Source organism: Rhodococcus sp. NPDC004095 (genome assembly GCF_053604015.1).
The window spans coordinates 172,280-287,622 of record NZ_JBSGGS010000002.1 but is presented as its reverse complement, the minus strand read 5'-3'; the positions used below and the strand labels follow the sequence as shown (position 1 = coordinate 287,622).

75 protein-coding genes, 1 tRNA gene and 1 pseudogene (2 of these 77 running past the window's edge) are annotated in these 115,343 nt (G+C 70.9%); 37 read left to right on the top strand and 40 right to left on the bottom strand.

Going from position 1 to position 115,343, the window contains the following annotated elements; all coding sequences use genetic code 11:
- The 5 genes from ACWEPG_RS04410 to ACWEPG_RS04390 all read left to right on the top strand — a co-directional run.
- Positions 1 to 1,097, top strand: the 3' portion of a protein-coding gene (locus ACWEPG_RS04410) for a TIGR02680 family protein (RefSeq protein ID WP_450113712.1). Its footprint begins 3,058 nt before the window's first position; the window shows 1,097 of its 4,155 coding nt (coding positions 3,059-4,155); its start codon lies off the left edge, out of view; it ends in the stop codon at positions 1,095 to 1,097.
- A 407-nt stretch (positions 1,098 to 1,504) separates the two neighbouring features.
- Entirely contained in the window at positions 1,505 to 3,130 is a 1,626-nt protein-coding gene (locus tag ACWEPG_RS04405) for an ABC-F family ATP-binding cassette domain-containing protein (RefSeq protein ID WP_450113713.1), read from the top strand.
- A 76-nt stretch (positions 3,131 to 3,206) separates the two neighbouring features.
- Entirely contained in the window at positions 3,207 to 6,173 is a 2,967-nt protein-coding gene (locus ACWEPG_RS04400; RefSeq protein ID WP_452593965.1) for an ATP-binding protein, read from the top strand.
- A gap of 90 nt (positions 6,174 to 6,263) precedes the next feature.
- The gene (locus ACWEPG_RS04395) at positions 6,264 to 7,655 is read left to right on the top strand and encodes an FAD-binding oxidoreductase (protein WP_450113715.1); all 1,392 of its coding nucleotides are present in this window, start codon (positions 6,264 to 6,266) and stop codon (positions 7,653 to 7,655) included.
- A 190-nt stretch (positions 7,656 to 7,845) separates the two neighbouring features.
- Positions 7,846 to 9,219 (top strand): flavin-containing monooxygenase, encoded by a 1,374-nt coding sequence (locus tag ACWEPG_RS04390; RefSeq protein WP_452593964.1) that lies wholly within the window; start codon positions 7,846 to 7,848, stop codon positions 9,217 to 9,219.
- A 22-nt stretch (positions 9,220 to 9,241) separates the two neighbouring features.
- Here ACWEPG_RS04390 and ACWEPG_RS04385 read toward each other — a convergent pair whose 3' ends face one another.
- Complete coding sequence (locus ACWEPG_RS04385; protein ID WP_452593963.1) at positions 9,242 to 36,451, bottom strand: non-ribosomal peptide synthase/polyketide synthase; 27,210 nt, start codon at positions 36,449 to 36,451, stop codon at positions 9,242 to 9,244.
- A gap of 270 nt (positions 36,452 to 36,721) precedes the next feature.
- On the opposite strand from ACWEPG_RS04385, the gene ACWEPG_RS04380 reads away from it, so the two are divergent.
- Positions 36,722 to 37,165 (top strand): DUF4383 domain-containing protein, encoded by a 444-nt coding sequence (locus ACWEPG_RS04380; RefSeq protein WP_450113718.1) that lies wholly within the window; start codon positions 36,722 to 36,724, stop codon positions 37,163 to 37,165.
- A gap of 146 nt (positions 37,166 to 37,311) precedes the next feature.
- Positions 37,312 to 37,746, top strand: coding sequence for a hypothetical protein (locus ACWEPG_RS04375; protein WP_450113719.1), 435 nt, complete (start codon positions 37,312 to 37,314; stop codon positions 37,744 to 37,746).
- Positions 37,747 to 37,778: 32 nt separating this feature from the next.
- Here ACWEPG_RS04375 and ACWEPG_RS04370 read toward each other — a convergent pair whose 3' ends face one another.
- From ACWEPG_RS04370 to ACWEPG_RS04335, 8 genes are all read right to left on the bottom strand, one after another.
- Positions 37,779 to 38,018 carry a hypothetical protein gene (locus tag ACWEPG_RS04370; RefSeq protein WP_450113720.1) on the bottom strand — a complete coding sequence of 80 codons (240 nt, stop codon included), beginning with the start codon at positions 38,016 to 38,018 and terminating at the stop codon, positions 37,779 to 37,781.
- Between the two features lie 71 nt (positions 38,019 to 38,089).
- Positions 38,090 to 38,659 (bottom strand): type 1 glutamine amidotransferase domain-containing protein, encoded by a 570-nt coding sequence (locus ACWEPG_RS04365; protein ID WP_450113721.1) that lies wholly within the window; start codon positions 38,657 to 38,659, stop codon positions 38,090 to 38,092.
- A gap of 160 nt (positions 38,660 to 38,819) precedes the next feature.
- Positions 38,820 to 39,098 carry a hypothetical protein gene (locus ACWEPG_RS04360; RefSeq protein WP_450113722.1) on the bottom strand — a complete coding sequence of 93 codons (279 nt, stop codon included), beginning with the start codon at positions 39,096 to 39,098 and terminating at the stop codon, positions 38,820 to 38,822.
- A 142-nt stretch (positions 39,099 to 39,240) separates the two neighbouring features.
- The gene (gene mshC / locus ACWEPG_RS04355; RefSeq protein WP_452593962.1) at positions 39,241 to 40,482 is read right to left on the bottom strand and encodes a cysteine--1-D-myo-inosityl 2-amino-2-deoxy-alpha-D-glucopyranoside ligase; all 1,242 of its coding nucleotides are present in this window, start codon (positions 40,480 to 40,482) and stop codon (positions 39,241 to 39,243) included.
- A 62-nt stretch (positions 40,483 to 40,544) separates the two neighbouring features.
- Positions 40,545 to 41,378, bottom strand: coding sequence for an SCO1664 family protein (locus ACWEPG_RS04350; protein WP_450113724.1), 834 nt, complete (start codon positions 41,376 to 41,378; stop codon positions 40,545 to 40,547).
- 3 nt (positions 41,379 to 41,381) lie between these two features.
- Positions 41,382 to 41,969 (bottom strand): DUF3090 domain-containing protein, encoded by a 588-nt coding sequence (locus ACWEPG_RS04345; protein ID WP_450113725.1) that lies wholly within the window; start codon positions 41,967 to 41,969, stop codon positions 41,382 to 41,384.
- 65 nt (positions 41,970 to 42,034) lie between these two features.
- Entirely contained in the window at positions 42,035 to 42,745 is a 711-nt protein-coding gene (locus tag ACWEPG_RS04340; protein WP_450113726.1) for a histidine phosphatase family protein, read from the bottom strand.
- A gap of 24 nt (positions 42,746 to 42,769) precedes the next feature.
- The gene (locus tag ACWEPG_RS04335; RefSeq protein WP_450113798.1) at positions 42,770 to 43,612 is read right to left on the bottom strand and encodes an undecaprenyl-diphosphate phosphatase; all 843 of its coding nucleotides are present in this window, start codon (positions 43,610 to 43,612) and stop codon (positions 42,770 to 42,772) included.
- 201 nt (positions 43,613 to 43,813) lie between these two features.
- Here ACWEPG_RS04335 and ACWEPG_RS04330 point away from each other — a divergent pair, with 201 nt between their 5' ends.
- The 8 genes from ACWEPG_RS04330 to ACWEPG_RS04295 all read left to right on the top strand — a co-directional run bounded on the left by ACWEPG_RS04330 (position 43,814) and on the right by ACWEPG_RS04295 (position 51,170).
- Entirely contained in the window at positions 43,814 to 44,731 is a 918-nt protein-coding gene (locus ACWEPG_RS04330) for an aldo/keto reductase (protein ID WP_450113727.1), read from the top strand.
- Between the two features lie 33 nt (positions 44,732 to 44,764).
- Positions 44,765 to 45,202: a TIGR03668 family PPOX class F420-dependent oxidoreductase gene (locus tag ACWEPG_RS04325; protein ID WP_450135321.1), complete on the top strand. Its 438-nt coding sequence runs from the start codon at positions 44,765 to 44,767 to the stop codon at positions 45,200 to 45,202.
- Between the two features lie 51 nt (positions 45,203 to 45,253).
- Positions 45,254 to 45,937, top strand: a complete 684-nt coding sequence (locus tag ACWEPG_RS04320; RefSeq protein ID WP_452593961.1) for a biliverdin-producing heme oxygenase — start codon at positions 45,254 to 45,256, stop codon at positions 45,935 to 45,937.
- Between the two features lie 20 nt (positions 45,938 to 45,957).
- The gene (locus ACWEPG_RS04315; protein ID WP_452593960.1) at positions 45,958 to 46,965 is read left to right on the top strand and encodes a heme/hemin ABC transporter substrate-binding protein; all 1,008 of its coding nucleotides are present in this window, start codon (positions 45,958 to 45,960) and stop codon (positions 46,963 to 46,965) included.
- A gap of 59 nt (positions 46,966 to 47,024) precedes the next feature.
- The gene (locus tag ACWEPG_RS04310) at positions 47,025 to 48,035 is read left to right on the top strand and encodes a FecCD family ABC transporter permease (RefSeq protein WP_450113799.1); all 1,011 of its coding nucleotides are present in this window, start codon (positions 47,025 to 47,027) and stop codon (positions 48,033 to 48,035) included.
- Positions 48,032 to 48,880: a heme ABC transporter ATP-binding protein gene (locus ACWEPG_RS04305; RefSeq protein WP_450113731.1), complete on the top strand. Its 849-nt coding sequence runs from the start codon at positions 48,032 to 48,034 to the stop codon at positions 48,878 to 48,880. The genes ACWEPG_RS04310 and ACWEPG_RS04305 overlap by 4 nt, the downstream gene beginning before the upstream one ends.
- Before the next feature lie 131 nt (positions 48,881 to 49,011).
- Positions 49,012 to 50,046 (top strand): YncE family protein, encoded by a 1,035-nt coding sequence (locus tag ACWEPG_RS04300; RefSeq protein WP_450113732.1) that lies wholly within the window; start codon positions 49,012 to 49,014, stop codon positions 50,044 to 50,046.
- A gap of 53 nt (positions 50,047 to 50,099) precedes the next feature.
- Positions 50,100 to 51,170, top strand: a complete 1,071-nt coding sequence (locus tag ACWEPG_RS04295; RefSeq protein WP_450113733.1) for a quinone-dependent dihydroorotate dehydrogenase — start codon at positions 50,100 to 50,102, stop codon at positions 51,168 to 51,170.
- 149 nt (positions 51,171 to 51,319) lie between these two features.
- Here ACWEPG_RS04295 and ACWEPG_RS04290 read toward each other — a convergent pair whose 3' ends face one another.
- Both ACWEPG_RS04290 and ACWEPG_RS04285 read right to left on the bottom strand, forming a co-directional pair.
- Positions 51,320 to 51,859 (bottom strand): YbhB/YbcL family Raf kinase inhibitor-like protein, encoded by a 540-nt coding sequence (locus ACWEPG_RS04290; protein ID WP_450113734.1) that lies wholly within the window; start codon positions 51,857 to 51,859, stop codon positions 51,320 to 51,322.
- A gap of 21 nt (positions 51,860 to 51,880) precedes the next feature.
- Positions 51,881 to 53,251, bottom strand: coding sequence for a M20/M25/M40 family metallo-hydrolase (locus tag ACWEPG_RS04285; protein ID WP_450113800.1), 1,371 nt, complete (start codon positions 53,249 to 53,251; stop codon positions 51,881 to 51,883).
- A gap of 180 nt (positions 53,252 to 53,431) precedes the next feature.
- Between ACWEPG_RS04285 and ACWEPG_RS04280 the strand changes: the two genes are divergently transcribed.
- Positions 53,432 to 53,517, top strand: a tRNA-Leu gene (locus tag ACWEPG_RS04280).
- Positions 53,518 to 53,613: 96 nt separating this feature from the next.
- Here ACWEPG_RS04280 and ACWEPG_RS04275 read toward each other — a convergent pair.
- Positions 53,614 to 54,756, bottom strand: coding sequence for a S8 family peptidase (locus ACWEPG_RS04275; protein ID WP_450113735.1), 1,143 nt, complete (start codon positions 54,754 to 54,756; stop codon positions 53,614 to 53,616).
- Between the two features lie 224 nt (positions 54,757 to 54,980).
- Between ACWEPG_RS04275 and ACWEPG_RS04270 the strand changes: the two genes are divergently transcribed.
- The 3 genes from ACWEPG_RS04270 to ACWEPG_RS04260 all read left to right on the top strand — a co-directional run bounded on the left by ACWEPG_RS04270 (position 54,981) and on the right by ACWEPG_RS04260 (position 59,287).
- Positions 54,981 to 56,423 carry an SDR family NAD(P)-dependent oxidoreductase gene (locus ACWEPG_RS04270; RefSeq protein ID WP_450113736.1) on the top strand — a complete coding sequence of 481 codons (1,443 nt, stop codon included), beginning with the start codon at positions 54,981 to 54,983 and terminating at the stop codon, positions 56,421 to 56,423.
- 99 nt (positions 56,424 to 56,522) lie between these two features.
- Positions 56,523 to 58,016 carry a glutamate-cysteine ligase family protein gene (locus tag ACWEPG_RS04265; RefSeq protein ID WP_450113737.1) on the top strand — a complete coding sequence of 498 codons (1,494 nt, stop codon included), beginning with the start codon at positions 56,523 to 56,525 and terminating at the stop codon, positions 58,014 to 58,016.
- A gap of 35 nt (positions 58,017 to 58,051) precedes the next feature.
- Positions 58,052 to 59,287 (top strand): saccharopine dehydrogenase family protein, encoded by a 1,236-nt coding sequence (locus ACWEPG_RS04260; RefSeq protein ID WP_452593959.1) that lies wholly within the window; start codon positions 58,052 to 58,054, stop codon positions 59,285 to 59,287.
- Here the strand turns inward: ACWEPG_RS04260 and ACWEPG_RS04255 are convergent.
- Complete coding sequence (locus tag ACWEPG_RS04255; RefSeq protein ID WP_452593958.1) at positions 59,268 to 60,029, bottom strand: lysoplasmalogenase; 762 nt, start codon at positions 60,027 to 60,029, stop codon at positions 59,268 to 59,270. The two genes, ACWEPG_RS04260 and ACWEPG_RS04255, sit on opposite strands and share 20 nt — an antisense overlap.
- 34 nt (positions 60,030 to 60,063) lie before the next feature.
- On the opposite strand from ACWEPG_RS04255, the gene ACWEPG_RS04250 reads away from it, so the two are divergent.
- From ACWEPG_RS04250 to ACWEPG_RS04215, 8 genes are all read left to right on the top strand, one after another.
- Positions 60,064 to 61,398 carry a CoA transferase gene (locus tag ACWEPG_RS04250; RefSeq protein ID WP_450113740.1) on the top strand — a complete coding sequence of 445 codons (1,335 nt, stop codon included), beginning with the start codon at positions 60,064 to 60,066 and terminating at the stop codon, positions 61,396 to 61,398.
- A gap of 23 nt (positions 61,399 to 61,421) precedes the next feature.
- The gene (locus tag ACWEPG_RS04245) at positions 61,422 to 61,907 is read left to right on the top strand and encodes an OsmC family protein (protein ID WP_450113741.1); all 486 of its coding nucleotides are present in this window, start codon (positions 61,422 to 61,424) and stop codon (positions 61,905 to 61,907) included.
- A 1-nt stretch (position 61,908) separates the two neighbouring features.
- A complete protein-coding gene (locus tag ACWEPG_RS04240) occupies positions 61,909 to 62,946 on the top strand; it encodes a nucleoside hydrolase (protein WP_452593957.1) in 1,038 nt (345 codons plus the stop codon).
- Positions 62,947 to 63,020: 74 nt separating this feature from the next.
- A complete protein-coding gene (locus tag ACWEPG_RS04235; protein ID WP_450113743.1) occupies positions 63,021 to 64,202 on the top strand; it encodes a BPL-N domain-containing protein in 1,182 nt (393 codons plus the stop codon).
- 529 nt (positions 64,203 to 64,731) lie between these two features.
- Positions 64,732 to 68,727 carry a Pls/PosA family non-ribosomal peptide synthetase gene (locus tag ACWEPG_RS04230; protein ID WP_452593956.1) on the top strand — a complete coding sequence of 1,332 codons (3,996 nt, stop codon included), beginning with the start codon at positions 64,732 to 64,734 and terminating at the stop codon, positions 68,725 to 68,727.
- Positions 68,724 to 69,410 carry a BPL-N domain-containing protein gene (locus ACWEPG_RS04225; protein ID WP_450113745.1) on the top strand — a complete coding sequence of 229 codons (687 nt, stop codon included), beginning with the start codon at positions 68,724 to 68,726 and terminating at the stop codon, positions 69,408 to 69,410. Before ACWEPG_RS04230 ends, ACWEPG_RS04225 begins: the two co-directional genes overlap by 4 nt.
- Positions 69,407 to 70,627: a heparan-alpha-glucosaminide N-acetyltransferase domain-containing protein gene (locus tag ACWEPG_RS04220; protein ID WP_452593955.1), complete on the top strand. Its 1,221-nt coding sequence runs from the start codon at positions 69,407 to 69,409 to the stop codon at positions 70,625 to 70,627. Before ACWEPG_RS04225 ends, ACWEPG_RS04220 begins: the two co-directional genes overlap by 4 nt.
- Positions 70,624 to 71,400, top strand: coding sequence for a BPL-N domain-containing protein (locus tag ACWEPG_RS04215; RefSeq protein WP_452593954.1), 777 nt, complete (start codon positions 70,624 to 70,626; stop codon positions 71,398 to 71,400). Before ACWEPG_RS04220 ends, ACWEPG_RS04215 begins: the two co-directional genes overlap by 4 nt.
- Before the next feature lie 51 nt (positions 71,401 to 71,451).
- Here the strand turns inward: ACWEPG_RS04215 and meaB are convergent, their stop codons facing one another.
- From meaB to ACWEPG_RS04200, 3 genes are read right to left on the bottom strand one after another with little or no spacing between them, the layout of a single operon-like run.
- Positions 71,452 to 72,447 (bottom strand): methylmalonyl Co-A mutase-associated GTPase MeaB, encoded by a 996-nt coding sequence (gene meaB / locus ACWEPG_RS04210; protein WP_450135306.1) that lies wholly within the window; start codon positions 72,445 to 72,447, stop codon positions 71,452 to 71,454.
- 5 nt (positions 72,448 to 72,452) lie between these two features.
- Positions 72,453 to 74,687: a methylmalonyl-CoA mutase gene (scpA, locus tag ACWEPG_RS04205; protein WP_450113750.1), complete on the bottom strand. Its 2,235-nt coding sequence runs from the start codon at positions 74,685 to 74,687 to the stop codon at positions 72,453 to 72,455.
- Positions 74,684 to 76,564 (bottom strand): methylmalonyl-CoA mutase family protein, encoded by a 1,881-nt coding sequence (locus ACWEPG_RS04200; protein ID WP_452593953.1) that lies wholly within the window; start codon positions 76,562 to 76,564, stop codon positions 74,684 to 74,686. Before ACWEPG_RS04200 ends, scpA begins: the two co-directional genes overlap by 4 nt.
- 124 nt (positions 76,565 to 76,688) lie before the next feature.
- On the opposite strand from ACWEPG_RS04200, the gene ACWEPG_RS04195 reads away from it, so the two are divergent.
- On the top strand, positions 76,689 to 77,522 hold the full coding sequence (locus ACWEPG_RS04195; RefSeq protein WP_452593952.1) for a PaaI family thioesterase: 834 nt from the start codon (positions 76,689 to 76,691) through the stop codon (positions 77,520 to 77,522).
- Positions 77,516 to 78,241 carry a TVP38/TMEM64 family protein gene (locus ACWEPG_RS04190; protein ID WP_452593951.1) on the top strand — a complete coding sequence of 242 codons (726 nt, stop codon included), beginning with the start codon at positions 77,516 to 77,518 and terminating at the stop codon, positions 78,239 to 78,241. Before ACWEPG_RS04195 ends, ACWEPG_RS04190 begins: the two co-directional genes overlap by 7 nt.
- Positions 78,242 to 78,275: 34 nt before the next feature.
- On the opposite strand, the gene ACWEPG_RS04185 is transcribed toward ACWEPG_RS04190, so the two are convergent.
- From ACWEPG_RS04185 to ACWEPG_RS04175, 3 genes are read right to left on the bottom strand one after another with little or no spacing between them, the layout of a single operon-like run.
- On the bottom strand, positions 78,276 to 79,457 hold the full coding sequence (locus tag ACWEPG_RS04185) for an SPFH domain-containing protein (RefSeq protein WP_450113754.1): 1,182 nt from the start codon (positions 79,455 to 79,457) through the stop codon (positions 78,276 to 78,278).
- 52 nt (positions 79,458 to 79,509) lie between these two features.
- A complete protein-coding gene (locus ACWEPG_RS04180; RefSeq protein ID WP_450113755.1) occupies positions 79,510 to 79,941 on the bottom strand; it encodes an NfeD family protein in 432 nt (143 codons plus the stop codon).
- 51 nt (positions 79,942 to 79,992) lie between these two features.
- Positions 79,993 to 80,817: a DUF3097 domain-containing protein gene (locus tag ACWEPG_RS04175; protein ID WP_452593950.1), complete on the bottom strand. Its 825-nt coding sequence runs from the start codon at positions 80,815 to 80,817 to the stop codon at positions 79,993 to 79,995.
- Between the two features lie 52 nt (positions 80,818 to 80,869).
- Here ACWEPG_RS04175 and ACWEPG_RS04170 point away from each other — a divergent pair, with 52 nt between their 5' ends.
- Positions 80,870 to 81,682 (top strand): hypothetical protein, encoded by an 813-nt coding sequence (locus ACWEPG_RS04170; protein WP_450113757.1) that lies wholly within the window; start codon positions 80,870 to 80,872, stop codon positions 81,680 to 81,682.
- A 25-nt stretch (positions 81,683 to 81,707) separates the two neighbouring features.
- On the opposite strand, the gene ACWEPG_RS04165 is transcribed toward ACWEPG_RS04170, so the two are convergent.
- The 5 genes from ACWEPG_RS04165 to ACWEPG_RS04145 all read right to left on the bottom strand — a co-directional run bounded on the left by ACWEPG_RS04165 (position 81,708) and on the right by ACWEPG_RS04145 (position 88,234).
- Positions 81,708 to 82,349: a dihydrofolate reductase family protein gene (locus tag ACWEPG_RS04165; protein ID WP_452593949.1), complete on the bottom strand. Its 642-nt coding sequence runs from the start codon at positions 82,347 to 82,349 to the stop codon at positions 81,708 to 81,710.
- Between the two features lie 85 nt (positions 82,350 to 82,434).
- Complete coding sequence (locus ACWEPG_RS04160) at positions 82,435 to 83,325, bottom strand: class I SAM-dependent methyltransferase (protein WP_452593948.1); 891 nt, start codon at positions 83,323 to 83,325, stop codon at positions 82,435 to 82,437.
- Positions 83,326 to 83,492: 167 nt separating this feature from the next.
- Positions 83,493 to 84,731 (bottom strand): DUF2235 domain-containing protein, encoded by a 1,239-nt coding sequence (locus ACWEPG_RS04155; protein WP_452593947.1) that lies wholly within the window; start codon positions 84,729 to 84,731, stop codon positions 83,493 to 83,495.
- A gap of 133 nt (positions 84,732 to 84,864) precedes the next feature.
- A complete protein-coding gene (locus ACWEPG_RS04150) occupies positions 84,865 to 87,330 on the bottom strand; it encodes an ATP-dependent Clp protease ATP-binding subunit (RefSeq protein ID WP_450113761.1) in 2,466 nt (821 codons plus the stop codon).
- Positions 87,331 to 87,448: 118 nt separating this feature from the next.
- Complete coding sequence (locus tag ACWEPG_RS04145) at positions 87,449 to 88,234, bottom strand: thioesterase family protein (RefSeq protein ID WP_452593946.1); 786 nt, start codon at positions 88,232 to 88,234, stop codon at positions 87,449 to 87,451.
- A gap of 139 nt (positions 88,235 to 88,373) precedes the next feature.
- On the opposite strand from ACWEPG_RS04145, the gene ACWEPG_RS04140 reads away from it, so the two are divergent.
- Complete coding sequence (locus ACWEPG_RS04140) at positions 88,374 to 89,672, top strand: glutamine synthetase family protein (protein WP_452593945.1); 1,299 nt, start codon at positions 88,374 to 88,376, stop codon at positions 89,670 to 89,672.
- A 1-nt stretch (position 89,673) separates the two neighbouring features.
- On the opposite strand, the gene ACWEPG_RS04135 is transcribed toward ACWEPG_RS04140, so the two are convergent.
- The 11 genes from ACWEPG_RS04135 to ACWEPG_RS04085 all read right to left on the bottom strand — a co-directional run bounded on the left by ACWEPG_RS04135 (position 89,674) and on the right by ACWEPG_RS04085 (position 101,395).
- On the bottom strand, positions 89,674 to 89,973 hold the full coding sequence (locus tag ACWEPG_RS04135; RefSeq protein WP_450113764.1) for a hypothetical protein: 300 nt from the start codon (positions 89,971 to 89,973) through the stop codon (positions 89,674 to 89,676).
- A 112-nt stretch (positions 89,974 to 90,085) separates the two neighbouring features.
- Complete coding sequence (locus ACWEPG_RS04130) at positions 90,086 to 91,363, bottom strand: cytochrome P450 (protein ID WP_452594069.1); 1,278 nt, start codon at positions 91,361 to 91,363, stop codon at positions 90,086 to 90,088.
- Positions 91,364 to 91,461: 98 nt separating this feature from the next.
- Complete coding sequence (locus tag ACWEPG_RS04125; RefSeq protein WP_450113766.1) at positions 91,462 to 92,739, bottom strand: PucR family transcriptional regulator; 1,278 nt, start codon at positions 92,737 to 92,739, stop codon at positions 91,462 to 91,464.
- A 137-nt stretch (positions 92,740 to 92,876) separates the two neighbouring features.
- Positions 92,877 to 93,947 carry a ferrochelatase gene (locus ACWEPG_RS04120; RefSeq protein WP_452593944.1) on the bottom strand — a complete coding sequence of 357 codons (1,071 nt, stop codon included), beginning with the start codon at positions 93,945 to 93,947 and terminating at the stop codon, positions 92,877 to 92,879.
- A gap of 16 nt (positions 93,948 to 93,963) precedes the next feature.
- Positions 93,964 to 94,788, bottom strand: a complete 825-nt coding sequence (gene inhA / locus ACWEPG_RS04115; RefSeq protein WP_450113768.1) for an NADH-dependent enoyl-ACP reductase InhA — start codon at positions 94,786 to 94,788, stop codon at positions 93,964 to 93,966.
- 55 nt (positions 94,789 to 94,843) lie between these two features.
- Complete coding sequence (fabG1, locus tag ACWEPG_RS04110) at positions 94,844 to 95,566, bottom strand: 3-oxoacyl-ACP reductase FabG1 (protein WP_450113769.1); 723 nt, start codon at positions 95,564 to 95,566, stop codon at positions 94,844 to 94,846.
- Positions 95,567 to 95,663: 97 nt separating this feature from the next.
- Positions 95,664 to 96,644: a VWA domain-containing protein gene (locus ACWEPG_RS04105; protein ID WP_450113770.1), complete on the bottom strand. Its 981-nt coding sequence runs from the start codon at positions 96,642 to 96,644 to the stop codon at positions 95,664 to 95,666.
- A complete protein-coding gene (locus tag ACWEPG_RS04100; RefSeq protein ID WP_450135288.1) occupies positions 96,641 to 97,621 on the bottom strand; it encodes a DUF58 domain-containing protein in 981 nt (326 codons plus the stop codon). The genes ACWEPG_RS04105 and ACWEPG_RS04100 overlap by 4 nt, the downstream gene beginning before the upstream one ends.
- Positions 97,618 to 98,793, bottom strand: a complete 1,176-nt coding sequence (locus ACWEPG_RS04095) for an AAA family ATPase (RefSeq protein WP_452593943.1) — start codon at positions 98,791 to 98,793, stop codon at positions 97,618 to 97,620. Before ACWEPG_RS04095 ends, ACWEPG_RS04100 begins: the two co-directional genes overlap by 4 nt.
- Positions 98,794 to 98,842: 49 nt before the next feature.
- Positions 98,843 to 100,510, bottom strand: coding sequence for an NlpC/P60 family protein (locus ACWEPG_RS04090; RefSeq protein ID WP_452593942.1), 1,668 nt, complete (start codon positions 100,508 to 100,510; stop codon positions 98,843 to 98,845).
- A 369-nt stretch (positions 100,511 to 100,879) separates the two neighbouring features.
- Positions 100,880 to 101,395 carry an Rv1476 family membrane protein gene (locus ACWEPG_RS04085; RefSeq protein WP_452593941.1) on the bottom strand — a complete coding sequence of 172 codons (516 nt, stop codon included), beginning with the start codon at positions 101,393 to 101,395 and terminating at the stop codon, positions 100,880 to 100,882.
- 355 nt (positions 101,396 to 101,750) lie between these two features.
- Here ACWEPG_RS04085 and acnA point away from each other — a divergent pair, with 355 nt between their 5' ends.
- The 3 genes and pseudogenes from acnA to ACWEPG_RS04070 all read left to right on the top strand — a co-directional run bounded on the left by acnA (position 101,751) and on the right by ACWEPG_RS04070 (position 106,978).
- Positions 101,751 to 104,549 (top strand): aconitate hydratase AcnA, encoded by a 2,799-nt coding sequence (acnA, locus tag ACWEPG_RS04080; protein WP_450113775.1) that lies wholly within the window; start codon positions 101,751 to 101,753, stop codon positions 104,547 to 104,549.
- A 99-nt stretch (positions 104,550 to 104,648) separates the two neighbouring features.
- Positions 104,649 to 105,215, top strand: coding sequence for a TetR/AcrR family transcriptional regulator (locus ACWEPG_RS04075; protein ID WP_450113776.1), 567 nt, complete (start codon positions 104,649 to 104,651; stop codon positions 105,213 to 105,215).
- A 94-nt stretch (positions 105,216 to 105,309) separates the two neighbouring features.
- Positions 105,310 to 106,978 (top strand): annotated as a pseudogene (locus ACWEPG_RS04070) (NAD(P)-binding protein).
- 76 nt (positions 106,979 to 107,054) lie between these two features.
- Here ACWEPG_RS04070 and ACWEPG_RS04065 read toward each other — a convergent pair.
- The 3 genes from ACWEPG_RS04065 to ACWEPG_RS04055 form a co-directional block, all read right to left on the bottom strand.
- On the bottom strand, positions 107,055 to 107,282 hold the full coding sequence (locus ACWEPG_RS04065) for a helix-turn-helix domain-containing protein (RefSeq protein WP_452593940.1): 228 nt from the start codon (positions 107,280 to 107,282) through the stop codon (positions 107,055 to 107,057).
- A gap of 97 nt (positions 107,283 to 107,379) precedes the next feature.
- Entirely contained in the window at positions 107,380 to 109,011 is a 1,632-nt protein-coding gene (locus ACWEPG_RS04060) for an ABC-F family ATP-binding cassette domain-containing protein (RefSeq protein ID WP_452593939.1), read from the bottom strand.
- A 66-nt stretch (positions 109,012 to 109,077) separates the two neighbouring features.
- The gene (locus tag ACWEPG_RS04055; protein ID WP_450113780.1) at positions 109,078 to 109,428 is read right to left on the bottom strand and encodes a DUF1622 domain-containing protein; all 351 of its coding nucleotides are present in this window, start codon (positions 109,426 to 109,428) and stop codon (positions 109,078 to 109,080) included.
- 85 nt (positions 109,429 to 109,513) lie between these two features.
- Here ACWEPG_RS04055 and ACWEPG_RS04050 point away from each other — a divergent pair, with 85 nt between their 5' ends.
- A complete protein-coding gene (locus ACWEPG_RS04050) occupies positions 109,514 to 110,653 on the top strand; it encodes a lycopene cyclase family protein (protein WP_452593938.1) in 1,140 nt (379 codons plus the stop codon).
- Positions 110,650 to 111,702, top strand: a complete 1,053-nt coding sequence (locus ACWEPG_RS04045; protein ID WP_452593937.1) for a TIGR03617 family F420-dependent LLM class oxidoreductase — start codon at positions 110,650 to 110,652, stop codon at positions 111,700 to 111,702. The genes ACWEPG_RS04050 and ACWEPG_RS04045 overlap by 4 nt, the downstream gene beginning before the upstream one ends.
- Here the strand turns inward: ACWEPG_RS04045 and ACWEPG_RS04040 are convergent.
- Both ACWEPG_RS04040 and ligD read right to left on the bottom strand, forming a co-directional pair.
- Complete coding sequence (locus ACWEPG_RS04040; protein WP_450113783.1) at positions 111,665 to 112,474, bottom strand: metal-dependent hydrolase; 810 nt, start codon at positions 112,472 to 112,474, stop codon at positions 111,665 to 111,667. The two genes, ACWEPG_RS04045 and ACWEPG_RS04040, sit on opposite strands and share 38 nt — an antisense overlap.
- 127 nt (positions 112,475 to 112,601) lie before the next feature.
- Positions 112,602 to 114,488: a non-homologous end-joining DNA ligase gene (gene ligD / locus ACWEPG_RS04035; RefSeq protein WP_452593936.1), complete on the bottom strand. Its 1,887-nt coding sequence runs from the start codon at positions 114,486 to 114,488 to the stop codon at positions 112,602 to 112,604.
- 59 nt (positions 114,489 to 114,547) lie between these two features.
- Between ligD and ku the strand changes: the two genes are divergently transcribed.
- A protein-coding gene (gene ku, locus ACWEPG_RS04030) for a non-homologous end joining protein Ku (RefSeq protein ID WP_450113785.1) crosses the window boundary here: on the top strand, positions 114,548 to 115,343 show its 5' portion. 47 nt of this gene lie beyond the right edge of the window; only the first 796 of its 843 coding nucleotides appear in the window; its start codon is at positions 114,548 to 114,550; the stop codon falls past the right edge of the window.

Sequence of the window (115,343 nt, the reverse complement as noted above, 5' to 3'; positions counted from 1 at the left end):
CCGCCCTGCACGAGGCTCTCGAGGCCGCCACCGCAGGCGTCAAGGTGTCCGAGGCCGCGGGCAAGTCGACCCGCTCCGCCCTCACCGGAGCGCTCCAGGACTTCGACGCTCGCCTCGCCGCGGCCGGCCAGGACTACCGACTGCGCTGGGACGCAGACGGTTTGACCACCGTCACCGTCCAGCACGACGAGGGGCACTCCTCGATCGGCGCCTTCGCGGCCATGATCGCCGCGCGCCGCGACGACCAGCAGCAACTGCTCACCGAGTCCGAACGCCGGATCCTCGAGGACGCTCTGCTGACCGGGCTGGCGCAGCAGATCCACGAACGGACCGTCGACGCGCGCGACCTGATCGCTCAGATGTCCGCGGAGATGCGCGGCCGGCGCATGTCGTCGGGCAACACGATCGGTGTGCACTGGGTCCTCGCCGACAACCTCGACGACAGCGCCCGCGCGGTGTCCAAGCTCCTCGACCGCGACGCGTCCGCGCTCGGACCCGACGAACTGGCCACCATCCGTGGACATTTCGCCGCCCGGATCCGGGCGCTGCGCGCCGCGCATCCGGAGCGGGCCTACCCGGAGATCCTCACCGAGGCGCTGGACTACCGGCGCTGGCGAGTGTTCTCGTTCAGCCTGATCGCCGGCGACGGCACCGAGGAGAAGCTCACCGTCGCCCGGCACGGTGCGCTGTCGGGCGGCGAGCAGTCGGTGTCGCTGCACCTGCCGCTGTTCGCGGCCGCGCACGTGATGCTCTCGTCGGCGGATCCGCATGCCCCGCGCCTGCTCGGTCTGGACGAGGCGTTCGCCGGCGTCGACGACAACGGCCGCAGCGAACTGCTGGGGCTGAGCGTCCAGTTCGACCTGGACCTGTTCATGACCGGCTACGACCTGTGGGTCACCTACGCCGGCGTGCCGGGGTGCGCGCACTACGACCTGTCCCACTCGACGCCCGAGCACTCGGTCAGCGCAACGCTGATGGTGTGGGACGGCGGCACCCTGCTTTCCGAGCACGACGGCACCGACCTCGCCCGCGCACTCGGATCCCCGCTCCGGCGGCGAGCGCTCGAGCCGGGCGGGCTGGACCTGGCGGGGGTGTGAGCCGGAACCGGCTGTTATATTGGCGCCCATGGACATCGAGGTCGACAGAATCTAGCCATCGAACTGCCGGTGGCTTTCACGCGAAGAGGGCGCCGAGTGCGCCCGCAGTGAATGACCTCACCCATTCGTCAGGGGTTCCCGAACCGCACCGTGCGGTCCTTGCCGTTCCCTTCTGACCGGGCCACTCCGGCACGTTCGCGTCGCACCGATCATCGGTCACGTCCTGCCACCGAACGATGTCGGCTGTCCCGGTCCGTCCGGCTGTGTCGCGCCACGACGGTTCCGTTCGGCTTGCGTTGCCGGCGTGCGCGTCCGGGCATGTGCCCGGTTCCTCCACGACGTCCCGTGATCGGTCGCTTCCATCAGCACTGCTGATCAGCCACAGCCGCCGAAGGAGATCCCCGATCATGTCCATGAAGTCCGCCGTCACCCTGAAGAACGTCACATTCCAATGGCCGGACGGCACAACCGCTCTCGACAACGTGAGCGGCACCTTCACGCCCGGACGCACCGGCCTCGTCGGCCGCAACGGTGCCGGAAAGTCCACCCTGCTTCGCCTCGTCGCCGGCCGCCTCGCTCCCACGTCGGGGCGGATCGACACGGCCGGCGACGTCGGCTACCTGCCGCAGACGCTGACGCTGGGGAAGGACACGACCGTCGCGGAACTCCTCGGAATCGACGGCATCCGCGCCGCCCTCCGCGCGATCGAGTCCGGCGACGTCGACGAGCGGCACTTCCGCGCGATCGGCGACGACTGGGACATCGAGTCGCGTGCGGACGAGGGCCTGCACGAGATCGGCTTCACCGCTGCGGATCTCGACCGTCGCGTGGACGAGATCTCCGGCGGGGAGGCAATGCTCATCGCCGTCACCGGCCTGCGGATCCGCCGCACCCCGATCACCCTGCTCGACGAGCCCACGAACAACCTCGACCGTCCCACCCGCGCGAAGCTCGCCGAGTTCGTCGACTCGTGGCCCGGCACTCTCGTCGTGGTCAGCCACGACCGGGAACTGCTCGAACGCATGGAGAACACGACCGAACTGCACAGCGCCGATCTCGAGACTTTCGGCGGCCCGTACAGCGCGTGGAAGGAGCATGTCGAGCAGCAGCAGGCCGCCGCCGTGCAGGAGGCCCGCTCGGCCCAACAGGCACTCAAGGTCGAGCGACGTCAGAGAACCGAGGCCGAGACCAAGCTGGCCCGACGTGAACGCACTGCGAAGAAGACCCAGAAGGACGGCGGTATCCCCCGGATCCTCGCCGGAAACCGCGCGAGCAGGGCACAGGCCTCCGCCGGGACGATGCGTTCGACACTCGACGACAAGGTCGCCGCCGCACAGGCGGCCGCCGATGCGGCCGGCGCTCGCGTGCGGCGAGACGAACACATCCACCTCACTCTCCCCGACCCGGACGTGCCGCGGGGCCGACGCCTCGCCGAGTTCCACGACGGAGACCGGACGATCGTGATCCAGGGACCCGAGCGCGTCGCGCTCGTCGGCCCCAATGGCGCCGGGAAGTCGACACTGCTCGAACAACTCGTCCGCGGGACCGCCGCACTCTCGGGGCGCGCGCACGGTGCGCTGCTCACCGACCGGGTCGGGTACCTGCCTCAGCGACTCGACAACCTCGACGAAGCCGCGAGCGCACTGGAGAACGTTCGGGAGGTCGCGCCCGGAACACCCGTCGCCACGATCCGCAATCAGCTCGCCCGCCTGCTGCTCCGCGGTAGCAGCGTCGACCGGCCCGTCGCCACGCTCTCCGGTGGTGAACGCTTTCGCGTGTCACTCGCCACGCTGCTGCTGGCCGAGCCACCCGCGCAACTGCTGATTCTCGACGAGCCGACGAACAACCTCGACATCTCCAGCGTCGAGCAGCTCACCGAGGCACTCGACGGCTACCGCGGTGCGATTCTGGTCGTCAGCCACGACGACGAGTTTCTGGACGGGCTCGGTGTCGATGTCACCCTGGAGCTCGACCGGAACGGACGCATCGGTCGTCGTGACGCGCCGCGTCCCGGTTCGGACGCCGTGAGGTGATCGCCGAATCCCGTGCGTCGGGGCCGGGGTGTGCGGGCGGCGGCGCGGCTACCCTGAACTCCCAGGAGGCTGCGCCATGCTGCACGTCGCCCTCCTGGGCGAACAGGCGATCATCGACACGGAGTCCGGGGACGCCGTGTCCAGGTCGCCGCGCGCGGTGGAGCTGCTCGCGTATCTGGTCGCACACGCCGGGATTCCGCAGCCGCGACAGCGCATCGCGGCGACGTTCTGGCCCGACTCCCCGGACGGTCAGGCACTGACGAACCTGCGCCGCGAACTGCACCACCTGCGCCGCACGCTGCACGACGCGCCGTCCCTGGTCGTGTCCGCCACCGACCTGTGCTGGCGCGACACCGACGGCGTGCGCGTCGACGCCCGCGTGTTCGCCCGCGAATCCGGCGCGGCCCGGGCCGCGGCCGAGCACGGTGACGACGACGCGACCGACGCGCACGCCGCCACTGCGGTGGACCTGTACCGGGGGCCGTTCCTGCCCGCCGGCGAGGGCGACTGGGCCGCCGACACGCGGAACGACCTGGAACAGCGGTGCGTCGAGCTGTGTGACCTGCTGGTCGACGTCCGCGCCCGCACCGGGAACCTTCCCGGGGCGATCCAGATCGCGCGCCGGCGGGTCGCGCTGCGGCCCCTGGAGGAATCCGGGTACCGGACACTGATGTCGCTGCAGGCCGAACTCGGTGACCGCGCCGGCGCGGTCCGCACGTACCACCGCTGCGCGGCCGTCCTCGAGCGGGAGCTGGGCGTCGATCCCGACCCCGCCACCCGGTCGGCGTTCGAGCGGCTGCTGGGTCCACGGGCCGAGCGCGGCGAACCGGATCGCGCACCGCCGCCCACCGGAAGCCGTGCGGCACCGCTCGTCGGTCGCGACACCGAACTCGCCGACCTCGACGCGGTGTGGCAGCGGGCCGGCGCCGGGCACGCCGAACTCGTCGTGGTCCGGGGTGACGCCGGGGTCGGAAAGACCCGCCTCGTGGCCGAGCTGACGCGTCGGGTGCGCCGGCAGGGCACGCTGGTCGCCCGCAGCCGGTGCTTCGCGGCCGCAGGCAGGTTGCCGCTCGCTCCGGTCGCGGACTGGCTGCGGGAACCGGCGATCGCGGGCCGGGTGGCCGGCCTCGACCCCGGGGTGCGCGGCGAGGTCGATCGGCTGACCGGTACCGGTGACCGTGCGGCCACGAACACCCCGATCGGGATGGCGGACGCGTGGCGACGGCACCGGTTCGTCGACGCCCTGGCCCTGGCGTTGCTCGCCGGTGGGCGACGGACCCTGCTCGTCGTCGACGACCTGCAGTGGTGCGACCCGGAGACCCTCGACTTTCTCGGGTATCTCGTCACGGCGAATCCGCGCGCACCGCTGCTCGTCGCCGCGACGACACGCGGCGAACCGCCCGAACTCGCGCATCGGCTCGCCCGGCTGCGGGACGGCATCCCGGTCACCGAACTCGCCCTCGCCCCGCTCGGCCCCGACGCGAGCGCCCGGCTCGCCGACGCCCTCGCAGGCCGCGATCTGTCCGATGCGGACCATGCCGTGCTCCACGCCGGCACCGGGGGGTTCCCGCTCTACCTCGTGGAGGCGATGCGCGCGGGTGGACCGACGTCCGGCGGGACCTCCACCGTGCCCGCGGAACGTTTGGGTGAGGTCCTCGACGCCCGGCTGACCCGGGCCGGTCCGGACGCCGAGGCGATCGCGGGGCTCACCGCGGCCGCAGGCCGGGACGTCACCCTCGACTTGCTGGTCGAGGCCGGTGACCTCGACCCGCCCGCCGTGGTCCGCGCGGTCGACGCCCTGTGGCGGCATCGGATCCTGCGCGAGACCGGACGTGGCTACGACTTCACCCACGACCTCCTGCGGGACGCCGCCTACGCGCGGATCGACCCACCGCACCGGTGGCTGCTGCACCGGCGCCTCGCGCAGGGGCTCGAACTGCTGCACGCCGACGACCCCGACCCGTTCAGTGCCCAGCTCGCGCGCCAGTACGACCTCGGCGGCCGACCCGACCGCGCGGTCCCCCACTATCTGCGGGCGGCCGAGATCGCGTCGGCGACCTTCTCGTACGAGGAGGCCATCCGGCTGCACCGGTCCGCGGCGGCGGCCGTCCGGGCCGCGCCGGACAGCGCGGCGACACGGCGCCGGGAGCTGATGGTCCTGGAGGCGTCGGCGGCGCCGCTGACCGCCTCCCGCGGCTACGCGTCGCCGGAACTGCAGGAGGTCCTCGAACGGGCGGTGGCCCTCGCTGAGCGTCTCGGTCACCGGGCGTCGCTCGTCGCAGGGCTGGTCGGGCTGTGGTCGTCGCGTTTCGTGCAGGGGCGAAATCCCGAGGCCGCTGCGGTCGCGGCACGGGCGCTCACGATCGCCGAGGACCTCGCGGATCCCGACGCCTCCGGCGCCGCACACTTCGCGTGTGGCGGGGCCGCGGTGACACTCGCGCACCCGGACGAGGCCCTGCGGCACTTCGCGGCGGCGGACGAATTGAGCGGCGGGGCGCGCACCCTGTGGGTGGGGGCCCGATTCGACGTGCACGCCCGGGCCTGGTCCGCGCACGCCCAGGCACTACAGGGGCGCTGCGTCGAGGCACGGGAGGCGGCGGCCTCGGCGATCGCACTGGCCCGCGACGTCGACCAGCCGTACAGCCTGGCGGTGGCGCTGGCGTACGGCGCGGTCACCGCCCAGTTGTGCCGCGAACCGACCGGGCTACGCGAGACGGTCACCGAACTGCGGTCGTTGTGCGAGCGGTACGGATTCGCCTACTACCGGGAGTGGGCACTGGTCCTCGACGGGTGGTCGCGGTCGCGGCTGGACCTCGCGACGGACGGCATCGACCGTCTGCGTGCGACCGGGGCGTTCGCGCGGATGCCGTACTGGCTCTCCCTCCTCGCCGACCTGCACGTCCGGGCGGGGCGGCTGGACTCGGCGCACGCGGTGATCGACGCCGCGCTGACTGCGGCCCGCGCCCGGAGCGAACTGTGGTGGGTGCCGGAGGTGCTGCGCCGGCGGGACGAACTCGAACGCACCGTTCGGGACCGCCCGTGACGGGCCGAACGCTCCGCGAACGCCGGCTTCCTAGCGTCGGTCACATGGCGTCCGACCCACGGACACCCCACCCCGAAGGACCGATTCGTCATGACCACCACACTCGACCACTCCGAACTCGCGGCCGCGCTCCGTGGTCGGCTCGTCACCCCGAGCGATCCCGACTACGACCGGTCCCGTGCCGTCTACAACGCGATGATCGACCGCAGGCCCGCCGCCGTCGCGTACTGCCGTGACGCAGCGGACGTCGTGGCCTGCGTGCGGTACGGGCGGAAGAACGGACTCGAACTCGCCGTGCGCGGCGGCGGCCACAATGCCGGCGGTCTCGGCGTGTGGGACGACGCGCTGGTCATCGACCTGTCGCAGATGCACAGCGTCACCGTCGATCCCGAGCACCACACCGTCCGTGTCGACGGCGGTTGTGTGTGGGGCGACGTCGACCACGCGACCGTCGCGTTCGGGATGGCCACCCCGTCCGGCTTTCTCGCCTCGACCGGTGTCGGCGGACTGACCCTCGGCGGCGGGATCGGCTACCTGTCCCGGCGGTTCGGCCTCACCGTGGACAACCTGCTCGGCGCCGACGTCGTCCTGGCCGACGGCACCTTCGTCCACGCCGACGCCGACAACCACCCGGACCTGTTCTGGGCACTGCGCGGCGGCGGCGGCAACTTCGGGGTCGTCACCTCGTTCACGTTCCGCTGCCACGACATCGGCGAACACGGCATCGTCATCGGCGGGCCCGTCCTCTACGACATCGCCGACACGGACGCCGTGATGCGCTGGTATCGGGAACTGATGCCCGCGCTGCCCGAGGAGCTCAGCGGCTGGATCTCGGTGCTCACCGTCCCACCTGCGCCGCCGTTCCCGGAGGAACTGTGGGGTCGCAAGGCGTGCGGCATCGTGTGGTGCTACACCGGTCCGCACGATCGCGCCGACCAGGTTCTCGAACCGGTCCGCAGCTTCGGTGACCCGATGCTGGTCGGCGTGCACGAGCTGCCGTTCACCGCACTGCAGAGCGCCTTCGATGCGTTGTATCCCGCTGGGCTGCAGTGGTATTGGCGGGCAGACTTCTTCCAGGAGATCAGCGACACGGCGATCGGGGTGCACGAGAGGTTCGGTGCACAGCTCCCGACCGGGCATTCGACGATGCACATGTACCCGATCGACGGCGCCGCCGCCCGCGTCTCCGACGACGACACCTCGTTCGCCTACCGGGACGGCGGCTGGGCCGGCGTGATCGTCGGCGTCGATCCCGACCCCGCGAACGCCGACACCATCACCAGGTGGGCCAAGGACTACTGGACGGACCTGCACCCGACGTCCGCGGGCGGCGCCTACGTCAACTTCCTGATGGACGAGGGCCGGGACCGTGTCCGGGCCGCCTACCGCGGCAACTACGACCGGCTGGCCCAGGTCAAGCGCCGTTACGACCCGGAAAACGTCTTCCACGTCAACCAGAACATCACGCCGGCGGCGAACTGAACGGCCGATGGGCATCGCGCGGGGCGCGTGGTCTGCTCCACAGGACCGCGCCCCACCGCGAGACCTACGGATCCTGCCGGGTGATCGCGGCAGGGCGCACGCTTCATCGACGCACCACCGTCACGACGAAGGACCCCGGAACGGCCCGAAGCCGTGTCCGGGCCGCGCCTCACGTGTCACCATGGTCCTCGTGGCCTACCTGGTGAAACCCGGACATCGCGCCCCGCCGGTGACCGCTCCCGTCCCGGCCGACGAGTCCCTCCCCCGCGTCTGCGTCATCGGTGCCGGATCGTCGGGCATCGCCGCGGCGAAGGCCCTCTATCTCGCCGGGATCCCGTTCGACTGCTTCGAGAAGGGCAGCGTGATCGGCGGCAACTGGGTCTACGACAACCCGAACGACCAGTCCGCCTGCTACGAATCGTTGGAGATCAACACCTCCTGCCCACGCATGGCCTACTCGGACTTCCCGATGCCGGCCCACTACCCGCCGTACGCGCGACACGACCAGGTCCGCGCCTACTTCGACTCGTACGTCCACCATTTCGGGTTCGGGCACACCATCACCTTCGACACCACCGTCCGGCACGTCACGCGCAACCCGGACGGTACCTGGTCGGTGCACACGACCGGTCCGGCCGGCGAGCACGTCGGCACCTACGACGCCGTCCTCGTCGCGAACGGCCACCACTGGGACGCGCGGTGGCCCGAGCCCGCCTACCCGGGCACCTTCACGGGAACGCAGATCCACTCCCACGACTACCGCAGCGCCGACCAGCTCGCCGGCCGGGACGTCGTGGTCGTCGGCATGGGCAACTCGGGCCTGGACATCGCGGTCGACGCGTCGAGGGTCGGCAGCAGCACCACGCTGTCGGTGCGCCGCAGCCACTGGGTGCTGCGCAAGATGCTGTTCGGCCGGGCGGCCGACCAGGTCGCGCTGCCCGGCTGGATGCCGTGGTGGGTGACGGCGGCCAGGCTGCGGATCGGCGCGGTCGCGTCCGGGAGCCTCACCCGGTACGGCCTGCCGCGGCCGGCGCACCGGCCGGGTCAGGCGCATCCGGTGCAGTCCGAGCAACTGCGTGCGCGCCTGAAGGCAGGCGCGATCACCCCACGCCCCGGAATCGCGCGATTCGACGGTGACACAGTGGTTTTCACCGACGGAAGCAGATCGCGAGCGGACCTGATCGTGTGGGCCACCGGCTACCGGGTGAGCTTCCCGTTCCTCGACCCGGATCTGATCCGGGCCCGCGACAACGATCTGCCGTTGTGGAAGCGGACCGTGCACCCGGACCTGCCGGGCCTGTACTTCCTGGGGCTCCTGCAACCGGTCGGCGCGGTGATGCCGCTCGCCGAGGCCCAGAGCGCGTGGATCACCGAGATCCTCACCGGCCGGTACCTGCCGCCGCCGGAGGGCGAGATCCGCGCACAGATGACGGCCGAGCACGAACGCAACAAGCGGCAGTTCTACGCCTCGCCCCGCCACACGATGGAGGTCGACTTCGACCACTACCTCTGGGACCTTGCCCGGGAACGAAAGCGAGGCGCCCGCCGCGCCCACGCGCGGTGATCCGGGCGGCCGCTCCCGAGGCTCAGGTTCGACCTTCGAGGCGGGCGGCCAGCGCCGGACCGATCACGGCCAGCGACGACGGCTCGATCATCTCGTTGTGCCCGCAGTCGACGAGGCACTCGTCGATGGCCCCGGTGACGAGTGGCCGCCACTCCTGCGCCGATCGCACGGTACCCCCGTCCTGCCCGCGCCCGGCCGGGAACACCAGCAGGTCGCCGTCGTACACGCCGGGCACGAAGCGGTGCACCAGCAGCCGCGAGTTCGCGTAGCCGTCGTTGATCCGCTCCAGGTGCGCCGCGGTGATCCCGCCGCTGCCCAGGAAGTCGCCGAGAATGCGCGCCGCGGAGTCGTAGGTCAGGTCCCCGTGCTCCTCGGAAGCGCCGATGTCCAGCCCGAGACCACGCAGCAGGTCGGCCAGCTCGAGCCGTCCGAGCAGCGGGTCGGAGCCGTCGTCCGGGTAGCTGTCCATGAGCGCCAGGGTCGAGACGGACTCACCCTGCCGCTGCAGTTCGACGGCCATCGCGTGGGCGAGGACGCCGCCGAGGGACCACCCGAGCAGGTCGTACGGCCCCTCGGGGGCGATGGCGCGGATCTCGTCGACGTACCGGCGCGCGAGCGCCTCGATCGATCCGTAGGCCGGACCTCCGGTGATCGCGGGCAGCTGCAGGCCGTACACGGGTCGTTCGGCGGGCAGGTACCGGACCAGCCCGGTGTACCCCCAGGACAACCCGATTCCGGGATGAACACAGAACAGTGGGCGGCCGGTTCCGGTGCCGCGCAGCGGGATCACGATCCGGAGCGCGTCCTCCACGGTCGCGGCGGCCGTCTCACCGATTCGGCGCGAGAGTCCTGCCGGCGTCGGATCGAGGAAGAGCATCTGCAACGGGACGTCCCGTCCGAGGCACTCGCGGAGATCGGTCACCACACGGGTCGCCAGTAGCGAGTTGCCACCGTGGTCGAAGAAGCTGTCGTCGGCGCCGATTCTCTCCACTCCGAGCACGGTGGCGAACGCACCTGCGACCGCCTCCTCCACCGGACCGGCTGGCTCCCGGTAGGCGGCCGAGGTGAACTGCGGCATCGGCAGCGCGTCCCGGTCGAGTTTGCCGGTGGCGGTGGTCGGGATCCGGTCGAGCACCGTGACCGTCGCCGGGACCATGTGGCGCGGAAGTCGCTGCGCCACAGCGCGACGGAGCTCGACGGGCTCGACACGGGCGGTCCCGATCGCACCCACGTAGGAGCACAGCAGAGAGTCCCCTGCCGGTCCGGTGCGCGCGATCGTCACCGCGAACCCGACGCCCGGCTGCGCGGCGAGAACCGCATCGATCTCGGCGGGTTCGACGCGGAAACCGCGAACCTTCACCTGGAAGTCGCTGCGGCCGATGTACTCGAGCGTGCCGTCGGTCCGTCGGCGGACCAGGTCGCCGGTGCGGTACATCCGCTCCCCCGGCCTGCCGAACGGGTCGGCGACGAACCGGCCGGATGTCAGCGCGGGCCTGCGGTGGTAGCCGCGGGCGAGTGCCCGCCCCGCGACGTACAGCTCGCCGACCACACCGGACGGCACCGGGTGCAGACGCGAGTCGAGGACCATCTCGGACACGCCGCGGATCGGTCCACCGAATGTGATCGGCGCACCGGGAACCATCGGGTCGCTGATGTTCGCCATGATCGTGGTCTCGGTGGGACCGTATGCGTTGAGCATGGTGCGGTCCCGAGCCCACTGCTCCACCAGTTCCGGCGGGCACTGTTCACCCGCGACGACCAGCGCGCGGAGCGTGCCGAGCCCCGCGGGCTCCACCGACGCCAGGGTGGTCGGCGTGACGAAACCGTGGGTGATGCGCCCGGTTTCGAGGGCCTCGGCCAGCTCGGCGCCACCGTGGACGTCGGGCGGGACGATCACCGTCGTCGCGCCCGCGCTCAGCGCCATCACGATCTCGAACACCGATGCGTCGAAGCTCGGGGACGCGAAGTGCAGGGTGCGGGCGTCCGGGGTGACGCCGAGACGGGTGCGCTCCTCGCGGGCGAGGTTCGCCAGACCACTGTGGGTGAGGACGACGCCCTTCGGGATGCCGGTCGACCCCGACGTGTAGATCAGGTACGCGGGGTGGTCGACTCGGACGGGCCGGGTCCGCTCTGCGTCGGCGATCGGCGCGTCCGGCAGTGCCGCGACGGACCTCACCGTGCCGGGATCGTCGAGCACCACCCAGTCGACGCCGTCCGGCAGCCGATCGCGCGCTCCGGCCACGGTCACCCCGAGCACGGCCCCGGAATCGCCGAGCATGTGCTCGATCCGCTCCGCCGGGTATCCCGGATCGACCGGCAGGAACGCCGCCCCGGTCTTCGCGACCGCCCACACCGCGAGCACGGACTCGGGCGACCGCGACAGCCCCAGTGCGACATAGCGCTCGGGACCGACGCCGCGGCCGATCAGGAGCCGCGCCAACCGGTTGGACCGCCGATCCAGCTCTCCGTACGTCACCTCGATGCCGTCGCCGGCGACCGCGACGGCCTCCGGGTCGTGCGCGGCGTGGGTCAACAACGCGGGCAGGAGCAGCTCCGGGGCGTCGGGGGCGCCCCGGGCCGGAGCGAGGTCGCGCAGTTCGTCGTCGCGCAGGATCGCGATGTCCCCGACCGCGGCGCGGGGATCGGCGAGCGCGGATTCGAGTGTCCGGAGGAACCGTTCGGCGAAACCTCGCACCGTGTCGCCGTCGAACAGATCGGTCGCGTACTCGATGCTCCCGGCGATGCCTGCCGGGGCGCCCGCCGCGTCGAACTGCTCCGCGAGCACGAACTCGAGGTCCTCCTTCACCACACCGGAGGGTGTGGCGAGCCCCTCGACCGTCAGCCCGGGCAGGTCGAGGCGGGTCCTCGTGTCGTTCTGGAACTCCAATGCCACCTGGAAGATCGGAGAGTATGCCGTCGACCGCGGCGGATCGAGCGCCTCCACCACGCGTTCGAACGGCAGGTCGGCGTGCCCGAACGCACCCAGGTCGACCTCGCGCACCGCGGCCACCAGATCGGAGAACGACTGCGCCGCATCGATCCGGGTACGCAACGCGAGCGTGCCGACGAGCATGCCGACCAGGTCGTCGAGCGCCGGTTCGCCACGGCCCGCGATCGGGGTGCCGATCACGATGTCGTCGGTGTCGCCGAGACGGCTCAGCAACACCGCGAGCGCCGCGTGCACGGTCATGAACACGCTCGTGCCGTGACGCCGCGCGAACTCCTCGAGCCTGCGGTGCAGCTGCGGCTCGATCGCGAAACCCGTTCGGGCGCCGCGGAACGACTGCTGGAGCGGGCGCGGGCGATCCGTCGGCAGACCCAGGAGATCGGGCGCCCCCGCGAGCGTCGACGTCCAGTGGTCGAGCTGCCGGGCGGCCAGCGACCCGGGGTCGTCGGCGTCGCCGAGCATCCGGCGCTGCCACAGCGTGTAGTCGGCGTACTGCACCGCCAACGGCGACCATTCGGGTGCGCGGCCCGCCACCCGCGCCGCATACGCGCGGACCAGGTCCCGGGACAGCGGTCCCATCGAGAATCCGTCGACCGAGATGTGGTGCGCCACCAGGACCAGGACGTGTTCCTCGGCACCGAGCGCGAACAGCGCACCGCGGACCGGCACGCGGGTGGTGACGTCGAACCCGGCGGACACCTCGGTGTGGATCCGCCGGGCCAGCTCCTCCTCGCCTGCGACCGGCACCGGCCGCAGGACCGGCGCGGCCTCGGCCGCCGGGAGTATCCGCTGCACCGGGCCGTCGCGCCCGATCGGGAACACGGTGCGCAACGACTCGTGCCGGTCGACGACGTCGGACAGGGCCGCATCGAGGGCCGGGGCGTCGAGGGCACCGGACAGGCGCACCACGAGCGGGACGTTGTAGGCGGGCGAGGCCGGGTCGAACCGGTTGATGAACCACATCCGCTGCTGCGCCGGCGACAGCGGGATCTCGTCGGGCCGTCCGGTCGCCTCCAGGACGGGCCGTCCGGACGCGCCCGCCGCCCCGTGCTCGATGCGCTCGGCGAGTGCCGCCGCGGTGGGCGCTGCGAAGAGCTCGCGGACACCCAGTTCGATGCCCAGGGTCTCCCGGAGCCGCGCGACCGCACGGGTCGCGGACAGTGAATTGCCGCCGAGTTCGAAGAAGTCGTCCCCGGTCCCGACGCGGTCCGCCCCGAGCACCGTCGCGAACACCGCGGTCACCGCCTCCTCGACCGGGTTGGTCGGCGGCCTGAACTCGGCCGCTGTCCGGCCCGACGCGGGATCGGGCAGCGCGCGGCGGTCGAGCTTCCCGGTCGGGGTGAGCGGGATGTCGTCGAGCACCACGATCGATGTCGGCACCATGAAGTCGGGGACGTGCGCGGACAACCGTGCCCGGAGGTCGTCGACGGCGACGTCCCGGCCGTCGGCGGCGGCGACATAGGAGACCAGGACGGTCTCACCGCCCGGCCCGGGGCGGCCGAGTGTCACTGCGAAGCGCACGTCGGGGTGTGCCGCGAGCACGGCGTCGATCTCGCCGAGTTCGATACGGAACCCCCGGACCTTCACCTGGAAGTCGCTGCGCCCGCGGTACTCGAGCTTCCCCTCCTGGGTCCACACCCCGACGTCGCCGGTGCGGTACATCCGCCCGCCCGCCGCGCCGAACGGGTCGGCGACGAATCGACCGGCGGTCGTCGCGGCCCGGCGGTGGTAGCCGCGGGCCAGACCGGGACCGGCGATGTAGACCTCGCCCTCGACACCCACCGGCACCGGCTGCAGTCGTGCGTCCAGGATCACCTCGGCGACGCCGCGGATCGGCCCGCCCAGCGGAATCGGTGCGACCCCCGGCACACAGTCCTCGGCGTTCACGACGATCGTGGTCTCGGTCGGCCCGTACACGTTGAGGACGCGCCGCCCCGGCATCCAGTCCGTGATCAGATCCGGCGGCCACGCCTCCCCGCCGACCATCACGCATTGCAGGTCGTCGAGCCCGGTCGGGTCGATCGAGGCGAGGGCGGCGGGCGTGATGAAGGCGTGGGTGACGCGCTGCTCCCTCAGCACCGCGGTCAGTTCCGCGCCGCCGTACACGGTGCGGGGCACGATCACCATGGTCGCGCCCGCCGCGAAACACAGCAGGTATTCGAGCAGCGAGACGTCGAAGCTGGGCGACGAGAAGTGCAACGTCCGGGAGTCCCCGGTCACCGCGCACCGATCCCGCTGTTCGTCCGCGTAGTTCGCCAGGCCCCGATGGGTCAGCGTGACCGCCTTCGGCCGGCCCGTGGAGCCGGACGTGTAGATCAGGTATGCCGGGTTGTCGATGCGCAGAGGCGCCGTGCGCTCCGCATCGGTCACCGGCGCCGCCGATCTGGATTCGCAGTCCGCCGCGAACGCGGGGTCGTCGAGCGTCAGCCACGGCAGCGTGTCGGGCAGCCGGTGCCGATGTGCGGCGACCGTGAGCCCGACGCCGGCACCGGAGTCGGCGAGCATGTGCTCGACCCGCTCGGCGGGATAGTCCGGGTCCACCGGGACGAATGCGGCCCCGGTCCGGGCCACCGCCCACATCGCGAGGACCGACTCGATGGACCTGGGAATTCCGAGTGCCACATAGGTTTCCGGTCCCGCACCGCGGGCGGTCAGCGCCCGCGCCAGCCGGTTGGACCGGGCGTCGAGGTCCGCGTAGGTGAGCCTCCGGTCCCCGGACACCAGCGCGACCGCGTCGGGGTTGCGGGCCGCCGCGTCCGCGAGGATCTCCGGAAGGGTACGGGCGGCGCTGCGCGGCGCTCCCCGTACCGGCGCCAGCATCCGGCGTTCGCCGGCCGTCAGCAGGTCCAGCGCGGCCAGGCGCCGACCCGGATCGGCACCGATCGCGCGCAGGACGTGCAGGAGCCGGCGGGCGGCGGCGTCGACCACGGTCCGGCCCACGAGGTCCGGGCGGAACTTCATCGTCAGGCGGAGCCGGTCGGTCGCGGAAGCGACCACGCTCAGCGGGTAGTGGGCGGAGTCGCGGACCTCGATGCCGATCACGTGCATCCCCGCGATGTCGGTGGTCGCGGACAGCTCGCCGGGCACGGGGTAGGACTCGAAGACGGTGAGCGTGTCGAAGCCGGCACCCGGTCCCGATTCACGCTGGATGTCGGTGAGCCCGACGTGGTGATGATCGAGCAGAGACGCCTGCTCCGCCTGCACCCGGTCGAGCAGCGCACCCAGTGTCTCCGCGGCGTCGAGCCGGATCCGGACCGGCACCGTGTTGATGAACAATCCGATCATCGATTCGATGCCGGGCACGTGCGGGGGCCGCCCGGACACGGTGGCGCCGAACACGACGTCGTCGCGGCCGGTGAGGAGTCCGAGGACGATCGCCCATCCGACCGAGACGACGGTGGCCGGCGTCACCCCGCGTTCCTGCGCGAGGGCGCGCAGTCGCCCGGTCGCCGCCACGTCCAACTCGTACGGCACGTCCAGGGACGGGGTGGACTGTGCGGTCGTGGCGGAGCCCTCACGGACGAGCAGAGTGGGCTCGTCCTGTCCGCCGAGGGCGTCGGCCCACGCGTGCAGCGCCGCCGAGCGGTCCTGCGCCGCGAGCCATGCGAGATAGCCGTGGTTCGGCCGTACCGGCGGCAGCGCGGACGGGTCGCCGTCGGTGGCGTAGAGGCTGACGAGCTCCGCGAGCAGCAGCGGTGTCGACCACCCGTCGAGCAGGATGTGGTGGTTGGTCAGCACCAGCCGGCACGTTCCGTCGGGCAAGCGCACCAGACGGATTCGCAGCAGCGGCGGTGTCGCCATGGCGAACGGACGGGTGCGGTCCTCGGCGAGGATCTCACCGAACCGCGCCGCCGCCGACTGGTCGGTGGACGCGCGCAGATCCGTCTCCGTCCACGGCGCGGCCACGCCGTCCTGGACGATCTGCACGGCCTCCCCGTCCGGGGCGCGCACGAACGCCGTCCGCAGGTTCGCGTGCCGGTCGACCACGGCCTGGACCGCTCGCTGCAGGCGCCGGGAGTCGACGTCGCCGCCGAGGGTGAGGAGCAGCTGCACCAGGTACGCGTCCAGCGAGGTGTCGGCGAGTTCGGCGTGGAAGAACATGCCGCGCTGCATCGGAGTCAGCGGCCACACGTCGGACAGTGACGGGAACCGCTCCTCGAACCGCTCGATCGTGGACTGGTCCAGGTGCACCAGCGCCAGATCCGACGGCGTCCGCCCGCCCGCACCCGGCGCGTTCGCCTGGGCGGCAATCGCCCTTGCAGCGACGATCCACTCCTGCGCCAGCCGTTCCATCTCGTTCGCATCGAGCACGCGGCGCGGGAAGGCCCACGTGACCTTGATCCGGGGGCCGTCCGGGCCGGGCACCGTCATCGCGTTGACGTCGATCGCGAAGGCCACCGGCATGGTCGCCGCCGCGGCGTCGGACAGGCCGGATTCCGTCACCGGGAGCCAGTGTCCGTCGCCGCGCGGATCGGAGCCGCGATCGAGCCGGCCGAGGTAGTTGAAGCTGATCTCCGGCTCGGGCGAACCGTCCAGTTCCGGCCGGGTCTCGTCGCCGAGGTACCGGAGCAGGCCGTACCCGATCCCGTGGTCCGGTGCCGCGCGCAGCTGTTCCTTGACCGCCTTGACCGCCGCACCGGCGGCGGCACCACCATTGCGGGCCTCGTCGATGTCGACGCCCGACAGGTCCAGCCGCACCGGGTGGATCGACGTGAACCACCCCACCGTGCGGGACAGGTCGGCGCCGGGCACCACCTGAGGCTCCCGGCCGTGTCCCTCCACTGCCACCGTGACGTCGTCGGTCTCCACACCGCGGCCGCGCCGCCACTGCACGAGCGCGAGGGCCAGCGCGGTGAGCAGTCCGTCGTCGACGGATCCGTGGAACACCCGCGGCAGCGTCGTCGTCAGGCTTCGGGTCACGTCGGCAGGCAGCTCCACCTCGACGCGGTCGAGGGTGCCGACGACGTCGACCGACGGATCGAGTTCACCCACAACGCGTACCGCCGACGTTCCGGGGACGGCCGACCGCCACAGTGCCAGCTCGCCGGTGCGGCCCTGCGCCGCCTGCACCAGCCCGGCCGCCCAGGTGCGCATCGACGTGCCGGTCGCAGGCAGGTCCGGCTCCGCGCCGTCCGCGGCCTGCGCAGCGGCGAGCGCGAGGTCGGGGATCAGGATCCGCCACGAGACCCCGTCGATCACGAGATGGTGGGCCACGACGAGCAGCCGGGCCGCGTCGCGCCCGACGAAGTGCACCAGCTGGATCATGGCGCCGGACTCCGGGTCCAGCCGGTCGGCGGCCTCCTCGAGTGCGCCGCGGGCGGTCGCGGCGAAGTCCGCTCCGGCAACCGAGTCGAGCGGGATCCGCCGCACCACCGTGTCGGCGCGCACCGCACCCGTCGGCCGCACCTCGAGCCGCCACCCGGATACCGAACGCGCGTCCGGGCGCAGCCGGGACCGCAGCATGTCGTGCCGGTCCAGGACGGCGCCCACCGCGCGGGTGAGGGTGTCACCGTCGATTCCGCCGGGCACGGCGAGCAGAACCGACTGGGAGTAGCGGCGGAAGTCGCCACCGCGCTCGATCATCCATCGCATGATCGGGGTGAGCGGCAGGTCGCCGACGCCGCCGCCCGGCAGTTCCGGCAGCACGACCACGCGCTCGGAATCGGTGAGGTCGGCGACCGCGGCGAGGCCGGCGACGGTGCGGCTCTCGAACACGTCGCGGGGTGTGAAGGTGACCCCCGCGGCCTTCGCGCGGGACACCAGCTGGATGGACATGATCGAGTCGCCACCGAGCCCGAAGAACGAGTCGTCGACACCGACCGACTCGACGCCGAGCATCTCCGCGAACAGGGTCGCGAGCACGTGCTCGGTGTCGGTGCGGGGTGCTCGCCCGCCGACGGTCTCGGGTCGCGGTTCGGGAAGTGCGGTGCGGTCGACCTTGCCGTGTGCGGTGATCGGGAACTCCGCGAGGACCGTCGTCACGGACGGCACCATGTGTCCGGGCAGCCGACGGCCGACGGCCTCGGTGACCGCAGCCGGATCGAGGTCGGCACCGGATTCGGGGACCACGTAGGCCACCAGGCGTGCGGCGCCGTCGACGGGCCCGGGCTGCGCGAGCACCACGGCGGAGGCGACACCCGGAACCGCGGACAGCGCCGACTCGACCTCCCCCGGCTCGACCCGGAACCCTCGGATCTGGACCTGGGAGTCGCCGCGCCCCAGGAACTCGAGCTCGGCGTGCGAGTTCCAGCGTGCGCGATCGCCGGTGCGGTACATCCGGCCCGACGCCCCGAACGGGTCGGCGACGAAGCGTCCCGCGGTCAGGCCCGGTCGTCCCCGGTAGCCGCGCGCCACCTGTGCGCCGGACACGTACAGTTCGCCCGCCACCCCGATCGGCACCGGCCGCAGGCGGTCGTCGAGCACCCACACCCGCACCCCGGGGAGCCCGCGACCGATCACGGATCCGGCGTGGCGCGGCCCGACGATCGTCTCTTCGTCGATCACCCGCCACGTCACGTGCACGCAGGTCTCGGTGATCCCGAACATGTTCACCAGTGCCGGCACCGAGGCACCGTGCCGCTCGACCCATCCCGCGAGGCGGGTGACGTCCAGTTCCTCGCCGCCGAACACGACCCAGCGCAGTGCGAGGGTTCCGCCCTCGGCATCGGCATCGGCATCGGCCTGCGCGAACTGGTGGAAGGCCGACGGCGTCTGGCTGAGCATCGTCACCGACTCGGCCACCAGCAGGTGTCTCAGCTCGTCCGGGGATCGTGCGGTGTCGTGGTCGACGACCACCAACCGGCCACCGAAACCCAACGCCCCCCACAGTTCCCACACGGCGAAGTCGAACGCGAACGAGTGGAACATCGTCCACACGTCGGCCCCGCCGAAGCCGAGCACGGCGCGCGCGCCGGTCAACAGCGTCACCGCGTTCCGGTGGGACACCGCGACGCCCTTCGGTCTGCCGGTCGACCCGGACGTGTAGATCACGTACGCGACGGAATCCGCGTGCAGTGGACCGGTCCGGTCGGCATCGGTCACCGGCGCGGCGTCCCGGGCGTCCAGCTGTGCACGCATCTCCGGGCGGTCGAGACGCACCACCGGAGCCCCGGCGCCGCCGACGCTCCCGTCCACGAGATCCGGCGGCACACCGGCGTCGACCAGCACGCAGGCCGGTGCCGCATCGTCGAGCAGGAACCCGATGCGCGCCGCCGGATACGACGGGTCAACCGGCAGGTAGGCCGCACCCGACCGCGCGACCCCGACGAGCGCGGCCACCAGGTCGGCCGACCGTCCCATCATCACGGCGACCACGGACTCCGGTCCGATGCCCCGATCGATCAGCCAGCGCGCCAACCGGTTCGAACGCTCGTCGAGTTCGCGGTACGTCACCCGCGTGCCCCCATCGACCACCGCGATCGCGTCCGGGCCTGCAGTGACCGCCGCGGCGAACAGCTCCGGCAGCGTCGCCTTCGCCGGCACCGCCGGCAGCGTCGCCTTCGCCGGCACCGCCGGCAGCGTCGCCTTCGCCGGCACCGCCGGCAGCGTCGCCTTCGCCGGCACCGCCGGCAGCGTCCCCTCCGCAGGTGCGGCGAGTTCCGGCCCGGACGCAAGTTTCGCCACCACCTCGCGCGCAGACGCGCCCGTGACGTCGATGTCCCCGACACGGACGGACGAATCGGCCGCGACGGCCGTGAGCACCCGGCCGAACATGTCCGCCAGGCCCGTCGCAGTGGCCTCGTCGAACACGTCGGCGGCGAACAGCACGTCGCCCGTCAGTCCCGCCGCCGCCCCGGAGTCGTCGAACCGCTCCCCGATTCCGAACTGCAGGTCGTACTTGATCTCTCCCATCTCGACGTCGACCACCCGGGCCGTCAGTCCCGGCAGCCGCACGTCGGGGCGGTCGACGTTGCGGAACTCGAGCATCACCTGGAACAGCGGAGCGTACGACGTCGACCGCGCCGAACTCGCCCGCTCCACGAGCCGCTCGAACGGCACGTCGGCGTGAGCGAACGCGTCCACGTCCGCGTCTCGTGTCCCGGCGAGCACCGCATCGAACGACGCCGCGGGATCGACCAGGGTTCGCAGCACCAGGGTGTTCACGAACATGCCGACCAGGTCGTCCAATTCGGCCTCGCCGCGCCCGGCGACCGGGGTGCCGACCACGACGTCACGGCCGGCCCCCACCCGGGACAGCAGCACGGCGAGCGCGGCGTGCACCACCATGAACACCGTCGAATCGTGCCTGCGGGCGAGGGCGGCGAGCGCGCGGTGGACGCCGGGACCCACCGACAGCGGGACCCGTCCGCCGCGCGTCGAGCGCCGGATCTCCCGTGGGCGGTCCAACGGCAACCCGGTCACCGGCGGCGCCCCCGCCAGCCGGCCCTCCCACCAGGCGAGCTCGCCGGCGATGCGCGAGTCCGGGTCGCCGGGCGACCCCAGTGTCGAGCGCTGCCACACGGCGAAATCCGCGTACTGGACGGGCAGCGTCCCCCAGTTCGGGGCGCCGCCGCCGACACGTGCCGCATACGCCGTCGCGACGTCACGAGCCAGGGGGCCGATCGAGAAGCCGTCCGCCACGATGTGATGGACCGCCAGCACGAGAACGTGCTCGTCCGTCGCGGTGCGAAGCAGACGGACCCGCACCGGAACCTCGTGTGCCACATCGAATCCCTCGTGCACGATCTCGTCGATGCGGGCGGCCACCCGATCCGCGGGGACCGGCTCCGGCGTCAGGTCCCCGACCACACCGGGCGCGGGCACCATCACCTGGACCGGTCCGGCGGCATGCCGGGACGGGCCTGCGGCCGGGCGGGACACGCCTGCGGCCGGCTGGGACGGGAACACCGTCCGCAACGCTTCCTGGCGTTCCACCACGTCGGTCAGCGCGCGGCGCAGGGCCGCGGCGTCGAGGCTCCCCGACAGCCGCAGCACCATCGGCACGTTGTATGCGGCGGACGCCGGATCGAACTGGTTGACGAACCACATGCGTTCCTGCGCCAGCGACAGCGGGATGCGGTCGGGCCGTACGCCCGTGCGCAACTCGTCCGTGGGCCGTGCGACAGCGCGCGCACACCGCGGCGCGAGCGCGGACGCGGTCGGGCACTCGAACAGGTCGCGCACCCCGATCCCGGTGTCGAGCACGCGGTTGATGCGGGCCACGGCCCGCGTCGCGCTGAGGGAGTTTCCGCCCAACACGAAGAAGTCGTCGTCGACTCCGACCCGGTCGACACCGGTCACGTCGGCGAACACGGTGACCAACCCCGCCTCGGTTGCGTTGCCCGGTTCCCGGAATCGCGGTGTCAACGAGGCGAAGTCCGGTTCGGGCAACGCCGCGCGGTCAAGTTTGCCCACCGGGGTGAGCGGCACCTCGTCGAGCGTCACCACGGTCGTCGGCACCATGTGCGCGGGCAGGCTCCTGCCCGCGAAGTCGATGACGTCGGCGACGTCGACACCGTCCGCGGAATTCGGCACGACATAGGTCACGACCATCGGGTCGCCGGCTTCCCGTGATCGCGCTGCCGTGACGGCGAACCCGACCCCGGGGTGAGCGGCGACCACCGCGTCGATCTCCCCGAGCTCGATGCGCAGTCCCCGCACCTTGACCTGGAAGTCGTTGCGTCCCAGATAGTCGAGTGTTCCGTCCGGCCGCCACCGGACGACGTCACCGGTGCGGTACATCCGGGCGCCGGGCCCGCCACGCGGATCGGGCACGAATCGCGCGGCGGTCAGCGCGGCCCGGCGGTGGTATCCGCGGGCCAATCCCGCGCCCGCGATGTACAACTCGCCGGGCACCCCGGCCGGAACCGGCCGCAGGAAGCGGTCGAGGACGAGCAGGTCGGTGCCGCGCACCGGCGCCCCGATCGGCACCCGCGCTCCGGGCACCAGCGGCGCACTGATCGTCGTCAGGATCGTCGACTCGGTCGGTCCGTATCCGTTGAGCATCGTGCGTCCCGCCGCCCAGTCGGCGACCAGTTCGGGACCGATGGCGTCGCCCGCGACGACAAGCACGTCGAGGGCGTCGAGCCGGTCGGGATCGACGGTGGCCAGGGCGGCAGGTGTGATGCAGGCGTGGGTGATCCGCTCGCGGCGCAGCAGTTCGGCCAGCTCGGCGCCGCCGTACACGCCGGGCGGCGCGATCACCAGGGTCGCGCCCGCGGTCGCGGCCTGCAGCAGTTCGAGCACCGAGACGTCGAAACTCGGCGAGCACACGTGCAGGCACCGCGCCGTCGCCGGGATCGCGTAACGGTCACGCTGCGTTGCGAGCAGGGCCGACAGGCCGCGGTGCGTGACGCTCACGCCTTTCGGCCGGCCGGTCGATCCCGAGGTGTAGATCAGGTACGCGACGTCGTCGACGTGCAGGGCACCCGTCCGCTCCGCGTCGTCGACGCCCTCGGCGGAAAGCGCGACGACGTCCGCCTCGCAGCCGGGATCGTCGACCGGCAGCCAGCGGACACCGTCCGGCAGACGGTGGCGATCGGCGGCGGTGGCCAGCCCCAGCGCGGCGCCCGAATCGGTGAGCATGTGCCGGACGCGGTCGAGTGGGTAGGTCGGATCAACGGGCACGAACGCCGCACCGGTCTTCGCGACCGCCCACACCGCCGTCACCGACCGCACCGACCGCGGCAGGGCGATCGCGACCACCGTGCCCGGCCCCACTCCCGCACCGATCATGTACCGCGCCAGCCGATTCGACTCCGCCTCGAGTTCCCGGTACGGCAGCTGCACCTCCCCCGCCCGAACTGCCACCCGGTCGGGCTCGACCGCGGCACCGGTGACCAGGATCTCGGGCAGCAGACGTGGCGGGCTCGCTTCGCCGCCACGAATCGGCGTGGCGGTGTGGCGCTCGCGGGCGGACAGCAGGTCGACCCGGGCGACGGGACGCGCCGTCTCGTCGGTGACTGTCGCGAGCGCGATCCGCAACCGGTCGGCGATCGATTCCACCTCGAGGGGGCCGAGACGGTCGGGCCGGTACTTCAGGGTCATTCGCAGGCGGTCGTCCACGCTCGACAGCACGGTCAGCGGGTAGTGGGTGGCGTCGAAGCCCTCGACACCCGTCACCCGCAGTCCGGCGATGTCGGTGCCGCTGTCACGTGCCAGGGCCGAGCGGTCGACGGGATACGACTCGAAGACGGTCAGGGTGTCGAACGTCGCCGCCGGACCCGCCGCCCGCTGGATCTCGGCGAGCCCGATGTGGTGGTGGTCGAGCATCGCCGCCTGCTCGGCCTGCACACGGTCGAGCAGTTCACCGACGGTTTCGCGGGGGTCGAACCGGACCCGCACCGGCACGGTGTTGATGAACAGTCCGATCATCGACTCGATCCCCGGTACCTGCGGCGGGCGACCCGAGACCGTCGCACCGAAGACCACGTCGGTGCGGTCGGTCAGCGTGCCGAGCACCAGCGCCCAGGCGACCTGCACGACGGTGTTGACCGTCACCCCGCGTTCGCGGGCCGCCGCCACCAGCGCCGCGGTCTCGTCGGCCGGCAGTGTCAGCCGCACCTGCCGGGGCTCGGCCGCACTCACCGCGGCGTCGAGCGGCGCCTGCGGAGCGTGCACCGGCTCGGCCTGCGACACGAGCAGCGTCGGCCCGTCGACGCCCGCGAGGGCGCTGTTCCAGGCGCCGAGGGCGGATTCGTGGTCCTGCGCGGTCAGCCACGCGAGGTAGTCGCGGTAGTCGCCCACCGGCGCAGGCGCGCCGTCCGTGCCATACGGCGGTTCGCCTTCCGTGCCGTACAGCGTGAGCAGCTCCGCGAGCAGCAGCGGCGTCGACCAGCCGTCCAGCAGGATGTGGTGGTGGGTGAGCAGGAGCCGATGCTCGTCCGCGCCCGTCCGGATCAGCGTGAAGCGCAGCAGCGGCGCACGGTCCATCGCGAAGGGCGTCGCCCGATCCTCCGCGAGCAGCTCCCGCCACCGCTCCCCGGCCGCGGGCCCGTCGAGCCCGGACAGGTCGATCTCACGCCACGGCACCGAGACTCGGCCTGCGACGACCTGGTACACGTCGCCCTCGTCGTCGTCGACGAAGCACGCCCGCAGGTTCGGGTGGCGATCGAGCAGGGTCCCCGCGGCGCGGCGCATCCGTTCGCGCGACGGCCTGCCGTGCAACCCGACGACGAGCTGGACCGTGTACGCGTCCACCGAATGCTCCGCGAGCTGCGCGTGGAACAGCAGTCCCGCCTGCAGCGGGGTCAGCGGCCACACATCGGTCAGCCCGGGTCGTCGTGCCTCGAGGGCGTCGATCGTCGACTGGCCGAGCGGGACGAGATCGACGTCCGACGGGGTGAGCCCGCCCGCACCGGGCGTGTGGGCGTACACCGCGAGCGCTCCCAGCGCGCGGTGCCACAGGTCGGCGAGCCGGTGCACTGCGTCGGCGTCGAGCACCCCGGCCGGAAATGTCCAGGACGACTGCAGGACCGCGCCTCCCGGCCGCTGCACGAGACCGGCCGAGATGTCGACGACGGCCGTCGCGGGCATCCGTGGGTCGTGGCCGCCGCCGAGCCCATGCCGCGCGCTGGGCCGCCACGCCTGCGGATCGTCGCCGGCCCCCGCGGCCGTCCGGTCGACGCCCGCCATCCTGCCCAGGTAGTTGAAGACGATCTGGGGGTCGCGCCACCCGCGCACCGTGGCGCCCTGTTCTCCGGCGAGTTCGCGGAGCAGGCCGTACCCGATGCCCCGATCCGGGATCGCCCGCAGCGCCTCCTTGACGAGTTTGACCGCCGCACCGGCCGCCGGACCCCCGGCGAATGCCGCGCCGAGGTCGATCGACGACAGATCCGGGTGTAGCGGCGACAGCGTCGTGAACCAGCCGACCGTCCGGGTGAGGTCCGCACCGGGGACCGCTCCCTCTTCCCGCCCGTGCCCCTCGACTCCGAGAAGGACGTCGGACCGGGCGACGCCTCGCTCGCTGCGCCAGCGGACCACTGCCATCGCGAGGGCCGTGAGCAGCCCGTCCAGCACGCCGGCGTGGAGCGACTCCGGCAGCGCCGTGATCACGGCCTCGGTGACCTCTGGTGGCGCCTCGCTGGTGACCACCTCGCTGGTGGCAGCGACGTCCCGCGCCGGATCGAGCGGCCGCGACCCGATCGGCGGATCCGCGACGCCGCCCAGGATCCGCTCCCACAGTGGTAGTTCGCCGACGCGCTGTGGGGCGGCCTCGTCCAGCGCGAGGGCCCATCGCCGCATCGACGTGCCCACCGGGGGCAACTCGGGCACCCGCCCCTCCGACGCCTGCGCCCACGCCGAGGCCAGGTCCTGCACCAGCACGCGCCAGGACACTCCGTCGACGACGGCGTGGTGGATGACCAGCAGCAGTCGTCCGGTGCCGGACGGCCCGTCGAACCACACGGCCTGCACCATCGTGCCGGTGGCCGGATCCAGGCGATCGGCCGCGGCCTCGGCCGCCGCGGCCGCGAGGGCGTCGAACTCCTCGTCGTCCACCGAATCCACCGGAATCCGCGCCAGAACGTCCTGGGCGGTGACGCTGCCGGGGCCGGGAACCGTGATCCTCCAGCCACCGGGGCGAGCGGAGCGACGGGGAGGGTCATCGGGGCGAGCGGAGCGACGGGGTGTGTCACCGTCGGTGCCGCTGTCCGGTCCGAGCCGGGCCCGGAGCATGTCGTGCGTGTCGAGGACGGCCTGCACCGCGGCCTCGAGCGTGGGCCGGTCGACCCCGTGGGGCAGTACCAGCAGGACCGACTGGGAGAACCGGCCGATCCGGCCCGCGCTGCGGCGGAGCATCCACGCGAGGATCGGGGTGATCGGCACCTCGCCGACGCCACCGCCGGGCAGCTCGTCGAGGGTCGGGTGGCGTGTGGCGGTGTGCGAGTCCGCCACCGCGGCGAGCCCGGCGACGGTCGGGTGGTCGAACACGTCCCTCGGTGTGAGGAGCAGTCCCGCCGACTTCGCTCGCGCCACCAGTTGGATGGACATGATGCTGTCTCCGCCCATCGCGAAGAACGAGTCCTCCACGCCGACCGTGTCGAGTCCGAGAACTTCCGCGAACAGCTGCACCAGGTTCTCCTCGGCCGCATTCCTCGGGGACCGGCCGGCGGACGCCTCCACGGCGAGATCGGGCGTCGGCAGCGCGGTCCGATCGAGCTTGCCGTGCACGGTCATGGGAAGTTCGGGGAGCACCACGATGTGCGCGGGAACCATGTACGCGGGCAGCCGCGCGGCGAGGGCCTCGTGCAGGTGCGCGGTGTCCACCACGGCCCCGCGGGCGGCCACCACGTACCCGATCAGCCGGTCGCCCCCGCGCCCGACCGCGCGCACGTCGGCCACCGCGTGTGCGACGGATCCGTCTGCCGTCAGGCACGATTCGACTTCACCGAGCTCGATGCGGGTGCCGCGGACCTTGACCTGCCGGTCGCCGCGCCCCAGGTAGACCAGCGGGCCGTCGGCGGTCCAGCGCACGACGTCTCCCGTGCGGTACATGCGTTCGCCTGATTCGCCGCCGGGGTCGGCGACGAAGCGGCCGGCCGTCAGCCCCGGACGCCGGTGGTAGCAGCGGGCCAGCGCCGGGCCCGCGAGGTACAGCTCGCCGGGCACGCCGACCGGCACGGGCTGCAGCCTGCGGTCGAGCACCCGCAGCCGGAATCCCGGTGCGGGGCCGCCGATCGTGATCGGATCGCCGGGGGACATCGGATCGCTGACACTGGCGGCGATGGTCGCCTCCGTCGGACCGTACGCGTTGTACAGGTGCCGTCCCGGGGCCCAGCGGGCGACCACACCGGGCGGGCATGCCTCGCCGCCCGTCACCACGCACGCGAGGTCGTCGAGTCCGGCCGGGTCCGTCGCCGCGAGGGCCGTGGGAGTGAGGAAGCAGTGGGTCACGCGTTCGGCCACGAGCAGCTCCCTCAGCTCGTCGCCGCCGTACACGGTGGGCGGCGCGATCACCAGGGTGCCCCCGACACCGAACGCGAGGACGAACTCGAGGATCGAGGCGTCGAAGCTGGGCGAGGTGAAGTGCAGTGTCCGGGAGCGGGGCGTCGTCCGGCCCAGCCGCTGGGCGTGGTCGGCGAACGCCGCGAGACCGCGGTGAGTGACCGTGACGCCCTTCGGGATTCCCGTCGACCCGGAGGTGTAGATCAGGTAGGCCGCCTGGTCGAGGCGCATCCGCGCGGTCCGTTCGGTGTCGGCGATCGGTGTCGCATAGGCGTCGACGATCGCTGTCGCATCGGCGTCGACGATCGCTGTCGCATCGGCGTCGACGATCGCTGTCGCAGGGTCGTCGAGCACCCACCAGTTCGGCTCGTCGGGCAGGGCTTTCCGGGACCGCGCGACGGTCAGGCCGAGCACCGCACCCGAATCGCCGAGCATGAACGCGATGCGGTCGGGTGGGTGCGCCGGGTCGACCGGGAGGAAGGCCGCCCCGGTTTTCGCGACGGCCCACAGGCCGAGGACGTACTCGGCGCTGCGGGGCATGCCAAGCGCCACCACCGATCCGGGTCCGACGCCGGCGTCGATCAGTTCGCGGGCGAGCCTGGTCGACGAGTGGTCGAGGTCGCGGTAGGAGATGTCGTGGCCGTCGATCCGGATGGCGGCCCGCTGCGGATCGATCGCCGCGCCCGCCGCGAGGATCGCGGCCAGCGTGCGCGGCGCTGCGCCGGGCGCGCCCCGTACCGCGGTGAGCGCGGCGCGCTCGGCAGCGCCCAGGATGTCGATGTCCGCCACCGGCATGTCCGGGGTCTCGGCGACCGCCTCCAGGATCCGCACGAACCTGGCGGCGAAGGTCCGCACGGTGGCGTCGTCGAACATGTCGGTCGCGAACACCAGGCCGGCCGACATTCCGGCCGCGCCGCCCGCGGCGTCGAACTCCTCGGCCATGGTGAGCTGCAGGTCGAAGTTGGCGACCGCGTCGCCCGGATCGAAGTCCCCCACCCGCAGATCGGGCAGCGCGAGCTCCGGCCGCGTGATGGTGCGGAATTCGAGCATCACCTGGAACAGCGGGGTGTGTGCGGGCGAGCGCGGCGGGTCCAGCGCCTCCACCACCCGTTCGAAGGGGATGTCCGCGTGCGTGAACGCGCCCAGGTCCGTCTCCCGGATCCGCTGCATCAGCTCACCGAACGAGCACGCTCCACCGATGTCGCATCGCAGCACGAGGGTTCCCACGAACATCCCGACCATGTCGTCGAGCGCCGCGGCTCCGCGCCCGGCGATCGGGGTGCCGATCGCGATGTCGTCGGAGCCGGTGAGCCGGGACAGCAGCGCAGCGAACGCCGCGTGCACCACCATGAACACGCTGGCGTCGTGCCGGTGGGCGAGCGCGATCAGGCTTCGGTGCAGCCGCTCGCCGACCGCGAACTCGACGCGTCCGCCGGACGGCGAGCGGACCGCGGGCCGCGGCCGGTCGCTCGGCAGGTCCAGCACCTCGGGCAGGCCCGACAGAGTGCCGGCCCAGTACTCGAGTTGACGGGTGAGCGGGGACGACCCGTCGTCCTCGCCGCCGAGCCAGTCGCGTTGCCACAGTGTGTAGTCCGCGTACTGCGCGGTCAGCGCCGGCCACCTCGGCGCGGAACCGTGCAGGCGGGCCGCGTACGCCGCGGCCACGTCCCGCGCCAGCGGATTCAGCGAGAAGCCGTCCGCGAGAATGTGGTGCATCGCCACGGTGAGCACGTGGTGCGTCTCGTCGACCCGGAAGAGGCGTGCCCGCAGCGGAATCTGCTCCGCGACGTCGAAGCCGCGTGTCAGCGTCGCTCGCACCCGGGCGCGCAGGTCGTCGGCGTCGCGCACCGTGACGACCTCGAGTCGGGGCTCCGCGAGCCCGACCGGCAGGATCTGCTGGCAGGGCCCGTCGTCGGTGAGCGGGTACACCGTGCGCAGGGATTCGTGCCGGGCGACGACGTCGCCGAGCGCGGCCCGCAGCGCCGGGGCGTCGAGCTCGCCCACCAACTGCAGCGAGAACGAGATGTTGTACGCCGGGGACTGCGGATCGAACTGGTTGACGAACCACATCCGCTGCTGCGCCGGGGACAACGGGATCCGGGCCGGCCGGACGCGCGGACCCAGCGGAGGCCGCCGCACGCCGCTGCCCTCCCCGCCGACTCGCCGGGCGAGCTCACCGACGGTGGGGCCGTCGAACACGTCCCGAATGCCGAGCGCGGAGCCGGTCGCGTCGTTGATCCGGGCAACCAGTTGCGCCGACACCAGCGAGTTGCCGCCGAGTGCGAAGAATCCGTCGGCGACACCGACCCGGTCCACCCCGAGCAGGTCGGCGATCACCCCCGCCACGATCTCCTCGATCGGGTTGCGCGGCGCGACGTAGGCGTCCCCGACGTCACCGGGGAGCGGCAGGCTCGCGCGATCGAGTTTGCCGTGCGCGGTGACCGGAAGTCGATCCAGGATCATCACTGTCGACGGCACCATGTAGCCGGGAAGGGACTGGGCGACGGACGCTCTCACCTCGTCCGGATCGAGTGCCGCACCACCGGCGGGCACGGCGTAGCCCACCAGCCGGATCCCGACGGGTCCCTCGTCGGCGAGCGCGACCGCGGACGCCACTCCCGGCACCGCTGCGAGCGCCGCCTCCAGCTCGCCCAGCTCCACCCGGTATCCGCGTACCTGCACCTGGTCGTCCCTGCGGCCGGCGTACTCGAGCTCGCCGTCCACCCGCCACCGGCCCAGATCGCCGGTGCGGTACATCCGGGTTCCGGACCCCGAAGGGTCGGCGACGAACCGCGTCGCGGTCTCCCCGGCCAGACGCGGATAGCCGCGTGCCAGCTGGGCGCCCGACACGTACAGCTCCCCCACCACGCCGGGAGGGACCACGTGCAGTCGCTCGTCGAGCACGCGCACCCGAAGCCCCGGCAACGCGCGGCCGATCGACCCTCGACCCCATGCCCCGGACGCCCCGCCCCCCGGTGCCCGCGACAGTGGGCAGTGGGTCACGTGCACGCAGGTCTCGGTGATCCCGTACATGTTCACCAACCGCGGATCCGAATCCCCGTGGCGGGAGAGCCATTCGGCCAGCTGACCCGGGTCCAGCGCCTCGCCGCCGAAGATCACGTACCGCAGCCGTAGCACCGCGGCGTCGCCGTCCCGTGCGCGGGCGCGGTCGGCCTCGGCCAGCTGGTAGAAGGCGCTCGGGGTCTGGCACAGGACCGTGACCGCCTCGTCCTCCAGCAACCGCAGCAGGTCGTGCGGCGTGCGGGCCGTGGTCGGGTCGACCAGTACCACGGTGCCGCCGTGGATCAACGCGCCCCACAGTTCCCACACCGCGAAATCGAAAGCGTACGAATGGAACATCGTCCAGACGTCGTCGCCACCGAATCGGAAGTACTCGGCCGCATTGGCGAACAGCGCGGTCACACTGCGGTGCGAGACCGCCACTCCCTTGGGCCGTCCGGTCGACCCGGAGGTGTAGATCACGTACGCGAGCGAGTCCGGGTACAGCCGCGCTCCTCGGTCGGCGTCGGTCACCGGCGCCGGCGACTGTTCGCCGAGCGCGGTCGCCACGCGGGGATCACCGAGGTCGAGTACCGGAACGTCGGTGCGACGCAGAGCCGTACCGGTCGCGGCGCCGTCGACGAGCACGCACACCGGAGACGCGTCGGCGATCATGTAGGCGATGCGTTCCGCCGGATAATCCACGTCCACGGGAACGTAGGCGGCGCCGGTCGTGAGGACCGCGAGGAGGGCGACCGGCAGATCGTCCGAACGCGCCATCGCGACCGCGACCAGCGAGCCCGGTTCCACTCCGTGGCCGATCAGCAAGCGGGCCAATCTGTTCGCGCGCGCGGCCAGCTCGCAGTAGCGGACGCGGGTGGCCCCGGCGACGACCGCGCACGCGTCCGGGTTTCGCGCCGCGGCACTCGCGAACAGCTCCGGCAGGGTGGCCGGCGGCACCACGCGGCGGGGCGGCTCCCGCATCGCGAGGGCAGTTTCCCGCTCGCCGGTGATCACGATGTCACCCACCACCGCGGTAGGATCGGCGGCGGCCGCGGCGAGGATCCGCACCAGGCGGTCACCGAACGAGGCCACCGTGGTGCGGTCGAACAGGTCCGTCGCGAACCGCAGGGTCGCGGACAGGCCGGCGGCGCGCCCGGACTCGTCGAATCGTTCCCGCACTCCCAGTTGCAGATCGAACTTGGCGACACCCGGATCCACTTCGACGGCCTCGGCGGACAGTCCCGGCATCGCCACCGCCGTGGGCTCGCCGTGCTGGAACTCGAGCAGCACCTGAACCAGGGGCGCGTGTATCGGTGAACGGTCCGAGGCGAACTCGTCGACCAGACGCTCGAACGGCAGGTCGGCGTGGGCGAATGCTCCCAGGTCGGTCTCGCGCACCTGGGCGAGCACGTCGGCGAACGTGGTCTCGGCCCGGACCGTGGTACGCAGGACGAGGGTGTTGACGAACATGCCGACGAGGTCGTCCAGTTCGGGTTCGCCGCGGCCGGCGACCGGTGTGCCCACGGCGACGTCGGCCCCGGCGCCGAGCCGCGCGAGCAGTACCGCGAGCGCGGCGTGCAGGGCCATGAACAGCGTGCAGCCGTGCTCACGCGCGATCCGGACGAGGTCTCGGTGGATCCCGGCCGCGACGTCGAACTCGATCCGGCTGCCGGCCGCGGTCGGGCGTGTCGACCGGGGACGGTCGTGGGGCAGCGGGATCGCCGCCGGAAGGTCGGCGAGCCGCTCACCCCAGTAGGCGAGTTGCCGGGCGGCGAGCGACTGCGGATCGTCCTCCGCGCCGAGCAGCTCGCGCTGCCACAGGGCGTAGTCGGCGTACTGGAGCGGCAGCGGATCCCAGTCGGGTGCGCGCCCGGCCACCCTCGCGGCATATGCCGCCGCCACATCTCGGGCCAACAGCTCCACGGACTGCCCGTCGGCCGAGATGTGGTGCAGTACGACGGCAAGGACGTGCCGCCGGGGCCCGGTCCGCAGCAACACGACTCTCATCGGAAGCTGTTCGCGGACATCGAAACCGGCGGCGGCCGCCGCCGCGACCGACTCCCCGACCCGATCCGGGTCCACGACGACGGGCGTCAGGTCCACCGCCGCGTCCAGCACCGGCAGAATCACCTGGTACGGCCCCCGCGCGTCGGCCGGGAACACCGTCCGCAGGGCCTCGTGCCTGCCGATCACGTCACCCAACGCGGTCTGCAGCGCCGCACGGTCGAGTTCGCCCGTGAACGTCACGGCGAACGGAATGTTGTAGGCCGGCGACGCCGTGTCGAACTGGTTCACCAGCCACATCCGCTGCTGCGCCGGGGAGAGCGGGAGCCGGTCCGGCCGGTCCCGCGCAACCAGTGCGGGCCGGTCCCGTGCCGGCCGAGCGGGATCCGCGTTCTCGAGGATCCGGTCGACGTGCTGCGCCAGTCCCTCCACCGTCGGTTCCGCGAACAGGTCACGCACGCTCAGGTGCACGGGCAGCGCCGCATTCACCCGTCCGATCACCCTGGTGGCGACGAGGGAGTCGCCGCCGAGATCGAAGAAGCTGTCGTCGACACCGATCCGGGCCTGCCCGAGCAGGTCCGCGTACACCGCGGCGACCGTCCCCTCCGTCGGGGTGCGCGGCGCACGGTACTCGGGGGTGGTCGCGCCCCAACGGGGTTCCGGCAACGCCTTTCGGTCCAGCTTGCCCGCCGGGGTCAACGGCACCCGGTCGAGGATGACGAGTGCCGCGGGCACCATGTGCGCGGGCAGCGACTCGGCGGCGTGGGCGAGGAGCTCGACCTCGTCGATCTCGGCGGCGGCCGCGGGCAGCACGTAGCCGACCAGCACGAGGTCACCCGAGGGGCCGGTGCGACCGACGGTCGCCGCGTACGCGACACCCGCGTGTGCCCGGAGCACGGCATCGACCTCACCGAGCTCGATCCGGAAGCCGCGGATCTTGATCTGGAAGTCGCTGCGGCCGAGATACTCGAGCTCGCGCGCCGTCGTGCCCGCCGGCTCACTGCCCGCGCGAGCATGCCACCGCACCAGATCGCCGGTCCGGTACATCCGCCCGCCGGTGGCGCTGAACGGGTTCGCCACGAAGCGGTCCGCGGTGAGCCCCGGCCTGTGGTGGTAGCCGCGGGCCAGCCCCTCGCCCGTCACGTACAGCTCCCCCACCGCCCCCTCGGGCACCGGCTGCAACCGCCGGTCCAGAACCATTTCGCCGCACCCGCGGGACGGTCCGCCGATGGTGACGGGGGCGCCGGGCCGCAACGGGGTGCTGATGCCTGCGACGACGGTGGTCTCGGTCGGGCCGTACGCATTGAACATGCGGCGCCTCGGGGATGTCGTTGCCTCTCGGGAACTCGGGGATGTCGTTGCCCCTCGGGAACTGGGGGAGGTCGGTGCAGCCCATTGCCGGACCAGCGCGGGCGGGCACACGTCACCACCGGTGACCACACACTCGAGCCGATCGAGTCCGGCGGGATCGACGGATGCCAGCGCAGCGGGGGTGACGAAGGCGTGCGTGACGCGTTCGCGGCGGAGGGTGTCCGCCAGTTCCGCGCCGCCATACACGTGCGGCGGGGCCACGACCATCGTTGCCCCGGCCGCCGCGGCCATCAGCAGTTCGAGCACGGACGCATCGAAGCTCGGCGAGGAGAAGTGCAGGGTGCGGGATGCCGCGGTGATCGCGAACCGGTCGCGTTCCTCCGCGGCGAGGTTCGCCAGCCCACGATGGGTGACCACCACGCCCTTGGGCAGACCCGTGGATCCGGAGGTGTAGATCAGGTAGGCGGCGTCGTCGAGGTGCACCGGCCGAGTCGCCGCGGCTCGGGAGAGCTGGGTGTCGGAGAGCTGGGGCTCCGGCTCGGCGATCGGGTCGTCGAGGACCAACCACGCGGCGCTGTCGGGCAACCCGTCGCGGTGCGCCCGGACGGTCAGGCCGAGGGCTGCACCGGAGTCGGAGAGCATGTGCGTGATCCGGTCCGCCGGGTAGTCCGGGTCGACGGGCAGGAAGGCGGCCCCGGCGCGAGCGACCGCCCAGACCGCGACCACCGACTCGATCGAGCGCGCAATGGCCAGGGCCACAACGGAATCCGGACCGATTCCGTGTGCGGACAGACGTCCGGCCAATCGGCCGGCCAGTTCGTCGAGTTCGCGGTAGGAGAGGCCCCGGCCGTCGGCGACGACCGCCTGGTGATCCGGATCGACGGCCACGGCGTCGGCAAGGATCCGGTCGAGGGTCCGCGGGGCAACGGCATCCTCTCCCGTCACCGGTGTCAGCTCCGCCGTTTCCGCGTCGCCCAGGATGGGCACGTCCCCCACCGCCCGACCGGGATCCTCGGCGACCCCGGCGAGCAGTCGTTCGAACCGATCGATCAGAGCGGTCACGGTGTGCTCGTCGAGCGCGGTGTTGTCGAAGGTCAACCGCGCGTCGATACCTGCGGGCGCGCCGCCCGCGGTGAAACGCTCGGTGAGGTCGACCGTGAGTTCGGTACTTTCCGGGGCGCTCGCGCCGGAGTCGGCGGTGTGAACGTCGAGCGTCACCCGCGGACGGGGGGCGCCGAGTGTCTCGACGACCCGTTCGAACGGGGTCTCCGAGTGGGCGAAGGCGCGGCGCTCGCGCTTGCCGGTCTCCCTCGCCAGAACGGTGAAGGGGACGGACGGGTCGATCGGAGTGCGCAGGGCGATGGTGTTCCGGCGGGCGGTGGTGGCAGACCCGGACGGCGTCGCCTCGGGCGACCGGATCAGCACCGGAGCGGCGACGACGATGTCGTCGGCGTCGGTGAGCCTGCTCAGGATCGCGGCCAGTGCGGTGTGCAGCATCGTGAACGGCCCGATCCCGAGACCGTGGGCGAGCGCCGTGGCCGCACTGTGCAGGTCGCGGTCGAGCACACGCGTGACCGAGCCCCGTCCGGTCCCGACGGGTGGCGCCGGGCTTGCGGGCGACAACAGCGCAGATTCCGGCTGTCCGGCCAGCTCCTCCGCCCAGAACGCGAGCTCGGCCTTCTCACGCAGCATGCGCGCCCCGATCCGGGCCGACTCGGGATGGATGTCCGCAAGCCTGGTCGTCGGCTCGGTTGCGAGCAGGGCCTCCACGAGTTCGACGAAGCGCCGGTGATGCGTGCGCAGTTCGTCCTCGCCGTATCGGTTGGGGTTGCCGCGGAAGTCGACGAGCGTCCGGGCCGGGGTACCGCTCTGGTAGATGTTGACCAGCAGGTCCTGCACGGGTCCGGAGGTCACGATGTGGTACTCGCCGACGATCGGTCCGAGCGTGATCTCCTGGCGGAAGAGCATCACGTTGACCATCGGACCCGCCAGCCCGTGCCGGGCACCGGTGAGGCCGGCGTCGCGCCGGATGTCCTCGAGACTGCACCGCTGGTGGCGCAGCGCGCCCATCAGTTCCAGCTGAACCCTCCGGACGAGGTCGGCGACGGTGTCGTCGGGGTCGACGGTGATCCGGAGCGGGGCGACGTTGACGAGCATGCCGCCGGAATGTTGCAGCGGCGCGGTGGTGCGCGCGGACACCGGCACGTTCACCAGGACGTCGCGGCTGCCCGTCAGCCTCGACAGGTAGCAGGCGAAGCCCGCGATCAGCAGTGCCGCGGGCGTGGCGCCGACTCGGGCGTCGGAGGAGTTCAGCCGGCCCTGCGCCGCGTCGGTCAGTTGCGCGCTCTCGAGTCGGCAACGGGCCGCGGCCGGGCCGTCCCGGTGCGCGAGCGTGGAGCCTGCCTCGATCCCCCGCACGTGCTCCGCCCAGTACTCGCGGTCGGCCTCGAACCGGCTCGACGAACGGTACTTCTGATCCAGCTCGTAGAGTGTGCGCAGGTCGAGGGCCCGATTCGGTTCCGGATCCAGGCCCGTGCACGCGGCGGTGTAGAGGGCCGCGATTCGATTCACCATCGTCATCCCGCTGTATCCGTCGAGCGCGACATGGTGAATTCGCGTGTACCACAGGTAGTCCCTGTCTGCGACCTGGAGGATGGTCATCTCCACCAGTCGGTCCCGCGTCAGCTGGATCGGGGTGACGTAGTCGTGGTCGATCCACGCGTGCGCCGCCGCGAGCGGGTCCGTCTCCTGTCGGAAGTCGAACCACTCGATCGTGGTGTCGATCGAGTGGTCGACCCTCTGGCTCGGTTCCCCGCCCGTGTCCACCAGACGAAGGAACGGAGACTGGAACTCACGGGCCGCGGTGACCGCCACCGAACGCAACAGGTCGAGGTCCAGGTCGCCGTGCAGCTCCACGTACTGCGCGATGAAGATGGGCGCCGTCGGGCTGAGCTGCTGGCCGAACCACACGCTCCGCTGGACCGCCGACAGCGGGAACGCGTCCGGCGAACCGTCCGGTTGGTGTGCTGCCCCCTGCGGTTTCAGGGCGGCTGGGCTTGGATCAGGCGATGAGAAATCCTTCATCCGAATCCTCACGCGGATGCTGTTGCTTCAACGTCGGCGTCGTGTGGGCTGCCTGTTCATGATATCGGGACTCGGCCTTCGTCGTCCGTGACTGGGTCGATACCGAAGAGTCGGTACTCGTGGCGATACGGCGACCGAATGACGGGCGCCGCGCCTGCCGCTCACCCTGCCTGGTGCCGCAGGTTTGGATCTGCGACCCTCGGGTACCCCGACACCCTCACCCGAGGCAGGAGGCGATTGGCGATGCAGGCACAAAGAGAGAAGTCCACGGTGACACGGTCACCGATCCAGATGACGGCGCTGGTGGTGGGTGGGGTGTTCCTGGCGGTCGGGGTGCTCGGCTTCATCCCCGGAATCACGACGAACTACGACGCACTCACGTTCGCCGGACACGAATCGGGCGCCGCCCTGTTCGGAACGTTCACCGTGTCGGTGCTGCACAACATCGTGCACCTGGTCTTCGGTGTCGCCGGACTCGCGATGGCACGCACGGCCGCGGCGGCGCGACTGTTCCTCGTCGGCGGCGGCATCGTGTACCTGGCGCTGTGGGTGTACGGGATGCTCGTCGACCAGCACTCCGCAGCGAACTTCGTGCCCGTGAACACCGCGGACAACTGGCTGCACCTCGGACTCGGCGCCGGCATGCTCGCGCTCGGGCTCGTTCTCGGCCGGGTGGCCGTCGGGCAGGGCGCCTACCGGGCACGCCACACCTGAACAGGCCACACCTGATGAACGAGAAGCCTTGACGGACACGCTGTTCTGCGTCCGCACCGTGTCCGCGGCGTCCGAGGTTTCGACCTCCCCCGAGCGGGGAACTCGGAACTGCCCCGCGGTCGCGGGCCTGCAAACGAGGAGTCGAAATGAACACCGCAACCATCGTGTGGATCGTCGTCGCCGTCGTCGTGGTGCTGCTCGTCGCCGCGGCAGTTGTCCTGCTCATGCGCAGGCGGACCGAACGCCGGCGCGAGGAGGCCGAGCGGATCCGCGCCGACGCGCGTCAGCAGTCGTTCGATGTCGGCGAGAAGGAAGCCCTCGCGAGCGAGACCGCGGCCAAGGCCCGCATCGCGAGCGCCGAGGCGGACGCGAAGCAGGCAGAATCCGAACGCCTGCGGCAGCGGGCGGCTGCCACCCGGTCCGACGCGGACGAGGCGCGTGCCGAGGTCGACGACCAGTGGGGACGCGCAGACCGGATCGATCCGGACCTCCGGACCGGCGACGAATCCGGCGAACCCGAGCACCCCGAATCCACCGAGCACGGGGCCGCGGACACGGGCGCGAAGCACCGGGACGCCTAGCAACCGGCAGCACCCGGACACCTGAGGTCGGCTCAGCCGGCACCGCGATCGACGAGTTCGTCGTGCCCGGACCTGCGGGCGCAGTGCGCGCAGCAGTAGACGGCGCCACCGGTCTCGACACCGTGACCGAGGATCCGGCACCCGCAGTGCGCGCACACCGGCGCCATCTCCTGGATCGCACATTCGAAGCTGTCGAACGTGCCCGTCCTGTCCCCCATCGTCAGGGTGAACACCTTGTCATAGTCGTTTCCACACGTCGTGCACGTTCCCATGAGTTGCACCTCCTGTAGATGTTCATGCGGGTAAAAGTTCAGGCTGGTAGAAGTTCAGGCTGGTTGGAGGTTCAGGCGGGCGCGGACGCAGCGGCGAAGACCTCGACGAGGCTGCGGCAGAAGTCCGGGAGATCGGCGGGCCTCCGACTCGAGACCAGCACACTCGGCGCCTGCCTGCACACCACCACCGGCTCGTCGATCCACCGGCCGCCCGCGTTGCGGATGTCGGTCCGCAGACTCGGCCACGAGGTCAGTGTGCGTCCACTCAGCACACCGGCCTCGACGAGCGTCCACGGTCCGTGGCAGATGACGGCCACCGGCTTGCCCTCGTCGAAGAACCCGCGGACGAAGTCGACCGCCTCGGACACGGTCCGAAGGTGGTCGGGGTTCGCCAATCCGCCCGGAAGCACGAGTGCGTCGAAATCCGCCGACGGGACCTCGCCCGCGACCGCGTCGACCGGAAAGGACGCACCGCGGTCCAGATGCCGGAAGGCCCGGACCCGTCCCGGCCGGGTCGACACCAGGACCGGTGACGCGCCTGCGTCGGACACCGCCGACCACGGTTCGGTCAGTTCCACCTGCTCGGCCCCTTCGGGCGCAACCAGAAAGGCAATTCTCTTGTCCCGCAGATTGTTCGCCATGACCACTCCTCGCGTCGGAATGATGCGGCCCGTTCCCGCGTCGCACGGCATCGATCGAGTACCCGCGTCTCACCGCGAGCGGCCCCGGCCTCGGCCCGGTGACGAGCGGAGGCCGCAGTCGCGCGCGGCGGGCCGACGCCGGTCCTCCGAACCCGGTCTCTCAGTTCGCCCGACGGTTCCCGCCCACGGGCACGTGCTCCTCCGCGAACTTCTCCGCGCGGCGGGCGGTGTCGGCGACGAGATGCCCGGCCTGCTTCCCCATCTCACCGACAGGGGACTCGGCGACGGACGACGCCAGCTTCGTCGCCGCATCGTGCGCGCGAGTGCCGAAGTCCGCTTCCTGGACCCGGCGTTCGGCGCCCCGCACGGCGTTGGCGACAGCCCCCACCACCGCACCGGTGAGCGCTCCGATGACCAATCCGATCCACACATTCTTCATGGCATCGGGTTACCCGGCGCGCGCGCCGCCAAACGCCGTGTCCGACGAACGACGTGCACGATGAACGACGCGGCCCCGGGGAGCGCTCTCGACCGCGCACCCGGCGCACATCGACGGACGCGGCGGGTGACACCGCGGCGCCTCAGCGCAGCGACACCCCCAGCAACGCGTCGACGGCATCGGAGAACAGGCCCGGCGCCGCGGCGTCGGAGCCGCCGTGATCGACGGCCCGGCGGGCCCAGCCGTCGAGCGCGTCGAGCGCCTTCGGGGTGTCGAGATCGTCGGCGAGGTGCTGACGCAGCCGGGCGACCGTGTCCAGGACGTTCTCGGCGGTGGGCAGCGCCGCCGCCCGCCGCCAGAGCGCGAGCCGCTCCTCGGCGGCGGCGAGCACATCACCGGTCCAGGCCCGGTCCTGCCGGTAGTGCCCGGACAGCAGACCGAGCCGGATCGCCATCGGGTCGACGCCCTCGCCACGCAGCTTCGAGACGAACACCAGGTTGCCGCGGCTCTTGGACATCTTCTCGCCGTCCAGGCCGATCATGCCGGTGTGCACGTAGTGCCGCGCGAATCTGCGTTCGCACACAACCGATTCCGCGTGCGCGGCGGAGAACTCGTGGTGCGGGAAGATCAGGTCGCTGCCGCCGCCCTGGACGTCGAATCCGGAACCGATGCGGTTCAGTGCGATCGCCGAGCACTCGACGTGCCAGCCCGGCCGGCCCGCACCGAACGGTGACGGCCACGACGGCTCACCGGGTCGCTGCGCCCGCCACACCAGGGCGTCGAGGCGGTCCTGCTTGCCGGGCCGGTCGGGGTCGCCGCCCCGTTCGGCGAAGAAGCGCTCCATCGTCTCGCGGTCGTAGCCGGATTCGTAGCCGAACTGTTCGGTGGCGTCGACACGGAAGTACACGTCCGGGTACTCGGCGTCGTCGACGACGTACGCGGCGCCTGCGGCCAGCATCTTGCCGACCATCTCGACGACCTCGTTCACCGACTCGACGGCACCGATGTAGTCGCGCGGAGGCAGCACCCGCAGCGCTTCCATGTCCTCCCGGAACAGCGCGGTCTCGCGCATCCCGAGCACCACCCAGTCCTCACCGTCGCGCTCCGCACGCTCGAACAGCGGGTCGTCTACGTCGGTGACGTTCTGCACGTAGTGGACGTCGTGTCCGGAGTCCCGCCACATCCGGTTCACCAGGTCGAACGCGAGGTATGTCGCGGCGTGACCGAGATGCGTGGCGTCGTACGGCGTGATGCCGCACACGTACATCGTGGCCGTCGGGCCCGGAGTGACGGGCCGCACGCGGCGGTCCGCGGTGTCGTAGAGCCGCAACGGCGGCCCCTGACCGGGTACGGGCGGAACGGCGATGTCGGACCAGGACTGCATGCTGCCGAGCCTATCCGAAGCGTCATCCGGCTCCCCCGATGGGCGAGGTCAGACGAGCGAGATCAGAACGCGGGCCACGGGATCGGCCGGTGCGTGCTCGGCTGCGGCATCACCGGATCGGCGAGCAGCGCGCGCGTCCGCTCGCGCAGTGCCCGCACCTCGGCGACGGTGACGTGTTCGGCCAGCCGGTCGGCGAGCTCACCGCCCAGCGTCTGCTCGAATCCCGCGATGTCGGCGAGCAGGTCCCCACCGATCCGCTGGCCGGCCCAGCCCCACAGCACGGTCCGCAGCTTGTTCTCGGTGTGCAGGCAGATGCCGTGGTCGACGCCGTACACGGATCCGTCGGTGCCCTCCAACGCGTGCCCGCCCTTCCGGTCGGCGTTGTTGAGCAGCACGTCGAGGACCGCCATCCGCAGCAGCCGCGGATCGTCGGCGTGGATGAGCGCGACCTCCTCACCCTCCCCGTCGTAGGCGAGCAGCACCTGGAACCAGCCGTCCGGTACCCGGTCCGGCGGGCAGATGTCCACCAGGTCGAGACGTTCGCCCCGCTCGCCCGCCGAATCCGGCGTCTCCACCCAGTGCTGCACCATGCCCGGCCCGTAGGGGCCGTCGCGCAGGATGGTCCGCGGGATCACTCCCCAGCCGAGTGCCTCCGAGATCAGATACGACGCCACCTCCCGGCCGGCGAGGGTGCCGTCCGGGAAGTCCCACAGCGGGCGCTCGCCCCGGACCGGCTTGTAGACACAGCGCTCACTGCGGCCGTCCGCCGTCGCTTCGCACACCAGGGTCGCGTTGCTCGCCGACACGATCCGGCCCAGGACCGTCAGCTCACCGGACGCGAGCAGGTCGACGCCGTCGGAACGGGATTCTCCGGTGTCTGGATACGAGGTGGTCAACGGTCAGCTCTCGCCGTCGTCGGGGCGGGCGAAGGTCGCACCCCGCCGGTAGCCGTTGGTCCGTACGCACACGTGCCCCTCCGGCGACAGCGGCTCGCCGCACAGCGGGCAGGGCGCCCGGCCCGCGGAGATCACCCGTTCGGACCGCACCGCGAACTCGCGGGCCTGTTCCGGAGTCAGGAACACGCGCACGGCGTCCGGGCCCTCTTCCACGTCGTCGAGCACCACCGACTCGTCGATCTCGGACTCGGACACCGCCAGCAGTTCGACGACGACGGCACCGGCGTCGGAGTCCCAACCCAATCCCATCGTCCCGACCCGGAACTCGGCGTCGATCGGCATCACCAGCGGACTGGTGTCGCTGGGCTCGGCCTCGTGCGGCGGGACCGCGGTGCCGAACCGGCGGTGCACCTCGTCGAGCAGCAGGCCCATCCGGTCCGCGAGAACCTGCACCTGTTGCTTCTCCAGCAGCACGCTCACCACGCGGGTGTCGTGGACCGCCTGCAGGTAGAACGCGCGGTCCCCCGGCTCACCGACAGTGCCCGCGACGAAGCGGTCAGGGGTGCGAAAGACGTGAATCGCTCGGGACATTCAGCACCTCCACGTGATCGGGTCGTCACACAGTCGGGTCGTGTTCCGGTCTCCGCCCGGTCCCATTATCCGCCCTTTCCGGCGGTTCCCACCTCGCCGCCGGGGACGGCCTCGGACGCTCCGACACCGGCCGGCTTCGCGGCACCGGAGCCGCCCAGACCGGACAGGTCGGCGCCGGTGTCGTTCATCCGCAGCACGAACGGCCGGGTCGCCGTGTAGCGAATCACGCTGATCGACGCCGGTTCGGTGACGATGCGCTGGAATCCGTCCAGGTGCGTGCCGAGCGCATCGGCGAGCACCGACTTGATCACGTCCCCGTGGCTGCACGCCACCCACAACACGTCCCGCTCGTGTTCGGCGGCCAGCCGGGTGTCGTGGGCCCGGATCGCGGCCACCGCGCGGGCCTGGACCTGTGCGAGCCCCTCGCCGTCCGGAAACACCGCCGCCGACGGATGCTGCTGCACGACCTTCCACAGCGGCTCGTCGAGCAGTTCCTTGATCGACCGGCCGGTCCACTGCCCGTAGTCCACCTCGGCGAGCGCGTCGTCGACGACCGGCATCAGCCCGAGTTTGTCGGCAAGCGGTGCGACCGTGCGTTCGCACCGCAGCAGCGGGGAACGCACGATCGCGGTCACGTCCAGGCCGCCGAGCCTGCCGACGAGGGACTCCGCCTGTTCGCGGCCGAGCTCGTCGAGATCGATGCCGGAACCACGCCCGGCTAGGACGCCCGACGTGTTTGCCGTCGACCGGCCGTGCCGGACCAGAATCACCGTCATGGATTCAGAGTAGGGCGGATCGGGTCAGGTCGCCGCGACGACACCGGTGCCCAGCAACACCAGCAGCACGACGCCGAGGATGATCCGGTACCCGACGAACCAGTACATCGAGTGGTTGACGACGAATCGCAGCAGCCAGGCGATGGTGGCGTAGCCGATGAGGAACGCGATGACGGTCGCCACGATCAACTGGGCACCGCTGGCGTTGAGTCCTTCGCCGGCCGGCTCGAACGCGTCCGGGAGCGAGAACAGGCCCGCCGCGGTCACCGCCGGGATCGCCAGCAGGAACGAGTACCTCGCGGCGGCCTCTCGCGTCAGGCCGAGGAACAGGCCGGCGCTGATCGTGCCGCCGGAGCGGGAGACACCCGGGATCAGAGCCAGCGCCTGCGCCGAGCCCATGATCACACCGTCCTTGAGGGTCAGCTGCTCGATCGGCCGCTGCTTGCGGCCGTAGTGCTCGGCGGCGGCGATCACCAGCGCGAAGACGATCAGCATCGTCGCGACCAGCCACAGGTTGCGGGCACCGGTGCGCACCTGGTCCTTGAACAGGAACCCGAGGATGCCGACGGGGATGGTGCCGATGATGACGTACCAGCCCATCTTGTAGTCGTGACCCCGCTTGTCCGGATCCCGGAGACCCCGCACCCAGGCCATCACGATCCGGCCGATGTCGCGGGCGAAGTAGACCAGCACGGCCGCCTCGGTGCCGAGTTGGGTCACGGCGGTGAACGAGGCCCCGGCGTCCTCCCCGAAGAACACTTCCGAGACGATCCGCAGGTGGCCGGACGAGGAGATCGGCAGGAACTCGGTCAGGCCCTGCACCACGCCGAGGACGATCGCCTGCAGCCAGGTCATGGACTCCCCGATCACCGTGTGCTCCCGCCGTCGCCGGGTGCAGAGGTCTTCGATCGGGGGGCCAACGACGTGGCTGGGCGACGCATCACGGTCTGCACCGTACCGGCGGAGCGTCTCGGCGCGCCGGACCGGGTCCGCGGCGGGCACGACCGGCGAGTCACTGTGCTGCGCAGCGCTGCGGCACTACGCTTCCGGACTTGTGGTGGTCGAACAATGAAGCAGCGCACGGTCGGACGCAGCGGTCTACGGGTGTCCCGGATCGGTCTCGGCACCCTGTCGTGGGGACGGGACACCGACGGGGACGAGGCCGCGGCACAATTGCTCGGGTTCGTCGAAGCCGGTGGCACACTTGTCGATTCGTCACCGTTCTACGGATGCGGGGCGGCGCAGCGGATCCTCGCCGAACTGCTCGACGACGTCATCCCCCGCACCGATCTGGTGATCTCGAGCACCAGCGGGATTCACCCGGGGTCGGGCGGCGTGGACTGTTCCCGACGGTCCCTGCTCACGCAACTCGACGCGACCCTGCGCGAACTCGGCACCGATCACCTCGACCTGTGGCAGGTCGCGGCATGGGATCCGCAGACCCCGGTCGACGAGGTCGCCGCCACGCTCGCCCACGCCGTCGACACCGGCCGGGTCCGGTACGTCGGCGCGCGCGGCTACCTGGGCTGGCAGCTGGCCACCGCATCGTCGGTGTCGCCCCTGACCGCCACGCAGGCCGAGTACTCGTTGCTGGCCCGCGGCGTCGAGGACGAGCTGGTGCCCGCCGCCGCGCACCACGGCGTCGGAGTGCTCGCCGCGGTGCCCCTCGCGGGCGGGGTTCTGACCGGCAAGTACCGCGACGGCATCCCCGCCGATTCCCGCGGCGCCTCGGAATCCGGCGCGGACGACGTCAGCGGCTACCTGACCCAGGAGACGTCCCGGGTGGTGGACGCCGTGGTCACCGCGGCGGACGGCCTGGGGGCGTCTCCGCTGGCCGTGGCACTGGCGTGGGTGCGGGACCGGCCCGGGGTCGCGAGCGCGATCGTCGGTGCCCGCGACTACGCCCAGCACACCGGCGTGCTCGCCACCGAGGAGCTCGAACTGCCCGATGCCATCGCTGCGGCGCTGGACGACGTCAGCGCCTGACTCCCGGCCGCGGCGTGTTCTAGCCTGGTCTGGATGCACGAACAGGAGCGGCAGAGCAGGTTCGCGCGGGCACGGGTGGCGACTCTCGGCACCGTGACCGCCGACGGTGCACCACACCTGGTGCCGGTGGTGTTCGCCCTCGCCGGTGACGTCGTGTATTCGGCTGTCGACGACAAACCGAAGTCGACGCGTCGGCTTCGCCGTCTCGACAACATCCGGTCGACCGGCCGGGTGAGTCTGCTGGTGGACGGGTACGACGAGGACTGGACGCGACTGTGGTGGATTCGTGTCGACGGCGACGCGAACGTGGTCGACGCCACCTCGGCGGTCGGGAACGCCGGAATCCGGGCGTTGGTGGACAAGTATCCGCAGTACGACGCGAATACCCCCGGAGGTCCGGTGATCGTCGTCCGGCCACGGCACTGGGCGTCATGGGCCGCCCACGAGCACCACGGAGCAAGGCCAGGCTAACCTGTTGGAGATCCGCTTTTTCGACATCGTTTTCCATGAACAGGGGTAGTGATGACAGCGCTCGACACCGCAGCCGCGACCGCGCCCGCACCCGGCCTCGCCGAGCGGATCAAGACGCAGACCGATGCGGCCCACCGACGCACCGAGCAGTCCCGTTTCGTCGGGGAACTGCTCGCAGGCAAACTGACCCCCGCCGCCCACGCCGCGCTGATCGGCCAGACGTACCTGGTCTATCGCACGCTCGAGGAGGCCGGGCGCGCCCATGCGGACAATCCGGTGGTCGCACCTTTTCTCGGTGACGAACTGCTCCGCACCGACGCCCTCGAAGCGGACCTCGAGTTCCTGGTCGGCGCAGACTGGCGCCTGCAGGTCACCGCGCTGCCCGCCACCCAGCGCTACGTCGACCGCCTCAACGAGGTCGCGTTCGACTGGCCCGCCGGGTTCGTCGCGCACCACTACATCCGCTACCTCGGTGACCTGTCCGGCGGTCAGATCATCCGCCGGATGCTCGAGCGCGCCTACGGGTACACCACGGACGGCCTGCGGTTCTACATCTTCGACCGGATCGAGAAGCCCAAGCTGTACAAGGACGACTACCGCGCCAAGCTCGACGACGCCCCGCTGTCCGCCGAGGACCAGCAGCGGCTGATCGACGAGGTCAACCTCGCCTACGACCTCAACGGCGCCCTGTTCGCCGACCTCGAGAACGACATCGACAGCTACCTGGTCAAGTGATCCCGTTGCGCACTCGCACGATGATCCGCACGGCCGTCGCACTGGTCGCCGCGGCGCTGGTGACCGCAGGCTGCTCCGCGGCCGACGACCCCGCCGCGTCCGACGGCCAATCCGGCCGGACCACGGCCACCCTCGACAGTCTCGACCCGACACCGATCACGCAGGGCGCCCAGTCGACGTTGCCGGTGACCGTCCGCGGCTTCGACGGGACCGATGTCACGGTCACCGACACCAGTCGCATCGTCGCCGCGGACCAGTACGGCACCCTCACCGAGACGGTGTACGCCCTCGGCCTCGGGGACCGGCTCGTCGGCCGCGACACCGCCGCGAAGTTCCCGGCGGTCGAGGCGGTGCCGGACATCACCCCGTCCGGACACTCGATGTCGGCGGAGGCGATCCTCAACCTTCACCCGACGGTCGTGCTGACCGACACCAGCATCGGACCACGGGCGGTGCAGGACCAGTTGCGGGCGGCCGGGATTCCCGTGGTGTTCTTCGACCCCACCCGCACCCTCGAGGGCGTGCCCGGTCAGATCGAGGCCGTCGCCGAGGCGCTCGGCGTGCCCGACCAGGGCAAGGCCCTCGCCGACCGCACCACCGCGCAGATCGACGCCGCGAAGGCGCTCGCCCCCACCGACGGCACCGCGCCGAAGATCGCGTTCCTCTACATGCGGGGCACCTCGATCACCATGCTGGCCGGCCCCGGCTCCGGTGCCGACTCGCTGATCGAAGCCCTCGGAGGTGTCGACGCGGGCACCGCATCCGGGCTGACCCAGCAGTTCACCCCGATCACCAGCGAGGCGATGATCGCGGCGGCCCCGGACGTGTTCCTCATGATGACGAACGGACTGGACTCCATCGGCGGGCTCGACGGCCTGGCGAGGATCCCCGGCATCGCGCAGACCCCGGCCGGCCGCAACCAGCGGGTGGTCGACATGAAGGACGGCGTGCTGCTCAGCTTCGGCCCCCGTACCGGCGACGTGCTGCACTCCCTCGCCGTCGCCGTGTACGGCACCGACACGCAGTGACCGCGGCCACCGACACCGCCGACACCGGCACGTCCCGCCGCCCGCGCGCGACGGGCGTACTGGTGGCACTGGCGCTCGGCCTGCTCGCGCTCGCGCTGATCTCCGCGTGTGTCGGTCAGGTGCCGACCTCGCCCGCCGAAGTGCTCGGGTCGATCGCCCACCGGATCGGTCTCGACATCGGCCCGATGCCCGCCCACCCCAGCGGTGAGGTGACACTCTGGCAGGTCCGGTTTCCCCGGGTGATCCTGGCGATCGTCGTCGGCGCCGGCCTGGCCTGCGCCGGTGCGCTGCTGCAGGGCGTGTTCGCCAACCCGCTCGCCGAACCCGGGGTCATCGGGGTGTCGTCCGGTGCGGCCGTCGGGGCCTGCGCCGTCATCCTCACCGGTGGCGCCTTCGTCGCAGGTACCGCGGTCGCCGCGGCGGCGTTCGTCACCGGCCTCGTCACCACGGTCCTGGTGTACCTGCTGGCCCGGGCGGAGGGCCGCACCGAGGTGGTCACCCTGGTGCTCACCGGCGTCGCGATCAACGCGTTCGCCGGCGGCCTGATCGCCTTCTTCACGTTCGCCGCCGATCCCGCTGCCCGCGACCAGATCGTCTTCTGGCAGCTCGGCAGCCTCAACGGCGCCACCTGGGAAGCGGTCGCGGTGGTCACGCCGATGGCCGTCATCGGCATCGCGGTCACGATGCTGCTCGCCCACAAACTGGATCTGCTCGCGCTCGGCGAGTCCGCGGCCGCCCACCTCGGGGTGAACGTCGAGCGGCTGCGGCAGGTGGCGGTCCTGGTCGTCGCGCTGCTGGTGTCGGCGTCGGTCGCGTTCACCGGCATCATCCTGTTCGTCGGCCTGGTGGTTCCTCACCTGATGCGGATGATCGTCGGTCCCGGGCACCGGCTGCTGATCCCCGCCAGCGTGCTGTGCGGCGCGATCGTGCTGCTCGCCGCCGATCTCGGCGCCCGCACCCTGGTCCCCAACGCCGACCTGCCCCTGGGCATGCTGACGTCCCTCATCGGTGGACCGTTCTTCTTCTGGATGCTCCGCCGCACCCGCAGGCAGCAGGGAGGCTGGGCATGAACCTGTCCGCCCGTGTGCGGGAACTGCTGGCCCGCGACCTGCCCGCGCCCGAGTGGCCCGCACCGGGCGCGGTGACGATGCGGGCGGTGGACGTCAGCGTCGACCGCGGCGGCCGTCGCGTTCTCGAGTCGGTGACCCTCGACGTGCGGGCCGGTGAGGTGCTCGCGTTGGTCGGCCCCAACGGGGCGGGCAAGTCCACCCTGCTCGCCGCCCTGTCCGCGGACACGGACGTCGCGTCCGGTCACGTCGAGCTCGACGGACGACCGCTCGGCGAGTGGAACCGACCCGAGATGGCCCGGCACCGCGCGGTACTCCCCCAGCAGCACACCGTCGGCTTCTCCTTCACCGCCCGTGAGGTGGTCAGGATGGGCCGCACCCCGTGGGCCCGCACCACGCTGCGCGACGAGGACGATGCCGCCGTCACCGAAGCGATGGCCACCTGTGACGTCGAGCGGTTCGCGGACCGCCCCTTCGCGGCACTGTCCGGCGGCGAGAAGGCCCGCGTCGCCCTGGCGCGCGTCCTCGCGCAGCGGACCGCGACCCTGCTCCTCGACGAGCCGACCGCCGCCCTGGACCTCGGCCATCAGGAGGCGGTGATGCACCTCGCCGCCGACCGCGCGCGGGCCGGGGCCGCGGTGGTGGTGGTGCTGCACGACCTGGCGTTGGCCGCCGCCTATGCCGACACCGTCGCGGTCCTCGCCGACGGCGGTCTCGCCGCGTTCGGCACACCCCGGGACGTTCTGGCCGAGGACCTGCTCGGACGGGTGTACGGCCACCCCGTCGAGGTGCTCGCCCATCCGCGAACGGGTGCGCAGCTCGTCCTCCCACGACGCGGGCCCGCCTGACACCGATCGGCCCGCCCCCCGCCCGAAAGGGCCATGCGGATTCGGGAAGTCGGCGGCGATCGGGAATGCTGGACGGGAACATCGTTCACCCGAACGCCGCCAGTCGACGCAGCACCCTGAGGAGACGAAAGATGCCGGGACACCGCGCACGCACCGCGACCGTACTGTCGGGAGCGTTGTTACTGCTGGTCACCGGCTGTTCCACGGACAGCGGCAACGACAAGATCCAGACCATCGACGCGGCCACCGCCGCCGTGTCCCCGGCGGTGTCGAACACTCCCGCCGGCGGGGTGATCACGCTCGGCACCGCCGTCGCGGCGACCGTGTTCGACCCGACCAGCGACACCGTGGCCATGCTCACACCCGACGCCCGCGGGCTGATCCTCGTACCCGCGACCGTCCCCGGGATGCCCCCCGGCACGATGTCCGACTTCCCGCGCCGCGACGTGACGCTGCCCGGCGGGGTGGCGTCGCTGTCCGCCCCGCGCGACGGCGTCGTCGCGGTCCCCTCGGGCCGCGGGGTGTCGACCGTGAACCTGTCCGACGGCACGGTCTCCACCATCCCGGTCGACGCGGAGGTCCGATCGGCGGCGCTGCTCGGCGAGGGCCGCGTGGCGGTCGGAACCGCGGACGGCGAAGTGCTCGAACTGGATTCGGCGGGCAGCGTGACGCATCGGGTCGACGGCCTGGTGTCGGTGGACGCGCTCGGGCTGACCGGGGCCGAGCTCAGCGCCCTCGACCGGCGGCAGACGTCGCTGACCGAGATCGATCTGGCCAACGGCAAGCGGGGCATGGCGCTGCGCGCCGGCGAGGGTGCCACCAACCTGGTCACCGACGGATTCGGCCGCGTGATCGTCACCGACACCACCGGCGGCGAACTGCTGTCGTTCACCATGGACCCGCTGATGATGCACCAGCGCTACCCCGTCGCGAACTCGCCGTACGCAGTGGCGGTGGACGAGAAGTCCGGACTGGTGTGGGTCACCGTCACCGGCACCAACGAGGTCATCGGATTCGACCTGTCCACCGGAATTCCGGTGGAGAAGCACCGCTATCCGACCGTCCGCCAGCCGAATTCGGTGGCCGTCGACTCCGACACCGGGACCGTGTTCGTCGCCTCGGCCACCGGGGACGGCGTGCAGCGCATCGACGTCGCCGGCCACTGAGCCCCGACTCCGACTCCGACTCCCGCTCCGCGACCATCGAGGAGAGATCTTCCGTGTACAACCTGCTGCTGCGCCTGCTGTTCCTCATCTCGCCGGAACGGGTGCACCACCTCGCCTTCGGGGCGATGCGGGCGGTGACGTTCTTCGGGCCGCTGCGCTCCCTGGTGGCGCGCGTGCTCACCGTGCCGGACCCGGTGCTGCGCACGCGGGTGTTCGGCGTCGACTTCCCCGCCCCGCTCGGCCTGGCCGCCGGGTTCGACAAGAATGCCACCGGCGTGAACACCTGGGGCGCCCTGGGATTCGGGTACGCCGAGGTCGGCACCGTCACCGCGCAGGCCCAGCCCGGCAACCCGGCGCCGCGCCTCTTCCGGCTGCCCGCGGACCGGGCGCTCCTGAACCGGATGGGCTTCAACAACCACGGTGCGGGTGACGCGGCGAATCAGCTGCGACGCCGCCACACGGCACTGCCGATCGGCGCGAACATCGGCAAGACGAAGGTGGTGCCCGCGGAAGGAGCCGCCGACGACTACGCCACCAGCGCCCGCCTGCTCGGCCCGCTCGCCGACTTCCTGGTCGTGAACGTCAGTTCCCCGAACACCCCCGGCCTGCGGGACCTGCAGGCGGTGGAATCGCTGCGACCGATCCTCGCCGCGGTTCTCGCCAGCGTGGAGGTGCCTGTACTGGTGAAGATCGCTCCGGATCTGTCCGACGAGGACATCGACGCGGTTGCGGACCTCGCCGTCGAGCTCGGACTGGCGGGCATCGTCGCCACCAACACCACCATCTCGCGGGACGGCCTGCGCACCCCCGCCGACGAGGTGTCGGCTCTCGGTGCCGGCGGCATCTCCGGCGCACCGGTCGCGGACCGGTCGGTCGAGGTGCTGCGCCGGCTGTACGCCCGGGTCGGGGATCGGCTCGCGTTGATCTCGGTCGGCGGCATCGAGACCGTCGATCAGGCGTGGGAACGGATCCTGGCAGGCGCCTCGCTGATCCAGGGGTACACCGGCTTCATCTACGGCGGCCCGTTCTGGATGAAGAAGATTCACAAGGGTCTGGCCCGGAAGGTCCGGGAGGGCGGCTACGCCTCGCTCGCCGACGCCGTCGGTGCCGCCACCCGCGCCTGACCTGCACCCACCACACACCCCCGGGCGCCTCACGCCCGGACGATGCACCCCTGACGGCGGAAGGGCACCTTCGTTCGATCTGACCGAACAAAGGTGCCCTTCCGCCTCGGGGGGACCGACGAAGGTCGGCGCGCGGCCCCGGCCGGGGGTCAGCGGCCGAAGGTGGCCGTCAGGGTAGCGCGGGCGATCGCGTGGCTGAACAGGTTGAAGCCGAGGAAGGCCGGCGTCGAGTCGGTGGTCAGGCCGTCGACCTTCTCCACGCTCAGCGCGTGCACGGCGAAGATGTAGCGGTGCGGGCCGTGGCCGACCGGCGGGGCCGAGCCGAGGTACCGGTGGCCGCCGCCGTCGTTCTTCAGCGTGATCGCGCCGTCGGGCAGTCCGGCGCCGCCGTCGTCGCCTGCGTTCGCGGCGAGCGAGGTCACCGAGGCGGGGATGTCCGCGACCGCCCAGTGCCAGAAGCCCGACGCGGTCGGGGCGTCCGGGTCGTACATCGTGACGACGAAGCTCTTCGTCTCCGCCGGGAACCCCGACCAGGACAGCTGCGGCGAGATGTCCTTGCCGCCGGGCACCCCGAAGATGCCGCTGCGCTGATCGGCGGGCACCTCGCCGCCCTCGGTGATCTGCTCCGACGTCAGGGTGAAGGTCGGCAGGTCCGGCAGCGGGCCGTACGGATCGTGGTCATGAGCCATGGGGTGTCCTCTCGTGAGTTCTCAGCTGTGCAACAGGAAGTGCTCGAGTACGCGCGTGCCGAACTCTAGTGCGTCGACCGGCACCCGCTCGTCGACTCCGTGGAACAGCGCGGTGAAGTCCAGTTCCGGCGGCAGCTGGAGCGGCGCGAACCCGAAGCAGCGAATCCCCAACGTGGCGAACGCCTTTGCATCGGTTCCCGCGGACAGCATGTACGGCACCGTGCGGCCGTTCGGGTCGTGCGCGAGGATCGCGGCGTTCATGGCGTCGACGAGGTGCCCGTCGAAGGTGGTCTCGTACGAATCGAGTTTGGTGATCCACTCCCGGGTCACGTCCGGACCGATCAGCTCGTCGACCTCGCGCTCGAACGCGGCCTGCCGGCCCGGCAGCACCCGGCAGTCCACCACGGCGGTCGCGGTCTGCGGGATGACGTTCGCCTTGTAACCGGCGTCGAGCATGGTCGGGTTCGCGGTGTCGCGCAGGGTGGCGCCGATGATCCGGGAGATGCTGCCGAGCTTCCCGAGTGCGGTGTCGAGATCCGCTGCACCCGGATCGAATTCCAGTCCGCTCTCGGTACCGACGGCGGCGAGGAATTCCGCAACCGAGTCGGGCACCACCAGCGGGAAGGTGTGCTTGCCGAGCCGGGCGACCGCCTCGGCGAGGATCGTCACCGCATTGTCCTCGTGCAGGAACGAGCCGTGGCCGGCGCGGGCCTTCGCGGTCAACCGCATCCAGCCCAGTCCCTTCTCGGCGGTCTCCACCAGGTACAGGCGGGCGTCGCTGCCGTCCGGGCGCGGCACCGACAGCGAGAAGCCGCCGACCTCGCCGACCGCCTCGGTGACGCCCTCGAACAGATCGGGCCGGTTCTTCACCAGCCACTGCGATCCCCAGGTGCCTCCGGCCTCCTCGTCGGCCAGGAAGGCGAACACCAGGTCCCGAGGCGGCACCGTGCCCTCAGCCTTGAACTGGCGCGCCAGCGCCAGGGTCATCCCGACCATGTCCTTCATGTCGACGGCACCCCGGCCCCACACGTACCCGTCCTCTACGGCGCCGGAGAAGGGGTGCACGCTCCAGTCGGCCGGTTCGGCGGGAACGACGTCGAGGTGGCCGTGGATCATCAGCGCCCCGCGGCTGCGGTCGGCACCGGGCAGTCGCGCGAAGACGTTGCCTCGTCCCGGCTGCCCGGACTCGACGTAGACCGTCTCGTACCCGACCTCCTCGAGTTTGCGGGCCACCCATTCGGCGCATTCGCGTTCACCCTTGGTGGTGGCGAGTTCGCCGGTGTTCGACGTGTCGAAACGGATCAGCGCGCTGACGAGATCCACGACCTCGTTCTCTGCACGACTGCGGGCGGTCGGTTCGGGGCTGTTGCGGGCGGATTCCCCCGAATTGATCGGGTTGTCGATGTGGGGCACCACCCTTTCCTACCACCGGCGGTCACCGAATATCGCGTCGATGATCGTCGGACACCCCCTTTCACCTGCGGAAACAGGGCGATTTTGGTGTTTGGGTCTGCCTGGGTTAATCTTTTCCAGCACGCAGCGAGAGCGGCGAGCGAAACAAAGAGTGTGCAAGCGCGAGTGGCGGAATGGCAGACGCGCTAGCTTGAGGTGCTAGTGTCCTACTAATGGACGTGGGGGTTCAAGTCCCCCCTCGCGCACTCTGAGTTGAGACAGACGAGAAAAACCCCGGACCACGGTCCGGGGTTTTTCTCGTTGTCGCCCTTGCGATTTCGTGGAGTGATTTCGTCGAGTGCTCACATCCTCTGTGCCGACGTGAGTTCGTGCATCGCCAGTTCCTTCGCGCATGCGAACAGCGCCCCGGGCGCGCTGAGCCGTGAGAACGTCAGACCCGTGTGCGCGACGTTGTCGTGTTCGTCGTCGCCGTCGTATATGACGGTCGCCCCACGCAACAGCCAGCGTTTGACGTCCGCCACCGTCGGCAACTCTCCCGTGGCACGCAGGTAGTACGACTGCAGGAGCAGGATCACTCCGGTGGTGACGGCCGCGGCCCGGCTGGTGCCGTACTGCAGCGACTCCCCGGTGTCGTTGCGCACCCCGGTGGAGGTCACCGGCGACCCCGGCGCGAACAGGTCGGTCGCGCACGGCCCGCCGATCTTGTGGTGCAGCCGCTGTGAGTACGGGGTGATCCGGTCCGGCGCCGTCGAGAACGCCTTCGCCCCGTCCGGGTAGCGGAACGGCCCCTCGTCCGCGTCGTAGACCGCACCGACGCTCAGACAGTGCCGGATGATCGCCGGGTAGCTCATGCCCTGCACGCCGCCGTGCGCGTAGTACTCGTTACCCGACCCGACCACGCAGGCGACGCCGCGCTCGGTCAGTTGCTGCAGCAGCGAACCGATCTCGTCGCCGGCGAGGTCGGTGTCACTGGTCCGGTTGTCGGCGGTGCCGAACGGCATGCACAGCGCCGAGATGCCCAGCTGGGCCCAGTGCCCGAGCACCCATTCCAGTCCGTCCCGCACGTGCGCCAGCGTGCCGCCGCCGTCGTCACCGAGCACCTTCACCGGCACGATCCGGGCGTTCGGGGCGACCCCCGTGTGAATGCGGCCCGCGCACGCGATCCCTCCGACACTCGTGCCGTGCCCGTACCGGTCCCCGGTGTCGTCCGGGTCACCGCCCGTGCAGTTGTGCCCCGCCAGCACCCGCCCCGAGAAATCGGCGTGGGTCGCCCGCAGCCCGGTGTCGAGGATCGCGACGGTGACCCCCGAGCCGGACACGTTGAAGTCCCGGCGTGTCTCGGGTACCCGGACCAACTGGTCCAGGTCCGTCAGTTCGGGCAGGTACGGTCCGTCCTTCTGTACAGGTCGCTCCACTGGTACGACGGTGGCCGCGGTCACGATCGTCGCCAATCCGGTGGACGGCCGCCGTTCCGACTTGTCCATGATGCTGGCCTTTCGTCCGGTCGGGCCGGCCCGGCCCGACGATCCCCCGACCGATCCCACTCCCCCGACACCGGCAATCCTCCTCGCGCCCGGACCGGATGTCACCACCCGTGACACGGCCGAATCGGCTGGTCGCGAGGCGGTCGGTAGACTCGGGCGACGACTGCACGGACAGACTGCCCGGCCCGCCGGGGTGACGAGATTCAGGACTGAGCACCACACCGATGGCACAACCGACGACCGGTATCGACCCCGCCGACCTGGAGACCTGTCTGAAGGTCCTCGCCGCTGCGGGTGAACTCGACGCCGAGCACCCCGACTCGATCGCACTGCAGCGCGCGAGCGGCAAGATGTTCAAGCGACTCAAGCGCCGCAAGCGGATCGAGACACGCGACGCCAAGAACGCGGCCGATCGTGCGGTCGTCGCGGCCACGGCGACCGGTTCCCCGAACCGGATCGACGACGAGACCGCGGGCGTGCTGATCTCCTCACCGACCGCCGGCGCCACCGCGGGCACCCTGATCCGGCCGCGGCCCTGCTACATCTGCAAGCAGCGCTACACCGTCGTCGACGCCTTCTACCACCAGCTGTGCCCCGAGTGCGCGGCCCGCAGCCACGCCAAGCGAGACGCGAGCACCGACCTGGCCGGCCGCCGCGCCCTGCTCACCGGCGGTCGCGCGAAGATCGGCATGTACATCGCGCTGCGTCTGCTGCGCGACGGCGCCCACCTGACGATCACCACCCGGTTCCCGAACGACGCGATCCGCCGGTTCACGGCGATGGAGGACAGCGGCGACTGGATCCACCGACTGCGCGTGGTGGGCATCGACCTGCGCGACCCCGCCCAGGTGGTGGCGCTCACCGAGGACGTGGCCTCGCAGGGCCCGCTCGACATCCTGATCAACAACGCCGCCCAGACCGTCCGCCGCTCGCCGGGCGCGTACTCGGCGCTCGCCGAGGCGGAGTCCGGTCCTCTGCCGGCAGGCGAACTGCCCGAGGTCGTGACGTTCGGCAAGACGAGCGACGCGCACCCGGCCGCGCTGGCGAGCTCGCTGCCCGCCGCGACGCAGTCCATCGTCCACCAGGTCAGCGAACTGGCCCTGGTCGCGGGATCGGCCACCCCCGAACGCATTTCGCAGGGAATCGCGATCGACGCGGGCGGCCTGGTGCCCGACCTCGCGCACACCAACAGCTGGGTGCAGGCGGTCGGCGAGGTCGACCCGATCGAGCTGCTCGAGGTCCAGCTGTGCAACTCGGTGGCGCCGTTCATCCTCGTCGACCGTCTGCGACCCGCGATGGCCGCGTCACCCGCACGCCGCAAGTACGTGGTGAACGTCTCCGCGATGGAGGGCCAGTTCTCGCGCCAGTACAAGGGCCCCGGCCATCCGCACACCAACATGGCCAAGGCCGCACTCAACATGCTCACGCGCACCAGCGCGAAGGAGATGCTCGAGCAGGACGGCATCCTGATGACCGCCGTCGACACCGGATGGATCACCGACGAGCGCCCGCACTACACCAAGCTGCGGCTCGCGGAGGAGGGCTTCCACGCGCCCCTCGACCTCGTCGACGGCGCGGCACGGGTCTACGACCCGATCGTGCAGGGCGAGGCCGGCGTGGACCTGTACGGCTGCTTCCTCAAGGACTTCGTACCCTCACCCTGGTGATCTCGGGCGGCCCGTCGCCGAGATGGCATCACCGCGCATCGCGGCGCCCCCTCGGGAATACTTGGATTCGACATGTGATGTCGACCGAGGGAGACGCGCATGGGCCGCGAGGTCACCCGTGTGGTGTTCACCCGCAAGGACCGGCAGGTGTTCCGCGAGAAGGTGCACAACTGCCTCGATGCCCTCGCGGATCTGCTGGCGGGTGAGCAGGCGCCCGACGGCGAACCGACCGTGGGACTCGAACTCGAACTGAATCTCGTCGACACCCACCGGGAGCCGGCGATGGTGAACGCATCCGTGCTCGACGCCATCGCCGATCCGGCGTACCAGACCGAGCTCGGCCAGTTCAACATCGAGGTCAACGTCGCTCCGCGCCGGCTCGACGGCACCAATCTGGCGGAGCTCGAGGACGAGCTGCGGACCACACTGAACCAGGCCAACGAGCGGGCCCGCGCCGGTGGAGGCCGGCTGGCGATGATCGGCATCCTGCCGACCCTGCGCAAGCGGCACCTCGACCAGCGGTGGATGTCGTCGGACCCGCGGTACACGGCGCTCGCCCAGCAGATCCTCGCGGCCCGCGGGGAGGACATCGAACTCGACATCACGGGGGTGCCGCTGCCGGGCCGTCAGGACACCGAGCGCCTCGCGACGGTGACCGACACGATCCTCGCGGAGGCCGCATGCACGTCCACCCAACTCCACCTGCAGGTCTCGCCCAGCGAATTCGGTGCCCACTGGAACTCGGCGCAGATGCTGGCGGGAGTGCAGGTGGCGATCGCCGCGAACTCCCCGTTCTTCGTCGGCCGGGCGCTGTGGCACGAGACCCGCATCCCGCTGTTCGAGCAGGCGACCGACACCCGTCCGCTGGAGCTGAAGAATCAGGGTGTGCGTCCGCGGGTCTGGTTCGGAGAGCGGTGGATCTCGTCGATCTTCGATCTGTTCGAGGAGAACTCCCGGTACTTCCCGGCCCTGCTCCCGGAGTGCACGGACGAGGAACCCCGCGCCGTGGTCGCTGCCGGGGGCACCCCCGAACTTGCCGAACTGCGCATGCACAACGGGACGATCTATCGCTGGAACCGCCCGATCTACGACACCACCGCCACCGACCACCATCTGCGCCTCGAGAATCGGGTGCTGCCGTGCGGTCCCACCGTCCGCGACACCGTCGCTGACGCGGCGTTCTACTACGGCGCGGTGCACTCGCTGGCGCATGCGGAACGCCCCTCGTGGTCGCGCATGCCGTTCGAGGCGGCCGCCGCCAATCTCCAGGCCGGCGCACGGCGTGGGTTCGAGGCGCGCCTGTTCTGGCCCGACATCGGCGCGGTTGCCCCGCACGAACTGGTGTTGCAGACACTCCTGCCGTTGGCACACGACGGTCTGGACGCCCTCGGGGTCGCGCCCGATGTCCGCGACACGTATCTGGGAATCGTCGAGGAACGCTGCCGCGGCCGCCGCAACGGCGCGAACTGGCAGCGCGCGGCGGTGGCAGCGCGGGAGAACGCGGGCGAAAGCCGGGACGCGGCGCTGAGCTCGATGCTCTCCGACTACCTCGATCGCATGCATTCGGCGTCGCCTGTCCACACCTGGGATTGAGCCCGGCACCACCTACCTCCGAGTAGTGTCGGCCCATGACCCGCACCCGCGACCTCGACGTCGTCGTCTACGGCGCCACCGGCTTCGTCGGCAGGCTCACCGCCGAGTACCTCGCCCGACACGCCCCCGCCGGCACCCGGATCGGGTTGGCCGGCCGGTCCCGCGAACGGCTCGTGCGGGTCCGTGAGGGCCTGCCCGGGGCGGCGGAGTGGCCGCTGCTGATCGCGTCCGCCGACGACGCGGACTCACTGACGGCACTGGCGAACGCCACCCATGTCGTGGTCACCACGGTCGGCCCCTACGCCAAGTACGGCATCGACCTGGTCCGTGCCTGCGCCGAGGCGGGCACCGACTACGCCGACCTGTCCGGCGAAGTGCTGTTCGCGCGCGAGTCGATCGACCGGTTCCACGACGTCGCCGCGGGGACCGGCGCCAGGATCGTGCACGCCTGCGGGTACGACTCGATCCCATCCGACCTCGGGGTGCACGTGCTGCACGAACAGGTGGCCGCGGACGGAGAAGGCACCCTCACCGACACGACGCTGGTGGCATCGCTGCGCGGCGGCGTGAGCGGCGGCACCATTGACTCGATGCGCACCCTCGTCGACACCGTGAAGTCCGACAAGCGGGCCCGTTCGATTGCGCTGCAACCGTATTCACTGAGCCCCGAGGTGGCCGCGGAACCGGACCTGGGCCGTCAGCCCGACACCGAACTGGTCAAGGGCTCGGACATCTCGCCGGATCTGAAGGGCGTGACGGCGCCGTTCGTCATGGGATCGACGAACACCCGGGTGGTGCGGCGCAGCAATGCGTTGCGGGACTGGGCGTACGGGCGCACGTTCCGGTATCGGGAGGTGATGAGTGTCGGCACGTCTCCCCTGTCGCCGGTGCTCGCGGCGGGAGTCGCCGCCGGCCTCGGCGCGCTGATCGCCGGACTGTCGTTTCCCCCGACCCGTTGGGCGCTCGACCGGGTGCTGCCGAAGCCGGGCGAGGGCCCGAGCGAGAAGACGCGGAGGACAGGGCATTTCACCAGCGACGTCCACACGACCACGACCACGGGCGCCCGGTACGTGTCGCGGATCCGGGCGCAGGGTGACCCCGGGTACGCGGCCACCGCGGTCATGCTGGGCGAGTCCGCCCTCGCCCTGGCCCTGGACCGGGGTGCACTGCCGGACGCGGCCGGCGTGCTCACACCCGCGACGGCGATCGGCGACCGCCTGGTGGAGCGGCTACGCGACGCCGGGTTCGAGGTCACCGTCCGGAGGACGTAGTCGCTCCGGCGCCGACATCACCGTCCGGGGGCGTGATCGCTCGGGCCGCGCGGTCGACGGACAGGACACCCGCGACCAACAGCGTCTGCCCCGCTATGTAGGTGAGCATGACCCAGAAACCCTTGGCGGGTGGGTTGAACCAGTCCGCGAACGCGCCGAGCGCGATCATCGAGTCGGACAGCAGGAACAGTGCGCCGCCCCACGCGGCGATGCGGCCGAGCCCGGTGGCGAGCACCGCCATCGAGCCCAGACACAGTCCGTAGACCAGCGCCGGCGCCAGCAGAACCCCGGCGCCGGGGGCGCATGCGACGACCAGCAGCACGATCGCGACGGCGCATGCCGCGAGGGCGGGGCGGGTCGCGAGTGCCCGGGACCGATACGGCCAGAATGCGACGATGTAGGCGATCTGCGCGAGCAGGAAGAAGCCGATCATCACCAGGAACGCGGTGTCGCCGTCGAAGAAGGACGGGGCGGAGTCACCGAGCCAGGAAAAGCCCAGTGCCAGCAGCGTCGTGCGCACGAGCCGCGAACGCGGAGCATCGGTCGACAGCGCGAGCGTCGCCGCCAGCAGCGGCATCAGCAGGTACTGACTGATCCGGTCCACCGTGCCTGCCCCGGCCAGCTGGGTGACGAGGTGGACGACTGCGACGACGCCGAAGGCCGCCGCGGCGACCGTCGCGGTACCGGTGGACTTCCGGTCGGCGTGACGGGTGGCTCCGCTGCGCTTCGCACCTGAGATCATCGGGCCATCGTAGAGCGCGGGGTACGGTGCAGATGTGGCGTCAGCGCAGCGGTTCCACGACGAGTACGAGCGCGGGTGCGCCCTGTCCTCGGATCCGGGGTGGGTGCACCATCCGGCGCCGTCGGGGTTCCTGACGTCCCGGCTGCCGACGACCGCGCTGGCGTCGGGTTCGGTCGGTGCGCTCGCGTCGGCGGTGAATCGGTTGCTCGTGGCCCGTGGCCGTGAGCCGCATCCGTGGTTTCTCGATTCCGAACGGATCGCGGCGTCGTTCGCGGGCGAGAAGGTGCTGCGGATCGACGGGCAGCCCGTCGCCGGGTTCGCGCCGATGTCGGGGTTCTTCGCGGCGTCGGACGGGTGGGTCCGCACGCACGCGAACTATCCGCACCATCGGCTGCGGCTGCTCGCGGCACTCGACCTTCCTGCCGACGCCGATCCGGGCATGCTGTCGACCCGGGTCGGTGAACTGACCGCGCAGGAGGTCGAGGACCGGTGCACCGAGGCGGACGCGGTTGCGGCTCGGGTTCGCAGCGAGGACGAATGGGCCACGCACCCACAGGGACTGGAGGCTGCGCGCGGGCCGCTGGTGACGATGACGACAGCGGACGGATGGCACGAGGGCGCGGTGCTGTCGGTCGCCGACCCCACCCGCCCGCTTGCGGGCCTGCGGGTACTCGACCTCACGCGGGTGCTCGCCGGTCCGGTCGCGGCCCGCGCGCTGGCCTTTCTCGGCGCCCAGGTGCTGCGCGTCGATTCGCCCCACCTGCACGAGATCGACTGGCAGCACCGTGACACCGGGCAGGGCAAGCGGACGACGCTGCTCGACCTGACGCTCGACGAGGAGTTGTTCGCGATGCGCGCACTGCTCGAGACCGCGGACGTGCTCGTCACCGGCTATCGCCCGGGCGCGCTCGACCGGTTCGGGCTGACGGAGCGGCCGGGACTGGTGCACGGGTCGGTGAGTGCATGGGGCACGAGCGGCCCGTGGGCTCGGCGACGCGGCTTCGACTCGATCGTGCAGGCCGCGTCGGGAATTGCGCTCGTCGAGGGCGGTGAGCGTCCAGGCGCGCTACCGGTCCAGGCCCTCGATCATGCGAGCGGCTACCTGCTGGCGGCGGGCATCGTCGACGCAGTGGCGCTGCGGGTCGGCGACGGCCTGGGGCGTTCGGTTTCGGTCTCGCTGGCACGAACCGCCCACTCCCTCCTCGGCGCTCCGGGGCGGGTGGAGCAGCCTCCGGCGCCACTCGCGCCCGGCGCGGCCGCGACCGTCACCCACGGCGCGATCACCTCTGCGCGTCCCGCACTTCCCGGACGTGCCGAGTACCCGTTCCCGGCTCACGACTGGGGTGCCGATGCGCCGCACTGGGTTTGAGGGGGGGGTGAGAGGATCTGTCCGTGCGTGAACACCATTACGGCCTCGAGGTGACGTGGACCGGGAATCTCGGCTCGGGTACTTCGTCCCCGACGAAGTACAGCAGGGACCATCATGTCGCCGCAGACGGCAAACCGCCGGTCCTCGCCAGTTCGGATCCGGCATTTCGTGGTGACCCAGGACGCTGGAACCCCGAGGAACTGCTCGTCGCGTCCATCTCCGAATGCCACATGCTCTGGTTTCTCGGCCTTGCCGCCGCGGACGGCATCGTCGTCACGGAGTACACCGACCGTCCGACCGGAACCATGGTCGAAGAGGCGGGCGGGGCGGGGCAGTTCACGTCCGTCACCCTTCGGCCCGAGGTGGTCGTCGCGCGCAGTTCCGGGGACGCGGGGGACGTGATCGCGGCGGTCGCGGACCTGCACCGGCGTTCGCACGAGACGTGCTTCATCGCCCGCTCCGTCAACTTCCCCGTCCGGCACGACCCGACGACGCGAATCGAGGACTGACGTGGCGCCGACTCCCCTGTTCGTCGACGTCGACACCGGGATCGACGACGCTCTTGCACTGCTGTACCTGGTCGCCAGTCCGGATGCCGAGATCCTCTCGGTAGCGAGCACGGCGGGCAATGTGCCCACCGCACAGGTCGCTGCGAACAATCTGGCCTGGCTGGACCTGTGCGGCAGGCCCGACATCGAGGTGACGCTGGGTTCACCGGTGCCGCTGACCGACGACCTGCGCACCACCGAGGACACCCATGGACCACAGGGGCTCGGCTACGCGGTGCTGCCACCGTCGACACGCGCGCTCGCCCAGCGTGACTCGGCCACCGCGTGGGTCGAGATCGCCCGCTCGCGCCCCGGTGAGGTGACGGGCCTGGTGACCGGACCGATGACCAATCTCGCGCTGGCGCTGCGGCTGGAGCCCGAACTGCCGCTGCTGTTGAACCGGCTGGTCGTCATGGGTGGCGCGTTCAACCATCCCGGGAACACGACACCGAAGGCGGAGTGGAACATCTCCGTCGACCCCGAGGCCGCGAAGGTGGTGTTCGACGCGTTCAGCGCGGCACCGCCCGACCGCAGGCCTCTGGTGTGCCCGCTCGACATCACCGAGACCATCGAGATGCGACCGACCCATCTACGCCGGCTCGCCGAGGCCGCAGGCAGCACGCCGGTCGAGCTGATCACCGAGCAGGATCCTCCCGGAACACGCTCGCGTACAGCCAATCCCGTCCTCCGCGCGCTGTCCGATGCCATCCGCTTCTACCTGGAGTTCCACCGCGACCACGGGCAGGGATTTCTGGCGCACATGCACGATCCGTTCGCGGCGGCCCTCGCCCTCGACCCGGCCCGAGCGACGACCAGACCCGCGACCGTGGACGTCGAACTCACCGGGACGCTGACCCGCGGCTGCACGGTCGCCGACTGGCACGGCATGTGGGGACGTGCACCGAACGCCGACATCGCGGTGGACACCGATCCCGAGGCGTTCTTCGACGACCTGATCGACCGCATCGGGTCCCGCCTGTGTCAAACGGCGGATATCTGATCGCATCATTGTAATGTCAACCGCGCCGTCGGTTCTCGCCGACAGCGAGCGACGAGAGAACAGAGCGGGGTGCCATGCGCAATCACCGACGGGTACTTGTGGTCCTGGCCGTGGTGCTGGCTCTGCTGGGCGTGCCGGTGCTGGCCGCCGCCCAGACCACCACGCCGGTCCCACCGGCCCAGCCGCTCGCGCTGGTGTACCGGGGTCCGGCGTCGGTGCCGGGCACCGCGGAATCCGTTGCCGTGGTGCTGCGCAACTCACCGTCCAAGTTCCGGATCGAATACGTCGGCCCGAACGACACCCCGATCACCGCGGCCACCCTGGCCCGCGCCACCGTCTTCGCCCAGCCCGGCGGACCGAGCCTGAGCACCGCGTGGAAGGCGATGAAGCCGTACTCCACGCTGATCAAGAACTGGATCGCGGCCGGCGGCAACTATCTCGGCTTCTGCGTCGGCGGCTATCTGGCCGGTGCCACACCGGGGTACAACCTGCTGCCCGGTGACACCTCCCAGTACAGCGCGAAGCGCGGCGCGACGGTGTGGGACACCAAGCCCGCGCGGTCGACGATCGTCTGGCGGGGAACCGAGTACACGACCTACTTCCAGGATCCGCCGGCCTTCGAGCTCAACGCCGGGCACGGCGCCACCATCCTCGGCACGTACAAGGGTGGCGAGGTGGCCGCGCTCGCCACCGACTACGGCAAGGGCCGGGTCGGCGTCGTGGGCCCGCACATCGAGGCCGACAAGAGCTGGTTCGTCGACGACGGGCTGTCCCCGGACGGTGCGGTGAACCCGCAGCTCGCGTACGACCTGATCGAAACCACCGTGCGCGGCAACAAGACCGCCACCACGACCCCGCCGGCAACGACTACCACGACCGCCCCGACGACCACCGCCGTCCCGGCACCGACGACCACTGCCGTCCCGGCACCGACGACCGTCGCGGCACCGATCACCACCACACCCGCCGCGCCCGCCACTCCGGCTCCTGCGCCGGTCGCACCGGTCGCACCCCAGGTCACCGCCCCTGCCGTGCCCGCACCCACGACGACCGCACCCGTCGCCGTCGCCCCGTCGCCCACGACGACGACCACACCGCCGGCCCCGACCACTTCGACCCCGCTGCCGGCCACCACGACGCCGACCCGCGCGCCGCTGCCGTGGCCGTTCGACCGGCTCTCGGAAGTGCCCTTCCTGCAACCGTTCCTGACCGGCTACGACGCAACCGCGGCGCCGGTGCCACAGCCCGCGCCGTAGAAGGCCAGCACACAACGCGATCAGCTCGACCTTCGCCTCGGTCCGGTCCGTCTGCGCCGACGCGGACTCCGGCGCGGGCACCCGCTCTCGCGCGAGCTTCCGGCCGGGCAGCGTACAGCCGAATGTCGACGACGAGCGTCGACAGTCGGCAGCCCGCGGGACCCCACCAGGGCGGTCAACACCGCGCCCACGGTGTCCGGATTAGCCTCCGGGTGTCCAGCGGCCCTCCCATGCGCGCGCACCCGACTGTGACCGCCGCCACTTCCTAACAGGAAGAACGGGTGAACCCGAGGGTGAAATGTCCCGAACGACGTGCACCGAAGGATGTCGCACACCACCCCCGCCGCCCAGGATTCCCGGGGCGAGAATCGCCGAAATGTCCAGCACGAACGGAACACAAAGGTCATTTCCGGACCCCGCCGTCGCGGCCCGACCCGCCGTCATGGACAATCGTCCAGAAATTTCGGGAGCGTGATTGACTGTGGCACTCGAAAGTCAATTAGCCAGTAATTAGCTCCGAAGGATGTCGATGTCAGGCGCGCAGACGCACCCGTCAGCGGACCACACTCACGGCACCGGTACCCGGCCGCGCCGCCTCGAGCACGTCTTCGAAACGGCCTGTGACCGGACCCCGCACGCGACCGCCCTCCTCTGTGAGGAAGCCGCATTCACCTACGCCGATCTCGAATGGCGAGCGAACCAGCTGGCGCACCACCTGATCAACGTGGGCGCGGGCGTCGGCGCACGGGTCGCGATCCTGCTCGAGCGTTCACCGCACACCTATGTCGCCCTGCTCGCCGTGCTCAAGGCGGGCGCCGCGTTCGTCCCGATCGACCCGGCCTCCCCCGCCGACCGCGTCGACTACATCACCCATGACGCGGGCGTCGACCTCGTCCTGACCAGCGCGTCGTTCGCCGGCCTTCTCGAACCGCTCGGCGTCCCGTGGACGGAGATCGACGGCGAGGCGGACCTGATCGCCACCCAGCCGGTCACCCGCCCGACTTTCGAGGTGGCACACCGCGATCCGGCCGCCTACATCATCTACACATCGGGTTCGACGGGGCGACCGAAGGGTGTGGAGGTCGCGCAGTCCAGCATCTGCAACTTCCTCGACATCGTGCCCACCGTCTACGACGTGCAACCGACCGACCGCGTCTACCAGGGCATGACGATCTCCTTCGACTTCTCCATCGAGGAGATCTGGCCGACGTGGGCGGTGGGCGCCACCCTGGTCGCCGGGCCGACCGGCGCCGGTCGCCTCGGCGGTGAACTGGCGGACTTCCTCGAAGGCAACGGCGTCACGGTGCTCTACTGCGTTCCGACGCTGCTCGCGACGATTCCGCGCGAATTACCACTGCTGCGCAACATTCTCGTCGGCGGCGAGGCATGCCCCCGCGAACTCGTCGAGCGGTGGGGCCGCCCGGGGCGCCGGATCCTGAACACGTACGGCCCCACCGAGGCCACCGTCACCGCCACCTGGTGCGAGCTGGTTCCCGGCCGGCCGGTCACGATCGGTGTCCCGCTGCCGACCTATTCGTGCGTCATCCTCGACGAGGGCCGACGCGTCGTCCCGGACGGCGAGGTCGGTGAGCTCTGCATCGGCGGCCCCGGGGTCGCACGCGGCTACATCGGGCGCCCCGATCTGACGGCGGACAAGTTTCTCGACCTTCCGGAGAGCGGCATCGCCGGCCGGATCTACCGGACCGGTGACCTCGCGCGCTGGACCGAGTACGGCGAGATCGAGTATCTCGGCCGCGCGGACAGCGAGGTCAAGATCCGCGGTCACCGAGTCGATCTCGGTGAGATCGAGAGCGTGCTCCTCGTCGACGAGGACGTCGCCAGCGCCGTGGTGTCGCTGGTGACGGTCGCCGACGTCGAGCAGCTCGCCTCCTGGGTGGTGCTGATGCCGGGCACGGACGCGGGCCCCCTGGCCGTCGACGCCCTCCTCGCACGGCTCGACGCGGAAACCTCCCGGCGACTGCCCGACTACATGGTCCCGACGTTCATCGACATCGTCGACGAGCTGCCCATGATGCCCAGCGGCAAGGTCGACCGCCCTCGCCTGCCCGCGCCGACCGGGCGCCGGCTGTCGGGCCCCAGTGGCCCGGTCGTCGCCGCGGGTACCGACGTCGAACACGACCTGCGTGGACTGTGGGCCGACCTGCTCGGCCTTCCTGCCGGCGAGGTGTCCGTCGAAGCCGACTTCTTCACCGAACTCGGTGGCCACTCCCTCGCCGCCGCGCAACTGGTCACCCGGTTGCGAGAGAGCGGACTGCATCCGAGCGCCGGCATCCGGGACGTGTACGCGAATCCCACGATCCGCGCGATGGCCGGGGCCCTACCACCGGGCGTGGGCCCGCACGCGGCGGGAGGCGGTCCCCCACCCCCGATCCCGCCTGTCGAACGCGCCGGCCGCGAACCGATCGGCAACGCCGCCGTCCGCCGCGCCGGCACGGTCCAGGCACTGTTCGTCCTGGTGGTGCTGCTGGTCGTCACCATCCCGGTCTCCATCGTCTACCGGGCGCACGACGGCCAGCCGTCGTTCGACGCGCTCGTCGACCTGCTGATCGCAACCATCCCCTCCTATCTCGGCGTGCGCTGGGTGCTGCCCGTCATCGCGATCAGACCGCTGTCCGCCGGCATCCGACCCGGCCGCTACCGGCTCTGGGGCGCAACCTATCTGCGGCTGTGGATGGTCGACCACCTGATGATGCTGGCGCCGATGCCGGTGCTCAGCGGGTCACCGCTGATGGCCCCGTTCCTGCGCGCGCTGGGAGCGCGGGTGGGCTCCGACACCCACATCGGGACGTCCATCGTCTCGTTCCCTGCGCTCGTGGACATCGGCGCCGGCGCGTCGATCGGGACCAACACCGACATCCGGCCGTGGCGGGTGGCCGGCGGCGAGGTGGTCGTCGCCCCGATCTCGGTCGGCGACCATGCCTACGTCGCCGCCAACTGCGTCCTGGACCCGGGGGCCGCCGTCGGTGACGGAGCGATGCTCGGCGACCAGTCGGTGCTCGCCGACGGCGCCTCGCTCCCGCCCGGCACACGGTGGACCGGATCGCCGCCGCAGCGCGTCCGCACCCTCGACCCGCGGGTCGAGGCGATGGCCGCCGACGAGCCCGCGCCCGGCTGGGCCCCGATGACGTTGCTGCTGACCGCCTTCGGCGTCGTCACCCTCGAGGCACTGGCCATCGCGACCATCGTGCCCAGCCTCGTGCTGGTGTGGGCGGTGCTGCTCGAATACGGCATGATCGCGTCACTGCTCGCCACTCTGGCATCCGGCGCGGTCTACGTGGCGAGCGTGTGCGCGGTGGTCGCGCTCGGCAAGAAGCTGATCCTGCCGTCGCTACCGGTCGGCACCTTCCCCGCCGCGTCGACCCTCGGCGTCAAGAAGTGGGTCACCGACAAACTGTTCGAGATGAGCCTGCTCTACACGAACACGCTGTACGCGACGCTGTACACCGTGCCGTGGCTGCGCGTCCTCGGTGCCCGGGTCGGTCGCGGCGCCGAGGTCTCCACCGTCTCGCACATCGACCCCGACCTGCTCACCATCGGCGAGGAGAGCTTCGTCGCCGACATGGCCAGTCTCGGCGGCAGCACGTACTGCAACGGCCGGATGACGTTCGCACCCACCGAGGTCGGCACCCGGGCGTTCATCGGCAACGCCGCGGTCCTGCCCAGTGGCATGCGCACGGGTGACGGCTCCCTCGTCGGCGTGCTCACCGTGCCGCCCGCGGAGGGCGTGCCGCCCGACACGTCGTGGCTGGGGAACCCGGCGTTCTACCTGCCCGCCCGGCAGGACAGTGGCGAGTACTCCGAGGAGGAGACGTTCGCGCCCAGCAGTTCCGTCGTCGCGCACCGGTGGTGGATCGAGTTCTTCCGGATCGTGCTGCCGCCCACGGTGATCGGCGTCAGCCTGTACTTCTACCTGCTCGGCCTGTCGCTGATCGCCCGCAGCAGCACCCTGACCTGGACCATCCTGGCCGCGCCCGGGCTCGCCCTGCTGACCGCGCTCGGCGTGGTGCTCTTCGCCGCGGCGGTGAAGAGCAACCTGGTCGGCACCTACCGTCCGCGGGTGGAGCCGCTCTGGGCCAAGTTCGTCCGCCGCTCCGAGTTCGCGACCGGCATGTACGAATCCGCCGCCGTGCCGGTGCTGCTCAACCAGCTCACCGGGACCCCCTTCCTGCCGATGATCCTGCGCTGGTTCGGGGCCGGGATGGGCAAGCGGGTGTGGATCGGCACCACCTACCTCACCGAGTTCGACCTCGTGCGGGTCGGGGACGACGCGGAGATCGGCGCCGGGGTGTCGCTGCAGACCCATCTCTTCGAGGACCGAGTGATGAAGATGTCGACGGTCACCGTCGGCGCCGGAGCGACCGTCGGCACCCGCGCGGTGGTGCTCTACGACGCGATCGTCGGGCCGCACGCCGAACTCGGAGCGCTGTCGCTGCTGATGAAGGGCGACGAACTGCCCGCCGACACCCGCTGGGAAGGCATTCCGGCACAGGCGGTGCCCGCGTGAGGTACTCCCGGCACCGCCCCCTCGCCCTCGTGTACCGCGGCCGCGGCGCCACCCTGCCCGGCAGCGCCGAGTCGGTTGCCGCGCTCCTGCAGCGGAGTCGCTGGAACTTCGACGTGCACTACGTCGGCCCGCGCGAGTACCTCCACCTCACCCCGGAGGTCCTCGGGTGCGCGGCCGTGTACGCCCAGCCCGGCGGCGACGAGCTGGTCCCGGCCTGGCGCCGCATGCGCCGGCACCGTCCCGTCGTCCGGGACTACGTCCGCGGCGGGGGCCGGTACCTCGGGTTCTGCCTCGGCGGCTACCTCGCCGGCGCCACCCCCGGTTTCGACCTGCTGCCCGGCGACACCGACCAGTACATCGCCACGGCACGGTCCGAGGTTCCCGGCACCGAGGCCAGAGTCGTCGACGTGCGCTGGCGGGGACGACCCCAGCCGATGTACTTCCAGGACGGGCCGACCTTCGCACTGCCGCCCCATTTCCCTCCCGGGATGCACGTGCTCGCCGCGTACGCGAACGGCGAGGTCGCCGCCCTGACCGCCCGTTTCGGCGAAGGCCGCGTGGGAGTCGTCGGCCCCCACCCCGAAGCGGACGCCGCCTGGTTCACCGATTCCGGACTGCCCACCCCCGCCGACGTCGGCACCGCCGCCGGCCTCGACCTGATCGATGCGGTGATGACCCGATGAGCACCCAGACCACGACCGCCGCCGAGACACGTCGCACCCGTCCGTACCGGCTGACCGGTGTCGACCTCGCCCGCGGCATCGCCGTCATCGGGATGGTGGCCGTGCACTCGCTGATCCCCTACGGCGACGACGACCAGCCGACGCTGATCTACCGGATCTCGGCGGGACACGCCGCGGCGATCTTCGCCGTGCTGGCCGGCGTGTCGATCGCCTTCCTGTCCGGACGCGCCCGGCAACGTCCCGGCCCGCGCGCGTACGGCATGTCCGCCGGCATCGCCGCCCGCGCCGCCGTGATCGGGGCGATCGGCCTCACCCTCGGCTACACGAACATCGACTACGGGGTGGTGATCCTGGGCTACTACGGCGTGATGTTCCTGCTCGCGATCCCGCTGATCTTCCTGAGCACCCGCGCCGTCGCGGTGATCGGGGCGGCGAACGCGCTGCTGATGCCGGTCGTGAGCCAGCTGGTGCGCCCACACCTGTCCGAGGGCCTCACCCGCCAGCTGTCGTGGGAGACATTGCTGCACAAACCCTTCGCCACGGTCGCGGACCTGCTGTTCACCGGCGAGTTCCCCGCCCTGGTGTGGATGACGTACGTCTGCGCCGGCCTCGTGATCGGGCGGCTCGACCTGCGGTCGCCGCGCATTGCCGCCACTCTCGCCGGAATCGGGGCGGCGCTCGTGCTCGCGGCGTCGGTGATCTCGTGGATGTTCCTGCACCCGTTCGAGGGCCTGGACCGTCTCGTCGAGGCGTCCGGCGCCGACATCGTCGACGAAATCCTCGCGTTCGGGTCCGACGGCTGGGTGCCGACCGATTCGGGGTGGTGGCTGACGGTGTCGGCACCGCACACCGGAACCACCTTCGACCTGATGTCCACGACCGGCAGTTCCCTGCTGGTGCTGGGGTTGTGTCTGCTGCTGTTCCACGTCGGAGGCGCGGCGCTGCGCGTCGTTCGGATCGTCACGGCCCCGGTCGTCGCGATCGGGACCATGTCGCTCACCGCGTACGTCGGGCACATCATGTTCGTCAATTCCGACTTCGACGTGTACGGACCGTGGGACGGCTACCTGCGCCAGCTGCTCGTCATGGCGGTCGCCGCGGTCGCGTGGCGGGCCACGGCCGGCCGCGGACCGCTGGAGGGTCTCGTCCGGTCGATCACCACCCGGGTCCGGCGCATCGTCGAAGCGCGTGCCAGTGCCCGGCAGGCGCAGTCGTGAGCCCCGTCAGCCGGCGCCGGCTGCTGCTCGGCGCGGTCGGTGTCGGCGCGGTCGGCGCGACCGCCGCCGTGACCCTGCCCCGCTGGCTCGAGGACGACCGCCCGGTCGCCCTCGTCTACCGGGGTCCCGCGACCTGTTCGGGGTGCGCGGAGTCGGTGGCGAGCCTGCTCGAGTCGGCACCGACCCCGCTGCGGCCGGTGTACGCGGGCCCCGACGAGAACATCGACGTCACCGCCGAATCCCTCGCCGGTGCGGTGGTGTATGCGCAACCGGGCGGCGGAACGCTGAAGTCCGCCTGGCGGCACACCCGCTCGTACGCGCCTGCGCTCCGGGACTGGGTGTCCGGCGGCGGCACCTATCTCGGGTTCTGTCTCGGAGCCTATCTGGCGGGAGGAGACCCCGGGTACGGCCTGTTCCCCGGCCGGGTGCGGCAGTACATCGGCACGGACGGCGCGACCGTCGACGACACCGAGGACGCGATCGTCGAGGTGACCTGGCGGGATCAGCGGCGCCACATGTACTTCCAGGACGGCGCGACGTTTCGGGTCGCCGATGACGACTTCTCCGCCGTCGGAGCCACGGTCCTGGCCCGCTATCCCAACGACAGGGTTGCCGCGCTGGTCACGCCGTACGGCAACGGCCGCGTCGGACTGGTCGGCCCGCACCCGGAGGCGGACGAATCCTGGTACCGCGGACCGGGTCTCACGAACCCGGACGGCATCCGCTTCGACCTCGGCCACGACCTGATCGAAACCGCGCTGGCACGCCCGTGAGTACTCCAGGCCCGGGTGCGGGCCGGAAGTACTCACGGGTGCCTCCGGCGCCTACTTGTCGAACGCCTCGAGGATGCGGTGCGCGGCGAGGGCAGCGGTCAACGACCCGTCCCGCACCTGCTGTTCCACGTCGCCGCGGATGGCCTTGACGGCCGGATCGGTGTCGAGGCGGCGCAGCAGCTGGTCGTGGACCATCGACCACGTCCAGTCCACCTGCTGCTGGTGGCGTTTGCGTTCGAGTTCGCCCGCGTCGCCGAGGACCTTCCGGTGCCGCAGCACCTCGTCCCAGAACTTGTCGACGCCGACGTTCTCGAGTGCGCTCATCGTCAGCACAGGGGGCTTCCACAGCGCGTCGTGCGGGTAGATCAGCCGCAGCGCCCCGGCCAGCTCGCGGGCCGCGGCCTTGGCCTCCCGCTCGTGCTTGCCGTCGGCCTTGTTGACGGTGACGATGTCCGCGAGTTCGAGAACGCCCTTCTTGATGCCCTGCAACTGGTCCCCGGTGCGGGCCAGGGTAAGGAAGGTGAACGTGTCGACCATGTTCGCGACCGTCACCTCGGACTGCCCGACGCCGACGGTCTCGACGAGGATCACGTCGTAGCCGGCGGCCTCGATCAGCACCATCGTCTCGCGGGTCGCCTTCGCGACACCGCCCAGCGTGCCCGATGTCGGCGACGGCCGGATGAACGCGTTCGGCTCGACCGACAGGTTCTGCATCCGGGTCTTGTCGCCGAGGATCGAGCCGCCGGTCCGCGTGGACGACGGGTCGACCGCGAGGACGGCGACCTTGTGCCCCAACGAGATCAGGTACATCCCGAGGGCCTCGATGGTGGTGGACTTGCCGACCCCGGGAACACCGGTGATGCCGACACGGATGGCGCCACCGGCGTGCGGGAGCAGGCGCAGCAGCAGCTGCTGCGCCTGCTCCCGGTGGTCGGTGCGGGTGGACTCGACGAGGGTGATCGCCTTCGCGATCTCCCCCCGCCGGCCCGCCAGCACCGCATCGCCGAGGGCGGTCAAGTCCAGCGGTGGACGCTTAACCGGCGCCAATCCGATCAGTGTCCCAACTGATCCGACAGCTTGGTCAGCAGCCCGACCGCCGCGTCCGCGAGGACCGTACCGGGCGGGAAGATCGCCGCGGCGCCCGCCTCGTACAGCTCGTCGAAGTCACCGGGCGGGATGACGCCGCCGACCACGACCATGATGTCGGGGCGGCCGACCTCCGCGAGTGCCTCCCGCAGCGCAGGCACCAGGGTGAGGTGGCCTGCGGCGAGGGAGGAGACACCGACGATGTGCACGTCGGCGTCGGCCGCCTGCTGGGCGACCTCCTCGGGGGTCTGGAACAGCGGTCCCACGTCGACGTCGAATCCGAGGTCGGCGAACCCGGTGGAGATCACCTTCTGGCCTCGGTCGTGACCGTCCTGACCCATCTTCGCGACGAGGATTCGCGGACGGCGACCCTCGGCCTCCGCGAACTTCTCGACGAGTTCGGTTGCGGTGGAAATGTTCTCCGACTTTCCGGCCTCGTCCCGGTACACCCCGCTGATGGTCCGGATCTCGGCCTGGTGGCGCCCGTACACCTTCTCCAGCGCGTCGGAGATCTCCCCGACGGTGGCCTTGGCGCGGGCCGCGTTGACGGCCAGGGCGAGCAGGTTGTTCTCCATGCCGCCCTCGGTCGCGGCGGCGGCGCGGGTCAGCTCGGCGAGCGCGGCCTGCGTGGCCGCCTCGTCCCGATCGGTGCGCAGCTGCTGCAGCTTCGCCAGCTGCTCGGCACGCACCTTGGTGTTGTCGACCTTGAGCACCTCGATGCTGTCCGGCTCGTCCGGCACGTACTTGTTGACGCCGATCAGCGGCTGCCGACCCGAGTCGATGCGGGCCTGGGTGCGGGCCGCGGCCTCCTCGATGCGCAGCTTCGGGATGCCCTCGGAAATGGCCTGCGCCATACCGCCGGCCTCCTCGACCTCCGCGATGTGTGCGCGTGCCCGGTTGGCCAGCTCGTTGGTGAGCCACTCGACGTAGTGCGAGCCGCCCCACGGGTCGATCGGCCGGGTGGTGCCGGACTCCTGCTGCAGCAGCAGCTGGGTGTTGCGCGCGATGCGGGCCGAGAAGTCGGTCGGCAGCGCGATCGCCTCGTCGAGCGCGTTGGTGTGCAGCGACTGGGTGTGGCCCTGGGTCGCGGCCATCGCCTCGACGCAGGTGCGCGCGACGTTGTTGAACACGTCCTGCGCGGTCAGCGACCAGCCGGAGGTCTGCGAGTGGGTGCGCAGCGACAGCGACTTGGCGCTCTTCGGGTCGAACTTCGCGACCAGCTCGCTCCACAGCAGACGCCCGGCGCGCAGCTTGGCGACCTCCATGAAGAAGTTCATGCCGATCGCCCAGAAGAACGACAGTCGCGGCGCGAACTTGTCGATGTCCATGCCCGCGTCGAGTCCGGCGCGGATGTACTCCACACCGTCGGCGAGGGTGTACGCCAGCTCCAGGTCGGCGGTCGCACCGGCTTCCTGGATGTGATAGCCGGAGATGGAGATCGAGTTGAACTTCGGCATCTTCGCGCTGGTGTAGGCGAAGATGTCCGAGATGATCCGCATCGACGGCTTCGGCGGGTAGATGTAGGTGTTGCGGACCATGAACTCCTTCAGAATGTCGTTCTGAATGGTTCCGGCCAGCTGCTCGGGCGTGACGCCCTGCTCCTCCGCGGCGACGACGTACAGCGCCAGGATCGGCAGCACCGCGCCGTTCATGGTCATCGACACCGACACCTGCGAAAGGTCGATGCCGTCGAAGAGCTGCCGCATGTCGAGGATCGAGTCGATCGCGACACCGGCCATGCCGACGTCACCCTGCACGCGCGGGTGGTCCGAGTCGTAGCCGCGGTGCGTCGCGAGGTCGAACGCGACCGACAGGCCCTTCTGGCCGGACGCAAGGTTGCGCCGGTAGAAGGCGTTGGACTCGGCGGCGGTGGAGAAGCCGGCGTACTGACGGATCGTCCACGGCTGGTTGACGTACATCGTGGGGTACGGCCCACGCAGGAACGGAGCGGCACCCGGGAAGCTGTCGAGCGGGTAGCCCGACGCCTCGGCGGCGTCCCGGTCGGCCTTCGTGTACACCGGCTTGACGTCGATGCCCTCGGGCGTCGACCAGACCACCTGGTCGGCCTCGTAGTTGTTCGCCTGTGCCGCTTCCTCGATGTGCGCGGTGACGTCGGCCGCGGTCGGCGCCGCGGGCGCCGGGAAGTCCGGGTCGGTCAGCGGCACGTCGGCGAAGCTGCCGATCGTGTGCTTGATGCTCATTTCGCTCCCAGGGTGTCGAGCAGACCGGTCAGGGCCGACACTGCGTCAATACGAGCGGTCAGGAAGCCGTCCGGCCGGTCCGCGCCCTGCGCGTCGGCGAACGTCTTCTCCGGTCCGGCCAGCAGGACGGTCTCGATGCCTGCGGCGCGCAACGCGTCGACCGCGGGCACCCCGTCGGTGCCGTACCGCTTGTCGGTGCCGCAGAGCACCGCGATGGTGGTCTCGGACTCCGCCACGACCCCGGCGACGGTCGCCAGATCGAGGGTGCCGGGGTTCACCGCCTCGATGCCGCCGGAGGCGAGCAGGTTCGCGGCGAACGTGGTGCGGCCGTTGTGCTCGGCGACCGGGCCGAGCGCCGCGAGCAGCACCTTGGGCCGGTGGCCGCGCTCGGCGAGGAACCGGTCGGAGCGGTCGCGCAGCGCCTCGAAGGCCGCGCCGTAGCGGGCGACGCCCTCGAGCGGTGCGGGGCCCTCGGCCAGCGGGGCCTCGGCGAGGTTCGGGAACTCGTTGACACCGGTGACCGCGGTCTTGCGGTGTGCGATGTCGGAGTCGCGCTTGGCCCGGGTGGCACCGATGCGGTCGGCGATCACGCCGGACTCGAGCGCGGCGGTGTACCCGCCTGCGGCCTCGATCTGCTGGACGAACTCCCACGCCTTGGCCGCGACCTGCTCGGTGAGGTCCTCGACGTACCAGGAGCCGGCGCCCGGATCGAGCACGCGGCCGAGGTTCGACTCCTCGAGCAGCAGCAACTGCGTGTTGCGGGCGATGCGGGCGGCGAACGACTTGGAGGTGTCGAGGGTGCCCTCGGGCACCGCTACGTCGAACGGCAGCACCGTCACCGCGTCGGCGCCGCCGACACCGGCACCGAAGGCCGCGAGGGTGGTGCGCAGCATGTTCACCCAGGGGTCGCGCTGCGCCATCATCGCGGCGGAGGTCACCGCGTGCTGCGGGGCGCCACCGAACTCGCCGGCGCCGCACACCTGCGCGACGCGCGCCCACAGGCGGCGGCCGGCACGGAGCTTGGCGATGGTCTGGAACTGGTCGTCGGTGGCGGCGAAGCGGAACTCGATCTGCCCCAACGCCTTCGAGATCGTGACGTCCGATCCGGCAAGCGCACGAAGGTATTCGAGTCCGGCCGCGACGGCGGCGCCGAGCTCCTCGGCGTCCGAGGCACCGGCGTTGTGGAAGGCGGTGCCGTCCACGGTGATCGCGCGGACGGTCTCGGGGCGCGCCGTGGCGGCGGCGGCGAGCGCGACCGCCGCAGCGAGGTCGACACCGTCGGTACCGGCGAACCCGTCGGTGAGCGGGGAGGCGCCGAGGCCGACGGTGATCGCGGACCGGTCGGCGACGCCGTCACCGGCGGCGGCGCGCTCGTCGATCAGCGCGTAGAGCCGTTCGGCGACCGCGGCGACGTCGGCGCCCGCGTCCAGCGTCAGCGGCGCGAGGTCGAGCAGCACGCCGTCCAGCGCGACACCGAGGGTGTCGGCGGACAGCCCGGCGCCGCCGACACTCAGCCAGATCGCGCTGACACCGTTCTCGAGTCCGTCGAGGACGGCCTCGTTGACCAGCTTCGGATCGTTCTCGCCCGCGCCGAACGCGGCGCTGACCTTCCAGCCGCTGTTCACGTCGCGGTGCGCGTCGCGACCACGGACGAACGGGAACACACCGGGCAGCGGGGCCTCGGGGGTTTCCTCGCGCCGGGTGTACAGCGGGGTGACGGTGACACCGTCGTACGTGGTGGTGTCGAGGAGGTGTTCCGGGTCGGCCGGCAGCTCGGAAACGTCGACCTTGCGGGCCTTCGCGAGCACCGCAGCCACCGCTTGCTGCCACGCCGCGTAGTCGCGGGCAGCTTCCTCGGTCTGTGAAGCGCGTGGCACTGGAGCTTGTGACACGGTGTCAGCTTCCTCTCGGTATTCGGACATGGTCATTCCGCCTGTGATGCTAGCCCGGTGCCGTCGGGCCCTTTCCGCTGGACCACCTACCCTTCGGTAACCTCACCGCATGACCATTGCGACCGATCTGCACGAGACCCCGCAGGCCTTGTTCGGGGTGAGCAGGCCGGTCCGGGACGGTCACGTCAACCGGTCGTCCATGACACTCGGAGCCGGGTTCCCGGACTCCACCGCCGCCCTCGGCGTTCTGCTCGACGACATTCTCGGGTTCACCCTGTACCACCGGCGCGGCGACCGGGCCGGACTCGTCAGTGCCGCCCTGTCCGTCGACTTCGCCCCGACCACGGGCTGGCGCGGGCCCCACCTGGCGTCGGAGGCGCGGGTGGAGACCCTCGACGAGGACGGTGGCCTCAGCTCGACCCGCGTCGTCGATTCGGCGGGGACCCTGATCGCGACCGGAACCCTGTGGGGATCGTTCGTCGACGGCGTCAGCGAGAACCGTCCGGTGCTCACCGCGACCGCACCCGAACCGATGGCCGACGGCCCGTCGGCGCCGCCGCTCGACCTTCTCGGCGGCCGGATCGAGGAGACCGGAACCGGGTCCCGGCTGACGGTGCCCGTGAACCCGGCGCTGTCGAACGTGCTCGGCATGATGCACGGCGGAATCCAGACCTGCGCGCTCGACCTGGCGGGCAGCATCGCCGCCGGGCCTTCGATGCGGACCGCGGCACTCCGGGCCAACTTCTTCCGCCCGGTGCCGCTCGACGGGCCGACGGTGTTCGACGCCGAGGTGATGCGGGCGGGCCGGCGGGTGTCGGTGGTCCGGGTCACCGTCCGCGACCACGCCGGCCGCGATTGCTCCGTCGCCACCGTCACCTGTCGGCGTGCCGCCGGAGCCCCCGCCACGGACCGGCGCGACACCGACGCCTCGGCGTCGTGCTGACGGCGGCGGTCCGCCGGCTGCGCAGCCCGAAGGCCATCGGCCTGATCGTGGTGCTCGCGGCACTGGCCGCGGTCGCTCTGTTCGTGCCGCATCCGTCGATCGACCAGATGCGCGAATGGTCCGACTCGCTGGGCCCGGCGTTTCCGCTGGCGTTCTTCGCGGTGCACGCGATCGTGACGGTCGCCCCGGTCCCCCGCACCGTGTTCACCCTCGCCGCGGGCGTCCTGTTCGGCGCCGTCACCGGGATCCTGATCGCGATCGCCGCGACGACGGTGAGCGCGGCGATCGCGCTGGTGCTCGTGCGTGCGCTCGGCCGGGACGTGGTCGCCGCCCGCCTGACCCATCCGGCGGTGCAGAAGATCGACGACCGGCTGGCCCGGCGCGGCTGGCTCGCGGTCGGATCGCTGCGGCTGATCGCTCCGATGCCGTTCTCGATCACGAACTACTGCGCGGCGTTGTCGTCGATCCGGTTCGTTCCGTACATCCTGGCGACGATCGTCGGCATCATCCCCGGCACGATCGGCGTGGTGGTGCTCGGCGACGCGATCGGGGGCGGGACCTCCCCCGCGCTGCTCGCGGTGTCGGCGCTCTGCCTCGGGGTCGGGGTCGTCGGGCTCGTGATCGATGCCCGGCTCGGCGTGCCCGCCGGTCCGGAGCAGACCCTCGACGAGCTGCGCTCGTCACGCCCCGGAACCGGAACAAATCCAGTCGATCCGTGAACCTTGACCGGCCCTGGCCCAGGCCGCTGCTCGCCTAGAGCTGCTGCTCCCCCTCCGGCAGCGGCGGTGTCGGCAACGTGTGCTGGCCGGGTGCGCCGGGCAGCTCGTGCTCGGGGATCAGCGACGTCTCGACCGGCGTGCGCGCCACGGCTTCCGCGGCCGCGACGGCCTTCGCGACCGACGGGTCCGTCTTGGACTCGAACCAGTCCGCGACCTCGTCGGAGTCGTCCACCGGCGCGACCGGTTCCTCGGCGCTGGGCTCGTAGCGGAACACCCCGTCCTCGCCGGGCGCGCCGAGGGTCTTCGCGAAACCCTTGAGCGCGTCGCCGAAGTCGCTCGGCACCAGCCACACCTTGTTCGCATCACCCTGCGCCATCTGCGGAAGGGTCTGAAGGTATTGGTAGGCAAGCAGTTCCGGTGTCGGCTTGCCGGACTTGATGGCGGCGAACACCTTCTCGATCGCCTTCGCCTGCCCCTGCGCCTGCAGGTACTTCGCGGCGCGTTCACCCTGCGCGCGCAGGATCCGGGACTGCCGCTCGCCCTCGGCGGTCAGGATGGCGGCCTGCTTGGCGCCCTCGGCCGCCAGGATCTGGCTCTGCTTGGCGCCCTCGGCGGTCTTGATCGCGGACTCGCGGCTGCCCTCGGCGGTGAGGATCATCGCGCGCTTCTCGCGGTCCGCCTTCATCTGCTTCTCCATCGACTCCTGGATCGACGGCGGCGGATCGATGCTCTTGAGCTCCACCCGCGCCACCCGCAGACCCCACCGGCCGGTGGCCTCGTCGAGCACCCCGCGCAGCTGGCCGTTGATCGAGTCGCGGGAGGTCAGCGTCTCCTCCAGGGTCATCCCGCCGACCACGTTGCGCAGCGTGGTGGTGGTGAGCTGCTCGACACCGACGATGTAGTTGTTGATCTCGTACACCGCGGCCTGCGGGTTCGTCACCTGGAAGTACACGACGGTGTCGATGTTGAGCGTCAGGTTGTCCTGGGTGATCACCGGCTGCGGCGGGAACGAGACCACCCGTTCCCGCAGGTCGACCTTCGCGCGGATCTTGTCGACGAACGGCACCAGCAGCGTCAGCTGTCCGGACACCGTGCGCTGGTAGCGGCCGAGACGCTCGATCACCGCGGCCTCGGCCTGCGGCACCAGCGCGACGGACTTCGCCACCACGATCACCACGAGTACAACGATCACCGCCAGCACGATCAGTGCTGCCATCCCCAATCCCCTCCTGCGTTTGTCCGTACAGAGTGCCTGCAGATCCCGGTGTCTACGGTCCCCGCCACACGACGGCGGTCGCGCCGTCGATCTCCATGACCGTGACGGTGGTACCCGGCGGATACACCTCGGTGTGGTCGAGCGGGCGGGCGGTCCACACCTCACCGCCCAGTTTCACCTGGCCCTGATGCTCGGACACCTCTTCGAGCACCAGCGCGTGCTTGCCCGGCAGGGCGGCCGTGTTGGTCGGCAACACCGGTGGCGTCGCGAATCGCCGCAGCAGGGCCGGCCGGACACCGAGGATCAGGACCAGCGACACCAGCGCGAAGATCACGGCGTCGATCCACACCGGAAAGTCCGTCACGGCGCTCACCCCGGCCGTGGCGAGCGCACCGCCGGCGAGCATGAGCAGGAAGAAGTCGCCCGTCGCCGCTTCCGCGGCGGCGAGCAGGACACCCGCAACCAACCAGATCACTGCCGCCACGCCACCATCTAACCACCCGGATGCCCGCGGCGGCGGTGCGCGCGAGCGGGATCAGTCGACAGTCACGAAGTCGACCAGCCGCTCGACCGCGCCGATCAGCGGGGCCTCCAGGTCCCGGAACGAGGACACCGCGCCGTACACCCGACGCCAGCCGTCCTGTGGTGTGCCCCAACCGAGTTCGCGGCACACCCCGGTCTTCCAGTCCTGCCCCCGGGGGATCTTCGGCCAGGCGTCGATGCCGACCGCCTTCGGGCGCACCGCCTCCCACACGTCGATGTAGGGATGCCCGGTGACCATGACGTACGGGCCGAGGCCCCGGGTCAGTGCGGTCTCCTTCGACCCCTCGACCAGGTGATCGGCGAGGACCCCGACCTTGCGGCCCGAGCCGGGACCGAACTCGGCCAGCCGCTCGGGCAGGTTGTCGAGACCTTCGAGCTGCTCGACGACGACTCCCTCGACCCGGAGGTCGTGACCCCAGACCCGTTCCACGATCGCGGCGTCGTGCACGCCCTCCACCCAGATCCGGCTGGGCAGCGCGGTGCGGGCCTTCAATCCCTCGACGCGGGTCGAACCGGACGCCGAGCGGGTGGCGGCGGCCGGCTTCTTCGCGGTCGGCCGGGTCAGGGTGACCGGTTTGCCGTCGATCAGGAACGCGGCCTCGCGCATCGCGAACAGCCGGGTCTGCTTACGGCCGTCCTCGAGGCGGACGTAGTCGCCGTCGTAGGTCTTCTCCATGCCGACCACCGCACCGCACCATCCGGTGGCGGCGTCCTCGACGACCAGGCCACGGTCGGCGGGCACCTTCGGGTACTCGCGGGCCCGCCGCCGGGTGTGCCCGTCGAAGATGTTCCCGCCGTACATGTCGCGTCCACTCACGACCGACCAGGCTAGTGCCACTGCGCGCCGCACCGTCCTAAGCTTGACTACCGTGTCCTGCCCCAGCATCAGCTTCACTCTCTGGTCCGCCGCGTGGCTCGCCGGCGCGAGTTCACCCGACGACGCGATCGACGCCGTCCGGGCGTGGGCCCCGATGCACCTGATCGCCTCCGCGGACGCCGAGGTCGCGCTGCAGTGGGATCTGCCGTGGCCCGATCCCACCGACGCGGGTCCGGTGACACTGCTGCGCGCGGTGCGAGCGGTCACCACCGCCGATCCCGGGGCGGCGCCGATTCTCGTGCTGCCCGCCGCGGGCGACGTCCGCGGGCTGCCCGCCCGAACCGAGTTCGCCGCGGCGGCGCTGGCCGCAGGCCAGGGCGTGATGATCGGTGCGCCCGGATCCCCGGGAATCGGGGTGGTGCCGACCGTCGAGGGCCCGGACGTGTTGCGGTGGACGGTGTACTCGGTCCCCGAGATTCCGCGTCCGGTCGAGCAGTTCGGTCTCGGCGAGGCGGAGTACGCGTTGCGGGAGGCGGTCCGGGACGCCGCCGACGCGCTCGCGTCGATGCACGGCGGGTTCGATCCCGGGCAGGGCGATCCCCGGGCGCGGATCGCGGATGCACTGGCGGACCTCTCGCGGCACACGACACCGGACGGCACGTCTGCACGGGCGCTGCGGATCCTCGACACCGCCGATCAGGTCGCGGCGATCCTCACTGTCGCCGGCGAGTCCTCGGGCCGGGCGCAGACCGCGACCGGCGCCAGCGCCCGGGACGACACCCTGCGACCGCTGTGGACGGCGGTGCGGACCGCACGGGTCGCAGCGGTGACGTCGTGCGTGGGCGCCGGACAACCCCGCCCCTGACCGGTGAGCACCCCCTGCGCGCGAGTCACTTTCTCCAGAACAGGTGGTGCGTCACGCCGCTCGGGCTGGGCACGATCTCGAGGTGGAACCGGTCGGTCAGCTCCTCCGGTGTCTCCCAGAGTTTCAGTCCGGACCCGAGCTCGAACGGCGAAACGGCCACGTGCATGGTGTCGACGAGGTCGGCGTCGAGGAACTGCCGGATGGTGGTGACGCCGCCGCCGAGCCGGACGTCCTTGCCCTGCGCCGCCGTGCGGGCCTGCTCGAGGACGGTGGCCGGGTCGCCGTCGACGAAGTGGAACGTGGTGTCCGAGAGCGCGAACGAGGGGCGCTTGTGATGGGTCATCACGAACACCGGGGTGTGGAACGGCGGCTCGTCGCCCCACCAGCCGAGCCATTCGAGATCGTGCCAGGGTCCGCGTTGGGGCCCGAACTTGTTGCGGCCCATGATCTCGGCGCCGATGTTGTTGGCGAAGTCTCGGGTGAAGTAGTCGTCGAGGCCGCGGCTGCCGCCGGGGTCGGTGCGGTTGGGCCAGCTGGCCGTCGCACCGGCCCAGGCGAACATGGGGCCGTGGTCGAAGCCGAACGGGCTCTCGAAGCTCTGATTCTCCCCGGCGGCGATCCCGTCGCTCGAGACGTTGAAGTTCTGGACTCGCAATAGCTGGTTCACTGTGCTCCCTCGTTGTCCGATGATGGTGATACGGGAGTTGAGACTCGTCCGGTCGGCCAAAGTAATCGGTTCGCGCCGGCGCAGCCTACTTCCCGCCCACCAGGTAGGCCGAGGTCCGCGCCAGATCGGCCAGGTCGTCGGGCAGTTCGGGTACCTGCACGCCGTATGTCGCGGCCAGGTCGACGGGGGTCGATCGCCGCACCGTCCAGCCGCGATCGGTCAACCACTGCGCCGGATCGGCACGCTCGTCGTCGTAGAACAACTGCGCGACGTCGATTCCGCCGAATGCCGAGTTGCCGAAGTACTTGTCCCGCAATGCAATGAACCGACGAATGTCGGCGCTTCCACCGAAGCCGTCGACGGCGATGCGGCTGCCCGCGGCCGACAACTCGTCGATCCGGGTGAACAGGGCGTCGTGCGCCGGGCCCGGCAGGTAGGGCAGCAACCCCTCGGCCGACCATGCGGTCGGACGTTCCGAGTCGAAACCGGCGGCGACGAGCGCGGTGGGCCAGTCGTCGCGGAGGTCGACGGCGACCGGCCGCCGATCGGCCTTCGGCCGGGCGCCGTGTGCGCCGAGCACCTCGGCCTTGAATTCGAGGACCTTCGGCTGATCGACCTCGAACACCGCCGTCCCCGCCGGCCAGTCGAGGCGGTACGCCCGGGCGTCGAGCCCGGCGGCCAGGATCACCGCTTGCACCACCCCGCCGGCCGCGGCCGACAGGAAGTGCTCGTCGAAGAACTTCGTCCGAAGGCCCATGAATCCGGGGAAGAAGAACGGCAGATCCTGCAGCGGCGACGGGTCTGCCAGCAGTCCGGTGAAGTGCGGGTCGCCGGCGGCCTCGACGAACCCGCGCGCGTACTCGTCGGTGATCAGGTTGTCCGGGCGCTCGGTCTCCAGCGCGCGAAAGGTCGCCACACCCAACGCGGTGCGGCCCACACCGCTCACGATGTCCCAGGAATCCCCGTCGGATCGCATCGACCCCGGCACCTCCAGTTCCGACGCCCCGAACACTACGCCACCGCGCGATCACCGCTCCGGGTCGATTCAGTGATCCAGTTCGACCGAAGCTGGGCCGACAGGGCGGACACCGCGCGTGACCTCGCGTCCCGGCCTGTCAGCGCAACCCGTGCGCGCGAACCACCTCAGCCCCGATGCGCAGCACGGCTCGACGCGGCGCGGGCCCTGCCGGCACGCCTGCCTCCGTTCGGCGAGGCGTACTGACCGACCGGGCTGGGCGTCCGGGCGTGCCCGTAGACATGTGGCCCGCACCAGCCCGGGTCCACCCAGACCGGCTCCTGCAACCGCACGCATTTCTCGTCCGGCCTCTCCTCGCGCCGGAGCCGCACGCTGTCGTGAACCCGTGCACCCGGACCCGGCTTGCGGCTGCCGCGCCCCACGAATGCCCACAACCACGACATCCGGTGCACCTTGCCGACGGCGTCACCGGCAGTCACGGTGGGCAGTTCGCGTAGCTCGTGCCGCTCACGCAGGAGCAGGCCGTGACGGTACGCACCGTCCAGCATCCACATCAGCGAGATGTCGGCGAGCCTGTGGTCGTCGGAGAAGCCGCCGCCGACGTCCGAGTGCACACCCGAGAACCACACCTCGTCGATCCGGGGATTGTCGACCCGGTACAGCCGGTACGGACGGCGCTTCTCCTCGAGCGAGACGGCGTGGCGGCCGGCCCGCACGTTCTTCAGGCGCCGGGTGCTCTCGAACCGCAGGGCCCGCCGGAATATCCCTGGCGCACTGACCGTGTCCCACACCCCGAGGTAGTGGACGGGAACCGAGAAGCGGCCCTTGCCCGCGCCGTCGACTGCTCGACAGACGGTACTGGAGAACTCCTTGGCCTCCTCGCGGTCGTCGACGGTCCAGGCGCGGCGACGCGAGTATGCAGCGATCGCATACTGCACCAAATTCTCGGACGACGGCCGGGGAATGCCGATCCGGTGCAGCATCCCGGCCAGCGCCCGCGCCGTGAACGCACCCCGGCTGAACCCGAACAGGTAGATCCGGTCACCGGGTTCCCAGTGGTTCATCAGGAAGGTGTAGGCCTCCGCCAGGTTGGTTTTCACCCCGACACCGAAAGCCAGTCCGAGCATGCGAGACCACCACCGCCCGATCGCGGTCCATGCGCCGGCGGACGAGAAGGTGCCGACGCCGGGGTCGTAGTACACGATCTGCCGGCCCGCGGTGTTCTCGAGCGCCCGGAACAGCCTGATCACGTTGGTGTTCCCGGAGGCGCGGATGCGATTGCCGGTGCCGTCGAGACAGATGACGATGTTCTTTCGGGGAGCGACCCCCGGTGCCGGTCCGCCGCGATCGGGACCGTCGGTACCGGCGCATCCGGACATCTTCGGGACAGGATTGTTCTCCCGCATGACTTCGCCTCCCTGGCCACGGCCGCTGGGTCGTCTCGACGCTATCGGCGGACGTGGCGGTGGAAACGAGTAGTGGACTACCCGAGTTCCGGCGGCACCCGTACCCGGGTGTCGGGGACCCAGGTGTCGGGGGTCAGTCCCCGGGCGCCACGTCCACCGTCCCCTCGGTGCCGTCGGGCGCGACCCGTTCGAGGATCAGTCCGGCCTCGTCGACGTCCACTCGCACGGTGTCGCCGCCGGAAACGGCCCCGCCAAGCAACAGGTTGGACAGTTTGTTGTCCAGTTCCTTCTGCACGGTCCGCCGCAGCGGCCGGGCACCGAAACGCGGTTCGAAACCGGTGTCGACGAGCCAGTCGACCGCGCCGTCGGTGATGTCGAGTTCGACGTCCTGGGCGCGCAGCAGCCGCCGCGTCCGGTCCAGGATGAGCCCGACGATCTGGTGCAGCTGCTCCTTGTCGAGGCGGTGGAAGACGACGGTCTCGTCGATCCGGTTGAGGAACTCCGGCCGGAAGTGCGCGTGCAGGCGTTCCATCAGCTGCGGCATCAGCGCCTCGAGATCGTCGCTGTCGGCGCCGAGGATCAGGTCGGAGCCGAGGTTGCTGGTCATGATCACGATGGTGTTCTTGAAGTCCACCGTGCGGCCCTGCGCGTCCGTGACCCGGCCGTCGTCGAGCAGCTGCAGCAGGATGTTGAAGACGTCGGGGTGCGCCTTCTCCACCTCGTCGAACAGGATCACCGAGTACGGCTGCCTGCGCACCCGATCGGTGAGCTGACCGGCCTCCTCGTAGCCGACGTACCCGGGCGGGGCCCCGACGAGCCGGGAGACGGTGTGTTTCTCCTGGAACTCGCTCATGTCGAATCGGATCATCCGGTCCTCGTCGCCGAAGACCGCGTCCGCGAGCGCCTTCGCCAGCTCGGTCTTGCCGACACCGGTCGGGCCGAGGAACAGGAACGACCCGGTGGGCCGGTTCGGGTCGGCGAGACCGGCGCGGGCCCGTCGCACCGCCTCGGCGACCGAGGTGACGGCCTCTTCCTGCCCGATCACCCGGGCGTGCAGCACCTCCTCGAGCTTGAGCAGTCGCGCGCGTTCCTCGCTGGTGAGGTCCGCGACCGGGATGCCGGTCTGCCGGGAGATCACCTCCGCGATGTCGACGACCTCGACCTCCGGGGTCGCGCCGGTCGCCGCCGCGCCGAGCGACTCCTCCTGCTCGGTGATCTGCTTCTTGAGTTCGTTCGCGCGCTCGTAGTCCTCGGCGGACACCGCGGAGTCCTTCTCCCGCCGCAGCCGCGCGAGTTCGTCCTCGGCGGACCGGGTGTCGGCGTCCGGCGTCTTGGTGCGCAGCCGCACCCGGGCACCGGCCTGGTCCACCAGGTCGATCGCCTTGTCCGGCATGAACCGGTCGGTGATGTAGCGATCCGACAGTTCCGCGGCCGCGACCAGCGCTTCGTCGGTGTAGTGCACCTGGTGGTGTTCCTCGTACACGTCGATCAGGCCGCGCAGGATCTCGATGGTGTCGTCGACGGTCGGTTCGGAGACCATCACCGGCTGGAACCGCCGCTCGAGCGCGGCGTCCTTCTCGATGTACCGGCGGTACTCGTCGATGGTGGTGGCGCCGATCGCGTGCAGGTCGCCGCGGGCCAGGGCCGGCTTGAGCAGGTTGCCCGCGTCCATCGCCCCCTCGCCGCCCGCGCCGGCCCCGACGATGGTGTGCAGCTCGTCGATGAACACGATCAGCTCGTCCGAGTGCTCGCGTACCTCGTCGAGGATCTTCGTCAGCCGCTCCTCGAACTCGCCGCGGTACTTGCTGCCCGCGACCAGAGATCCGACGTCGAGCGCGATCACCCGGCGGTCGGCGAGGGTGGACGGCACGTCGGCGTTGACGATCCGCTGCGCGAGCCCCTCCACGATGGCCGTCTTGCCGACTCCCGGATCGCCGATCAGCACGGGATTGTTCTTGCGGCGCCGGGACAGGATCTCGACGGTCTGCGCGATCTCGTCGGCGCGGCCGACCACCGGGTCCACCCGTCCCTCCCGCGCCTCGGCGGTCAGGTCGCGGCCGTACTCGTCGAGGGTCGGGGTGGTGCTCTGCGCCTGCGCCCCGGCCGTGGCGGCCTCGAGCTTGGCGCCGGCCAGCGCGCGCGCCGCCGGGCTCTCCGGGTTCGACGCGATCCCGAACAGGATGTGTTCGGGGCCGATGTAGCTGATCCCGGCCTGCCCCGCCTCGCGTTGCGCGGTGCGCAGCGCCAGCTTGGCCGCCGGGCTCAGCGTGATCTGTCCGTCCCCCGTGCCGTCGCCCTTCCCGATCGCGGCCTGCATCTGCTCGGCCACCGTGTCCGGGTCCAGGTTCAGTCCGCTGATCACCCCGCGGGTCGGGTCGGCCAGGGTCGCGGCATAGAGCAGGTGCTCGGGCGTGATCTCCGGGTTCCCCCAGTCGTCGGCGGCCTGACGGGCCAGTGCGACAAGCTGTTTCGCGTCGTCGTTCAGCAGCCGCCCCAGGTCGACGCGCTGCACGGGTGATCGGGGCGCGGATCCGGAACCGAAGAATCGGTTGAAGATGTCGTCGAACGGATCGCGCGAATGGATCCAACTGTCGGTCATCGCATACCTCGACTGTCCGGGTGCGGCCGGAGCGGCCGCGTGCGTATCGGGCCGTCACCCATCATCACGCAGCCGCGGCCGCCCCGCACCCGAACCGTGCCGCCCGGCGGCCGCCGACTCAACCGAGCGCGCGGACGGTGAGGATCTGGTTGGCCTGCCCGATCGGGCCGTGCCGGTCGTGCAGGACGCTGGACGTGAGCCCGTGCCCGTCGGGCCCGAAGGTGACGGTGGTGTCGAGGCCGACCCAGTCCCCGCGCGGCTGCCGGGCGAAGTGGATGGTCAGGTCCAGGTTCGGGAACATCCATTCGGTGGGCGGCTGGCGCACCGCGATCCCGTTGGCGGTGTCGACGAGCGCGACGTAGCGCGCCAGCGCCCCGACCGGTTCGTCGGCGACGAGCGCCGTCGACGTGGAGATCCAGGCCGTGGTGCGGCCGGGCCGCGGCGCCCCGACCGTCCGCACGTCGAGGGAGGCGATGAATCCGCCCGGCCACAGGTCCGACATCGGCCAGGTCGGCAGTTCCTCCGGCGGGGTCAATGCCTGCGAGGGGCCTCCCGCCACCACGGCGGTGTCCGACGTCGCCATTCGCCACACCCGGGCCCGGACCGCGGGCCGTCCGGCGGCGGTCACGGTGGCCTCGAGGAGTTCGATGGTGCGACCCGGGCGCAGCACCTCGACGGCGATGTCGAAGTCCTCGATCGCCAGCACGCCGAGGATGTCGATGCTGATCCGTGCGATCTCCAGGTCGTCGGCTCCACGGGCCGCGACGAAGCGGTCGATCGCGTGCACGATCAGCCCGTTCAGCGGGCTGATGTGCTGTTCCGCCTCGGTCCACGCCCCTCCGGTCAGCGCGGTCGGGCGGTAGCGGTGGTCATCGACCCTGACGAAGTAGCCGGCAGTGCTCACGATCCAATTGTGACCAATCTCGATTTCGGGACGTGCCGGGGTCTCGTCGGGTGTCAGACTGAAGCTCGGCCGGCCATGACACGAACCGCGACGGTACGGAGACGGCAATGCGCGGAGACGACGATGCGCGGAGAAGGCGATGCTGACGACGAATCCGGGACTGATCGTGGGTTCGGTCGTGGACATGGCCGGGGTGGCGCGGGCGAAGACGATGCCCGGTGACCGGCTCGACGACTTCGTCACCGCGGGCGCCGGCGCCTCGGTCTGCTGGATGGTGTTCTGCGCGGACAACCACCTCGCGTTCACCGAGAACCTGTCCGTGGTCGGGGACCTGCGCCTGCGGATCGGCCGGGACGACCTGCGCGATCTCGGCGCGGACACCTGGTGGGCACCGGCCGACCTGACCGACCAGGACGGCGCGCCGTGGGGCGGATGCCCGCGCCGGGCCCTCGAAACCGCCGTCGGCGTGCTCGGCGAGTCGGGACTGGACGCGCTGATCGGGCACGAGCTCGAGTTCACGTTGTTCGGTGGCGACGATCCCGGAACCTGGTCCGCGTACGGACTCGATTCCGTGCTGCGCCGGAGGGACTTCATCGCCGATCTGCAGGCCGCGGCGGAGCGGGCGGGACTGCGCATCGAACAGGTGCACGCGGAGTACGGTCCGGGCCAGTTCGAGGTGTCGTTGCCACCGGCCGCCCCCGTCCACGCCGCCGACCAGGCGGTCCTCGCCCGCATCCTGATCTGCCGGGCGGCACGCGCTCACGCGCTGACGGCGTCGTTCTCCCCGATGCCGACCCCGGGAGGCGCCGGAAACGGCGCCCACCAGCACCTCTCACTGAGCCGGGGCGGTGTGCCGCTGTTCTCGGGCGGCGACGGCCCGCACGCGCTCGCCGACGAGGGCTGCCACGCGCTCGCCGGCCTCGTCGCGGTGCTGCCCGACTTCATGCTGGTGCTGTCCGGGTCCGCGCTCTCCCACCTGCGGCTGCGCCCGAACAGCTGGGCGGGGGCGCACTGCTGCTGGGGGCTGGAGAACCGGGAGGCGGCGGTGCGGCTGTGCGCCGACACCCCGGGAAATCCGCACGGCGCCCACGTCGAGGTCAAGCCGATCGATCCGTCCGCGAACCCCTATCTGGCGTCCACCGTGTTGCTCGGTGCGGTGCAGACCGGTCTGACCGAGGCGTTGCCACTGCCTCCCGAGGTGACGATCAATCCGGCCCGGTTGAGCGACGTGGAGCGGGCCGGCGCGGGGGTGACGCTGCTCCCCACGAAGCCCGCGGACATGCTCGGCAGATTCACGGACTCACGGCTCGCCGATCAGCTCTTCGACCCGTTGATCCACGAGGCGCTGCGTGCCGTCCGCGGGTACGAGCTCGCCGAATACCGGAACCGGCCCGTCGACGAGGTCGCCGAGCGGCTCCGCTACGCGTGGACCGCGTGAGTCACTGCGCACCCCAGCTGGCCTCGAAGGTGTAGATGCGGCAGCCGCGCATGTTCGCGGCCCCGACGACGTTCAGTGCGCGATCGTGATCGCCCTGCATTTCGAGGTTGTTCGCGAGTTGCGCCTGGTCGGAGCAGTAGCCGACGAGCTGATTGTCGTCGGGCGGATTGCTGACGTACTGGTCGCCGGGCCCTGCTTTGGGGGGTGCCGTGGCGGCTTCGGCGGACGTGGCGGGTCCGGCGACGAGGAGGGCGGTGGAGGCGAACGCGACGAGGACGAACGCGGTGGTACGACGGATCATGGAGACGACCCCTCCCGATGGGCCCGAGGGAAGACAGTCCCATCCTCCCCCGATCCCCACCCGCACACCAGGGTGAAGCGTCAACTTCGCGATCGCGACCGGCGTGCCGGGCTCAGTGGGCGACCGGGCATCCTCCGGTGAAGTCGACCTCGAGTTCCTTGATGCCGTTGAGCCACCCGGAGCGCAGTCGCTTCGGGTCGCCGAGCCTGGTGATGTCGGGCATGTGGTCGGCGATCGCATTGAAGATCAGGTCGATCTCGAGACGCGCGAGATTCGCACCGATACAGAAGTGCGCCCCCGTTCCGCCGAATCCCAGGTGCGGATTCGGGTCGCGGGTGATGTCGAACGTCAGCGGATCGTCGAAGACCTCCTCGTCGAAGTTCGCCGACGCATAGAACATGGCGACCCGGTCACCCTGCCGGATCCTCTGGCCACCCAGCGTGGTGTCCACCAGCGCCGTCCGCTGGAACGCCGTGACGGGGGTCGCCCAGCGCACGATCTCCTCGACCGTGGTCGCCGGCCGCTCCGCCTTGAACTTCTCCCACTGGTCCGGGTTCTCGAGGAACGCGATCATTCCGTGGGTGATGGCGTTCCGCGTCGTCTCGTTGCCCGCGACCGCGAGCATGAGGACGAAGAACCCGAACTCCTCCGCGCTGAGCGCGTCACCGTCGACGTCGGCCTGCAGGAGCTGGGTGACGATGTCGTCGGCCGGACACCGCTTGCGCTCCTCCGCCAGCTGGTACGCGTATCCGAGAAGCTCCATCGAGGCGGCCTCGGGTTCACCTTCGAAGTCGGGATCGTCGTAGCCGGTCATCTGGTTCGACCAGTCGAAGACCGTGCCACGGTCCTGTTGCGGAATACCGATCAGCTCGGCGATGGCCTGCAGTGGAAGTTCGCTGGCGACGTGGGTGACGAAGTCACCGGCGCCGGCGGAGAGGGCCTCGCTCACGATCCCGGCTGCACGCTCGGAAAGCGTCGCCTTCAGGCTGTTGACGGCTCGCGGTGTGAAGCCTCGCGCGATGATCTTGCGCAGTGCCGTGTGCTCGGGTGCGTCCTTGAACAGCATGATGTGCCGCAGCTGCTCGACGGCGTCACGGGGCATGTCGTCCTCGAAGCGCGGAATCGCGGTGTTCTCCCAGGTGGAGTAGACGTCGCTGTCGCGTGACACCTCCTTGACGTCCTCGTGCCGGGTGACGACCCAGTAGCCGTGGTCCTGGAACCCGCCGGTCGTCGGCGGCTGCGGGCACCACCAGACGGGAGCGGTCCGGCGGAGCTCGGCGAACTCGGCGTGCGGCACGTGCGTCGCGTAGATGTCCGGGTCGGTGGGATCGAATCCTGCGGGGATGGTGGGCACCGACTCCGGTCGGGTGGGCACCGACTCCGGTCGCATGGGCACTGACTCCGGTCGAATGGGCACTGACACTGGGCGCTCCTTTGTCGTCGCTGGTGTGTCGAAGCCTTCCAACCGGGCATGCCCCGCGGTTTGGTCTACTTGTCCAACCGCCGTCTCGCGATTTGTGCGGTCGGCACACCGGGGTCGGGCTCGACCCCGAAGGTGTCGAAACAGTCGAGTGCCAGTTCGAGGTGCAGGGCGCGGCGCTCGATCCGCTGACCCAGACGTTCCTCGATCTGCTGCATCCGGTACCGCACGGTGTTCTTGTGCACGCTCAGGCGCCGGGCCGCGGCCTCCAGATTGCCGGGGTTGCTCAGCACGGCACGCAATGTCGCACGAAGCCGCGCGGACACGTCGTCGTCACCGGTCAGCCCGGTGAGCTCACGGTGGACCAGTGTGTTCAGCGCGTCGGGCCGGGCGGCGAGCATCGCGACCAGTTCGACCTCGCGGTAGGTGGTGACGGCGCGGGGGCGTCGCGCCCGCGTCGCGATGTCCTGCGCCGCGAGCGCCTCTCGGTGCGTCCGCCGGAAGCCGACGAGGCCCTGCCCCGGTCGGCCCGTCGCAACCCGCACACCCGGCGGCACCAGGGTGGGATCCATCGCGAGCTCTTCACCCTCTCGGGTGATCAACCACGCCCACAGTCCTCGCGAACCCGATGGGACGCAGAGGGTTTCGGTCGCGGATGCGGCGCGGGCGAGCCGGAGAACCAGCGGTTCGAAGATCCGGGCGTCGAACGAGATCGCGTGCTCGGTGGTCCACAACGCCACCGCGGTGTGGACCCGGTGCACCGGATAGCCGAGCCGCGCGGACGCCTCCGGCTCGCCGCTCAGGCTGCCGTCCAGGATCTCGCGGACCGTGTTCACCCGCATCGAGAAGGTCCCGCTGAGCATCCCCTCCCGTTCCCGGGTGTACGTCGCCGCCAATTCTTCGAGCATCGAGTTCATGACCTCACTCGTCTGCTCCCACATCATCACCACGAGCCGAACCTTGAACTCCCCCGGCACGTCCGCATCGTCGACGAACGCCGTCACGAAGCGCCACACCGCGCGGTGGCCGGCGTGATACAGCTGGGAGAGAACGCGCAGCTCGAGTCCACGACGCGCGATCGTCCGGGCCAGCGAATGCGCCTCCTCCGCGACGGGAACGGACCGCCGCGCCGCGCGCTGCCCGATCGAGAGGAACAAGCGGAACTGGCTGCGAACGGCCAGATGGAGGTCCCGCTGAACGTCGGCATCCGTGGACAGTTCCGGAACGTCCGCACCCATCGACGTGGCGACATCGTCGATGAACGCCTCGAGGTCGGCGCGCGAAAGGCTGTCCGCGACATAGGCGCGCATCCACTCGCCCGCTTCGGCCGTGCTCGGTGACTCCATCCGTCCCCCAGCCGATCAGCTGCTGCGTGGCTCTTGCCCTGACTGCCCGCCAACAGTATCCCTGCAACGGCGAGTCGATAGCGGAGATGGCGCAGCGGTTCCTCGACGAGCACGTCGAGGAACTATGAGTTCGGGTGTCACACGGTGGGCCGGGCCGACGCGGGCCGGGCCGGGCGCCGGGCGGGGCGGCAGCAGTCCACCGCGCACAGACCGCCGTTGACTCCGGCGCCGTACAGCGGCTCGGTGCCGAGGCGCCGGGCGGGCGCACCGGTGGTCTGCTCGGCGACCAGTTCCGCGACGAGTCGCGCGAACCGCGGATCGGTGCCCGGGGTGCCGGCGCGGACGAACCCGAGACCCAGTTCCGCCGCCCTGTCCCGTGCCTCGGTGTCGAGGTCCCAGATCACCTCGAGGTGGTCGGAGACGAACCCGACCGGGCACACGATCACCGCGTCGGCGCCGGACGTCGCGACGGTGTCGAGGTGGTCGCAGATGTCGGGCTCGAGCCACGGCACCTGCGGCGGCCCGGACCGCGACTGCCACACCAGGTCGTATTCGCCGACGCCGACCGCCGCCGCGCACAGCCGTGCGGCCTCGGCCACCTGCCGACTGTAGAGCCGGCCGCCGTCCGCGGGCGGACCGCCGGTTGCGTCCGCCGCCACCGGCACCGAGTGGGCGGTGAACACCAGCCGGGCGCCGTCCCGCTGCTCGGCGGGCAGGTCGGCGCGGGCGGCGGTGATCGCATCGGCGAAGGCCGCGATCAGCAGTGGATGGTCGTAGTACTGACGCAGTTTCGTCAGCTCCGGCGCCCCGTCGACCGCGGCGCGGGCACGTGCGACGTCCTCGTGGTACTGCCGGCACCCCGAGTACCCGCCCCACGCAGACGTCGGGAACACCAGCGCCGAGCGGACACCGTCGTCGCGCATGCGAGCGACGGTGTCCTCGGCCATCGGATGCCAGTTGCGGTTGCCGAAGTACACCGGCAGTTCGGTTCCCGCAGTCGAGAATTCGGCCTCGACCGCGGCGATGATGTCGCGGTTGAGCGCGTTGATCGGCGACACCCCGCCGAAGTGCAGGTAGTGCTCGACCACCTCGTCGAGGCGTTCGGGCGGCACCCCCCTGCCCCGGGTGACGTTCTCGAGGAACGGCCGGACGTCGGCGGGCTTCTCGGGACCACCGAAGGAGAGCAGGAGCAGGGCGTCGTAGGTCATCGAAATCGTCAGGCGGTCACAGGTTCTCGGGCAGCCAGGTGTTGTGGCTGGCTCCGCCGTCGACGTAGATGATCGATCCGGTGGTGGCGGGCAGCCAGTCCGACAGCACCGCGACCACGGACTTCGCGACCGCGGTGGGATCGTTGAAGTTCCAGCCGATGGGCGACGCGGCGTCCCAGTACTCGTTGAGCTGGTTCATCTTCTTGGCGTCGTCGGTGGCGGTGCCGGCGATGGCCTTCGCGGCGAGGGTCTTGATGGGTCCTGCGGCGACGAGGTTCGAGCGGACCTTCTTCGCCTCGCCGACCTCACGCGCGACGTAGCGGTTCACGGACTCGAGTGCGGCCTTGGCCACACCCATCCAGTTGTAGTACGGCATCGCGGTGCGCGGATCGAAGTCCATGCCGACGATGGAGCCGCCCTCGTTCATGACCGGCAGCACGGCGCGGGCCAGCGAGGCGTAGCTCCAGGCGGAGATCTCGAACGACTTCGCGACGTCCGGGCCGGGCCCCTCCAGGAACGGCTTGGCTTCGGGCCCCATCAGCGTCTTGGGCGCGAAGGCGATCGAGTGCAGCACGCCGTCGACGCCCTCGGGGGCAACCTCGCGGACGCGGTCCGCGAGCGCGGCCAGGTGCTCTTCGTTCGTGGCGTCCAGCTCGATCGCCGGCGGCACCGGCTTCGGCAGCCGCTGGGCGATCCGGTCGATCAGGCGCAGCCGGTCGAACCCGGTGATGATCACCTTCGCGCCCTGCTCCTGCGCCATCGCCGCCGCATGGAACGCGATCGACGCGTCGGTGATGATGCCGGTGACGAGAATTGTCTTGCCTTCGAGCAGTCCGCCCATGGTTGTACTCCTCCTGGTGTGAAAGTCGTTGCGTGCGAGAGGGGATCGAGCCGGGTCAGTGCCCCATGCCCATGCCGCCGTCGACGGGAATCACAGCGCCCGACACGTACGCGGAGTCCTCCGAGGCGAGGAAGCTGACCACCGCGGCCACGTCCTCGGGCTTGCCGAGTCGCTGCAGCGGGATGAACTTCTTCGCCGTGTCGCGAAGATCCTCGGAGAGGTCGGCGGTCATGTCCGTCTCGATGAAGCCGGGCGCGACGACATTGGCCGTGATCGATCGCGAGCCGAGCTCGCGGGTGACCGAACGGGCCAGGCCGATCACGCCGGCCTTCGAGGACGCGTAGTTGATCTGCCCCGCCTGACCCGCGAGACCGACGACGGAGCCGAGGAAGATCATCCGGCCCCACCGGCCCCGCAGCATCGCCCGGTTCGCACGCTTGGCGCACCGGAACGCACCGGTCAGGTTGGCGTCGATGACGTTGGTGAACTGCTCCTCGGTCATCCGCATCAGCAGGGTGTCGTCGGTGATGCCTGCGTTCGCAACCAGCACCTCGACCGGACCCTGGTGCTCCTCGACCTCGGTGAACGCCCGGTCCACCGATTCCGCGTCGGTGACGTCGCACTGCACGCCGAACAGTCCGTCCGGCGCACCGGAACCGCGGTGGGTGACCGCCACCTTGTGACCGTCCGCGGCGAGACGCTGGGCCACCGCGAGGCCGATGCCCCGGTTGCCTCCGGTCACGAGCACGGAGCGGGACGGGGTGGACGCGTTCGACATTCGATAAACCTATCTGTTGGGTGTCAGGGTCTTCGTCTTGCGGGTCTGTGGCGTTACGGCGATCGGCCGGCAGCACATTGTGACAGCAGCGTGAGCGTCACGGCAGGCGTTGGCGCAGAACCAGAGCCGCGCCCAGGCCCGCCGCCGTGGCGAGCACGCCGAGCACCAGCCAGATCCGGCTCGCATCTCCGCGGGTGATCTCGAACCCGATCTGCTCCTCGAGGGTGTCGTAGACCTTGTTCAGTTCCTCGAGGCTCGACGCGGTGAAGAAGGTGCCACCGGAGAGGTTGGCGATCTCGCGCAGGGAGGGATCGTCGACCGGCACCGCGATGCGCTCGTCGCCGATGTCGACTGTGCCGTACGAGGTCCCGAACGAGATCGTGGAGATCGGCACTCCCTGTTCCTTCGCCTGCCGGGCCGCCGTGTAGGCGCCGCGACGGTCGTCGGGACTGTCCGGCACCGTCTGCTTGCCGTCGGAGAGCAGCACGATCCGCGCCGGCGGTACCTGGTCGCCGCCGCCGAGGATCGCACCGAGGGTCTCGATGGACTGCAGCGACGTGAAGATGGCCTCACCCGTCGCGGTGCGCTCGGCGAGGGTCAGGTGGTCGATCGCCGCCTTGGTCTCCTCGCGGTTGACCGTCGGTGACACCAGCACCGAGGCGGTGCCCGCGAACGCCACCAGTCCGAGGTTGATGCCGGGGGTGAGTCCGTCCGCGAACTGTTTCGCGGCCTCCTGGGCGGCGGCGAGCCGGGTCGGTGCGACATCGGTCGACTTCATCGACAGCGACACGTCGATCACGAGCATCACGGTGGCCCGGTTCCGCGGCACCCGCTTGTCGGTGGTTGGCCCGGCGAGCGCGACGGTCAGCAACATGAGTCCGACGAGGACGAGCGCCGTCGGGAGGTGCCGCAGCCGCCCGGGCCGCGCCGGCGCGACCTTCTCCAGCATCTCCAGGTTGGAGAACCGCAGCAGATTCCGGTGGCGGCGGCGCTGGGCGAGCACGTACCCGGCCGCCAGCGCGGCGACCACGAGGAGGAACGCCAGCCACCACGGCGACGCGAACTGGGTCGGGCTCACCGGCGCGGCACTCGATTCACCCGGGAACCATAACTGTGCCTGCGGGCGGCGACGAAGCGCACGATGTCCGCGATCCAGTCCCGGTCGGTCCGCAGTCCCAGGACCGGCGCCCCGCAGCGCCGCAGCGTCTGCTCGACCGTCTCGCGGTGCGCCTGCGCGGCCGCGGCGAAGTCGGCGCGCAACTGCGGGGTGGTGGTGAACTCGCGGGTGCGGCCGGTCTCGGGATCGTGCAACACCACCTCGCCGAGGTCGGGCAGTTCCAGATCCCGCGGGTCGAGCACCTCGATTCCGAGCAGGTCGTGCCGACCGGACACGGCGCGCAGGGAGTGTTCCCAGTCCAACGGGCCGAGGAAGTCGCTGATGACGACCGCGAGGCCCCGCCTGCGCTGCGGCCGGCGCAACGCCTCGATCGCACCCTTGAGGTCACCCCGGACACCGTCGGGGGCGTGCGGTGTGGTCGCGATCGTGCGCAGCATCGCCTGCGCGTGCAGGCGGCCGCCGCGGGCCGGGATCCGGACACTGTGGTGTCCGGTCGCGACGATCGCGCCGATCCGGTTGCCGCCACCGCTGGTCAGGTGGGCCACCGCCGCGGCGGCGGCGACCGCCAGGTCCCGCTTCTCCGCACCGGTGGTGCCGAAGTCGAGGCTCGCGGACAGGTCGACGACCAGCCAGGTCTCGAGTTCGCGGTCGGCGACGGACTGCCGCACGTGCGGGTGGGTGGTGCGGGCGGTGACGGACCAGTCCATCTGCCGGACGTCGTCGCCGGGCTGGTACATCCGCGCGTCCCCGGGCTCGGTGCCCGGCCCGGGGATCAGGCCGAGGTGCTCACCGTGCAACACCCCGTCGAGCCGCCGTCGCACGGTCAGTTCGAGCGTGCGCAGCGCCGCCGCCAGCTCGGGGTCCCGCAGTTGACCGGAACGCAGCGACGGCAGCGACGACCCGGTCGAGGTCGCCCCGGCGGAGCCGGGAGTGGTCACCGCGGTGCGCCCCCGACCGGCGCCGCCGGAGTGGCCGTGGGTTGCGGAACGGGCGCGGGCGCGACGGGCTGCGCGGCGACCTGCGGCAACCCGACGGTCTGCAGCACCCGGGTGATCACGTCGTCGGGGCTGACCTCGTCGGCGAGGGCGTCGTAGGACAGCACGAGACGGTGCCGCAGCACGTCCGGGACCACGTCGAGGATGTCCTGCGGGACCACGTAGTCGCGGCCGCGCAGCATGGCCAGCGCGCGCGCTGCGGAGATGATGCCGAGGGTCGCGCGGGGTGAGGCGCCGTAGGAGATCCAGCCGGCGACATCGGTGAGCCCGAAGGCGTCCGGGGTGCGGGTCGCGGCGATGAGCCGGACCACGTAGTCGACGAGCGCGTGGTGCACGAACACCCCACCGGCCGTCTTCTGCAGCCGGATCAGGTCGTCGGGGCCGAGCACCTGGCGCGGCTCGGGCGCGGCGACCCCCATCCGGTAGACGATCTCGCGCTCCTCCTCGATCGACGGGTAGTCGACGAGCACCTTGAACAGGAAACGGTCCCGCTGGGCCTCCGGCAGCGGGTAGACGCCCTCGTTCTCGATCGGGTTCTGGGTGGCCATCACGAGGAACGGTTCGGGCATCGGGAAGGTCTTGCCGCCGATGGTGACATGCCGCTCGGCCATGACCTCCAGCAGCGCGGACTGCACCTTGGCCGGGGCCCGGTTGATCTCGTCGGCGAGCAGGAAGTTCGCCACGACGGGACCGAGTTCGATGTCGAACTGTTCGCGGCCCTGCCGGTAGATCCGGGTGCCGACGAGGTCGGTGGGCACCAGGTCGGGGGTGAACTGGACCCGGGAGAAGGAGCCGCCGACGACCGTCGCGAACGTCTCGACGGCCAGGGTCTTGGCGACGCCGGGCACGCCCTCGAGCAGCACGTGTCCCTTGGCGAGCAGGCCGACCAGAATCCGTTCGACGAGCCGGTCCTGGCCGACGATCACGCGCTTGACCTCGTAGATCACCTTCTCGAGCAGTTGCGCGTCGGACTGCACGCCGGACGCGGTGCCCGCGCCCGCCGCGGCCCCGCCGTTGCCCTTCGCGGTGCCGCCGTCGGCCTTCGCGGTGCTGCCGCCGGCCTTCCCGGTGTCGCCGCTGCTCGCCGTGCCGCCGTCCGCGCCCTGTGACGTCACCAAGAATCCACCGCTTTCCACTCCCCCGAATCCGGCGGTGTGCGCCGGGTCAGGACACCATCCGGACCACGTACGGGGTCATGCCGTCCCAGCGCAGGGGCGAGATCTTCACGAACGATCCCGACTGCGGAGCTTCGAGCATCTCCCCGTTGCCAAGGTACAGCGCGACGTGCTGGCTGGCATTGGGCCCGTAGAAGACCATGTCGCCGCGTTTCATCTGCGAGGTGGGCACCTGTTCGCCCGCGGTGTACTGGTAGCCGGTGTAGTGCGGCAACGAGATCCCGATGCCGGCGAACGCGTAGATCATCAGGCCGGAGCAGTCGAACCCGACCTTGTTGAAGTCGCCGTAGCTGTCGGCGACACCGCCGTCGCGGATGCCGAGCGTCGGCCCGTTCTCGTCGCCGCCACCCCACGCGTAGGGGACGCCGAGCTGGGACATCGCCCGGTCGATGGCGGTCTCGACTGCTGCGCTGCCGCTGATCGACGGCTTCGGCTTCGACGGCTTCGGTGTCGTCGGCTTCGTCGTCGGCTTCGGCTTCGCGGTCGTCGTCGGCGTGGAGTCGGTGTCCGAGTCCGAGGTCCCCGAATCCGTGTCGGTGGACTCCGACGTCTCCGAGTCCGTGTCGGTGTCCGTGGACTCCGAGGTGTCCGTGTCGGTGCCGTCCGGCTCCGTGGCATCGGGATCGTCCGGCACGCTCCACGACGGGAGTTCGGTGGGATCGTCCTCGATCTGGGTGTGACTGCGCTGCCCCTCGGCCAGTGCGCGGGCGCGGTCACGCGCCGCCTGGTCGGCGGCGACGCGGGCGGCCGCCTGGGCCGACGCCTCCCGCGCGGCCTGCGCTGCCGCCGCGGCTGCGGCCTGCTCGGCCGCGCGCTGGGTGTCCCAGTTGACGAACGCCTGCCGTTGGCTCTGCAGACCGGCGACGTTGTCGCGGGCCGCGGCGAGCTGCGCCTCGGCGGACGCCTTCTGCGCCTCGACGGCCGCCTTCTTACCCGCCTGCTCGGCCAGCGCTGCCCGCGCGACGGCGATCGAGTTCTCCGCGTCGGCCTTGCGTGACTCGGCCGCCGAGGCGGCGTCGTCGGCTCGCTGCTTCGCCTCCCGGGCCGCCGAGTTCTTGTTGGCCTCGGCGGTGCGGGCGCGCTGCAGTGCGTCCAGCACGGCGTTCTTGTTGGTCGCGAGCACGCGCATCAGCTGCGCGCGATCGAGAACGTCGCCGGGGCCCTGGGATCCGATGAACGACGCGAACGACGCGACGCCGGTGCCCTGCCGATAGGTGTTTGCGGCGAACTCGTCGAACCGGAGCTGCGCTGCGTCGATCTGTGCGCCCGCGTCCTTCAGCGCCTGGAGCGTCGCACCGACGGCGCCGGCGGCAGCACTCGCCGCGTCCCGCGCGTTCTGCAGGTCGACGAGCGCCCGGTTGACGTCCTCGCGCTTGATCGCGACCGCGTCGTCGAGTGCGCGGAGTTGCTGGTCGGCACTGGCGACCTCGTTGATGAGGGCACCGACCTGGCCGACGCGTGCCGCCACGTCCGTGTCCGCCTGCTGCAACTGACCGTCGCTGGGGTTCGGTGGCGGCGGCGGCACCGCGCCCGTGACGCCCGGGTTGGTCGCAACCAGGGTGAGTGCGATGCCGAATCCGACGAGTACCTGCGCGCCGCGAGATCGCCTGCGCGAGAATCCGCGGCGGTGGGTGCCGCTCGGTGCCCTTCGCCTCACAGTTGTCTCCCTCGGTCCGCGACAGTCCCGGGAAGACGCGTGCCGAAGGCGACCACAGGACTGCTCACCCGTGGACTCCGGCGTGCAGGGGCCACTCTCGTGGCAACCCTGCCCACAGCGACACTTCTTCCCCAAAAGCGTCAATGGCACCGTACGACACTTCGCGCACTGACGAAACTTCAGTCACAAACGACACATGCGTAATTACACCGTACAAATGCCGCATGTAGTGGAGGGAATCGCCCGTAGCGTGAAACAGATTTACCGCGTGACGTTTTCGCCGATCGGCCCGGCGTGCCGAGCCGATTGCAGCTCGGCGCGAGTCGAGTCAGGACACCCGGCCCACGGCCCGGAAATCCGGGCGGCCGCTCAGGAGTCCGCGCGGCCTGCGCCGAGGCGACGGGTGCGGAGCATCCAGGTCGCGGCCGCACCACCGCCGACGACGAGCACGAGTGCGATCGTGATCAACCCGTACGGGGCGTCCGGCCGGATCACCGTGTCCAGGAACTGGTTCGCCGAGTCCACCGCGTTGCCCGTGTAGGCGCGGTCCTGAGCGTCCTCGACACTCACCCGGGGCAGCGAATCGCTGTAGGTCCCCACCCAGCTCGGGCTCAGCACCAGCACCGTGCCGCCGTCATGGACACCGACCTCGGTGGCGATGTCCCGCAACTGCGAGTCCCGCCCGGGGTTCTCGGCGAGCACGACGACCCGCAGGTTCAGGCCGTGCTCCTGCGCCCGTGCCACGACGGCTTGCAGTCCGGCCACGTCGCCGGAGGGCGCGGAAACGCCGTCGTCCGCCAGGTCCGCGAGGACGGTGTCGATGTCGACGCCCGGCGGAATGTCGGCGGGCGCCGGGAGGAACGCGATGGTGTGAGCGGCAGGCATCTCTCGTCCGGTGCATCAGGGGAATGGGCGGTGGCGTGGTCGGTGACCGCCCCGCACCTTACGGGACCGCGACGCGGCAACCCGGCGATGTCGCTCCCGCGTTGCGATCGCGGTCGCGACGGACAAGGATCTCTGGTGTGCGACCCGCAGGCCATGCGGATGCCGCAGATTTCACAGGACAAGCGTACTGTTAGAATCACCGCGAGGTTATTCGGCGCGACCTACCGGGTCGGTCTCGACTAAGTCGACCACATGGCAGCTTCCCGTCATGACACCTGACTGGTCGCCGCGAAAGCCTCGCTTGCCGTCGGCACAGCCCCGTCGACGGCGAACCTCAAAGACGAGTGGAGCTGACGTGAGCACCAGTATTGATTCGTTCGGCGCCAAGGGAACGCTGGAGGTCGGAGAGAACTCGTACGAGATCTTCCGCCTGAACGCCGTGCCCGGCACCGAGAAGCTGCCCTATGCACTGAAGGTTCTGGCGGAGAACCTGCTGCGCACCGAGGACGGTGCGAACATCACCGCCGACCACATCCGCGCGATCGCGAACTGGGATCCCTCGGCCGAGCCGAGCGTCGAGATCCAGTTCACCCCGGCCCGCGTCATCATGCAGGACTTCACCGGCGTCCCCTGCGTCGTCGACCTCGCCACCATGCGTGAGGCCGTCGCCACCCTCGGCGGCGACCCGAACAAGGTGAACCCCCTCTCGCCCGCCGACATGGTCATCGACCACTCGGTCATCCTCGACGTGTTCGGCCGCGCCGACGCCCTCGAGCGCAACGTCGACCTCGAGTACCAGCGCAACGGCGAGCGCTACCAGTTCCTGCGCTGGGGCCAGGGCGCGTTCGACGACTTCAAGGTCGTCCCCCCGGGCATGGGCATCGTCCACCAGGTCAACATCGAGTACCTGGCGCCCACCGTCATGACCCGCAACGGTCAGGCCTACCCCGACACCTGCGTCGGCACCGACTCGCACACCACGATGGTCAACGGCCTGGGCGTGCTCGGCTGGGGCGTCGGCGGCATCGAGGCCGAGGCCGCGATGCTCGGCCAGCCGGTCTCCATGCTGATCCCGCGCGTCGTCGGCTTCAAGCTGACCGGTGAGATCCAGCCCGGCGTGACCGCCACCGACGTCGTGCTCACCGTCACCGACATGCTCCGCAAGCACGGCGTCGTCGGCAAGTTCGTCGAGTTCTACGGCGCCGGCGTCGCCGAGGTTCCGCTCGCGAACCGCGCCACCCTCGGCAACATGAGCCCCGAATTCGGTTCCACCGCAGCGATCTTCCCGATCGACGGCGAGACCATCAACTACCTGCGCCTGACCGGCCGCAGCGACGAGCAGCTCGCGCTCGTCGAGGCGTACGCCAAGGAGCAGGGCATGTGGCACGACGCCGCGAACGAGCCCGCCTACTCCGAGTACCTCGAGCTGGACCTCGGCACCGTCGTGCCGTCGATCGCCGGCCCGAAGCGCCCGCAGGACCGCATCCTGCTGTCGGACTCGAAGGCCGCGTTCCGTCGCGACATCGCGACCTACGTGACCAACGGCGCCGACGCCGCGCACTCCGCCCTGGACGAGGCCGTCGAGGAGTCCTTCCCGGCGTCCGATCCGGTCGAGACGTCGACCGCCAACGACGAGGCCACCGTTCCGTCGGCCGCCAACGGTTCGCACGGTCGCCCGAGCAAGCCGGTGAAGATCAAGTCCGAGCGTGGCGAGTTCGTCCTCGACCACGGCGCGGTCGCGGTCGCGGGCATCACGTCCTGCACCAACACGTCGAACCCGTCGGTGATGATCGGTGCCGCGCTGCTCGCCCGCAACGCGGTCGAGAAGGGCCTGGCCACCAAGCCGTGGGTCAAGACCAACATGGCGCCCGGCTCGCAGGTCGTCGCCGACTACTACGAGAAGGCCGGCCTGTGGCCGTACCTGGAGAAGCTCGGCTTCTACCTGGGCGGCTTCGGCTGCACCACCTGCATCGGCAACACCGGCCCGCTGCCGGAGGAGATCTCCAAGGCGATCAACGAGAACGACCTGTCGGTCACCGCGGTGCTCTCCGGTAACCGCAACTTCGAGGGTCGCATCTCCCCCGACGTGAAGATGAACTACCTGGCGTCCCCGCCGCTCGTCATCGCGTACGCGCTGGCCGGCACCATGGACTTCGACTTCGAGGTCGACGCCCTCGGTCAGGACCAGGACGGCAACGACGTCTTCCTCAAGGACATCTGGCCGTCCGCGCAGGAGATCGACGACACCATCAAGTCGGCGATCAGCCAGGACATGTTCCGCAAGTCCTACGCCTCCGTCTTCGCGGGCGACGAGCGCTGGCAGAACCTGGCCACCCCGGAGGGCGACACCTTCGCGTGGGACGAGAAGTCGACCTACGTCCGCAAGGCCCCGTACTTCGACGGCATGACGATGGAGACCACCCCGGTCACCGACATCTCGGGTGCGCGCGTGCTCGCCCTGCTCGGCGACTCGGTCACCACCGACCACATCAGCCCGGCCGGCCCGATCAAGCCCGGCACCCCGGCCGCCCAGTACCTGGACGCCAACGGTGTCGAGCGCAAGGACTACAACTCGCTCGGTTCGCGTCGTGGCAACCACGAGGTGATGATCCGCGGCACGTTCGCGAACATCCGCCTGCGCAACCAGCTCCTCGACGACGTCTCGGGCGGCTACACCCGCGACTTCACCCTCGAGGGTGGCCCGCAGTCGTTCATCTACGACGCCTCGCAGAACTACCAGAAGGCCGGCATCCCGCTCGTCGTCCTCGGCGGCAAGGAGTACGGCTCCGGTTCCTCGCGTGACTGGGCCGCCAAGGGCACCAGCCTGCTCGGCGTCAAGGCCGTCATCGTCGAGTCGTTCGAGCGCATCCACCGCTCGAACCTGATCGGCATGGGCGTTGTGCCGCTGCAGTTCCCGGCCGGCCAGTCGGCCGCGTCGCTGGGCCTCGACGGCACCGAGGTCTTCGACATCGCCGGCATCACGAAGCTCAACGAAGGCGTCACCCCGAAGACGGTCAAGGTCACCGCGACCAAGGGCGACGGCAGCAAGGTCGAGTTCGACGCGGTCGTCCGCATCGACACCCCCGGTGAGGCGGATTACTACCGCAACGGCGGCATCCTGCAGTACGTGCTGCGCAACATGATCCGGGGCTGATCAGTCTCGGTCGTGTGACCTGCGTAGTGCGCTGACGGCGGGCTCGGGACCTCGCGTCTCGGGCCCGCCGTTCCCCTTTTGTACGAAAGGATGTCGGCTGTGCCGAAGGTCAGTGAGGACCATCTGGCCGCACGTCGGAGGCAGATCCTCGACGGTGCGCGCCGCTGCTTCGCCGAGTACGGCTACGAGGGTGCGACCGTCCGCCGCCTCGAGGACGCCACAGGGCTGTCCCGGGGTGCGATCTTCCACCATTTCAAGGACAAGGACGGCCTGTTCCTCGCGCTGGCCCAGCAGGACGCGACCCGGATGGCGGACGTGGCCGCCGAGGAGGGTCTGGTGCAGGTGATGCGGGACATGCTCGCGAAGCCGGAGGAGTTCGACTGGCTCGCCACGCGGGTGGAGATCTCCCGGCGTCTGCGCACGGATCCCGAGTTCGCCCGGGAATGGAGCGAAGGCGGCGTCGAGCTCACCGAGGCCACCGTCGGGCGACTACAGCGGCAGAAGGAGGCCGGCCGGCTTCGAGAGGACCTGCCGACCGACGTCCTCGTCGGCTATCTCGACCTGGTCCTCGACGGGCTGATCGCCCGGATCGCCTCCGGCCACGGCGGCGAAAACCTTTCCGCCGTCCTCGATCTCGTCGAGGAGTCGGTGCGGCGGCAGGACTGATCGCAATCGACTCGGCCACCGGCACCACGCAGAGTGACGGGGATCACAAAGGTGGGTGCACCGGCATGTAGTTGAAAGCGTTACTTTCGCGACCGTGACCTCACCCACCGGACAATCCGCCGCCGCATCGCTTCCGTCCCTGTCGAGGCGAGCCGTTCTACGGGCGGCCGTCGGCGCCGGTGCGCTCGGCGCGCTCGGTACCGCCTCGCTCGCGCGACCTGGCACGACCGCCGCGGCAGCCGAGCGGGAAACCGCGATCGTGGTCGGAACCGGCTTCGGCGGAGCGGTCGCCGCGCTACGTCTGGGCGAGGCGGGCATCAGGACCACGGTGTTCGAGCGGGGACGCCACTGGCCGATCCGCCCCGACGGCAACACCTTTGCCACCTTCACCAGCCCGGACGGCCGAGCGGCGTGGTTCAGCGACACGGTCGGCGTCACCGCCTCGGTCGGCATCCCGGTGGGCCGCTATCCCGGGCTCCTCGACCGGGTGAAGGGCAACGGGATCGACTCGGTGTACGGCGCCGGGGTGGGCGGCGGCTCGCTGGCGTTCGGCGCCTTCACCCCGGTCCCCCGCAAACAGGACTTCGAGCACGTCTTTCCCGGCGGAGCGGGATACGACGAACTCGTCGCCACCTATTACCCGCGCGCGAAGGCCATGCTGGGATCGTCGCCGCTGCCGGCGGACATCATGGCCCATCCCCGCTACGCGGGGACCCGCGCGTGGCAGGACACGGCACGCCGGTACGGCAAGGAACTCGTGTCGTTCGACTACGCGATCGACTGGGACATCGTGCGCGCCGAGCTCGAGGGGCGAGCGGTCGCCTCGGTCACCAACGGCGAGCTGGGATTCGGGGTCAACAGCGGTGCGAAGAACTCCGTCGACCGGAACTACCTGCCCGCGGCGGAACGCACCGGCAACGTGACGATCAACGCGATGCACGAGGTCTTCGAGATCCGGCCCCGCCCGAACCGTCCCGGATTCGTCGTGTCGGCCCGCGTCATCGACGATCAGCACAACAACGGTCCGCACCGTCACCGCCGAGGCCGACTACCTGTTCATGGCGGCCGGCTCCTTCCACACCACCCGGATGCTCGTCGAGGCCCGCGCCAAGGGCACCCTCCCGAACCTGTCGTCGCGCATCGGCGAGGGCTTCGGCGCGAACGGGGACTTCCTCACCGCCCGCACCGCCCTGTCCGACGACTACGGGGACATCCAGGGCGGTCCCGGATTCGGACGCCTCTACGAGGACGACCTGCCCGGCGGTCCGGCGTCGATCGTCTACCACTCGACCCCGCTGCCCTCGCCGCTCGGACGAGCCGTAACCACCAACCTGATCCAGGTGCACAGCGACGAGCGGGGCACCATCGACTTCGACCACGCGACCGGCGCCGCGGTCCTCAACTACCCCCATCCGGAGGGCAACGCGCTCGACCGCCGCGGGGCCGCATTCGCCGAGCACTTCCGCGAGCGCGCCGAGATCCGGCACGGGCGCCCGCTGAGCGGCATACCGATCTACTCCCGGGCGGTCGGATTCGGCTCGGCGAGCACGTATCACGGACTCGGTGGCGTGGTGATGAACCATGCGGCAACCATGGACGGCGAGATCCTCGGCTACGACAACCTCTACGTCGTCGACGGAGCCTTCGCCCCCGGCGCAGTGGGTCTGGTCAATCCCTCACTCACAATCACCGCACTCGCCGAACGCACGCTGGCCAGGTTCCTGGCGCGACGCCAGGCTTCCGCTCCCGGCGGCCGACGGTAGGCGCGGGCACATCCTCGTCGGCGGCGTCGAGTGCCCGGGATGTCCGACAGCGCCGGCGCGCGGCGCATCTCATCCGTCACATCCCGTGAACGGCTCGGCGTCGGTTCGGACCGCCGCGCCCGCGAAGTTCGACACCGGCTTCGGTGAGCAGTGTCCGGATGAATCCGTAGGACCGACCGGTCGCCTCGGCCAGAGATCGGATGCTGGCGCCCCCGAGATACCGGTCGCGCAGTTCGGTCTGCATCGCATCCCGCGCACCGCCCGATATCCGTACCCCTTTGCGCACCGCGTCGAACTCTGCCATCACCGATCCTCCGGAGTGTGATGCACATCACTTTCCGGACTTCAGGCTAGTACAGATCGGTCCCCCGGCGGGGTGCCGGCGCCGCCGGCGACACAGGTCAGGCCAGCTGGATCAGGTCCAGGTAGTCCTGCGACCAGTGGTCCTCGGTGCCGTCGGGCAGCAGGATGACCCGCTCCGGGTTCAGCGCCTCCGCGGCACCCGGGTCGTGGGTGACCAGGACGACGGCGCCGGTGTAGCTGCGCAGCGCGTCGAGGACCTGTTCACGCGAGACCGGGTCGAGGTTGTTGGTGGGCTCGTCGAGGAGCAGCACGTTCGCCGCCGACGACACGAGCCCGGCCAGGGCCAGTCGCGTCTTCTCACCACCGGACAGGGTGCCTGCCGGCTGTTCGAGCTGCGGGCCGGTGAACATGAACGCACCCAGCAGGCCGCGCAGGTCCTGCTCCCCCGCGTCGGGTGCGGCGTGCCGGATGTTCGCCCACACGGACGCCTCGTCGTCGAGGGTGTCGTGCTCCTGCGCGAAGTACCCGGTCTTCAGTCCGTGCCCGGGCACCAACTCACCGAGATCCGGCTTCTCCACGCCCGCAAGCAGTTTCAGCAGGGTGGTCTTGCCGGCACCGTTCAGGCCGAGGATGACGACCCGGCTGCCGCGGTCGATCGCGAGGTCGACGCCGGTGAAGATCTCCAGCGACCCGTACACCTTGGTCAGTTCCTTCGCCATGAGCGGCGTCTTGCCGCACGGCGCGGGCTCCGGGAAGCGGATGTGGGCCACCTTGTCCGCGACCCGGACGTCGTCGAGTTCGGCGATCAGCTTGTCGGCGCGCTTGGCCATGTTCTGTGCCGCCGTCGCCTTGGTGGCCTTGGCGCCGAGCTTGGCGGCCTGCTGCCGCAGCGCGGACGCCTTCTTCTCCGCGTTCGCACGTTCGCGGCGGCGGCGCTGCTCGTCGGTGGCGCGGGCGTCGAGGTACTTCTTCCAGCCCATGTTGTAGATGTCGGCCTCGCCGCGCACCGCGTCGAGGAACCACACCTTGTTGACGACGTCGTTCAGCAGGTCCACGTCGTGGCTGATCACGATCAGGCCGCCGTCGTGGTTCTGCAGGAAGCCGCGCAGCCAGGTGATGGAGTCGGCGTCGAGGTGGTTGGTCGGCTCGTCGAGCAACAGGGTGGTGTTGGACTTGCCGCCGGACGAGTCGGAGGCCGCGAACAGGATCCGGGCCAGCTCTACGCGGCGACGCTGACCACCGGAGAGGGTGCGCAGCGGCTGCGCAAGCACGCGGTCGGGCAGGCCGAGGCTGCTGCAGATCCGCGCCGCCTCCGACTCGGCCTCGTACCCGCCGAGGGCGGCGAAGCGATCCTCGAGTGAGCCGTACTTGCGGACGGCCTTGTCGCGGGCGTCGTCGTCGACGGCCTCCGCCATGATCGCCTGCTGCTTCTCCATGCTGCGGATGATCTCGTCGAGACCCCGCGCCGACAGCACCCGATCCTTCGCGAGCACGTCGAGGTTGCCCTCCTTGGGGTCCTGCGGCAGGTAGCCGAGGTCACCACTGCGGACGACGGTGCCCGCGTAGGGCTCGCCCTCACCGGCGAGGATGCGCAGCGTGGTGGTCTTGCCGGCGCCGTTGCGGCCGACGAGACCGATGCGGTCACCGGCCTGCACACGCAGGGCGGATCCGGGTGCTGAGAGGAGGGTTCGCACACCGGCACGAACTTCGAGGTCGGTGGCGGTAATCACGACGAGCCAGCTTACCGGAGATCCGGGCGTGCCCTCGCTGGGGTCACCCCGGCCGGGGTGTGACGCTCATCGCGACCCCGCCTCCTCCTGCCACGGCCACCGGCCGGTGATCTCCAGCTGCAGCGACCAGCTCAGGAACGTGCGGATCAGCACGATCAGCGCGAGCACGCCGACCGAGGTGAAGGTGGGGGTGACGGCGACGGTCTTGATGATGTCCGCGGCCACCAGGAATTCGAGGCCGAGCAGGATCGACCGGCCGAGGTTGCGCCGGTACGGCGCGTACACGGGCGTCCCCGGCGCGGTCCGGCTCGTGGACAGCGCGATCCAGCTGGCAACGGCGGCGCCGATCACGATGACCGCGACCCCGACGACGTCGACGACGGATCCGACGGTGGAAATGACGGACTCGAGCTGCATGCGGCCCCTGCCTTCCCGGTCGGCTGACACCAGCGTGGCAGGTTCACCGCGATCGGGCGCGGAGGCGCGGCTAGCGTGGTCGCCCATGAGTGAGCGCCGCGTCCCCGACCTCGCCGTGGTCGGGTTGGGTCCGTCGGGCCGGGCGCTCGCCCACCGCGCCGCGACGGCCGGTCTCGACGTGGTCGCCGTCGACCCCGCACCGGACCGGTGCTGGACGCCGACCTACGCCGCATGGGCGGACGAGTTGCCCTCGTGGCTGGGGAGCGGGGCGATCGCGGCCGGCGTCGCGCGCCCGACCGTGTGGACACGCCGGGCGCGCACCCTCGACCGGGAGTACTCGGTGCTCGACAACGCCGGGCTGCGGAACGCGCTCGACCTGACCGGGGTGCGGGTGGTGCGCGGCCGCGCACAGGTCGTCGGAGGCGGCGACGTCACCCTCGACGACGGCACCACGGTCGGCGCAGGCACCGTCGTCGACGCACGCGGTCTCATCCGCTCCCCCGCACTCGCCGAACAGACGGCGTACGGAGTCGTCCTCCCCCGCGCCGACGCGCTGCCTGCGCTCGGTGGCGCTGCCGCGCTCTTCATGGACTGGCGCCGCGACAACGGCGCCCCCGCGGACGCGTCACCGTCCTTCCTGTACGCGGTGCCGCTCGACGGCGAGCGAGTGCTGTTCGAGGAGACCTGTCTGGTGGGCCGCCCGGCACTTCCCCTGCCGGTGCTGCGGGCACGACTTCGGGCCCGACTCGCCGCGCGCGGCGTCGCCGTGCCCGCGAACGCCCCGGCCGAGCGGGTGCGGTTTCCCGTTCAGGCGCCACGCCCGGCACCGGGCACGGTCACGTTCGGCGCCCGCGCCGGACTTTCCCATCCGGGCACCGGCTACAGCGTCGCCGCGTCGCTCGCGGCGGTCGACGCGGTGGTGGACGCCCTGGTCGCGGGCGACGACCCGGTGGAGGCGTTGTGGCCCCGGCCCGCTCGCGCGGTGCGGGCACTGCGCGAGGTCGGGCTGCGGGCCCTGCTCGCGCTGCCACCGGCCCGGGTTCCGGAGTTCTTCGACAGCTTCTTCGCGCTGCCGCAGCCGGCGCAGCGCGCCTACCTGTCCGATCGCACGGATCCGCGAGCGGTGTCCGCGACCATGTGGACGTTGTTTCGCCGCGCGCCGATGCCGGTGCGGCGCACACTGATCGGCGCCACGCTGCCGATCCACCCGAGGAGACCCCGATGAAGGTCGAGATCCAACTCGACGCCGCACCCGCCGACGCGGCCCGCCGGGCGACCGAACTCGCCGCGACCGGGGTGGCCGGGCTGTTCACGTTCGAGGGCCCGCACGACGTGTTCTTCCCGCTGGTCGCGGCGGCGCCGGTCGTCGACGTGGACCTGGCCACGAATGTCGCGATCGCACTGCCGCGCAGCCCGATGCACCTCGCACACGCGGCCTGGGACCTGCAGTCGATGTCGGGTGGCCGGTTCCGGCTCGGGCTGGGATCGCAGATCCGTCCCCACATCGAGAAGCGCTACTCGGCGCCCTGGTCGCGGCCCGCCGCCCGGATGCGGGAGACGGTGCTGGCGGTGCAGGCGATCCTCGACGCCTGGGAGGGTGGGTCGCGGTTGGACTTTCGTGGCGAGTTCTTCACCCACACGCTGATGCCGCCGACGTTCGTGCCCGGGCCGAACCCGTTCGGTCCTCCGCCGATCCTGCTCGGCGCGCTCGGACCGGTGATGACCCGCACCGCCGCGGAGGTCGCGGACGGACTGCTGGTGATGCCGTTCAACAGCGAACGGCACTTCCACGAGCGAACGCTGCCCGCGGTCGCACAGGGACTCGACCGGGCGGGCCGCGATCGCACCGACTTCGAGATCGTGCCGCAGGTGATCGTGGCGACCGGCCGCACCGACGCCGAGCTCTCGGCCGCGACCACCGGGGTGCGCGCGCTGCTCGCGTTCTACGGGTCCACACCGGCGTACCGTCCGGTGCTCGAGGCCGAGGGCCGGGCGGACCTGCAGGACCCGCTGAACGCGCTGTCGAAGCGGGGTGCGATCGCCGAGATGATGGCGCTGGTCGACGACTCGCTGGTCGACACCCTCGCCGTGCGCGGCACCCCGGAGCAGTGCGCCGCCGAGATCCTGCGCAGATTCGGCGACCACGCCGACCGGGTGTGCTGCTACTTCCCCGGCTACGACGTCGATCTCGGCCACGTCCGCGACCTCGTGGCAGCGATCGGCACCGCTTCGGCGGTCAGCGCAGCGCCTGGAACTCCGCCAGCGCGTCGCTGACGGCGGCGGGCACCCCGTCCAGCGCCCACAGTGCCAGGCCGACCGCGACGAGGGTGAGCAGTGGACCGAGGATCGCCCGTTCGAATGTGCCGCCTGCGCGGATCGACAACCACGACGGCAGCTGCAGTTCCCACCACCGGCGCCCGCCCCACGGCAGCAGCGGCGCGAGGAACGGCACGCCCTCCTTGGTCACGGCGTCGCCGAGGCAGTGGACGGCGCACCCGAGCCCGACCGCGACACCGAGCGCCCGCGATCCCACCTCGTCCGGGTACCACGTCCATGTCAGCGCCGACAGCACGCCCGCCACCAGGGTCACCGCGATCCAGCCGTTGCGTTTCGCCCAGCCGCCCGCGAGCCCACGCAACGCCAGACCGAGGGTCAGGAACAGGACGCCGATGATCGCGGGCTGCCCGAACGCGACGATCAGCGACGACACCGCCGCACTGATCGCGACCGCGAACAGTGCGGTGTGGGTGAGGGTTCGGTGGCCGCCGCGACGTTTCGGATCGCGCCGTCCGCGGGTGATCCGGTAGTAGCCCAGCGACACCGTGTCGACGCCCTTGGCCAGAACCCAGCTCGCCGGTCCGAAGGAGCGGGCCACCGTCGACTGCGTGGTGTCGAGGTCGGGCAGCAAGGCGGCGCCCGCGCAGACCCCGGCGAAGGTGAAGACCTCGGCGGTGGACGTCGGGCCACCCCACTCGGGCGGAAGTACCTGGGCGGCCAGTAGACCCGCGACGGCACCGGAGACAGCGTGGGTCGCACCCATCACCATGACAGCGAAAACCTTTCGGACAGAACGACAAGAGCGCTGCCCGAAGCGAGCCGCCCACTACGGACCGAAATCTATCAACCGCCACCGACACGACCCGCACACCTGCCCGTGGGGTCGGTGCGCACGATCACGACAGGCCGTCGACGTCGGCCACCGACTTGTCCGGCCGCAGCCCGCGCCACACCGGATGCCGCAGCCTGCCGTCCCCGGTGACCTCGGAGAACCGCACCTCCGCAACGAGTTCGGGACGCATCCAGTGCGCCGACCGTGCATCCGGGGCGGGAATCGCGCCGAACGGCGACTCGTCCGTCGCCAGTGCGGCGGCCGCCTCGTCGAGTTCCGCCAGGATCGCACCGGTCAGACCACTGCCGACCTTGCCGACGTAACGGAGCCCGCCCACTCCGTCGGGGATTCCCAGGAGCAACGACCCGATCCCCCGGGCGCGACCGCCCTCCCCCGGCTGCCAACCGCCGATCACCACTTCGCAGCTGCGAAAGTGCTTGATCTTGAGCCAGTTCGACGACCTCCCCGATCGGTATGCCGAATCCCGGCGCTTCGCGACCAGTCCCTCCATGTGCCGTTCGGCGCTGGCCTCGAGCGCGGCCGTGAAATCGTCGGGAGCCGGTTCGGTCGGCCGCCACGGGCCGTCCTCCTCGAACCGGATCGCGTCGAGCACCGTGCGCCGGTCCCGATAGGACTTGCCCGCGAGCGTGGTGCCGTCGAGTTCGAGGATGTCGAACACCTGCAGCGCCACCGGATACGCCTCCGTGACCGCTGCCACGTCCCGCGGCCTGCTGCGCCCCATCCGCCGCTGCAGCCGCGCGAAACTCGGCGCGCCGTCCGCGCCGTACGCGACGATCTCCCCGTCGAGCACCCCCGAGTGCCCGTGCAGCCCGGCCGGGATCTGCAGCAGCTCCGGATAGGTGGCGGTCAGGTCGTTGCCGTTGCGGCTGACCAGTCGCACCGAGCTCGTCCCGGAATCCGCGTCGGACGCGAAGTGCACCAACGCCCGGATCCCGTCCAGCTTGTACTCGAACGCCCACACCGCGGGGTCTGCCCGCCGCGCGAATTCGTCCGCGGTGGTCGCGGTGGCCAGCATGGGCGACGGCGTCGGCACGTGTGTGGCCGACCGGCCCTCCGCCGGCGCAGGCTTCGGCACGACCGCCGGCGCGACCGTCGCCCGCACCCGGGCCAGCACCTCACGGAACTCCAGCTGCGCCAGGCCCGGCTGCTCGAGCTCGTCCCAGGTGCGTGGGGCCGCCGCATACGGCCGGGCCGTTCCCCGGAGCGAGTACGGCGAAATCGTGGTCTTGGAGGCCGAGTTCTGGCTCCAGTCCACGAACACCTTCCCGGTCCGCTGCGACCGCGTCATCGTCGCGGTGACCGAATCCGGCGTCTGCCGTTCGAGTTCGCGCGCAATCTCCTTCGCGACCTCGCTGCACCGCCTCGACGTCCACCCCGGCGGGACACCGGCGTAGAGGTGAATTCCCTTGCTGCCACTCGTAACTGGCAACGCGTCCAGTCCACGGGCGCGCAGCCGCTCGCGGACGCGGACCGCCACCGACGCACACTCGTCGAGGGTGACACCCGGCCCCGGGTCGAGATCGATCACGAGACGGTCGGGATCGGCCGGACTGCCGTCGGGCGCGAATCGCCACTGCGGGACATGGAACTCCAGTGCCCCGGACTGCGCGAAGTAGACGAGCGCCGCGAGTTCGGTGACCTCCGGGTAGTCGACCGTGCGCCTGCCCTGGGTCAGGGTGTGCCGTGGCACCCAGTCGGGGGTCGCCGCCTCGACGTTCTTCTGGAAGAACGGCTCCGCCGCGGTGCCGTCGGGCCACCGCTTGCGGGTCAGCGCCCGGCCGGCGAGCAGCGGCAACAGCACCGGTCCGACCTCCGTGAAGTACTGCAGCACCTCGGCCTTGGTGGTGCCGGTCTCCGGGTACAGCACCTTGTCGAGGTTGGTCAGGGTCAGGCGCCGGTTTCCGACACGCACCGCCGCGTTGTGAGTCATCCGCATCCGCCCTTGGCTTTCACCTGGCCTGATCCCAGAGTATGGACCATCATGGTGTGATGCGGTCGATATGGAAAGGCTCCATCGCGTTCGGTCTGGTGAACGTCCCGGTGAAGGTGTACTCCGCCACCGAGGACCACGACATCAAGTTCCACCAGGTCCACGGCAAGGACGGCGGACGCATCAGGTACAACCGGGTCTGCTCCGAGTGCGGCGAGATCGTCCAGTACGCCGACATCGACAAGGCGTACCTGTCCGAGGACGGCGCTCAAGTGGTACTCACCGACGAGGACTTCGACAAGCTCCCAGCCGCCGAGAAGCACGAGATCCCGGTCCTGCAGTTCGTGCCCTCCGACCAGATCGACCCGATCCTGTTCGACAAGAGCTACTTCCTCGAACCCGACTCCGCGTCCCCGAAGGCGTACAACCTGCTGGCCTCGACACTCGTCGGCAACGACCGCACCGCGCTCGTACATTTCACCCTGCGGCAACGCACCAGGCTGGCGGCACTGCGGGTACGCGACGGGATTCTGGTGGTGCAGACCCTGCTGTGGCCCGACGAGGTCCGCGCCGCGGAATTCGAGTCGCTCGAGGAGGGCACCTCGCCGAGCGAGAAGGAACTCGCGATGGCCACCATGCTGGTCGACTCGATGTCGGAGGACTTCCACCCGGAGTCCTACACCGACGACTACCAGGTCCAGCTCCAGAAGCTTCTCGACGAGGCCATCGCGAACGGCGGCGAGAAGGTCACCGTGCCGTCGGGCGCCGCGCGCGAGGCCGATGCCGAGGTCGTCGACCTCGTCGCGGCCCTCCAACGCAGCGTCGACGAGGCCAAGAAGACCGACGGTGCGAAGA

What these genes read in the sequence shown, in the direction of transcription:
- ACWEPG_RS04405 (WP_450113713.1), top strand. Translation starts at nt 1,505, where the DNA reads ATGTCCATGAAGTCCGCCGTCACCCTGAAGAACGTCACATTCCAATGG.
- ACWEPG_RS04400 (WP_452593965.1), top strand. Translation starts at nt 3,207, where the DNA reads ATGCTGCACGTCGCCCTCCTGGGCGAACAGGCGATCATCGACACGGAG.
- ACWEPG_RS04395 (WP_450113715.1), top strand. Translation starts at nt 6,264, where the DNA reads ATGACCACCACACTCGACCACTCCGAACTCGCGGCCGCGCTCCGTGGT.
- ACWEPG_RS04385 (WP_452593963.1), bottom strand. Translation starts at nt 36,451, where the DNA reads ATGAAGGATTTCTCATCGCCTGATCCAAGCCCAGCCGCCCTGAAACCG.
- ACWEPG_RS04375 (WP_450113719.1), top strand. Translation starts at nt 37,312, where the DNA reads ATGAACACCGCAACCATCGTGTGGATCGTCGTCGCCGTCGTCGTGGTG.
- ACWEPG_RS04370 (WP_450113720.1), bottom strand. Translation starts at nt 38,018, where the DNA reads ATGGGAACGTGCACGACGTGTGGAAACGACTATGACAAGGTGTTCACC.
- ACWEPG_RS04365 (WP_450113721.1), bottom strand. Translation starts at nt 38,659, where the DNA reads ATGGCGAACAATCTGCGGGACAAGAGAATTGCCTTTCTGGTTGCGCCC.
- ACWEPG_RS04360 (WP_450113722.1), bottom strand. Translation starts at nt 39,098, where the DNA reads ATGAAGAATGTGTGGATCGGATTGGTCATCGGAGCGCTCACCGGTGCG.
- mshC (WP_452593962.1), bottom strand. Translation starts at nt 40,482, where the DNA reads ATGCAGTCCTGGTCCGACATCGCCGTTCCGCCCGTACCCGGTCAGGGG.
- ACWEPG_RS04345 (WP_450113725.1), bottom strand. Translation starts at nt 41,969, where the DNA reads ATGTCCCGAGCGATTCACGTCTTTCGCACCCCTGACCGCTTCGTCGCG.
- ACWEPG_RS04340 (WP_450113726.1), bottom strand. Translation starts at nt 42,745, where the DNA reads ATGACGGTGATTCTGGTCCGGCACGGCCGGTCGACGGCAAACACGTCG.
- ACWEPG_RS04330 (WP_450113727.1), top strand. Translation starts at nt 43,814, where the DNA reads ATGAAGCAGCGCACGGTCGGACGCAGCGGTCTACGGGTGTCCCGGATC.
- ACWEPG_RS04325 (WP_450135321.1), top strand. Translation starts at nt 44,765, where the DNA reads ATGCACGAACAGGAGCGGCAGAGCAGGTTCGCGCGGGCACGGGTGGCG.
- ACWEPG_RS04320 (WP_452593961.1), top strand. Translation starts at nt 45,254, where the DNA reads ATGACAGCGCTCGACACCGCAGCCGCGACCGCGCCCGCACCCGGCCTC.
- ACWEPG_RS04315 (WP_452593960.1), top strand. Translation starts at nt 45,958, where the DNA reads ATGATCCGCACGGCCGTCGCACTGGTCGCCGCGGCGCTGGTGACCGCA.
- ACWEPG_RS04305 (WP_450113731.1), top strand. Translation starts at nt 48,032, where the DNA reads ATGAACCTGTCCGCCCGTGTGCGGGAACTGCTGGCCCGCGACCTGCCC.
- ACWEPG_RS04300 (WP_450113732.1), top strand. Translation starts at nt 49,012, where the DNA reads ATGCCGGGACACCGCGCACGCACCGCGACCGTACTGTCGGGAGCGTTG.
- ACWEPG_RS04290 (WP_450113734.1), bottom strand. Translation starts at nt 51,859, where the DNA reads ATGGCTCATGACCACGATCCGTACGGCCCGCTGCCGGACCTGCCGACC.
- ACWEPG_RS04275 (WP_450113735.1), bottom strand. Translation starts at nt 54,756, where the DNA reads ATGGACAAGTCGGAACGGCGGCCGTCCACCGGATTGGCGACGATCGTG.
- ACWEPG_RS04270 (WP_450113736.1), top strand. Translation starts at nt 54,981, where the DNA reads ATGGCACAACCGACGACCGGTATCGACCCCGCCGACCTGGAGACCTGT.
- ACWEPG_RS04265 (WP_450113737.1), top strand. Translation starts at nt 56,523, where the DNA reads ATGGGCCGCGAGGTCACCCGTGTGGTGTTCACCCGCAAGGACCGGCAG.
- ACWEPG_RS04260 (WP_452593959.1), top strand. Translation starts at nt 58,052, where the DNA reads ATGACCCGCACCCGCGACCTCGACGTCGTCGTCTACGGCGCCACCGGC.
- ACWEPG_RS04255 (WP_452593958.1), bottom strand. Translation starts at nt 60,029, where the DNA reads ATGATCTCAGGTGCGAAGCGCAGCGGAGCCACCCGTCACGCCGACCGG.
- ACWEPG_RS04235 (WP_450113743.1), top strand. Translation starts at nt 63,021, where the DNA reads ATGCGCAATCACCGACGGGTACTTGTGGTCCTGGCCGTGGTGCTGGCT.
- ACWEPG_RS04230 (WP_452593956.1), top strand. Translation starts at nt 64,732, where the DNA reads ATGTCAGGCGCGCAGACGCACCCGTCAGCGGACCACACTCACGGCACC.
- ACWEPG_RS04220 (WP_452593955.1), top strand. Translation starts at nt 69,407, where the DNA reads ATGAGCACCCAGACCACGACCGCCGCCGAGACACGTCGCACCCGTCCG.
- scpA (WP_450113750.1), bottom strand. Translation starts at nt 74,687, where the DNA reads ATGAGCATCAAGCACACGATCGGCAGCTTCGCCGACGTGCCGCTGACC.
- ACWEPG_RS04195 (WP_452593952.1), top strand. Translation starts at nt 76,689, where the DNA reads ATGACCATTGCGACCGATCTGCACGAGACCCCGCAGGCCTTGTTCGGG.
- ACWEPG_RS04185 (WP_450113754.1), bottom strand. Translation starts at nt 79,457, where the DNA reads ATGGCAGCACTGATCGTGCTGGCGGTGATCGTTGTACTCGTGGTGATC.
- ACWEPG_RS04160 (WP_452593948.1), bottom strand. Translation starts at nt 83,325, where the DNA reads ATGCGATCCGACGGGGATTCCTGGGACATCGTGAGCGGTGTGGGCCGC.
- ACWEPG_RS04155 (WP_452593947.1), bottom strand. Translation starts at nt 84,731, where the DNA reads ATGCGGGAGAACAATCCTGTCCCGAAGATGTCCGGATGCGCCGGTACC.
- ACWEPG_RS04150 (WP_450113761.1), bottom strand. Translation starts at nt 87,330, where the DNA reads ATGACCGACAGTTGGATCCATTCGCGCGATCCGTTCGACGACATCTTC.
- ACWEPG_RS04140 (WP_452593945.1), top strand. Translation starts at nt 88,374, where the DNA reads ATGCTGACGACGAATCCGGGACTGATCGTGGGTTCGGTCGTGGACATG.
- ACWEPG_RS04135 (WP_450113764.1), bottom strand. Translation starts at nt 89,973, where the DNA reads ATGATCCGTCGTACCACCGCGTTCGTCCTCGTCGCGTTCGCCTCCACC.
- ACWEPG_RS04130 (WP_452594069.1), bottom strand. Translation starts at nt 91,363, where the DNA reads ATGCGACCGGAGTCGGTGCCCACCCGACCGGAGTCGGTGCCCACCATC.
- ACWEPG_RS04125 (WP_450113766.1), bottom strand. Translation starts at nt 92,739, where the DNA reads ATGGAGTCACCGAGCACGGCCGAAGCGGGCGAGTGGATGCGCGCCTAT.
- ACWEPG_RS04120 (WP_452593944.1), bottom strand. Translation starts at nt 93,947, where the DNA reads ATGACCTACGACGCCCTGCTCCTGCTCTCCTTCGGTGGTCCCGAGAAG.
- inhA (WP_450113768.1), bottom strand. Translation starts at nt 94,788, where the DNA reads ATGGGCGGACTGCTCGAAGGCAAGACAATTCTCGTCACCGGCATCATC.
- fabG1 (WP_450113769.1), bottom strand. Translation starts at nt 95,566, where the DNA reads ATGTCGAACGCGTCCACCCCGTCCCGCTCCGTGCTCGTGACCGGAGGC.
- ACWEPG_RS04085 (WP_452593941.1), bottom strand. Translation starts at nt 101,395, where the DNA reads ATGCCTGCCGCTCACACCATCGCGTTCCTCCCGGCGCCCGCCGACATT.
- ACWEPG_RS04065 (WP_452593940.1), bottom strand. Translation starts at nt 107,282, where the DNA reads ATGGCAGAGTTCGACGCGGTGCGCAAAGGGGTACGGATATCGGGCGGT.
- ACWEPG_RS04055 (WP_450113780.1), bottom strand. Translation starts at nt 109,428, where the DNA reads ATGCAGCTCGAGTCCGTCATTTCCACCGTCGGATCCGTCGTCGACGTC.
- ACWEPG_RS04050 (WP_452593938.1), top strand. Translation starts at nt 109,514, where the DNA reads ATGAGTGAGCGCCGCGTCCCCGACCTCGCCGTGGTCGGGTTGGGTCCG.
- ACWEPG_RS04045 (WP_452593937.1), top strand. Translation starts at nt 110,650, where the DNA reads ATGAAGGTCGAGATCCAACTCGACGCCGCACCCGCCGACGCGGCCCGC.
- ACWEPG_RS04040 (WP_450113783.1), bottom strand. Translation starts at nt 112,474, where the DNA reads ATGGTGATGGGTGCGACCCACGCTGTCTCCGGTGCCGTCGCGGGTCTA.
- ligD (WP_452593936.1), bottom strand. Translation starts at nt 114,488, where the DNA reads ATGACTCACAACGCGGCGGTGCGTGTCGGAAACCGGCGCCTGACCCTG.